This is a genomic window from Bacillus siamensis (assembly GCF_051628075.1).
Classification (GTDB): domain Bacteria; phylum Bacillota; class Bacilli; order Bacillales; family Bacillaceae; genus Bacillus; species Bacillus siamensis.
Genome location: NZ_CP155579.1, coordinates 2,108,620 through 2,222,052, shown reverse-complemented (window position 1 = coordinate 2,222,052; position 113,433 = coordinate 2,108,620). Strand labels below are relative to the sequence as shown.

Annotated in this window: 127 protein-coding genes, 1 other RNA gene, 2 pseudogenes and 2 riboswitches (2 of these 132 cut by a window edge); of the genes and pseudogenes, 107 read left to right on the top strand and 23 right to left on the bottom strand. The window is 45.8% G+C overall.

Going from position 1 to position 113,433, the window contains the following annotated elements:
- The 6 genes from resB to ABDB98_RS10815 form a co-directional block, all read left to right on the top strand.
- Nucleotides 1-1,007, top strand: partial view of a cytochrome c biogenesis protein ResB gene (gene resB / locus ABDB98_RS10840; protein ID WP_438420147.1) — the 3' portion only. The gene continues 622 nt to the left of window position 1, outside the view; 1,007 of the gene's 1,629 nt are visible here — the last part of the coding sequence; its start codon lies beyond the left edge, outside the window; the stop codon is at nucleotides 1,005-1,007.
- A gap of 18 nt (nucleotides 1,008-1,025) precedes the next feature.
- Nucleotides 1,026-2,201: a c-type cytochrome biogenesis protein CcsB gene (gene ccsB, locus ABDB98_RS10835; protein WP_047475707.1), complete on the top strand. Its 1,176-nt coding sequence runs from the start codon at nucleotides 1,026-1,028 to the stop codon at nucleotides 2,199-2,201.
- 80 nt (nucleotides 2,202-2,281) lie between these two features.
- Complete coding sequence (gene resD, locus ABDB98_RS10830; protein WP_045925486.1) at nucleotides 2,282-3,004, top strand: DNA-binding response regulator ResD; 723 nt, start codon at nucleotides 2,282-2,284, stop codon at nucleotides 3,002-3,004.
- Nucleotides 3,001-4,782, top strand: coding sequence for an ATP-binding protein (locus ABDB98_RS10825; protein ID WP_016939132.1), 1,782 nt, complete (start codon nucleotides 3,001-3,003; stop codon nucleotides 4,780-4,782). Before resD ends, ABDB98_RS10825 begins: the two co-directional genes overlap by 4 nt.
- 189 nt (nucleotides 4,783-4,971) lie before the next feature.
- Nucleotides 4,972-5,556, top strand: a complete 585-nt coding sequence (sigX, locus tag ABDB98_RS10820; protein WP_438420146.1) for an RNA polymerase sigma factor SigX — start codon at nucleotides 4,972-4,974, stop codon at nucleotides 5,554-5,556.
- Nucleotides 5,531-6,595, top strand: coding sequence for a sugar dehydratase (locus tag ABDB98_RS10815; RefSeq protein ID WP_438422136.1), 1,065 nt, complete (start codon nucleotides 5,531-5,533; stop codon nucleotides 6,593-6,595). The genes sigX and ABDB98_RS10815 overlap by 26 nt, the downstream gene beginning before the upstream one ends.
- A 45-nt stretch (nucleotides 6,596-6,640) precedes the next feature.
- On the opposite strand, the gene serA is transcribed toward ABDB98_RS10815, so the two are convergent.
- Complete coding sequence (gene serA, locus ABDB98_RS10810) at nucleotides 6,641-8,218, bottom strand: phosphoglycerate dehydrogenase (RefSeq protein WP_060964871.1); 1,578 nt, start codon at nucleotides 8,216-8,218, stop codon at nucleotides 6,641-6,643.
- A gap of 205 nt (nucleotides 8,219-8,423) precedes the next feature.
- Nucleotides 8,424-8,558: riboswitch (FMN riboswitch) on the top strand.
- A 147-nt stretch (nucleotides 8,559-8,705) separates the two neighbouring features.
- On the opposite strand from serA, the gene ABDB98_RS10805 reads away from it, so the two are divergent.
- On the top strand, nucleotides 8,706-9,278 hold the full coding sequence (locus ABDB98_RS10805; protein ID WP_015240114.1) for an ECF transporter S component: 573 nt from the start codon (nucleotides 8,706-8,708) through the stop codon (nucleotides 9,276-9,278).
- 140 nt (nucleotides 9,279-9,418) lie between these two features.
- Here the strand turns inward: ABDB98_RS10805 and ABDB98_RS10800 are convergent, their stop codons facing one another.
- Nucleotides 9,419-9,667 (bottom strand): ferredoxin, encoded by a 249-nt coding sequence (locus ABDB98_RS10800; RefSeq protein ID WP_003153403.1) that lies wholly within the window; start codon nucleotides 9,665-9,667, stop codon nucleotides 9,419-9,421.
- A gap of 270 nt (nucleotides 9,668-9,937) precedes the next feature.
- Between ABDB98_RS10800 and ABDB98_RS10795 the strand changes: the two genes are divergently transcribed.
- The 17 genes from ABDB98_RS10795 (at nucleotide 9,938) to fni (ending at nucleotide 25,776) form a co-directional block, all read left to right on the top strand.
- Nucleotides 9,938-10,996 carry a helix-turn-helix domain-containing protein gene (locus tag ABDB98_RS10795; protein WP_438420145.1) on the top strand — a complete coding sequence of 353 codons (1,059 nt, stop codon included), beginning with the start codon at nucleotides 9,938-9,940 and terminating at the stop codon, nucleotides 10,994-10,996.
- Entirely contained in the window at nucleotides 10,989-12,479 is a 1,491-nt protein-coding gene (locus tag ABDB98_RS10790) for a RecQ family ATP-dependent DNA helicase (RefSeq protein ID WP_438420144.1), read from the top strand. Before ABDB98_RS10795 ends, ABDB98_RS10790 begins: the two co-directional genes overlap by 8 nt.
- A gap of 14 nt (nucleotides 12,480-12,493) precedes the next feature.
- Nucleotides 12,494-13,081, top strand: a complete 588-nt coding sequence (locus tag ABDB98_RS10785; RefSeq protein ID WP_047475711.1) for a CPBP family intramembrane glutamic endopeptidase — start codon at nucleotides 12,494-12,496, stop codon at nucleotides 13,079-13,081.
- Entirely contained in the window at nucleotides 13,059-13,835 is a 777-nt protein-coding gene (locus ABDB98_RS10780; RefSeq protein ID WP_438420143.1) for a LysM peptidoglycan-binding domain-containing protein, read from the top strand. The genes ABDB98_RS10785 and ABDB98_RS10780 overlap by 23 nt, the downstream gene beginning before the upstream one ends.
- A 63-nt stretch (nucleotides 13,836-13,898) precedes the next feature.
- Nucleotides 13,899-14,357, top strand: coding sequence for a YpbF family protein (locus tag ABDB98_RS10775; protein WP_016939124.1), 459 nt, complete (start codon nucleotides 13,899-13,901; stop codon nucleotides 14,355-14,357).
- A gap of 87 nt (nucleotides 14,358-14,444) precedes the next feature.
- On the top strand, nucleotides 14,445-15,233 hold the full coding sequence (locus ABDB98_RS10770) for a metallophosphoesterase (RefSeq protein WP_438420142.1): 789 nt from the start codon (nucleotides 14,445-14,447) through the stop codon (nucleotides 15,231-15,233).
- 151 nt (nucleotides 15,234-15,384) lie between these two features.
- Nucleotides 15,385-15,969, top strand: coding sequence for a genetic competence negative regulator (locus ABDB98_RS10765; RefSeq protein WP_060964877.1), 585 nt, complete (start codon nucleotides 15,385-15,387; stop codon nucleotides 15,967-15,969).
- 159 nt (nucleotides 15,970-16,128) lie between these two features.
- Nucleotides 16,129-17,403 (top strand): NAD-specific glutamate dehydrogenase, encoded by a 1,275-nt coding sequence (gene gudB, locus ABDB98_RS10760; protein WP_016939121.1) that lies wholly within the window; start codon nucleotides 16,129-16,131, stop codon nucleotides 17,401-17,403.
- A 106-nt stretch (nucleotides 17,404-17,509) separates the two neighbouring features.
- Nucleotides 17,510-18,493 carry a YpdA family putative bacillithiol disulfide reductase gene (locus ABDB98_RS10755; RefSeq protein ID WP_016939120.1) on the top strand — a complete coding sequence of 328 codons (984 nt, stop codon included), beginning with the start codon at nucleotides 17,510-17,512 and terminating at the stop codon, nucleotides 18,491-18,493.
- A gap of 94 nt (nucleotides 18,494-18,587) precedes the next feature.
- Nucleotides 18,588-19,244 (top strand): glutamic-type intramembrane protease PrsW, encoded by a 657-nt coding sequence (prsW, locus tag ABDB98_RS10750; protein WP_045925478.1) that lies wholly within the window; start codon nucleotides 18,588-18,590, stop codon nucleotides 19,242-19,244.
- Between the two features lie 130 nt (nucleotides 19,245-19,374).
- Entirely contained in the window at nucleotides 19,375-20,241 is an 867-nt protein-coding gene (gene sleB / locus ABDB98_RS10745; protein ID WP_438420141.1) for a spore cortex-lytic enzyme, read from the top strand.
- Between the two features lie 24 nt (nucleotides 20,242-20,265).
- Nucleotides 20,266-21,615: a germination protein YpeB gene (ypeB, locus tag ABDB98_RS10740; protein WP_438420140.1), complete on the top strand. Its 1,350-nt coding sequence runs from the start codon at nucleotides 20,266-20,268 to the stop codon at nucleotides 21,613-21,615.
- A gap of 87 nt (nucleotides 21,616-21,702) precedes the next feature.
- Nucleotides 21,703-22,359, top strand: coding sequence for a flagellar brake protein (locus ABDB98_RS10735; RefSeq protein ID WP_438420139.1), 657 nt, complete (start codon nucleotides 21,703-21,705; stop codon nucleotides 22,357-22,359).
- Between the two features lie 46 nt (nucleotides 22,360-22,405).
- On the top strand, nucleotides 22,406-22,582 hold the full coding sequence (locus ABDB98_RS10730) for a YpfB family protein (RefSeq protein WP_438420138.1): 177 nt from the start codon (nucleotides 22,406-22,408) through the stop codon (nucleotides 22,580-22,582).
- Nucleotides 22,583-22,660: 78 nt separating this feature from the next.
- The gene (gene cmk / locus ABDB98_RS10725) at nucleotides 22,661-23,335 is read left to right on the top strand and encodes a (d)CMP kinase (RefSeq protein ID WP_016939114.1); all 675 of its coding nucleotides are present in this window, start codon (nucleotides 22,661-22,663) and stop codon (nucleotides 23,333-23,335) included.
- A 228-nt stretch (nucleotides 23,336-23,563) separates the two neighbouring features.
- Complete coding sequence (gene rpsA / locus ABDB98_RS10720) at nucleotides 23,564-24,712, top strand: 30S ribosomal protein S1 (protein ID WP_045925476.1); 1,149 nt, start codon at nucleotides 23,564-23,566, stop codon at nucleotides 24,710-24,712.
- Nucleotides 24,713-24,726: 14 nt separating this feature from the next.
- Nucleotides 24,727-25,776 carry a type 2 isopentenyl-diphosphate Delta-isomerase gene (gene fni / locus ABDB98_RS10715; RefSeq protein WP_438420137.1) on the top strand — a complete coding sequence of 350 codons (1,050 nt, stop codon included), beginning with the start codon at nucleotides 24,727-24,729 and terminating at the stop codon, nucleotides 25,774-25,776.
- Nucleotides 25,777-25,807: 31 nt separating this feature from the next.
- Here the strand turns inward: fni and ABDB98_RS10710 are convergent, their stop codons facing one another.
- Nucleotides 25,808-25,939 (bottom strand): YpzI family protein, encoded by a 132-nt coding sequence (locus tag ABDB98_RS10710; RefSeq protein ID WP_003153429.1) that lies wholly within the window; start codon nucleotides 25,937-25,939, stop codon nucleotides 25,808-25,810.
- A 76-nt stretch (nucleotides 25,940-26,015) separates the two neighbouring features.
- Here ABDB98_RS10710 and ABDB98_RS10705 point away from each other — a divergent pair, with 76 nt between their 5' ends.
- The 35 genes from ABDB98_RS10705 (at nucleotide 26,016) to ABDB98_RS10535 (ending at nucleotide 57,889) form a co-directional block, all read left to right on the top strand.
- Complete coding sequence (locus ABDB98_RS10705) at nucleotides 26,016-26,618, top strand: YphA family membrane protein (RefSeq protein ID WP_438420136.1); 603 nt, start codon at nucleotides 26,016-26,018, stop codon at nucleotides 26,616-26,618.
- Nucleotides 26,619-26,809: 191 nt separating this feature from the next.
- The gene (gene der, locus ABDB98_RS10700) at nucleotides 26,810-28,120 is read left to right on the top strand and encodes a ribosome biogenesis GTPase Der (RefSeq protein ID WP_016939109.1); all 1,311 of its coding nucleotides are present in this window, start codon (nucleotides 26,810-26,812) and stop codon (nucleotides 28,118-28,120) included.
- Nucleotides 28,121-28,137: 17 nt separating this feature from the next.
- Nucleotides 28,138-29,175 (top strand): NAD(P)H-dependent glycerol-3-phosphate dehydrogenase, encoded by a 1,038-nt coding sequence (locus tag ABDB98_RS10695; protein WP_438420135.1) that lies wholly within the window; start codon nucleotides 28,138-28,140, stop codon nucleotides 29,173-29,175.
- Between the two features lie 318 nt (nucleotides 29,176-29,493).
- Nucleotides 29,494-29,697, top strand: coding sequence for a DUF2768 domain-containing protein (locus ABDB98_RS10690; protein ID WP_003153435.1), 204 nt, complete (start codon nucleotides 29,494-29,496; stop codon nucleotides 29,695-29,697).
- A 19-nt stretch (nucleotides 29,698-29,716) separates the two neighbouring features.
- Nucleotides 29,717-30,451, top strand: coding sequence for a hypothetical protein (locus tag ABDB98_RS10685; protein ID WP_438420134.1), 735 nt, complete (start codon nucleotides 29,717-29,719; stop codon nucleotides 30,449-30,451).
- 185 nt (nucleotides 30,452-30,636) lie between these two features.
- Complete coding sequence (spoIVA, locus tag ABDB98_RS10680; protein ID WP_438420133.1) at nucleotides 30,637-32,115, top strand: stage IV sporulation protein A; 1,479 nt, start codon at nucleotides 30,637-30,639, stop codon at nucleotides 32,113-32,115.
- Nucleotides 32,116-32,486: 371 nt separating this feature from the next.
- A complete protein-coding gene (gene hbs / locus ABDB98_RS10675; RefSeq protein ID WP_003153447.1) occupies nucleotides 32,487-32,765 on the top strand; it encodes a non-specific DNA-binding protein Hbs in 279 nt (92 codons plus the stop codon).
- A gap of 186 nt (nucleotides 32,766-32,951) precedes the next feature.
- A complete protein-coding gene (gene folE / locus ABDB98_RS10670) occupies nucleotides 32,952-33,524 on the top strand; it encodes a GTP cyclohydrolase I FolE (protein ID WP_438420132.1) in 573 nt (190 codons plus the stop codon).
- 20 nt (nucleotides 33,525-33,544) lie between these two features.
- A complete protein-coding gene (mtrB, locus tag ABDB98_RS10665; RefSeq protein ID WP_003153449.1) occupies nucleotides 33,545-33,772 on the top strand; it encodes a trp RNA-binding attenuation protein MtrB in 228 nt (75 codons plus the stop codon).
- Between the two features lie 156 nt (nucleotides 33,773-33,928).
- A complete protein-coding gene (gene hepS / locus ABDB98_RS10660) occupies nucleotides 33,929-34,684 on the top strand; it encodes a heptaprenyl diphosphate synthase component 1 (RefSeq protein ID WP_016939105.1) in 756 nt (251 codons plus the stop codon).
- 5 nt (nucleotides 34,685-34,689) lie between these two features.
- On the top strand, nucleotides 34,690-35,391 hold the full coding sequence (menG, locus tag ABDB98_RS10655; protein WP_045925472.1) for a demethylmenaquinone methyltransferase: 702 nt from the start codon (nucleotides 34,690-34,692) through the stop codon (nucleotides 35,389-35,391).
- Between the two features lie 28 nt (nucleotides 35,392-35,419).
- Nucleotides 35,420-36,382 (top strand): heptaprenyl diphosphate synthase component II, encoded by a 963-nt coding sequence (hepT, locus tag ABDB98_RS10650; protein ID WP_016939103.1) that lies wholly within the window; start codon nucleotides 35,420-35,422, stop codon nucleotides 36,380-36,382.
- A gap of 119 nt (nucleotides 36,383-36,501) precedes the next feature.
- Nucleotides 36,502-36,948 carry a nucleoside-diphosphate kinase gene (gene ndk / locus ABDB98_RS10645; RefSeq protein WP_003153455.1) on the top strand — a complete coding sequence of 149 codons (447 nt, stop codon included), beginning with the start codon at nucleotides 36,502-36,504 and terminating at the stop codon, nucleotides 36,946-36,948.
- 189 nt (nucleotides 36,949-37,137) lie between these two features.
- Entirely contained in the window at nucleotides 37,138-37,908 is a 771-nt protein-coding gene (locus ABDB98_RS10640; protein ID WP_060964889.1) for a protein-glutamate O-methyltransferase, read from the top strand.
- Between the two features lie 71 nt (nucleotides 37,909-37,979).
- Nucleotides 37,980-39,152, top strand: coding sequence for a chorismate synthase (gene aroC / locus ABDB98_RS10635; RefSeq protein ID WP_047475720.1), 1,173 nt, complete (start codon nucleotides 37,980-37,982; stop codon nucleotides 39,150-39,152).
- Nucleotides 39,152-40,240, top strand: a complete 1,089-nt coding sequence (aroB, locus tag ABDB98_RS10630; RefSeq protein WP_060964890.1) for a 3-dehydroquinate synthase — start codon at nucleotides 39,152-39,154, stop codon at nucleotides 40,238-40,240. The genes aroC and aroB overlap by 1 nt, the downstream gene beginning before the upstream one ends.
- Nucleotides 40,237-40,620 (top strand): chorismate mutase, encoded by a 384-nt coding sequence (aroH, locus tag ABDB98_RS10625; RefSeq protein WP_045510999.1) that lies wholly within the window; start codon nucleotides 40,237-40,239, stop codon nucleotides 40,618-40,620. Before aroB ends, aroH begins: the two co-directional genes overlap by 4 nt.
- Nucleotides 40,621-40,843: 223 nt before the next feature.
- Nucleotides 40,844-42,391, top strand: a complete 1,548-nt coding sequence (gene trpE / locus ABDB98_RS10620) for an anthranilate synthase component I (RefSeq protein WP_438420131.1) — start codon at nucleotides 40,844-40,846, stop codon at nucleotides 42,389-42,391.
- Nucleotides 42,363-43,379, top strand: coding sequence for an anthranilate phosphoribosyltransferase (gene trpD, locus ABDB98_RS10615; RefSeq protein ID WP_438420130.1), 1,017 nt, complete (start codon nucleotides 42,363-42,365; stop codon nucleotides 43,377-43,379). The genes trpE and trpD overlap by 29 nt, the downstream gene beginning before the upstream one ends.
- Nucleotides 43,372-44,124, top strand: a complete 753-nt coding sequence (gene trpC / locus ABDB98_RS10610; protein WP_438420129.1) for an indole-3-glycerol phosphate synthase TrpC — start codon at nucleotides 43,372-43,374, stop codon at nucleotides 44,122-44,124. Before trpD ends, trpC begins: the two co-directional genes overlap by 8 nt.
- Before the next feature lie 4 nt (nucleotides 44,125-44,128).
- A complete protein-coding gene (locus ABDB98_RS10605; RefSeq protein WP_438420128.1) occupies nucleotides 44,129-44,782 on the top strand; it encodes a phosphoribosylanthranilate isomerase in 654 nt (217 codons plus the stop codon).
- Nucleotides 44,763-45,965 carry a tryptophan synthase subunit beta gene (trpB, locus tag ABDB98_RS10600; RefSeq protein WP_438420127.1) on the top strand — a complete coding sequence of 401 codons (1,203 nt, stop codon included), beginning with the start codon at nucleotides 44,763-44,765 and terminating at the stop codon, nucleotides 45,963-45,965. Before ABDB98_RS10605 ends, trpB begins: the two co-directional genes overlap by 20 nt.
- Nucleotides 45,958-46,755, top strand: coding sequence for a tryptophan synthase subunit alpha (gene trpA, locus ABDB98_RS10595; protein WP_438420125.1), 798 nt, complete (start codon nucleotides 45,958-45,960; stop codon nucleotides 46,753-46,755). The genes trpB and trpA overlap by 8 nt, the downstream gene beginning before the upstream one ends.
- Nucleotides 46,756-46,766: 11 nt before the next feature.
- Entirely contained in the window at nucleotides 46,767-47,849 is a 1,083-nt protein-coding gene (gene hisC / locus ABDB98_RS10590) for a histidinol-phosphate transaminase (RefSeq protein WP_438420124.1), read from the top strand.
- A 51-nt stretch (nucleotides 47,850-47,900) separates the two neighbouring features.
- Nucleotides 47,901-49,016, top strand: a complete 1,116-nt coding sequence (locus ABDB98_RS10585; protein ID WP_438420123.1) for a prephenate dehydrogenase — start codon at nucleotides 47,901-47,903, stop codon at nucleotides 49,014-49,016.
- A gap of 11 nt (nucleotides 49,017-49,027) precedes the next feature.
- Complete coding sequence (aroA, locus tag ABDB98_RS10580; protein WP_438420122.1) at nucleotides 49,028-50,314, top strand: 3-phosphoshikimate 1-carboxyvinyltransferase; 1,287 nt, start codon at nucleotides 49,028-49,030, stop codon at nucleotides 50,312-50,314.
- A gap of 316 nt (nucleotides 50,315-50,630) precedes the next feature.
- Nucleotides 50,631-51,902 (top strand): tetratricopeptide repeat protein, encoded by a 1,272-nt coding sequence (locus tag ABDB98_RS10575; protein ID WP_438420121.1) that lies wholly within the window; start codon nucleotides 50,631-50,633, stop codon nucleotides 51,900-51,902.
- A 73-nt stretch (nucleotides 51,903-51,975) separates the two neighbouring features.
- Entirely contained in the window at nucleotides 51,976-52,515 is a 540-nt protein-coding gene (locus tag ABDB98_RS10570; protein WP_438420120.1) for a ReoY family proteolytic degradation factor, read from the top strand.
- A 54-nt stretch (nucleotides 52,516-52,569) separates the two neighbouring features.
- On the top strand, nucleotides 52,570-53,016 hold the full coding sequence (locus ABDB98_RS10565; protein ID WP_438420119.1) for a YpiF family protein: 447 nt from the start codon (nucleotides 52,570-52,572) through the stop codon (nucleotides 53,014-53,016).
- 138 nt (nucleotides 53,017-53,154) lie between these two features.
- Nucleotides 53,155-53,658, top strand: coding sequence for a ubiquinol-cytochrome c reductase iron-sulfur subunit (locus ABDB98_RS10560; protein ID WP_003153484.1), 504 nt, complete (start codon nucleotides 53,155-53,157; stop codon nucleotides 53,656-53,658).
- 1 nt (nucleotide 53,659) lies between these two features.
- Nucleotides 53,660-54,334: a menaquinol-cytochrome c reductase cytochrome b subunit gene (gene qcrB, locus ABDB98_RS10555; RefSeq protein WP_003153485.1), complete on the top strand. Its 675-nt coding sequence runs from the start codon at nucleotides 53,660-53,662 to the stop codon at nucleotides 54,332-54,334.
- A 31-nt stretch (nucleotides 54,335-54,365) separates the two neighbouring features.
- Complete coding sequence (locus ABDB98_RS10550) at nucleotides 54,366-55,133, top strand: menaquinol-cytochrome c reductase cytochrome b/c subunit (RefSeq protein WP_045927203.1); 768 nt, start codon at nucleotides 54,366-54,368, stop codon at nucleotides 55,131-55,133.
- Nucleotides 55,134-55,239: 106 nt separating this feature from the next.
- On the top strand, nucleotides 55,240-55,833 hold the full coding sequence (locus ABDB98_RS10545) for a DUF1405 domain-containing protein (protein WP_438420118.1): 594 nt from the start codon (nucleotides 55,240-55,242) through the stop codon (nucleotides 55,831-55,833).
- 67 nt (nucleotides 55,834-55,900) lie between these two features.
- On the top strand, nucleotides 55,901-56,683 hold the full coding sequence (gene ypjB, locus ABDB98_RS10540; RefSeq protein ID WP_016939084.1) for a sporulation protein YpjB: 783 nt from the start codon (nucleotides 55,901-55,903) through the stop codon (nucleotides 56,681-56,683).
- 30 nt (nucleotides 56,684-56,713) lie between these two features.
- Nucleotides 56,714-57,889: an oxalate decarboxylase family bicupin gene (locus ABDB98_RS10535; protein WP_438420117.1), complete on the top strand. Its 1,176-nt coding sequence runs from the start codon at nucleotides 56,714-56,716 to the stop codon at nucleotides 57,887-57,889.
- A 23-nt stretch (nucleotides 57,890-57,912) separates the two neighbouring features.
- On the opposite strand, the gene ABDB98_RS10530 is transcribed toward ABDB98_RS10535, so the two are convergent.
- Entirely contained in the window at nucleotides 57,913-58,785 is an 873-nt protein-coding gene (locus ABDB98_RS10530; protein ID WP_060964905.1) for a YitT family protein, read from the bottom strand.
- Between the two features lie 142 nt (nucleotides 58,786-58,927).
- Between ABDB98_RS10530 and ABDB98_RS10525 the strand changes: the two genes are divergently transcribed.
- From ABDB98_RS10525 to ABDB98_RS10440, 18 genes are all read left to right on the top strand, one after another.
- Entirely contained in the window at nucleotides 58,928-59,263 is a 336-nt protein-coding gene (locus ABDB98_RS10525; RefSeq protein WP_003153495.1) for a nucleotide pyrophosphohydrolase, read from the top strand.
- Between the two features lie 8 nt (nucleotides 59,264-59,271).
- Nucleotides 59,272-60,075, top strand: a complete 804-nt coding sequence (gene dapB / locus ABDB98_RS10520) for a 4-hydroxy-tetrahydrodipicolinate reductase (protein WP_060964906.1) — start codon at nucleotides 59,272-59,274, stop codon at nucleotides 60,073-60,075.
- A gap of 23 nt (nucleotides 60,076-60,098) precedes the next feature.
- On the top strand, nucleotides 60,099-60,512 hold the full coding sequence (gene mgsA, locus ABDB98_RS10515; protein WP_060964907.1) for a methylglyoxal synthase: 414 nt from the start codon (nucleotides 60,099-60,101) through the stop codon (nucleotides 60,510-60,512).
- On the top strand, nucleotides 60,505-61,218 hold the full coding sequence (gene bshB1, locus ABDB98_RS10510) for a bacillithiol biosynthesis deacetylase BshB1 (RefSeq protein WP_438420116.1): 714 nt from the start codon (nucleotides 60,505-60,507) through the stop codon (nucleotides 61,216-61,218). The genes mgsA and bshB1 overlap by 8 nt, the downstream gene beginning before the upstream one ends.
- Entirely contained in the window at nucleotides 61,215-62,348 is a 1,134-nt protein-coding gene (gene bshA, locus ABDB98_RS10505; RefSeq protein ID WP_438420115.1) for an N-acetyl-alpha-D-glucosaminyl L-malate synthase BshA, read from the top strand. Before bshB1 ends, bshA begins: the two co-directional genes overlap by 4 nt.
- A 4-nt stretch (nucleotides 62,349-62,352) precedes the next feature.
- Nucleotides 62,353-63,543 (top strand): CCA tRNA nucleotidyltransferase, encoded by a 1,191-nt coding sequence (locus ABDB98_RS10500; protein ID WP_438420114.1) that lies wholly within the window; start codon nucleotides 62,353-62,355, stop codon nucleotides 63,541-63,543.
- Nucleotides 63,528-64,505, top strand: coding sequence for a biotin--[acetyl-CoA-carboxylase] ligase (locus ABDB98_RS10495; RefSeq protein WP_060964910.1), 978 nt, complete (start codon nucleotides 63,528-63,530; stop codon nucleotides 64,503-64,505). Before ABDB98_RS10500 ends, ABDB98_RS10495 begins: the two co-directional genes overlap by 16 nt.
- 244 nt (nucleotides 64,506-64,749) lie before the next feature.
- Entirely contained in the window at nucleotides 64,750-65,583 is an 834-nt protein-coding gene (gene panB, locus ABDB98_RS10490) for a 3-methyl-2-oxobutanoate hydroxymethyltransferase (protein ID WP_016939076.1), read from the top strand.
- 3 nt (nucleotides 65,584-65,586) lie between these two features.
- Entirely contained in the window at nucleotides 65,587-66,447 is an 861-nt protein-coding gene (gene panC / locus ABDB98_RS10485) for a pantoate--beta-alanine ligase (protein ID WP_060964911.1), read from the top strand.
- Between the two features lies 1 nt (nucleotide 66,448).
- Complete coding sequence (panD, locus tag ABDB98_RS10480; RefSeq protein WP_045927211.1) at nucleotides 66,449-66,832, top strand: aspartate 1-decarboxylase; 384 nt, start codon at nucleotides 66,449-66,451, stop codon at nucleotides 66,830-66,832.
- A gap of 121 nt (nucleotides 66,833-66,953) precedes the next feature.
- Nucleotides 66,954-69,740 carry an ATP-dependent DNA helicase DinG gene (gene dinG / locus ABDB98_RS10475; protein ID WP_438420113.1) on the top strand — a complete coding sequence of 929 codons (2,787 nt, stop codon included), beginning with the start codon at nucleotides 66,954-66,956 and terminating at the stop codon, nucleotides 69,738-69,740.
- A 147-nt stretch (nucleotides 69,741-69,887) separates the two neighbouring features.
- Complete coding sequence (locus tag ABDB98_RS10470) at nucleotides 69,888-70,058, top strand: YpmA family protein (RefSeq protein WP_003153512.1); 171 nt, start codon at nucleotides 69,888-69,890, stop codon at nucleotides 70,056-70,058.
- 9 nt (nucleotides 70,059-70,067) lie between these two features.
- Nucleotides 70,068-70,553 carry a cell wall elongation/penicillin-binding protein regulator TseB gene (tseB, locus tag ABDB98_RS10465; protein ID WP_060964913.1) on the top strand — a complete coding sequence of 162 codons (486 nt, stop codon included), beginning with the start codon at nucleotides 70,068-70,070 and terminating at the stop codon, nucleotides 70,551-70,553.
- A gap of 22 nt (nucleotides 70,554-70,575) precedes the next feature.
- Entirely contained in the window at nucleotides 70,576-71,757 is a 1,182-nt protein-coding gene (locus ABDB98_RS10460; RefSeq protein WP_045927214.1) for a pyridoxal phosphate-dependent aminotransferase, read from the top strand.
- A gap of 134 nt (nucleotides 71,758-71,891) precedes the next feature.
- Nucleotides 71,892-73,184 (top strand): asparagine--tRNA ligase, encoded by a 1,293-nt coding sequence (gene asnS, locus ABDB98_RS10455; protein WP_438420112.1) that lies wholly within the window; start codon nucleotides 71,892-71,894, stop codon nucleotides 73,182-73,184.
- Between the two features lie 94 nt (nucleotides 73,185-73,278).
- Entirely contained in the window at nucleotides 73,279-73,977 is a 699-nt protein-coding gene (gene dnaD / locus ABDB98_RS10450; RefSeq protein ID WP_016939069.1) for a DNA replication protein DnaD, read from the top strand.
- Nucleotides 73,978-73,995: 18 nt separating this feature from the next.
- Nucleotides 73,996-74,655 (top strand): endonuclease III, encoded by a 660-nt coding sequence (gene nth / locus ABDB98_RS10445; protein ID WP_016939068.1) that lies wholly within the window; start codon nucleotides 73,996-73,998, stop codon nucleotides 74,653-74,655.
- Entirely contained in the window at nucleotides 74,652-75,143 is a 492-nt protein-coding gene (locus ABDB98_RS10440; protein WP_438420111.1) for a YpoC family protein, read from the top strand. The genes nth and ABDB98_RS10440 overlap by 4 nt, the downstream gene beginning before the upstream one ends.
- 77 nt (nucleotides 75,144-75,220) lie before the next feature.
- Here the strand turns inward: ABDB98_RS10440 and ABDB98_RS10435 are convergent, their stop codons facing one another.
- Both ABDB98_RS10435 and recU read right to left on the bottom strand, forming a co-directional pair.
- Complete coding sequence (locus ABDB98_RS10435; protein WP_438420110.1) at nucleotides 75,221-78,001, bottom strand: PBP1A family penicillin-binding protein; 2,781 nt, start codon at nucleotides 77,999-78,001, stop codon at nucleotides 75,221-75,223.
- Between the two features lie 38 nt (nucleotides 78,002-78,039).
- Entirely contained in the window at nucleotides 78,040-78,648 is a 609-nt protein-coding gene (gene recU / locus ABDB98_RS10430) for a Holliday junction resolvase RecU (protein ID WP_029575375.1), read from the bottom strand.
- Between the two features lie 41 nt (nucleotides 78,649-78,689).
- On the opposite strand from recU, the gene ABDB98_RS10425 reads away from it, so the two are divergent.
- Nucleotides 78,690-79,652, top strand: a complete 963-nt coding sequence (locus ABDB98_RS10425; RefSeq protein WP_438420109.1) for a DUF2515 domain-containing protein — start codon at nucleotides 78,690-78,692, stop codon at nucleotides 79,650-79,652.
- Nucleotides 79,653-79,690: 38 nt separating this feature from the next.
- Here ABDB98_RS10425 and sspM read toward each other — a convergent pair whose 3' ends face one another.
- Complete coding sequence (gene sspM / locus ABDB98_RS10420; RefSeq protein ID WP_016939063.1) at nucleotides 79,691-79,795, bottom strand: acid-soluble spore protein SspM; 105 nt, start codon at nucleotides 79,793-79,795, stop codon at nucleotides 79,691-79,693.
- A gap of 204 nt (nucleotides 79,796-79,999) precedes the next feature.
- Between sspM and ABDB98_RS10415 the strand changes: the two genes are divergently transcribed.
- Nucleotides 80,000-80,245 (top strand): DUF5446 family protein, encoded by a 246-nt coding sequence (locus ABDB98_RS10415; RefSeq protein ID WP_016939062.1) that lies wholly within the window; start codon nucleotides 80,000-80,002, stop codon nucleotides 80,243-80,245.
- Between the two features lie 45 nt (nucleotides 80,246-80,290).
- Nucleotides 80,291-80,659 carry a YppE family protein gene (locus ABDB98_RS10410; protein ID WP_060964919.1) on the top strand — a complete coding sequence of 123 codons (369 nt, stop codon included), beginning with the start codon at nucleotides 80,291-80,293 and terminating at the stop codon, nucleotides 80,657-80,659.
- A gap of 37 nt (nucleotides 80,660-80,696) precedes the next feature.
- Here the strand turns inward: ABDB98_RS10410 and ABDB98_RS10405 are convergent, their stop codons facing one another.
- Nucleotides 80,697-80,879, bottom strand: a complete 183-nt coding sequence (locus ABDB98_RS10405; protein WP_003153532.1) for a YppF family protein — start codon at nucleotides 80,877-80,879, stop codon at nucleotides 80,697-80,699.
- 187 nt (nucleotides 80,880-81,066) lie between these two features.
- Between ABDB98_RS10405 and ABDB98_RS10400 the strand changes: the two genes are divergently transcribed.
- Nucleotides 81,067-81,537 carry a YppG family protein gene (locus tag ABDB98_RS10400; RefSeq protein ID WP_438420108.1) on the top strand — a complete coding sequence of 157 codons (471 nt, stop codon included), beginning with the start codon at nucleotides 81,067-81,069 and terminating at the stop codon, nucleotides 81,535-81,537.
- A gap of 29 nt (nucleotides 81,538-81,566) precedes the next feature.
- On the opposite strand, the gene ABDB98_RS10395 is transcribed toward ABDB98_RS10400, so the two are convergent.
- Nucleotides 81,567-81,980 (bottom strand): Hsp20/alpha crystallin family protein, encoded by a 414-nt coding sequence (locus tag ABDB98_RS10395; RefSeq protein ID WP_438420107.1) that lies wholly within the window; start codon nucleotides 81,978-81,980, stop codon nucleotides 81,567-81,569.
- A 137-nt stretch (nucleotides 81,981-82,117) separates the two neighbouring features.
- On the opposite strand from ABDB98_RS10395, the gene ABDB98_RS10390 reads away from it, so the two are divergent.
- The 9 genes and pseudogenes from ABDB98_RS10390 to ABDB98_RS10350 all read left to right on the top strand — a co-directional run bounded on the left by ABDB98_RS10390 (nucleotide 82,118) and on the right by ABDB98_RS10350 (nucleotide 89,500).
- Nucleotides 82,118-82,624, top strand: coding sequence for a PTS sugar transporter subunit IIA (locus tag ABDB98_RS10390; RefSeq protein ID WP_016939058.1), 507 nt, complete (start codon nucleotides 82,118-82,120; stop codon nucleotides 82,622-82,624).
- Between the two features lie 96 nt (nucleotides 82,625-82,720).
- Nucleotides 82,721-84,967, top strand: coding sequence for a DEAD/DEAH box helicase (locus tag ABDB98_RS10385; RefSeq protein ID WP_438420106.1), 2,247 nt, complete (start codon nucleotides 82,721-82,723; stop codon nucleotides 84,965-84,967).
- Between the two features lie 19 nt (nucleotides 84,968-84,986).
- Nucleotides 84,987-86,225: a ribonuclease H-like domain-containing protein gene (locus ABDB98_RS10380; RefSeq protein WP_438420105.1), complete on the top strand. Its 1,239-nt coding sequence runs from the start codon at nucleotides 84,987-84,989 to the stop codon at nucleotides 86,223-86,225.
- Nucleotides 86,226-86,346: 121 nt separating this feature from the next.
- Nucleotides 86,347-86,454 (top strand): annotated as a pseudogene (locus ABDB98_RS10375) (hypothetical protein); the annotation flags it as partial.
- Nucleotides 86,455-86,537: 83 nt separating this feature from the next.
- Nucleotides 86,538-86,783 carry a spore coat protein CotD gene (cotD, locus tag ABDB98_RS10370; protein ID WP_269774894.1) on the top strand — a complete coding sequence of 82 codons (246 nt, stop codon included), beginning with the start codon at nucleotides 86,538-86,540 and terminating at the stop codon, nucleotides 86,781-86,783.
- A gap of 88 nt (nucleotides 86,784-86,871) precedes the next feature.
- Nucleotides 86,872-87,420 (top strand): DUF1273 domain-containing protein, encoded by a 549-nt coding sequence (locus tag ABDB98_RS10365; RefSeq protein ID WP_029575374.1) that lies wholly within the window; start codon nucleotides 86,872-86,874, stop codon nucleotides 87,418-87,420.
- Between the two features lie 79 nt (nucleotides 87,421-87,499).
- Nucleotides 87,500-87,799: a cell division regulator GpsB gene (gene gpsB, locus ABDB98_RS10360; RefSeq protein WP_003153541.1), complete on the top strand. Its 300-nt coding sequence runs from the start codon at nucleotides 87,500-87,502 to the stop codon at nucleotides 87,797-87,799.
- A 55-nt stretch (nucleotides 87,800-87,854) separates the two neighbouring features.
- Nucleotides 87,855-88,236: RNase P RNA component class B (gene rnpB / locus ABDB98_RS10355), an RNA gene on the top strand.
- Nucleotides 88,237-88,333: 97 nt separating this feature from the next.
- The gene (locus ABDB98_RS10350; protein WP_438422134.1) at nucleotides 88,334-89,500 is read left to right on the top strand and encodes a THUMP domain-containing class I SAM-dependent RNA methyltransferase; all 1,167 of its coding nucleotides are present in this window, start codon (nucleotides 88,334-88,336) and stop codon (nucleotides 89,498-89,500) included.
- A 39-nt stretch (nucleotides 89,501-89,539) separates the two neighbouring features.
- Here the strand turns inward: ABDB98_RS10350 and ABDB98_RS10345 are convergent, their stop codons facing one another.
- Complete coding sequence (locus ABDB98_RS10345) at nucleotides 89,540-89,692, bottom strand: YpzG family protein (RefSeq protein ID WP_003153548.1); 153 nt, start codon at nucleotides 89,690-89,692, stop codon at nucleotides 89,540-89,542.
- A gap of 165 nt (nucleotides 89,693-89,857) precedes the next feature.
- Between ABDB98_RS10345 and ABDB98_RS10340 the strand changes: the two genes are divergently transcribed.
- From ABDB98_RS10340 to pbuX, 5 genes are all read left to right on the top strand, one after another.
- Nucleotides 89,858-90,049 (top strand): hypothetical protein, encoded by a 192-nt coding sequence (locus tag ABDB98_RS10340; RefSeq protein ID WP_438420104.1) that lies wholly within the window; start codon nucleotides 89,858-89,860, stop codon nucleotides 90,047-90,049.
- 102 nt (nucleotides 90,050-90,151) lie between these two features.
- Nucleotides 90,152-92,071 (top strand): ATP-dependent DNA helicase, encoded by a 1,920-nt coding sequence (locus ABDB98_RS10335; RefSeq protein ID WP_047475750.1) that lies wholly within the window; start codon nucleotides 90,152-90,154, stop codon nucleotides 92,069-92,071.
- 119 nt (nucleotides 92,072-92,190) lie between these two features.
- Nucleotides 92,191-93,693 carry a carboxypeptidase M32 gene (locus ABDB98_RS10330; RefSeq protein WP_438420103.1) on the top strand — a complete coding sequence of 501 codons (1,503 nt, stop codon included), beginning with the start codon at nucleotides 92,191-92,193 and terminating at the stop codon, nucleotides 93,691-93,693.
- Between the two features lie 129 nt (nucleotides 93,694-93,822).
- Nucleotides 93,823-93,922: riboswitch (purine riboswitch) on the top strand.
- A gap of 98 nt (nucleotides 93,923-94,020) precedes the next feature.
- On the top strand, nucleotides 94,021-94,605 hold the full coding sequence (xpt, locus tag ABDB98_RS10325) for a xanthine phosphoribosyltransferase (protein WP_060964925.1): 585 nt from the start codon (nucleotides 94,021-94,023) through the stop codon (nucleotides 94,603-94,605).
- The gene (pbuX, locus tag ABDB98_RS10320) at nucleotides 94,602-95,906 is read left to right on the top strand and encodes a xanthine permease PbuX (RefSeq protein WP_438420102.1); all 1,305 of its coding nucleotides are present in this window, start codon (nucleotides 94,602-94,604) and stop codon (nucleotides 95,904-95,906) included. Before xpt ends, pbuX begins: the two co-directional genes overlap by 4 nt.
- 401 nt (nucleotides 95,907-96,307) lie before the next feature.
- On the opposite strand, the gene ABDB98_RS10315 is transcribed toward pbuX, so the two are convergent.
- Nucleotides 96,308-96,583 carry a hypothetical protein gene (locus tag ABDB98_RS10315; RefSeq protein ID WP_159354295.1) on the bottom strand — a complete coding sequence of 92 codons (276 nt, stop codon included), beginning with the start codon at nucleotides 96,581-96,583 and terminating at the stop codon, nucleotides 96,308-96,310.
- Nucleotides 96,584-96,952: 369 nt separating this feature from the next.
- Between ABDB98_RS10315 and ABDB98_RS10310 the strand changes: the two genes are divergently transcribed.
- A complete protein-coding gene (locus tag ABDB98_RS10310) occupies nucleotides 96,953-97,519 on the top strand; it encodes a cysteine hydrolase family protein (protein WP_438420101.1) in 567 nt (188 codons plus the stop codon).
- Nucleotides 97,520-97,768: 249 nt separating this feature from the next.
- Here the strand turns inward: ABDB98_RS10310 and ABDB98_RS10305 are convergent, their stop codons facing one another.
- The 3 genes from ABDB98_RS10305 to ABDB98_RS10295 all read right to left on the bottom strand — a co-directional run bounded on the left by ABDB98_RS10305 (nucleotide 97,769) and on the right by ABDB98_RS10295 (nucleotide 99,553).
- Entirely contained in the window at nucleotides 97,769-98,353 is a 585-nt protein-coding gene (locus ABDB98_RS10305) for a DUF421 domain-containing protein (protein ID WP_438420100.1), read from the bottom strand.
- 529 nt (nucleotides 98,354-98,882) lie between these two features.
- Complete coding sequence (locus ABDB98_RS10300; RefSeq protein WP_438420099.1) at nucleotides 98,883-99,149, bottom strand: hypothetical protein; 267 nt, start codon at nucleotides 99,147-99,149, stop codon at nucleotides 98,883-98,885.
- A gap of 140 nt (nucleotides 99,150-99,289) precedes the next feature.
- Nucleotides 99,290-99,553 (bottom strand): transcriptional regulator, encoded by a 264-nt coding sequence (locus tag ABDB98_RS10295; protein WP_438420098.1) that lies wholly within the window; start codon nucleotides 99,551-99,553, stop codon nucleotides 99,290-99,292.
- 220 nt (nucleotides 99,554-99,773) lie between these two features.
- Here ABDB98_RS10295 and ABDB98_RS10290 point away from each other — a divergent pair, with 220 nt between their 5' ends.
- On the top strand, nucleotides 99,774-100,082 hold the full coding sequence (locus ABDB98_RS10290) for an MGMT family protein (RefSeq protein WP_047474438.1): 309 nt from the start codon (nucleotides 99,774-99,776) through the stop codon (nucleotides 100,080-100,082).
- A gap of 27 nt (nucleotides 100,083-100,109) precedes the next feature.
- Here the strand turns inward: ABDB98_RS10290 and ABDB98_RS10285 are convergent, their stop codons facing one another.
- Nucleotides 100,110-100,718: a GNAT family N-acetyltransferase gene (locus ABDB98_RS10285; RefSeq protein WP_438420097.1), complete on the bottom strand. Its 609-nt coding sequence runs from the start codon at nucleotides 100,716-100,718 to the stop codon at nucleotides 100,110-100,112.
- 166 nt (nucleotides 100,719-100,884) lie between these two features.
- Between ABDB98_RS10285 and ABDB98_RS10280 the strand changes: the two genes are divergently transcribed.
- The 7 genes from ABDB98_RS10280 (at nucleotide 100,885) to ABDB98_RS10250 (ending at nucleotide 107,950) form a co-directional block, all read left to right on the top strand.
- Complete coding sequence (locus ABDB98_RS10280) at nucleotides 100,885-101,985, top strand: type III polyketide synthase (RefSeq protein ID WP_438420096.1); 1,101 nt, start codon at nucleotides 100,885-100,887, stop codon at nucleotides 101,983-101,985.
- Nucleotides 101,985-102,491, top strand: coding sequence for an isoprenylcysteine carboxyl methyltransferase family protein (locus ABDB98_RS10275; protein WP_045926127.1), 507 nt, complete (start codon nucleotides 101,985-101,987; stop codon nucleotides 102,489-102,491). The genes ABDB98_RS10280 and ABDB98_RS10275 overlap by 1 nt, the downstream gene beginning before the upstream one ends.
- 71 nt (nucleotides 102,492-102,562) lie before the next feature.
- Nucleotides 102,563-102,658 carry a Fur-regulated basic protein FbpC gene (gene fbpC / locus ABDB98_RS10270; RefSeq protein WP_095241696.1) on the top strand — a complete coding sequence of 32 codons (96 nt, stop codon included), beginning with the start codon at nucleotides 102,563-102,565 and terminating at the stop codon, nucleotides 102,656-102,658.
- A 181-nt stretch (nucleotides 102,659-102,839) separates the two neighbouring features.
- Nucleotides 102,840-106,421: a dynamin family protein gene (locus ABDB98_RS10265; protein WP_438420095.1), complete on the top strand. Its 3,582-nt coding sequence runs from the start codon at nucleotides 102,840-102,842 to the stop codon at nucleotides 106,419-106,421.
- A 67-nt stretch (nucleotides 106,422-106,488) separates the two neighbouring features.
- A complete protein-coding gene (locus ABDB98_RS10260) occupies nucleotides 106,489-106,746 on the top strand; it encodes a YpbS family protein (RefSeq protein WP_438420094.1) in 258 nt (85 codons plus the stop codon).
- A gap of 76 nt (nucleotides 106,747-106,822) precedes the next feature.
- Nucleotides 106,823-106,966, top strand: coding sequence for a hypothetical protein (locus ABDB98_RS10255; RefSeq protein ID WP_101605452.1), 144 nt, complete (start codon nucleotides 106,823-106,825; stop codon nucleotides 106,964-106,966).
- Between the two features lie 96 nt (nucleotides 106,967-107,062).
- The gene (locus tag ABDB98_RS10250) at nucleotides 107,063-107,950 is read left to right on the top strand and encodes a 5'-3' exonuclease (protein ID WP_438420093.1); all 888 of its coding nucleotides are present in this window, start codon (nucleotides 107,063-107,065) and stop codon (nucleotides 107,948-107,950) included.
- Between the two features lie 5 nt (nucleotides 107,951-107,955).
- On the opposite strand, the gene sspL is transcribed toward ABDB98_RS10250, so the two are convergent.
- Genes sspL through ABDB98_RS10235 form a run of 3 tightly spaced genes read right to left on the bottom strand, consistent with a single transcriptional unit; the run spans nucleotide 107,956 to nucleotide 109,215 of the window.
- Nucleotides 107,956-108,084, bottom strand: a complete 129-nt coding sequence (sspL, locus tag ABDB98_RS10245) for a small, acid-soluble spore protein L (RefSeq protein WP_003153575.1) — start codon at nucleotides 108,082-108,084, stop codon at nucleotides 107,956-107,958.
- A 51-nt stretch (nucleotides 108,085-108,135) separates the two neighbouring features.
- Nucleotides 108,136-108,528: a reverse transcriptase-like protein gene (locus ABDB98_RS10240; protein ID WP_060965027.1), complete on the bottom strand. Its 393-nt coding sequence runs from the start codon at nucleotides 108,526-108,528 to the stop codon at nucleotides 108,136-108,138.
- A gap of 6 nt (nucleotides 108,529-108,534) precedes the next feature.
- Nucleotides 108,535-109,215 (bottom strand): queuosine precursor transporter, encoded by a 681-nt coding sequence (locus tag ABDB98_RS10235; RefSeq protein WP_013352616.1) that lies wholly within the window; start codon nucleotides 109,213-109,215, stop codon nucleotides 108,535-108,537.
- Nucleotides 109,216-109,296: 81 nt separating this feature from the next.
- On the opposite strand from ABDB98_RS10235, the gene ABDB98_RS10230 reads away from it, so the two are divergent.
- Together ABDB98_RS10230 and ABDB98_RS10225 are read left to right on the top strand one after the other, a co-directional pair.
- Nucleotides 109,297-109,971, top strand: coding sequence for a ribonuclease H family protein (locus ABDB98_RS10230; RefSeq protein ID WP_438420092.1), 675 nt, complete (start codon nucleotides 109,297-109,299; stop codon nucleotides 109,969-109,971).
- Nucleotides 109,972-109,973: 2 nt separating this feature from the next.
- Nucleotides 109,974-110,156 carry a zinc-finger domain-containing protein gene (locus ABDB98_RS10225; RefSeq protein WP_003153581.1) on the top strand — a complete coding sequence of 61 codons (183 nt, stop codon included), beginning with the start codon at nucleotides 109,974-109,976 and terminating at the stop codon, nucleotides 110,154-110,156.
- Between the two features lie 26 nt (nucleotides 110,157-110,182).
- On the opposite strand, the gene ABDB98_RS10220 is transcribed toward ABDB98_RS10225, so the two are convergent.
- Nucleotides 110,183-110,440: a DUF2564 family protein gene (locus tag ABDB98_RS10220; protein WP_016936693.1), complete on the bottom strand. Its 258-nt coding sequence runs from the start codon at nucleotides 110,438-110,440 to the stop codon at nucleotides 110,183-110,185.
- Nucleotides 110,441-110,599: 159 nt separating this feature from the next.
- On the opposite strand from ABDB98_RS10220, the gene ABDB98_RS10215 reads away from it, so the two are divergent.
- Nucleotides 110,600-110,782 (top strand): hypothetical protein, encoded by a 183-nt coding sequence (locus tag ABDB98_RS10215; protein ID WP_012117812.1) that lies wholly within the window; start codon nucleotides 110,600-110,602, stop codon nucleotides 110,780-110,782.
- Nucleotides 110,783-110,833: 51 nt separating this feature from the next.
- Here the strand turns inward: ABDB98_RS10215 and cspD are convergent, their stop codons facing one another.
- From cspD to metA, 4 genes and pseudogenes are all read right to left on the bottom strand, one after another.
- On the bottom strand, nucleotides 110,834-111,034 hold the full coding sequence (gene cspD, locus ABDB98_RS10210) for a cold-shock protein CspD (RefSeq protein ID WP_003153604.1): 201 nt from the start codon (nucleotides 111,032-111,034) through the stop codon (nucleotides 110,834-110,836).
- Between the two features lie 15 nt (nucleotides 111,035-111,049).
- Nucleotides 111,050-111,161: pseudogene (locus ABDB98_RS10205) on the bottom strand (hypothetical protein); the annotation flags it as partial.
- Between the two features lie 87 nt (nucleotides 111,162-111,248).
- Nucleotides 111,249-112,391: a diglucosyl diacylglycerol synthase gene (locus ABDB98_RS10200; RefSeq protein WP_047474497.1), complete on the bottom strand. Its 1,143-nt coding sequence runs from the start codon at nucleotides 112,389-112,391 to the stop codon at nucleotides 111,249-111,251.
- A gap of 224 nt (nucleotides 112,392-112,615) precedes the next feature.
- Nucleotides 112,616-113,433: the 3' portion of a homoserine O-acetyltransferase MetA gene (gene metA, locus ABDB98_RS10195; protein ID WP_060962495.1), read on the bottom strand. It continues 88 nt past the right edge of the window; 818 of the gene's 906 nt are visible here — the last part of the coding sequence; its start codon lies beyond the right edge, outside the window; the stop codon is at nucleotides 112,616-112,618.

The following is a 113,433-nucleotide window of genomic DNA, read 5'->3' as shown; positions in this document are numbered from 1 at the left end:
TTTCAAGGTGGGGGCCCTACGTTAATCATATCGGCCTGATCATTTTTCTGATCGGAGCCATGCTGAGATTCGTCCCGGGGATGTACGTCGATGAAACGCTCTGGGTCCGTGAAGGCGAAACCGCCCAGATTCCCGGCACCGACGGCCAATATTACTTAAAAAACAACCGGTTCACCATGGAGACGTATAATAAAAACACTGAGAAAAAAGTATTCGCCGATGCCATTGACAGAGCCGGAAACGGCAAAGTCGCAAAATCCTTCACAACGGATGCGGTTTTGTACAAGAGGGAGGGCGACATCGTATTCGGTGAAAAGCCAAAGCTTAAAAGAGTCAAAGAAAACGATATCCGCGTCAATGAACCGCTGCGGTTTGACTCCTATTCTGTGTATCAGGTGGACTATAAAGAAAACCAGCTCGATCAGATGGTATTCCAGCTGATCGACCAAAAAACAAAACGGTCATTCGGCAAACTGAAGATCAATCTTCTTGATCCCGACACGGACTATGATCTTGGTAACGGTTACAAAGTGCAGATCGCCAGTTATCTTCCCGATTTTTATTTTAATAAGGACGGAGAACCGAGCACGAAAACAAAGGTCCCAAACAATCCGGCTTTCGTCTTTAAAGTCACGGCTCCTGACAAGCCGAAAGGGGAGAAAAGCTTTGTTGCGATTCAGCAGACTGTTGAAGGTTCCGCAAATAACAAGTACAAATTAAAATTCGACCATGTGGAAACGAAAAACATTACAGGTCTCACCGTCAGAAAAGATTTAACCTTATGGGTGCTTGCCGTCGGGGGCGCGATCTTTATGATCGGCGTCATTCAAGGGATGTACTGGCAGCATAGAAGGATCTGGATCAAACCCGGTGACAGCGAAGTGCTTGTGGCAGGACATACGAACAAAAACTGGTTCGGTTTAAAAAAGGATATCGGATATGTTCTTAGCGGGACGGAGATTAAAGAACCGGCCGATCAAAAAGAACTGGTCAAAAATCAGGCCTAATGAAAAAGGAGTGGTGTCATGGCGGAGCTGAGCGCAAATTTTCTTTATGCTGCCTTTTTGATTTATTTAATTGCCGTCCCGGTTTTCGGCGGCGCCATCCGGGGAACAAAAGGCGCAAAGGACGGGAAGGGCCGCTGGTCGGCTATCGGAATCACGTTAACCATTGTCGGATTTCTATGCCATCTCGCCTACTTCATTGCGAGATGGTCGGCAAGCGGGCATGCGCCTGTCAGCAATATGTTTGAATTTACAACGTCATTCGGCATGATGCTTGTTCTCGCTTTTATTATTATTTACTTTATTTACAGACTGCCGTCTTTAGGCATGTTCACATTGTCTGTCGCACTTTTGCTGATCGCGTACGCAAGCATGTTTCCCGCTGATATTACGCCGCTTATTCCGTCATTGCAGAGCAATTGGCTGTACATTCACGTCACGACGGCGGCGCTCGGGCAGGCAATTCTTGCGATCAGCTTTGTAGCCGGTGTCATTTTCCTGTTAAAGCATGTCGACCAGTCCAGACCGGGCAAAAAAACGTTCTGGCTCGAGGTCATCATGTTTATTATTGTGACGACGGTGGCATTTATCGCTGTGACGTCGGCATTCCGGCTGGCGGACTACAAAGCCGAATTTAATTGGGTGGATAAAAAAGACGCCAAAAGCGTCATGATATATGATATGCCTGCTCTTGTCGGCCCGCATGAGGGAGAACTGCTTACAGAAGGCGCAATGAAGCCGTTTATTGAGCTTCCGGCTATTTTTTCAGGCAGAAAGGTCAATACGGTGATCTGGTCGTTTGGCGCGGGCCTCGTCTTATACGGCGCCCTCAGGCTGATATTCAGAAAGAGAATCAGCGCTCTTTTAAGCCCGCTCGTCAAAAATGTGAATCTGGACTTGGTAGATGAAGTCGGCTACCGCGCGGTTTCTATCGGCTTTCCGGTATTTACGCTCGGCGCGCTTGTGTTTGCGATGATCTGGGCGCAGCTTGCATGGACGCGTTTTTGGGGCTGGGACCCGAAAGAAGTATGGGCGCTGATCACCTTTTTATTTTACGCAGCGTACTTGCACTTGCGGCTGTCAAGAGGCTGGCATGGCGAAAAGTCCGCGTGGCTTGCCGTCATCGGTTTCGCCATTATTATGTTTAACTTAATTTTTGTGAATCTCGTGCTTGCCGGACTTCATTCGTACGCATAGAGCCGAAAGCCGATACAGTTCTCAAGCAGCCGTACAGTTTGTTAAAATGATAGTAACAGAAGGAAAGCAGGGGGAAAACGATGGATCAAACAAATGAAACTAAAATATTAGTAGTAGATGATGAAGCCAGAATTCGACGCCTTTTAAGAATGTACCTTGAACGGGAAAACTATGTGATTGAAGAAGCGGAAAACGGCGATGAGGCCATTAAAATGGGGCTGGCATCAGATTATGATCTGGTGCTTTTGGATTTAATGATGCCGGGAACGGACGGAATAGAAGTATGCCGGCAGCTTAGAGAAAAAAAAGCAACGCCGATTATCATGCTGACGGCAAAAGGGGAAGAAGCCAACCGCGTCCAAGGGTTTGAAGCAGGCACGGACGATTATATCGTGAAGCCTTTCAGCCCGAGAGAAGTGGTGCTCCGGGTAAAAGCGCTCTTAAGAAGAGCTTCCCAAACATCCTATCTGTCAGCCAATACGCCGACAAAAAATGTGCTCGTCTTTTCACACCTTTCCATCGATCACGATGCTCACAGAGTGACCGCGGACGGCACAGAGGTGAGCCTGACGCCGAAGGAATATGAACTGCTGTACTTTCTGGCAAAAACGCCTGACAAAGTGTATGACAGAGAAAAACTTTTAAAAGAAGTGTGGCAGTATGAATTCTTCGGTGATCTCAGAACGGTTGACACCCATGTCAAACGGCTCCGTGAAAAATTAAACAAAGTATCCCCGGGAGCGGCGAAAAAAATCGTCACCGTATGGGGAGTCGGATACAAATTTGAGGTAGGCGCTGAATGAAGTTTTGGAAAAGCGTAGTAGGAAAGCTTTGGTTTACCATTCTTTCACTCGTATTAATTGTTTTATTTATTTTAACGGTGCTGCTTCTGGAGTTTATAGAAAATTACCACGTAGAAGAAGCGGAAAAAGATTTAACGCAGCTTGCCGATAAAATTGCGGTCATTATAGAAAATCATGAAGATCAGCCGCTTGCCAGATCCATCACGTGGGAGCTGGCGGACAATTTAACGAGCATCGCGATCATTCAGGATGATAAGCATGTCTGGTATTCGCCCAATGACGATAATCATTTATCCTCTATTACATTGGAACAGATCAAACACGACCGGGATCTGCACAAGGCGCTGACAGACCGAAAAAAAGTAAGCAAACGCGCGGTGCCCAACAATGCCGGTTCCGATAACGAACGGCTGATCGTCGGAGTGCCGTATGAAAAAGACGGCAAAAAAGGCATGGTCTTTTTATCTCAGTCGCTGCTTGCCGTCAAAGATACGACGAAACATACGACACGCTATATTTTTCTTGCGGCGGGCATCGCCATTGTCTTGACAACGTTTTTCGCCTTCTTCTTGTCCAGCAGGGTGACGTACCCGCTTCGGAAAATGCGGGAAGGCGCCCAGGATTTGGCGAAAGGAAAGTTTGATACAAAGATTCCGATTCTTACTCAAGATGAAATCGGGGAGCTTGCCATCGCCTTTAATCAGATGGGCCGGCAGCTCAATTTTCATATCAACGCGCTGAATCAGGAAAAAGAACAGCTGTCCAATATTTTAAGCAGTATGGCAGACGGAGTTATCACCATCAATATCGACGGCACCATTTTGGTGACAAACCCGCCGGCTGAACGCTTTCTGCAGGCCTGGTATTATGAGCAGAATATGAATATTAAAGAAGGAGACAATCTTCCGCCTGAGGCGAAAGAGCTTTTCCAAAATGCCGTGAGCACAGAAAAAGAGCAAATGATTGAGATGACGCTTCAAGGAAGGTCATGGGTTTTATTAATGTCGCCTCTTTATGCGGAATCACACGTCCGCGGCGCCGTAGCCGTGCTCCGTGATATGACCGAAGAGCGCAGGCTTGATAAGCTGCGTGAAGATTTCATTGCCAATGTCAGTCACGAACTCAGGACCCCGATTTCTATGCTGCAGGGATACAGCGAAGCAATAGTGGACGACATTGCAAGCACCGAAGAGGAGAAAAAAGAAATCGCACAGATCATTTATGATGAATCTCTTCGCATGGGCCGGCTCGTCAATGATTTGCTGGATTTGGCCAGAATGGAATCCGGACATACGGGCCTGCATTATGAGACGGTGAATCTGCATGAATTTCTGGAGAAGATCTCCCGCAAATTCTCCGGTGTAGCGAAAGAAAAAGAGGTTTCGCTCACAGAAGATATTGCCGTGTCTCAGCCGGAGTGTGTTTTTGACGAAGACAAAATGGAGCAGGTGTTTACCAACCTTATAGATAATGCGCTGCGTCACACAGAGTCAGGCGGAAACGTTCATATCGCGGTTCAGACCGTGAAAGACGGTTTGAAAATCGATATTAAAGATTCCGGCTCGGGAATACCTGAAGAGGACCTGCCTTTTATTTTTGAACGTTTTTATAAAGCGGACAAGGCGAGAACAAGGGGCAGGGCAGGAACCGGACTCGGACTTGCCATCGTAAAAAATATCGTGGAAGCCCACGGCGGCTCAATTGCGGTGCACAGCAGCATTGACAAAGGAACGACATTTACATTTTATATTCCGACAAAAGTGCAGGATGGCGTCTGAAATTGACGAACAATCTTGTTCCATACGAAACACCCGCAGAACATGCGGGTGTTTTTGTTTATTTCTCCTTTAAAAATTTAAGAATATGTTAATATAAATTCCCTTCCAAATTCCAGTTTCTCGTAATATAGTTGTAATGTAACTTTTCAACGCATTTTTACGACAAAAAAGTGAACGGAGGGGCTTCCCATGGAAGAAACCTTTCAGATATTATATGATTCATACCATCAAGATTTATACCAATTTTTATTTTATATGGTGAAAGATAAGACTCAGGCTGAGGATCTGACGCAGGAAGTGTATATCCGCGTCTTGAATTCTTATCATACTTTTGAAGGAAGAAGCAGTGAAAAAACATGGCTGTTGTCCATCGCGCGCCATGTGGCGATTGACTGGTTCCGCAAGCAGCAGACGATCAGACAGCGTATTATGGGTACGTTTGATTGGGATACACAAGATGTCAGAGATCAGCATTTGCTTCCGGACGAACTCGCCGTACAGCATGAAAATGTCCGGGAAATTTATACCGCGCTTGATCATTGCACTATAGATCAAAGAGCTGTTATTATCCTGAGATTTATTCAGGGATATTCCATTCAGGAAACAGCCGCCGCTCTTGGCTTCTCGGAAAGCAAAGTCAAAACGACCCAACACAGAGGGCTCAAAATACTTCGGAAACAGATGGAGCTTTTGAGGGAGGAGCTAATGGATGATGAAGTCATATTGGAACGAAGAAAGGGTAGAGGAGTTGTTAAGACAACTTCCGGCGGTTAGAGATCATCGTTCACCAGAGGCCATTTACCGGAATGTTGAAACGGGTAGACAGGACAGAAAAAAACCGGCCCGAAGCTGGGTTGGCCCCGCCGCCGCCGGCATCTGCGCATTGTGCATCGCTCTGATTATATCTCCTCACCTGATGACAAAAAACGAATCTGCCGGTGATCTTACAGCTGACAGCGGTCAAGCTGAAAAAGCCAGTCAGTCAGCTGCTGTTAAGCCGGATCAGAAGACGTTTGTCGTTTCTAACGAAAACAAAAACAATTACATTACTTTGGCGTTTGCCGATTCAGATACATCCGCCGTCATTCCGGTCAGTTTTGAAAAAAAGAAGCCTGACGAATCGGTTTCAGAGGCATTCTCTGATGCAGAAAACTTAGAAGTGCCCGAATCTTTCCTCTCTGTTCCTCAGCTTTTGGACGGTGTGCAAGTAACCGCGGTTAAGAAGGATTTGCTTGTGCAGGTAAACGGACGGCTTTCAATCGAATCAGCTGCCGAAGCTGATTTATTGAAAAAGATGCTGGAAGAGACTTTGACCTGGAGTCCTTACGAGCGGATAAAATTGACAAAGATTCAAAACGGAGACGGTCAGGATTTTTTTAAAGCTTCCGGCCTTTCGGCTGAGATGTCCGTACATAAGCAGGCCAACCGGGCGTATTTTTCTTATCGCGACAGTCTGGGACAAGAGTATCTCATTCCGTCTGAACAAACCTATTATTCAGTTTATCAGGCCATTGACGGGATGAAAACAACAGACGGAGACTCACAGACCGCGAGCATTATAGAAGCAGATGCGATTGCATCGGTATCGGAAAGGGAAAGCGGCGAGCAGCTGCGGATCCAGTTGTCCGAAAAACATAAAGTTGAAGATTCGTTGGAAGGCATTTTAATGATTGAAGGGCTTCTGTTAACTGCGAAGGAATTCGGTTATTCTGAGGTGCTGTTCACACATGCGCCTACAAAGAAAATCGGCAATTATGATGTGACAAAACCGATCGCTGTGCCCGCCGCGCCTAATCCGCTTCCGAACCATTAAATGTGAAAAACCCAAAACATATGAATGTTTTGGGTTTTTTGTTTGTTACGGAAGGTCAATCAATTTAACTGAGACAATATCCTGAATTGAAGTCAGCTCATTGACGACTTTGTCATCTAAATGTTTATCAAAAGAAAGCATCATAATGGCTTCTCCGCCTTTTTCTTTACGGCCTACCTGCATGGTAGCGATATTGATATCGTTATCGCCGAGGATGCGTCCGACGCGTCCGATTACACCGGTCGTATCCTGATGCTGGATATAAACGAGGTGGCCGGCAGGATTTAAGTCAATATTAAAGCCGTTCAGTTCAACGATTCGTTCACCGAAGTGAGGGATATACGTAGCTGTTAACGTAAAGGTGCTCCGGTCACCGGTCACTTTTACGCTGATGCAGTTATCATATCCTGTTTCATTGGAGGAAATCTTTTCGCTGAAGCTGATTCCGCGTTCTTTTGCTACACCGCCGGCGTTCACTTCATTGACAGTTGAGTCTACACGCGGTTTTAAAAAGCCGGACAGCAGGCTTTTTGTAATAAATGATGTTTCAAGTTTCGCGATAGTGCCTTCATATTGAATGGCAACATCCTTGACGGGTTCTTTCATACATTGTGACACGAGACTTCCGATTTTATCGGCAATTTGGTGATAAGGCTGAATTTTTTTGAATTCATCCTTCGTCATCGCAGGCAGATTGATCGCCGACATGACAGGCAGACCTTTAGCAAACTGCAGCACTTCTTCAGAAACCTGCGCCGCGACATTCAGCTGTGCTTCTTTCGTTGATGCGCCTAAGTGAGGTGTGGCGATCACTAACGGATGATCTGGGAGTTTTGACTCAACAGGAGGCTCCACTTCAAACACATCAAGCGCAGCGCCTGCGACATGCCCGCTTTCCAGCGCTTCCAAAAGCGCAGCTTCATCAATAATCCCGCCTCTTGCACAGTTGACCAGGCGGACGCCTTTTTTTGTTTTGGCAATGGTTTCTCTGTTAAGCAGACCTTTTGTTTCCTTTGTTAAAGGCGTGTGAACGGTAATGATATCCGCGCTTTCAAGCACTTCTTCGAATGTCCGGCTGTTCACGCCGATTTTGCCGGCTCTCTCCTCGGTTAAGAACGGATCGAATACATGGACAGTCATACCGAATGCTCTGGCGCGCTGGGCGATTTCGCTTCCGATCCGGCCCAGACCGATAATACCTAAAGTCTTTCCGTAAAGTTCCGCTCCGACAAAAGCCGTCCGGTTCCATTCCCTTGATTTGACTGAAATATTGGCTTGCGGAATGTGTCTCATTAATGAAGAAATCATCGCGAATGTATGCTCTGCCGTTGAAATGGTGTTTCCGTTCGGCGCATTAATCACGATAACTCCATGTTTTGTGGCCTCATCAATGTCGATGTTGTCTACGCCGACACCGGCTCTGCCGACGATTTTTAAAGAAGTCATCTTTTTAAACAATTCTTCGGTTACTTTTGTGGCACTGCGGACTAACAGGGCATCAAAGGTATGTAATTCATCTTCTGCATCCGCGACGTTTTTTTGAACAATTTCTATAAAGTCTGATTCCATCAGCGGCTTTAAGCCGTCATTGCTCATCTTATCTGAGACCAAAACTCGAAACATTGTTAGATTTCCTCCTAGTTTAGCTGACTAAATATCTGATAATTTATCATATTCTTAATTGAGTGTCAATGTGTATTGACGCAGTAAAGGAGAAAAGGAAGCCGATAATTCAGTTAAAATGGGCTTTATCAATATTTTATATAAAATTGAGCAGTTCTCTATACAATTACAATTTGATCATATATAATGTGAATAAATTCATAAGATCAATCTTCGGGGCAGGGTGAAATTCCCTACCGGCGGTGATGAGCGTCATGCTCTAAGCCCGCGAGCTGCTTTGGCGGCAGGATCCGGTGAGATTCCGGAGCCGACAGTATAGTCTGGATGGGAGAAGATGGAGGTTCAGCAGACGTTTTGATGCTTATATCTAACGTTTCTTTGCCAAGCCTTAGTAAGCTCCCGCTTTTTATTAAAAGCGGTTTTTTTATTGAGGTGCAAAAGAACCTTTCCTCTTTTCGAGAGATTTGATCGAAAAGGAGAGAGCATTGTGAAAGTAAAAAAATTAGTTGTCATCAGTATGCTTAGCAGCATTGCGTTTGTGCTTATGCTGTTAAATTTCCCGTTTCCGGGTCTGCCGGATTACTTGAAAATTGATTTCAGTGACGTTCCTGCAATTATTGCCATTTTGGTTTACGGGCCTGCGGCGGGGATTGCGGTTGAAGCAATTAAAAATATTCTGCAGTATATCATTCAAGGAAGCATGGCCGGCGTGCCTGTCGGGCAGGCAGCCAATTTTATCGCGGGGACGCTGTTTATTCTGCCGACGGCGTTTATGTTTAAAAAGCTCAAATCTGCTAAAGGACTTGCAGTGAGCCTGCTGGCCGGAACCGCAGCAATGACTGTGCTGATGAGTATTTTAAACTATATTCTCATCCTGCCTGCGTATACTTGGTTTTTACATTCACCGGCATTGTCAAACAGCCAATTAAAAACGGCGGTTGTGGCAGGAATTCTGCCGTTTAACATTGTAAAAGGCGTTATCATCACCATCGTCTTTACATTCATCTTTACGAAGCTTAAACCTTGGATTGAACAAAAACGCAGCATCCAGACACAATAACCACGCCAAAGCGTCCGCTCTGTAAAACACAGGCCGGGCGCTTTTTTGATTGTTTGATCACGCAAAAAAATAAGACTCCGGCCGATAACAGCCGGAGTCTTATTCAAGAACTAAAAGCTCCTCTCACGGGGAGGGCTTTTTTATTCGTATTTCAGCGGGTCGCCTTCGAACGGCTCATCCGCAACTTTGATTGAATCAGTAGGGCATCCTTCAAATGCGTCAATCATATCTTCTTCCAGCACTTCCGGAACTTCGACGACACCTTTATTTTCGTCAAGTGTAACGAATGCAATGCCTTCATCATCATAATCATAAATGTCTGGTGCTGCAGCTCCGCAGGCGCCGCATGCAATACACGTATCTTTATCTACGATTGTGTACTTTGCCATGAAAAAAAACCTCCCAGATTGTTCGTGTTGGAACAAATGGTTTACCTTATATATTTTTTAAATATAACACCTATTCCTCTTACTTATTGTAATGATGTTAGTGTCAAATTTCAACAGAAAAATGATTGAGAATGCTTATCACATAAGGGATTCTCTTTAGCACTTCCCCCCAAAAGATGACTTTAAACGTCAAATTTATATGAAAATCTGTTAAAATAAAAAGAACCAAAAAACGAAACTTGTCACAGAAGGAATGTAGGTGTGTTTAGATTGGCGATAAACTACTTTGATACCGTGGTTCTCGACTGTCTGGACAAAATAGACGGCGAACGGACTCCGAGTGCTGTGTTTCATTTATTAAAAGGAAAAAAGTCGTCTCAAACCATTCAGGATGCCGGCTTATTTCAGATTGCTAAATATTTCGGCATGGCTTCTCAGTGTGAACGCGGCGACATTGCGGATTCTATGCATAAACTCGCCGGGGACTCATACATTACAGCCGGAAAAGAAGAGGGAACGTGTAAAGTGACTGCACGCGGCGTTCAAAAGCTCGAACGGGCATTTGCCGAGCGGCCTTGGCCGAAGCACTGTCACGGCGCGAATTATCAAACGCCGGCCGTTACCTTGTGGAAGCGGCTTTCCCTGCTCATTCAAGTCCTGTCAAACAAAGAGCGCCAATGCAGTCAATATATCCCGGTTACAAACGATGTGCAGGCGCTGAGATGGGTCAAACGGTTCATGCGCAAAAACAGAGACGCCAAAGAGCTCTCCGTCCAAATGCATGACGCGCTGTTTCAGCTTCTGCAAGGCGTAAGTGAACGGCAGGCCCTTATTTTTGTCTATTCTTTAACATCTTTCGACAGAATCGGCAAAACGAATAAGCAGCTCGCTTCTCAGCTGAACGAAGATGAATGGTATGTGTCCGTCCAGTTTTGGGGAGCGGTACATTATGTTATTCAATCGCTTCCGCAATGTGCACATCCGGCTCTAGGCGAGCTGTTGTCCGATTTGCGGGCGGAAAGCGCGCTGACACAGTCTGCCAGGAAAACCTTGGAGCTTTTGGAAAAAGGTTTTCCGATTGAAAGGATCGCCGCGGTCAGAAATTTAAAAACCGCCACCATCGAAGATCATATCGTAGAAATATCACTGCATCAGCCTGCATTTTTTATAGAACAGTACATTTCTGAAGAGGACCAGCGTATGATAACGGCATTTGCAAAACAGCATCAAACGAATAAAATTAAACGGATTCGCGAAGGAATGCAGATGCGCTTCAGCTATTTTCAGATCAGGCTCGCGCTGGCAAAGGCGGTGAAACAGCATGACTGAGCTCCATAAAGCTTTATACCGGCACTTTGGTTTGCATTCGTTTAAAAAAGGGCAGGAAGAGATTATGACTAGCGTGCTCCAAAAAAAGGATACGATCGCCATGCTTCCGACCGGCGGGGGAAAATCATTATGCTATCAGCTTCCCGGTTACATAATGGACGGACTCGTGCTGATTATTTCGCCGCTCCTTTCATTAATGGAAGATCAGGTGCAGCAGCTGAAAGCGAAAGGAGAAAAACGGGTTGCGGCATTAAACAGCATGCTGAATGCTGCCGAGCGGCATTTTATTCTCAGCAACATCAGCAGGTACAAATTTCTTTATATGTCCCCTGAAGCCCTCTCGTCACCTTATGTGCTGAACCGTTTGAAAAACGTCCCGGTCAGTTTGTTTGTCATTGATGAGGCTCATTGCATATCAGAATGGGGGCATGATTTCAGGCCTGATTATTCAAAGCTCGGGCCCTTCAGGCAAGCACTCGGCAAGCCGCCTGTATTGGCGCTGACCGCAACAGCGACAAAAGAAACGCTCAGTGATGTGACGGACGTGCTCGGACTTGAGCATGCAGTGCGCCATCTATATTCTGTCAACCGGCCGAATATTCTTTTGACGGTTGAACATTTGGCTGATAATGCCGAAAAAATAAGCAGGATCACGGATCTCGTCAAAAAGCTTGAAGGCCCGGGCATCGTGTATTGTCCGACCAGAAAGTGGGCGGAAGAGCTTGCGGCTGAGCTGAATGAAAAAACGGGAAAGCGGACGGATTATTATCATGGAGGGATGGATACAGGCGACAGGATTTTAATCCAGCAGCAATTTATCCATAACCAGCTTGATTGCATTTGCTGCACCAATGCGTTCGGCATGGGTGTGGACAAGTCTGATATCCGCTTTGTCATTCACTTTTATCCTCCCCAAACGGCTGAGGCCTTTATGCAGGAAATCGGCAGAGCAGGACGCGACGGCAGCCCGAGTGTCAGTATTTTGCTGAGAGCGCCTGGCGATACAGAGCTTCAGCAGCAGATTATTCAGACAGAAAGCTTGTCTGATTATGATCTGGAAGGCATTCTGGCCATCATCCGGGACGCCGGTACGAGCGATGAGCGAAAGCTTCGGGACGTTCTTATAAGTAAGGGCGTTCAGGAAACGCAGGCGCGAACGGCCATCCACCTGTATCTGCAGGGAAAAACCACAAAAGAACAGCTGCAGGAAGAACTGACATACCGCGTGGAAAAGAAGCTGCATAAAATGAACCGCTTTTCGGCGTTATTGGAGCGGGAAGAATGCATAAGAAAAGCGCTGTTGGCTTACTTTGATGAATCGTATGAGCCTGAAGATCAAACAGGACAATGCTGCAGCAGCTGCGGAGTTGATCTGGCCCCGTACGAGCAAAAAGGAGAACGGAAAAACATGGAGCGGTTTGAAGATTGGAAGATGGAATTAGGCCGGATTTTCGGTTTAGAGTCTGCGGGTGAGTTGAGCTGAGACGGCAAAGCGAATTGATCCATCAGCTCTCAGACCGGGAGATTGTCATACAGCTTTATGTTACCCAATTGCTCATATTGGCGGCTTCAGCCGTTATCGGCTTTTTCTTTTTCACCGATGTTCACGATTTTTTAAAGCTGTGGCATATACGTGACGATAAAATCATATGGTACGGTGTAACTCTTGCCGTCCTTGTCATTTTTGCCGATCTGGCGGTGATGAAATGGTGTCCTTCGCATTTATATGATGACGGCGGTATTAATACATTGCTTTTTAAGAACAGGCCGGTTTTGCACATTTTGTTTTTGACGCTTCTCATTTCGTTCAGCGAAGAGATTTTATTCAGAGGCGTCCTGCAGACACATATCGGTTTATGGGCCGCCAGCTTGATTTTCACCGTGCTTCATTTCAGATACTTGGCGAAGTGGCTTCTGTTTATTATGGTTGCGGGCATCAGTCTTTTGCTGGGACTTATTTATGAATGGACCGGCAATTTATTCGTTCCGGTTACAGCGCATTTTATTATTGATGCGGTATTTGCCTGTCAAATCCGTTTTCAATATGTGAGGAGGGGTTTGCATGACGGAAATGTCAAGAGTTGAAAGAAGAAAAGCTCAGCTGCGTGCCGAGCAGCAGGTTGCCGCGGCCGCGGATGAACAAATTGAATATCTTGAAGACAGCCTCCCGACAAGACAATCTGTAAAAGAGGAGCGTAAAAAAAAGGAAGAGCAGGTGAAGGAAAAAACCAAAACAAAAACACCGCTGTTCACTTTCCTGACCGTTCTGTTTATTATTGTGACAATCGGTGTCTTTTTCGGTCTTCTGTATATGACGAACAGCAGCAGATTTGACCCGAAGGATTATGAAGATGTCTTCATAGATCACAGTGAAAGCGCGCCTGCCGTTACTCCGAAAGGGGACGTTCAGAAAGAAACATCCAAAACCGCTCTTTTAAAAGAGCTGGAAAAAAAGCCTGAGGCCAAAGAAAAAAAAGAAACGGCCGCATCTGAAAAAACGAAAGAAAAACCGATTGAAAAAACACCGGAAAAAACGGAAACGGCTTCAGAAAAACAGGTGGTGACGCCGACAGAAACCGAATACGCGGAGGCCAAACAGCAGTCTCCGCCGGCTGTCCGTGAAAAAGCGGTTCCGGCTGCCGGCAGTGATCAAGCCGGAACCGTCCGGCAAAAAGTGCGGACCGTCCAGCATACTGTACAGCCGAAAGAAACGCTTTACCGCATTTCAATGAAATATTATAAAAGCCGGGCGGGCGAAGAAAAAATCCGCAGCTACAACGGGTTAAACGGAAACGATGTGTATACCGGCCAGGTTCTGAACATTCCGCTGTCCGAATAAATACATATTTTCACCGCGGCTTTCATATAGTGTATCAATGAAAACGGACAAGGTGTGAAGCGCATGGATTCTTTATGGAAGCAATTAGACCGATTTGCTGACGGACCGACGAAACAAATGCTTCAGGCACTGGTTAAAAGGAAATTAAAATACGAAAATTATGCCGCGCAATGCCGAAGATGGCAGTGGGCGTCCCTTGTTTGCTTTTCCCTGATGTGCGTACTGCTGATTTTTAAAAGCTTTAATGCCCCTCAAGCTTCTCCGCAGCTGATTCTGCAGGAAATATTAGGCCATACGGTTTATTTGTGCTGGATTATGGCTTCCGCTTTTGCGTATTGCACTTCTTATTATTTTAAAAAAAAGGAAGAAAAAGCTGAGGGAGAATTTCATAAACTGAGATGTGAAATTATCCAAAAAAGCACGGATTTATGGCCCCAGCCGGAAAAATGGCGGGCGAGAGAATCCGTTTTTCACTTAATGAAACATCGGTATGATATCAATCTTTATTTTGAAAGCAAATAAAAAGAGGCGTTTTCCGGAAAGGATAGAAACGTCTTTTTTTGTTTGTCCGTCTAATGTAAGACAATGACAGAATGGAGAGTGCATTTTATGAAGCTTACAGCGGGAATTCTCGGCTCATTGGCGGGAGCTGCTGCAGTTATGGCGGCCGTCATGTACAAAACGGCAAACGGCAGCCATTTGAAAACACATACATTTACGCTTGATAAAATGAAAGGGATGAAGCCGCTCACCATCTTCTTTATATCTGACGTGCACCGCCGTTTAATTGATGAAAAGCTTCTCTGGGAAGCATCGGTTTATAAGCCGGATGCGGTTTTGCTCGGCGGTGATTTGGCGGAGGGCGGAGTTCCTTACGCCAGAATTGAAGAAAACATCAAGCGTCTGACGGCTCTTGCGCCTGTCATTTATGTGTGGGGAAATAATGATTACGAGGTCAGCCAGCAAAAATTGCTCTCTCTTTTAAGGGCATATAAAGTGATTCCGCTGAGAAATGAATCGGTTCAGTTTGCTTATAAAGGGGAAACCGTTACGATCTGCGGCGTGGATGATATCCGGATGATGATGGATGATTACGAATCTGCGGTCAGACATACGGATGCAAACCAAGTAAATCTCTTGCTTTGCCATAACCCGGAAATCCATGAACAGATGAATGAGTCTGACGGAATTGATGCCGTGTTCAGCGGCCATACGCACGGCGGCCAAATCCGTTTCGGCCGGTTCGGGCCGTATGAGTTGGGCGGGACGGGCACGGTAAAGAAAGCGCATTACCTGATCAGCAACGGCTACGGCACGACAAAAGTTCCGCTGAGACTCGGAGCGAAACCGGAGACGCATATCATTACGCTGTGCGGACCTGATGAGCCGTTTTCCTGAAACAAACCCGGCCGTTCCGATAAAAAACGGCATTCTGCTTGTCTTCCCGCTGTACACGGTGTAAACTGATAACAAATTAAGAACCTATGACTCATTTATTCATATACTGTGTTATATGATTTGTGTGCAAGAAGAGGCAGGAGGGAACATTATGCGGCTTGAGCGTCTGAACTATAATAAGATTAAAATCTTTTTAACCCTCGACGATCTCACTGATCGGGGATTGACAAAAGAAGACCTCTGGAAGGACTCGTTTAAAGTCCACCAGTTATTTAAAGATATGATGAATGAAGCAAATACAGAGCTCGGCTTTGAAGCGAATGGTCCGATCGCGGTGGAAGTATATTCTCTTCAGGCACAAGGCATGGTTGTGATTGTAACGAAAAATCATGACGCGGACGCAGAAGATGACGAATATGACGATGATTATATCGAGATGCAGGTCAAACTTGACGAAAGCCCGGATATTATTTATCAGTTCCATTCGTTTGAAGATATCATTCAGCTTGCCGGGAGCCTTCATCGCATCGGGATTACCGGCGGAACCGTCTACCACTATGAGAACCAATACTATGTAAGTCTTGAAGACCTCGGCTCCCGTTCTGCCGAAGGCGTTGTCTCGGTGCTGGCCGAATACGGGCATCCGGCGACGATCACGATTTACAGGCTCCATGAATACGGAAAACTCATCATGGACGGCAATGCTGTAGAGACCATCCAGAAACATTTTTCATAAAAAAGATGAAACGGCTGCTGTTTTCAGCGGCCGTTTTTTTTTGAGCGAAATTATGGAAAAAATCATTGTCTTTCTCCTATGCACGGAGATATTGAAGGTGTATACTAGTCACTGAAAGGGAGCATGAGAGAAACAGAAGATTTTAGGAGGTTAACTCAAATGGCAGCCGATCGATTCACCGGTCATAATGAAGAAGACAAACATGATGTATTAAAATCAACCCAAACCGTAATACATAAAGCTCTGGAAAAATTGGGGTATCCAGAAGAAGTGTATGAACTGCTGAAAGAGCCGCTCAGATTATTAACGGTTAAAATTCCGGTTCGGATGGATGACGGGTCTGTGAAAATATTTACAGGCTATCGTGCGCAGCACAATGATTCCGTAGGTCCGACAAAAGGCGGTATTCGTTTTCACCCGAATGTAACTGAAAAAGAGGTGAAAGCACTTTCTATCTGGATGAGTTTAAAATGCGGCATTATTGATCTTCCTTATGGCGGTGGTAAAGGCGGAATTGTTTGTGATCCGAGAAATATGTCATTCAGAGAGCTTGAAAGACTGAGCAGAGGATACGTCAGAGCAATCAGTCAGATTGTCGGACCGACTAAAGACGTCCCGGCGCCTGACGTATTTACAAACTCGCAGATTATGGCTTGGATGATGGATGAATATTCACGAATTGATGAATTTAACTCACCCGGCTTTATTACGGGAAAACCGCTTGTACTCGGCGGATCCCACGGCAGGGAATCAGCTACGGCAAAAGGCGTCACCATCTGCATTAAAGAAGCGGCCAAGAAAAAAGGCCTCGATATTCAGAACGCGCGCGTCGTCGTACAAGGTTTCGGAAACGCGGGCAGCTATCTGGCAAAATTTATGCATGACGCCGGCGCGAAAGTTGTCGGAATTTCTGACGCGTACGGAGGCCTTTACGATCCGGACGGTCTTGATATTGATTATCTGCTTGACCGCAGAGACAGCTTCGGCACAGTGACGAAGCTCTTCAATGACACCATTACGAATCAGGAGCTGCTTGAGCTTGACTGTGATATACTGGTCCCGGCAGCGATCGAAAACCAAATTACAGAAGAAAACGCTGACCGCATCAAAGCGAAAATCGTAGTAGAAGCTGCAAACGGACCGACGACACTGGAAGGAACGAAAATCCTGACAGACAAAGGAACGCTGCTGGTTCCCGATGTTCTGGCGAGTGCCGGAGGTGTGACGGTTTCTTATTTCGAATGGGTTCAAAATAACCAGGGCTTCTACTGGAGTGAAGAAGAAGTCGAAGAAAAACTGGAAAATATGATGGTAAAATCGTTTAATAATATTTATGAAATGTCCCAAAACCGCCGGATTGACATGAGGCTTGCGGCTTACATGGTCGGCGTGCGGAAAATGGCGGAGGCTTCGCGTTTCAGAGGCTGGATATAAACCAATCGTTTGCATAAACAAAAAAAATCTCCTATGATAATATAGGAGATTTTTTATATGAGTGGAAACTTATGATGGAAATGCCAAATCGCAGGAGTTGAAGGACATGACAGAAGAAAAAGCAATTATAATAGGCGGAGGTCCTTGCGGATTATCGGCGGCTATACATCTGAAGCAAATTGGCGTAAACGCCCTTGTTATCGAAAAAGGAAATGTCGTAAACAGCATTTATCACTATCCGACACATCAAACTTTTTTCAGTTCAAGTGAAAAACTGGAGATCGGCGATGTCGCCTTTATAACGGAAAACAGAAAACCGGTCCGAATACAGGCTCTCTCGTACTACAGAGAGGTTGTCAGAAGAAAAGAGCTTCGTGTAAACGCCTTTGAAACGGTGGAGCGCGTCACGAAACAAGAAGACGGCCGTTTTCTTGTCGAAACGTCAAAAGACCGCTATCTCACTCCGTTTTGTATTATCGCGACAGGATATTATGATCATCCGAATTATATGAACATACCGGGTGAAGAGCTTCCAAAGGTATTTCATTACTTTAAAGAAGGCCATCCTTATTTTGATAAAGATGTCGCGGTGATCGGCGGGAAAAACTCGAGTGTAGATGCGGCTTTGGAATTGGTGAAGTCCGGCGCGCGCGTTACGGTGCTCTACAGAGGAAATGAGTACTCCCCGAGCATCAAGCCGTGGATTCTGCCTGAGTTTGAGGCCCTCGTCAGAAACGGAACAATCCGGATGGAATTCGGCGCTTGTCTTGAAGAAGTGACGGAAGATGAGATCATTTTCCGCTCCGGCCGGAATGAGACGGTCAGGCTGAAAAACGATTTTGTATTTGCCATGACAGGATATCATCCCGATCACGGATTTCTTGAAAAAATCGGTGTGCAGATTGATGCAGAATCAGGCCGGCCGTTTTTCCGGGAAGAAACGATGGAAACAAATGTTGATGGTGTTTTTATTGCCGGGGTTATTGCAGCGGGAAATAACGCCAATGAAATTTTTATCGAGAACGGCCGTTTTCACGGCGGCTTGATCGCAAACGAAATTTCAAAACGGCTGGGTGCAGAGAGCATATGATCATTCATATGCTCTTTTTTAGAAATTGGAAGATGTAAAAATATAAACAACATGGTACGATAGATATAGGAATATACAGGAAAGAGGTTGCCTGATGTTTGCAATCATCTCTGCAGGAATTGCTCCCGGCATTGCGCTGTTAAGTTATTTTTATTTAAAAGATCAATATGATAATGAACCCGTACATATGGTGCTGAGGTCTTTTTTTCTCGGAGTTGTACTTGTGTTTCCGACCATGTTCATCCAGTATGTTCTTGAAAAAGAGCATGTAGGGGGAGGAAGCTTTTTCGTTTCGTTTTTGTCTTCGGGCTTCTTGGAAGAGTCGGTGAAATGGTTTGTTCTGATGATCAGTGTGTACCCGCATGCTCATTTTGATGAGCATTATGACGGAATCGTTTACGGGGCAAGTGTGTCATTAGGCTTTGCGACGCTTGAAAATATCCTTTATTTATTCGGCCACGGTGTTGAGCATGCTTTCATCAGGGCGATTCTGCCGGTCTCCTGCCACGCGCTGATCGGGGTGATCATGGGGTTTTATCTTGGAAAAGCCCGCTTTTCGCAGAAAAAAGCCCGCGTGAAGTGGCTAGTGATTTCACTGGTTGTGCCTTCATGTCTGCATGGTTCTTACGATTTTATTCTTACCGCCCTCAATCATTGGGTATATTATATGCTGCCGTTTATGCTGTTTTTATGGTGGTTTGGGCTGAGGAAGGCAAAAAAAGCACGTTCCGTCAATATAATCCAAGTATGAAGAAACCGCGCGCCGCGTGCGGTTTCTTTTTTATGCCTTGACAGGGGATAAGAAGGAAACGTGCATAAAAATAACCTCGTGACAGACAATACGGGTACACTTTAAATTTTGCTGGAGGAGGCTTGAAAAGATGAAGTGTAAAGGAGCGCTTATGGCTTGTCTTATTCTATTTTCATTCGCCGCCGCTATCTTCGATCATGAAACGGCCCATGCGTTTTCAAATCAAGTGATTCAAAGAGGCGCAACGGGTGATGATGTTATAGAATTGCAGGCCCGTCTGCAATATAACGGATTTTATAACGGGAAAATCGATGGTGTTTACGGCTGGACGACATACTGGGCCGTACGGAATTTTCAGGAGAAATTCGGCATGAAGCCGGTTGACGGCCTCGTCGGCGCGAAAACCAAGCAGGTGCTGATTTCAAAATCAAAATACTACCGCGAATATGTAATGGAGCAGATTCAAAAAGGAAATACGTTCACCCATTATGGCAACGTTCCTTTAAAAAACCAAACGAAACCGTCAGCCGGCGCCCAGAAGTCTGCTAGAACGAATAAGCCCGCTCAAAAACCGCAAAACAATACAGGCGGTCATTCAAATCAAAAGCAAAATACGACAGCGGCCAATATGCCGGGCGGTTTCTCAAACAACGACATCAATCTTCTGGCGCAGGCTGTGTACGGGGAAGCGCGCGGTGAGCCGTTTGAAGGACAGGTTGCCATCGCCGCTGTTATTTTAAACCGTATTAAAAGTCCGTTATTTCCGAATACGGTGGCCGGCGTCATTTTCGAACCGCTCGCGTTTACCGCTGTTGCCGACGGCCAAATATATATGCAGCCGAATGAAAGAGCAAAAGAAGCGGTTCTTGATGCGATTAACGGCTGGGACCCTTCTGAAAACGCGCTTTATTATTTCAATCCTGATACGGCGACAAGCAAATGGATTTGGGGACGTCCGCAGATTAAACAGATCGGAAAACACATTTTCTGTGAGTAAAAGTACGAAAAATGAGGTGTTAACATGATTAGAGGAATCATTATCGCTGTTCTCGGTGTCGCGATCGCCGCAACCGGGTATTGGGGATATAAAGAGCATCAGGAAAAAGATGCGGTCCTTCTGCATGCGGAAAATAATTATCAGAGGGCATTTCATGAACTGACATACCATGTAGATCAGCTTCACGACAAAATCGGGACGACGCTTGCTATGAACAGTAAAAAATCTCTGTCTCCGGCGCTCATTGATGTATGGAGAATAACATCTGAAGCTCATAACAATGTGAGCCAGCTGCCGCTGACTCTCATGCCTTTTAATAAGACGGAAGAATTTTTATCCAACATAGGAGATTTCAGCTATAAAACATCTGTCCGGGATTTAGATCAAAAACCGCTCGATAAGAAAGAATATACAACACTGAACAGCCTGTACAAACAGGCGGAGAACATTCAAAACCAGCTGCGCAGCGTTCAGCATCTCGTCATGAGCAAAAATCTGCGGTGGATGGATGTTGAGATGGCGCTCGCCTCTGACAAAAAACAAAGCGATAATACGATCGTCGACAGCTTTAAAACAGTCGAAAAAAATGTAGGCGCTTTTTCTGAAGACAGCACCAGCCCTACGTTTACAAGCGCAAATACAGAAAGAAAAGGTTTTACGCATCTGAAAGGAAAACAAATTACAGAAAAAGAAGCGGTCAAAATCGCGCAACGGTTTGCGCCTGATCATAATTATTCAATTAAAGTGGTCAAAAGCGGCCGGAAGACGAATCGGGACGTATACAGCATCCGCATGAAAGACGCCGACAGCAAGTCTTTTATCTATATGGATATTACCCAAAAAGGCGGACATCCGGTCTATTTAATTCAAAAGCGGGCCGTGAAGAAACAAAAGATCAGCCTCAATGAAGCATCTAACCGGGCCGTCGCGTTTTTAAAGAAAAACGGTTATGAAACAAAAAATCTCGAAATTGATGAAAGCGCGCAATATAACAACATCGGCGTCTTCTCGTTTATTCCCATTGAGAAAAACGTCCGTATTTATCCGGAAGCCATCCGGATGAAGGTGGCGCTGGATGACGGTGAAGTCGTCGGCTTCTCCGCGCGTGATTATTTGGCGGCGCACCGCACGAGAACAATTCCGGCTCCGGCTATATCGGCTGATGAAGCGAAAGCGAAGCTGAATAAAAATGTTGAAGTCCGGGAGACGCGGCAGGCACTGATCACGAATGAACTCGGACAGGAAGTGCTTTGCTATGAAATGCTCGGGACGATCGGGAAAGACACATATCAAATGTTCATCAATGCGGACGACGGAAAAGAAGAAAAAATAGAAAAATTAAAAAGTGCAGAACCTATATACAAAGACCTATAAAAATAAAGGAGGAAAGGACTAAAAGTCTTTTCCTTTTTTTCATTACATGCTTTAATAAAAGCATAAATAATGAAAGAGTGAAGGCCTATGATAGCTGTCGGAAATTATATTTGGATTGAATACATAGAGAACAATGAGTGCAAAAAAGCGAGGAGCAAAGCAGTCAGTATTGAAAGCGGTGAACTGTACATCTCATATCCCGTCGATCTGGATACGGGACGGACGGTCTTTTTGCACAAAGGGTTGGAGATAACAGCTGAATGTATGGGGAACGGCCAAGTGCCTTATCAATTTAAAACCATAATCAAAGGAAAGAAAAAAGATCCCATCCCGATGATCGGACTGGATATTCCTCCAAAGGAAGAAATGAAGCGGATTCAAAGACGCCGGTACGTCCGTGCAGACGCTGTATTGGATGTAGCCGTCAAAATGAAAGCGGAAAAAAACGCCTTTCAAACGGTTTCTTCTAATATGAGCGCCGGCGGAATTGCAGTTGTGCTGCCTGAATATATTTCCGCGGAACCGGGTGAAAAGCTGTATGTTTCGTTCACTCTCTCCGAAAAGGAAAATACAGCGGATATAACGGCCGAGGCCGTTACCCAGCGGGTTTTTTATGATGAAAAGGCGGCGAAACGAAAAATGACGCTTGAATTTACAGACATCGACCCCGCGTCTCAGCAGCATATACTCCGATACTGTATGCGCATGCAGCTGCAGCAGAGAAGAAACCGTCTGCCGGAATAAACTGAAGCGCACTTTTCCATACTAATCCTAATGGAGGTGCGCGTGTATGAAAACATTTGAACGTCTGCTGGTCAAATTGGTCTGCATTCAGCTCGTTATTTTGGGCGCCGTACAGTTTTTGCTTCATTATCAGCCTATTGAACCTTATATTTCGAAAGCTGTGAAATATGAAGGAGTGGATAAAATGGAGAAAAAAGAATGGATTGAAACGTTAAAGCGGTAAATCGTCTCAATTTTTTCGCCCCTTTTCGGACAGTTCATGATACAATCCATAGAGGAGTAAAGAGCAAGGAGAGAGATTATGGACAAGAAATTATCAATTGCAATCGACGGTCCGGCGGCTGCCGGAAAAAGCACCGTTGCTAAAATAGTGGCTGAGAAAAAATCATATGTGTACATTGACACGGGAGCGATGTATCGTGCCATTACATATACGGCGCTCAAGCAAAATGCCGATTTAACGGATGAAGCCGCGCTCACAGAGCTTTTGAAGCGTACGGAAATTGAGCTTGTATCCGCTCCGGAAGGACAAATCGTTCTGGTAAACGGTGAAGATGTAACAGAAGAAATCCGAAAAGACGAAGTCAGCAACCAAGTATCAATCGCCGCCAAGCATAAAGGCGTCAGAGAAGAAATGGTGAAAAGACAGCAGCAGCTCGGAGAAAAGGGCGGCGTCGTCATGGACGGCCGTGATATCGGAACTCACGTGCTGCCTGATGCGGAAGTGAAAATTTTCCTTTTGGCGTCCGTTGAAGAAAGAGCGAAGCGCCGATATGAAGAGAATAAGAAAAAGGGCTATGACGTGAATTACGAGACGCTCATTGAAGAAATTGCAAGACGCGATAAACTCGATTCAGAGAGGGAAGTTTCCCCGCTGCGCAAAGCGGACGACGCGGTTGAAATCGATACGACGTCACTGAGCATTCCTGAGGTCGCAGGAAAAATTCTGGAGATCGTTGAACAGAAATCACGTTAACATCGGGCGGAGCTCATTTTAATTTTTTTCAAAAGACAAGATGTTATTGCTTGACAAACCAGTCCTTTTATTAGAAGTTAATACTAATAAAACTTTTTATTGATCATTCAAAATCTTTTTTTGGATGATTCTTTAATACATATTCGGCTGAAAAGCGGACATTCACATGTTCAGCTTTCAAACCGTTTTAATTAAGCTGTGTAGGTTTGGACCAAGGAGGTTATTCAAATGACAGAGGAAATGAATCAAATTGATGTTCAAGTGCCAGAGGTTGGAGATGTAGTAAAAGGGATTGTGACAAAGGTAGAGGACAAGCATGTAGATGTCGAAATTATCAATGTCAAACAATCCGGGATCATTCCAATCAGTGAATTATCAAGTCTTCATGTAGAGAAAGCATCGGATGTCGTAAAAGTTGACGACGAGCTTGACCTGAAAGTAACAAAAGTGGAAGACGATGCTTTGATTTTATCTAAACGTGCCGTTGATGCTGACCGCGCTTGGGAAGACCTTGAAAAAAAATTCGAAACAAAAGAAGTGTTTGAAGCTGAAGTGAAAGATGTGGTGAAAGGCGGTCTCGTCGTTGATATCGGCGTTCGCGGCTTCATTCCTGCATCACTTGTCGAAGCTCATTTCGTCGAGGATTTCACTGACTATAAAGGGAAAACTCTCTCTCTTATCGTCGTTGAACTTGACCGTGATAAAAACCGTGTGATTCTGTCACACCGGGCTGTAGTGGAAAAAGAACAGACAGCCAAAAAGCATGATTTTCTCCAAACGCTTGAAGTTGGAAGCGTGCTTGAAGGAAAAGTGCAGCGCCTGACTGATTTCGGCGCGTTTGTCGACATCGGCGGAATCGACGGACTTGTTCATATTTCGCAGCTGTCTCATTCACACGTCGAAAAACCGTCTGACGTCGTGGAAGAGGGACAGGACGTAAAAGTGAAAGTATTGTCCGTAGACCGCGATAACGAGCGTATTTCTTTATCTATTAAAGAAACGCTGCCGGGACCTTGGAGCCAGATCGGCGAAAAGGTGAAGCAGGGGGATGTGCTTGAAGGAAAAGTGCAGCGCCTTGTAAGCTTCGGCGCCTTTGTGGAAATTCTTCCTGGCGTGGAAGGACTTGTGCACATTTCGCAAATTTCCAATAAACATATCGGAACGCCGCATGAAGTGCTTGAAGAAGGACAGACTGTTAAAGTGAAAGTCCTTGACGTTAACGAAAGCGAAGAACGCATCTCCTTAAGCATGCGTGAGCTTGAAGAAGCGCCGAAAGCCGATCAGGAGGACTTCCGTCAATACCAGGCGAAAGAAGAGCCGAGCACAGGCTTCCAGCTTGGCGATTTAATCGGGGACAAGCTTAATAAATTAAAATAAATTGGTGATAAAACGTGACACGAGCAGAACGAAAAAGAGAACATATAAATCATGCGCTGTCTACCGGTCAAAGCCGGGAAACGGGGTTTGATGATATTACGTTTGTTCATGTCAGCCTGCCAGACCTTGCATTGGAAAAAGTGGATATCTCAACGAAAATCGGCGGACTCACAAGCAGTTCGCCGATTTTTATCAATGCGATGACAGGAGGCGGCGGACAGCTTACATACGAAATTAACAGGTCACTGGCAAGAGCCGCGCGCAAATCCGGCATGCCGCTGGCTGTCGGTTCGCAAATGTCGGCACTGAAAGATCCCGCTGAGCGGTATTCCTACGAAATCGTCAGAAAAGAGAATCCGGACGGTTTAATATTTGCGAATTTAGGCAGCGAGGCGGACGCCGAGCAGGCGAAAAGGGCAGTTGATATGATTGAAGCAGACGCCCTCCAGATTCATTTGAATGTGATTCAGGAGATCGTCATGCCTGAGGGAGACAGAAGCTTTACGGGCGCCCTCAGCCGCATTGAGCGGATTGCCGATGGAGCGGGAGTGCCCGTTTTTGTCAAAGAAGTCGGCTTCGGCATGAGCAGGGAATCGGCACGGCGGTTATTTGATGCCGGGGCGGCGGCTGTTGATGCCGGCGGATACGGCGGAACAAATTTCTCTAAAATTGAAAATCTGCGCAGAGAGAAGGCGCTTCAATTTTTTAACACGTGGGGAATTTCTACAGCCGCAAGTTTAGCGGAAATCCGTTCGCTTTCCGCTGATCAATCCATTATCGCATCAGGAGGGCTGCAAAGTGCGCTGGATGTCGCCAAATCGATTGCTCTCGGCGCATGCTGCGCGGGAATGGCGGGCACATTCCTGAAAGCTCTCACCTCAAAAGGAGAAGAGGCCCTTTTTGACGAGATGACGGCGCTTTTGCAAGAGCTGAAAATGATTATGACGGTCCTTGGGTGTCAAACGGTCGCCCAATTGCAAAAGGCGCCTTTGGTTATAAAAGGTGACACACATCATTGGCTTTCTGAACGGGGAATTGACACATCCCGTTTCAGCAGACGTTAAAAGGCATGCGGACCCGCATGCCTTTTTTGCTTTACGATTTTCTTTTTCGGAATTCCCCGTTTTGCTCGAGGCTTGTCGCTCCTTTATGGTGAATCGAATCGTCGCGGTCCGATTCCACCCGGCGGGAGGCTTTCAGTTTTTTCTCCTGTCTGTCTTTTCCCATCATCATCCGCTCCTTTCAGGATAATTGGTTTAAAAAATGCGTTCCCGCTCCATACTGATCAAAGGAGGAGCGATTTATGGAACCGTTTTATTATTACTGGTCGATGTGGTTTTTATGGATACTTGCGACTTTTATTTTTGCCAAAACGAAAAGCCGTTTTTACGTATCAGTCTTTATTTTGACTAATATGATGGCAAGCATACATCAGATGACCGCTTATTTTACACTGAACGCGGCATATGTCATGTTTTTTGCTGCGGCATTTGTTTACGCGGGGAGCCTCGGCATGCATAAGCGGCTCCGTTATGTCCTGATTCATCTGACGGCTGCTGCAGCGTACGGCTTTATCTTTCTTTTTGCATTATATGATCCCGTTTGGTTTATCATAAAACCTGAGTGGGCGGCTGTCATACTGCTTACCGTTATTACGGTTTCTGTTGAGGGGCGATTTCCTGAGAGGCTTTGCCTTTATGTTCTCGGCATGTGCCAGGGAGAGTTATTGTATTCGGCGGTCATTCACAAAATTGCAGGCGCGGCAGCCGTCGGCGGCTATCAATGGCTTTCAGGCTGCTCGGCGGGAGTGATTCTGCTTATCGGGCTGACTACCTATGAACAGCTTGCCGCACGCATCGGCCAAAAAAGCAAAAAGCAGGGCAAAGGGGCCACCAAAATGTCTTGAAAACGGACGGAGACTGTTGCATGAATGCGAAACATTTCGAAGAATACATTGTGCTCTCGGTAAAAACTGATATAATAAATGAGTTAAGCCCTTCTGTTTGAAGGGTTCTTTTCATAGCGAAGATGATTTTTAATAACCGGTTGAACAATTTTTGTGAAAATGTAAGCGGCTGGATTGAAAGGAAGGGTACTATGGGTAAACCTGTCGTAGCCATTGTCGGAAGACCGAATGTGGGAAAATCCACAATCTTTAACCGGATTGCGGGTGAAAGAATTTCAATAGTAGAAGATACCCCCGGAGTGACGCGGGACCGGATATACAGTTCGGCGGAATGGCTGAATTATGATTTTAACCTGATAGACACGGGCGGAATTGACATCGGAGACGAACCGTTTCTGACACAGATCCGCCAGCAGGCCGAAATCGCCATGGACGAGGCTGATGTGATCATCTTTATGGTGAACGGCCGCGAAGGTGTGACGTCTGCGGATGAAGAAGTGGCAAAAATATTGTACCGGACGAAAAAACCGGTCGTATTAGCCGTTAATAAATTAGATAATACCGAAATGAGAGCGAACATCTATGACTTTTACGCGCTCGGTTTTGGAGAGCCTTATCCGATTTCCGGTACTCACGGTTTGGGATTGGGAGATTTGCTCGATGCTTGTGCCGAGCATTTTAAAAACATTCCCGAAACGAAGTATAATGATGATGTCGTTCAATTCTGCCTGATCGGCCGTCCGAATGTCGGAAAATCCTCTCTTGTCAATGCGATGCTCGGCGAAGAGCGGGTTATCGTGAGCAACGTGGCGGGAACGACGAGAGACGCTGTAGATACGGCATTCACTTATAACCAGCAGGAATTTGTGATTGTTGACACGGCGGGCATGAGAAAAAAGGGAAAAGTATATGAAACAACAGAAAAATACAGCGTACTTCGGGCATTAAAAGCCATTGACCGCTCAGACGTCGTCGGCGTGGTACTGAACGCTGAAGAAGGCATCCTTGAGCAGGACAAGCGGATCGCCGGATATGCCCATGAAGCAGGAAAAGCCGTCGTCATCGTCGTAAACAAATGGGATGCCGTTGATAAGGACGAACGCACGATGAAAGAATTTGAACAGAATATACGAGAGCATTTCCAATTTCTCGACTATGCGCCGGTACTGTTCATGTCGGCACTGACGACAAAGCGGATTCATACACTCATGCCTGCGATTATTAAAGCGAGTGAAAACCACTCTCTCCGCGTGCAGACAAATGTCTTAAATGACGTCATCATGGATGCGGTCGCCATGAATCCGACTCCGACGCACAATGGCTCCCGTCTGAAAATTTATTATGCGACTCAAGTTGCTGTTAAACCGCCGAGCTTCGTTGTTTTTGTCAACGATCCGGAACTGATGCATTTTTCTTATGAACGCTTTTTAGAAAACCGAATCCGTGATGCTTTCGGATTTGAAGGTACGCCAATTAAAATATTTGCAAGAGCAAGAAAATAAAAAGGTGTGATACAGAGATGAAAAAAGTGGCAATGCTTGGAGCGGGAAGCTGGGGCACTGCACTTTCTTTAGTGCTGGCTGATAACGGACATCAGGTCATGATGTGGGGACACCGAGCCGAATTGATCGATCAAATCAACGGACTGCATGAAAACAAAGATTATCTGCCGGGGGTGGAGCTGTCAAGCTCTATCATCGGCACAACTGATTTAAGCGAGGCTTTAAAAGGAGCTGACTTCATCATTGTGGCAGTTCCGACAAAAGCCATTCGGGAAGTGCTGAAAAAGGCTCTGCCTTACATCCCGAAACAGTCGATTTTTGTTCATGTCAGCAAAGGAATTGAGCCGGATTCGCTTCTCCGCATTTCAGAATTAATGGAAGAGGAGCTGCCTGAGGAGTACAGAAAAGACATCGTCGTTCTTTCAGGGCCGAGCCACGCTGAGGAAGTCGGATTGAGACACCCGACGACTGTTACATCATCTTCAAAAAATATCGAGGCTGCAGAAGCGGTTCAGGATCTATTTATGAACCAGCATTTCCGTGTCTATACCAATCCGGATATGATCGGTGTTGAAATAGGGGGAGCGTTAAAGAACATCATCGCTCTGGCAGCGGGAATTACAGACGGATTGGGATATGGAGATAACGCAAAAGCGGCCCTGATCACCCGCGGTCTTGCTGAAATCGCCAGACTCGGCACAAAGATGGGCGGAAACCCTCTCACCTTTTCCGGCCTGACTGGCGTAGGCGACTTAATCGTGACGTGTACGAGCGTTCATTCCCGCAATTGGCGCGCCGGCAACCTGCTCGGTAAAGGGTACAAGCTGGAGGCTGTCCTTGACAAGATGGGAATGGTTGTTGAAGGGGTGCGGACGACGAAAGCGGCGTATCAGCTTTCTCAAAAATACCAAGTGAAAATGCCGATTACAGAGGCGTTGCACCAAGTGTTATTTAACGGGCAGAAGGTAGAAACGGCTGTAGAATCTTTAATGGCCAGAGTGAAAACCCATGAGATGGAAGACTTGGTCAACACATTCGAAAACCGGGTGAAGTGACAATAACTTGCCGTCTGCATATTCTGAAATGACGAAAGTCCAAAACGCAGAACTCTCCGGCTGAAATCGCTTAAAACATTTGCTGATTTAGGCAGAAGAGGATGCAGACGTACGCATCTACGCATACTATAGCATCGAAGTCCAAGAGAGTGTATCTCAGACGTATAGGTGAATATAGTCAACTTGACTGAAGCAAAGTCCCCCTCTTTGCTTCAGTTTTTTTGTTTTTTCAATAGATGGAAAACCTGTTGATCTTTTCAACATTTGTATATTAAAATGAAATATAACGCTTACAATGATTGGATGGGGGGCACGGACGTGAGTGTGGCATTGATGAAAATGTGGTTTGCGCTTGGTGCTATGGGATTAATGTTTGTTGCGGTGGCCTCTATTTATGTCAGCAGGTACAAAGTGAAAAACAAGCTGATCAAAGCAGCAGTTTCTTCGCTCGCTTATGCCTGCATGGTCATCTCGGGATTGATCGTGTTAATGGTCGTTTTCAGCGGGCCTGTCAATGAATAAGCAAAAAAGGGGGCGCGGCATGCATAAGATAAAAATGGCCGTCATAACGGCATTTGCGGTGCTTCTGCTGTCCGGCTGTCTGTATCCTGAAGCGGAAAAAACCGAAAATAAAGTATCTTACAAGCATCAGCTTCAGCAGGTTCAAGCGGCAGTGGATGAGTTTAAAAAGGCGAACGGCGGACTTCTGCCGATTCAGACAAAAGATATGAAAACACCGATCTATCAAAAATATCCGATAGATTTTAAGCGGCTCGCGCCCAGATATATAGAGGAGCCGCCGGCATCAGCTTTTGAAAGCGGAGGAATGTACCAATACGTGCTTGTCGATGTGGAAAATAAGCCGACCGTGAAGCTGATCGATCTCCAAATGGCGGAGGCAATCCGTGACATGAAGCTGCGTGTTAAAATGTATCAGGAAAAACATACATATCCGCCCTATGAGGGCGCCGTTTCAAAAGGGCTGTTCACTTTAAATAAAAAAAAGCTCGGCATGAAAGACACTCCTTCAGTCAAAAGTCCGGTTTCAGGCACGTCTCTTCCGCTTTTAATCGGCGCTGACGGAGAAATCTATGCCGACTATCGCGTCGATCTCGCCCGCTGCCTGAAAGAAAACAAAAAGAAAATCAGACCGGGCGCGGAAATTCAGGATATTTTATGGAAAGAGACGCCTTTCGTCCCGGCCTTTTCAGTCACATACACCGTAAATGAAAAACAGGAACCCGTTTTTTTAGAAAGTAAAACGAAACAGGAATGAACCTTTCTCCCGCGCATACAAATAGGGAGAAAGGTTTTTTTGATTCCGATAGAAAAGATTGCCTGAAAATTTTCTAAAGATGTCATATTGAAATAGGACAACGTCATACACATATAGTGTCCTGTATTTGATTGAAGAATGGTGAATGAAAAATGATAAGGATAGGAAGTCCGGGAGGGGATCACTTGGAAAAGGTCGATATTTTCAAGGATATCGCTGAACGAACAGGAGGCGATATATACTTAGGAGTCGTCGGCGCTGTCCGTACAGGGAAATCTACATTTATTAAAAAATTTATGGAGCTTGTGGTGCTCCCGAATATCAGCAATGAAGCCGACCGAGCGCGGGCGCAGGATGAGCTTCCGCAAAGCGCAGCAGGAAAAACGATTATGACCACAGAACCAAAATTTGTTCCGAATCAAGCCATGTCCGTACATGTGGCGGAAGGGCTTGACGTCAATATCCGTCTTGTGGATTGTGTGGGATACACGGTTCCCGGTGCGAAGGGATATGAAGATGAAAACGGCCCGAGAATGATCAATACACCATGGTACGAAGAACCGATTCCCTTTCATGAAGCGGCGGAGATCGGTACGAGAAAAGTCATCCAGGAACATTCCACAATCGGGGTCGTCATTACGACGGACGGCTCAATCGGTGATATTGTGCGGGGCGATTACGTAGAAGCGGAAGAAAGAGTTATTGACGAGCTGAAGGAAGTCGGCAAACCGTTTATTATGGTCATCAACTCGGTGAAGCCGTACCACCCGGAAACAGAAGCGCTCAGAGCTGAATTAAGCGCGAAATATGATATCCCCGTTCTCGCCATGAGTGTTGAAAGCATGAGGGAAACAGATGTGTTAAGCGTTCTCAGAGAAGCGCTTTACGAGTTCCCTGTGCTGGAAGTGAATGTCAACCTTCCGAGCTGGGTCATGGTGCTGAAAGAAAATCACTGGCTCAGAGAGAGTTACCAGGAATCAGTGAAAGAAACCGTAAAAGATATCAAACGACTGCGCGACGTCGACCGGGTTGTCGGCCACTTCAGTGAATTTGAGTTTATTGAAAGCGCCGGATTGGCCGGAATTGAACTTGGCCAGGGTGTCGCAGAAATTGATTTATACGCGCCGGATCATTTATACGACCAGATTTTAAAAGAAGTAGTGGGCGTCGAAATCCGCGGGAAAGACCACCTGCTTGAATTAATGCAGGACTTCGCCCACGCGAAAAAGGAATATGATCAGGTTTCAGACGCGCTGAAAATGGTGAAACAGACCGGCTACGGCATTGCAGCCCCGGCCTTAACGGATATGAGCCTTGATGAACCGGAAATCATCAGACAGGGATCAAGATTCGGAGTAAGGCTGAAAGCGGTCGCCCCGTCCATTCATATGATCAAAGTGGATGTGGAAAGTGAATTCGCGCCGATCATCGGGACGGAAAAGCAAAGCGAAGAGCTTGTCCGCTACTTAATGCAGGACTTTGAGGATGATCCGCTTTCGATCTGGAACTCCGATATTTTCGGAAGATCATTGAGCTCGATCGTAAGAGAAGGAATCTCGGCGAAACTGTCACTCATGCCGGAAAATGCGAGATATAAACTGAAAGAAACGCTTGAGAGAATTATAAACGAAGGCTCAGGCGGCCTGATCGCCATTATTTTGTAAGCTGAAGGACCTCTTCCTGAAACGGGGGGTCTTTTTTTGTCTTTTAGATACTGGAAATCAATCAAGGATTAGGAGGAAAAAAGCAAAAAAAGGAATATTTGTTCGGTAAAACACGCGAAAACCTTGACGAGCAAGGGATTGAGGCTTTAAAATGCTTGATATGGCTTTTTATATGTGTTACTCTACTTACAGAAAATCTTCACTTTGTTGGACAAACATTCCTCAAAGTGTCTGTTTTCTTTTGAAAGCCGTTTACTTGTCTGTTCTTCCCTGCTTTGATTTTTTATAAGACAGGTTTAGAATCAGGCTGAACTGTGAAGAAATGATAATAAACTGCTGAATTGATACCCTTTTGGGAGGAGGTGAAAGGCATGAACAAGACAGAACTAATCAATGCGGTTGCAGAAGCAAGCGAATTGTCTAAAAAAGACGCTACAAAAGCAGTTGATTCTGTTTTTGATACGATTTTAGATGCACTTAAAAATGGTGATAAAATCCAACTGATCGGTTTCGGTAACTTTGAGGTGCGCGAGCGTTCTGCACGTAAAGGACGTAACCCGCAAACAGGTGAAGAGATCGAAATCCCTGCAAGCAAGGTACCTGCTTTCAAACCAGGTAAAGCTCTTAAAGACGCTGTTGCAGGAAAATAATTGTGAATATAGATCGTGTATGCATCTGATACATACACTTTGTTTCTTCACAGAAAAGCCCCTTGATAAAGGGGCTTTTCATATTTAAGCAGCCTCGGTCTCCGGGCAGGACTTTCGTTTTGCTTTTGGCGCGTCAAATGTGCTAGAATCGAAATTAAATGTATTCAATGGTGGAGGACACAGACAATGAAAGAAGTTAATAAAGAACAGATTGAACAGGCAGTTCGCCAGATTTTAGAGGCGATAGGAGAAGACCCGGACCGGGAAGGTCTTTTAGATACACCGAAACGTGTGGCGAAAATGTACGCGGAAGTATTCTCGGGGTTAAATGAAGACCCGAAAAAGCATTTCAAAACCGTTTTCGGCGAGGACCACGAGGAGCTTGTTCTTGTAAAAGATATCGCGTTTCATTCTATGTGTGAACATCATCTTGTTCCTTTTTACGGAAAAGCGCATATTGCCTACATTCCGCGCGGCGGTAAAGTGACAGGCCTGAGTAAATTGGCGCGTGCAGTGGAAGCCGTTTCAAAACGCCCGCAGCTGCAGGAGCGCATTACTTCAACGATTGCAGAAAGCATCGTAGACACCTTAGATCCCCACGGCGTCATGGTTGTCGTTGAAGCTGAGCATATGTGCATGACGATGAGAGGCGTAAGAAAGCCGGGGGCAAAAACGGTAACTTCCGCTGTAAGAGGTATTTTTAAAGAGGACGCTGCGGCGCGTTCCGAAGTGTTAGAACATATTAAACGTGCGGATTAATTATGATAGAGGGTGCAGATATGAATTCAAAGCATTCAAGTGATTTTGTCGTCATTAAAGCGGTCGAGGACGGTGTGAACGTCATCGGTTTAACGAGAGGAACGGATACGAAATTCCACCATTCTGAAAAGCTGGACAAAGGTGAAGTGATTATCGCTCAGTTTACAGAGCATACTTCAGCCATCAAAGTGAGAGGCAACGCCCTCATCCAGACCGCTTACGGAGAAATGAACAGCGAAAAAAAATAAGCCGGCTGTTTCCCGCTTTTGCCAAATGCCCGCAAACGGCGGGAGAATACAGCCAATTTCTTTTTTTTATGCTATAATGATACCTGCGTATAATAATGACGAGTAAATCTCATACATATTAGAATAAATGTGAATTTGGGGACAAGGGTGATATTTTTGCAAGACATCTACGGAACTTTAGCGAATTTAAATACGAAATTAAAACAAAAGCTGTCTCATCCTTATTTAGCGAAACATATTTCTGCGCCGAAAATCGATGAGGATAAGCTTCTTCTTTTTCACGCTTTGTTTGAAGAGGCGGACATTAAGAACAACGACAGAGAAAATTACATAGTAACTGCGATGCTTGTCCAAAGCGCCCTTGATACCCACGATGAAGTGACAACAGCCAGAGCGTTAAAGCGAGACGAAAATAAAAACCGGCAGCTCACCGTGCTTGCCGGCGACTATTTCAGCGGACTGTATTATTCGCTTTTATCTGAAATGAAGGATATCTATATGATCCGGACGCTCGCTACGGCAATTAAAGAAATTAATGAGCATAAAATCCGTCTGTACGATCGGTCTGTCAATGACTTGAACCAATTGATCGAAAGCATGGCGATTGTGGAAGCGGCCCTGTTTCACAGAGTGTCAGACCACTTTAATCTTCCGCGCTGGAAAGAGCTGGCGAGTGATTTTTTTGTGTATAAGCGGCTGATGAACGGCAATGCTATATTTCTCGATGTCATCGGCAATATTGTAAAGTCAGGGAAATCAAAGGCTGAAATACTGGAAGAAAGCTTCCGAAAGGCGAAGCAAAGCATTGAAACGCTGCTGCCGCTCAATTCACCAATCCAAAATCTAATGCTGAACCGGCTTAAAGCGATCAGCCAAGACAAAACATATCATCAGAAAGTGGAAGAAGGGTAATCAACATGCAGGAGTCAAAAGAACAGCGCGTACACGGCGTGTTTGAAAAAATCTATAAAAATTATGACCAAATGAACTCTGTCATCAGTTTTCAGCAGCATAAAAAATGGCGCGACAAAACGATGCAGATCATGAATGTGCAAGAAGGCGCAAAAGCGCTTGACGTCTGCTGCGGGACGGCTGACTGGACGATTGCCCTCGCAGAAGCTGCCGGAAAAAGCGGCGAAATCAAAGGGCTGGATTTCAGCAAAAATATGCTGAGCATCGGCGAGAAAAAAGTAAAAGAGGGCGGTTACAGCCAAATTGAGCTTTTGCATGGAAACGCAATGGAGCTTCCTTTCGCTGATGATTCTTTTGATTTTGTCACCATCGGCTTCGGACTCCGGAACGTTCCCGACTATCTGACCGTGCTGAAAGAAATGCGGCGCGTCGTCAAACCGGGCGGACAGGTCGTATGCCTGGAAACATCCCAGCCGGAAATGATCGGTTTCAGACAGGCATATTTCCTTTATTTTAAATACATCATGCCTTTCTTCGGAAAAATGTTTGCGAAGAGCTATAAAGAATATTCTTGGCTTCAAGAATCAGCAAGAGAATTTCCCGGTATGAAAGAGCTTGCGCGTCTGTTTGAAGAAGCGGGCCTGACGAATGTCAAATACCATTCGTTTACCGGCGGAGTGGCCGCTACGCATATCGGCTGGAAATGATGAATATACAGATGTTTGGGTGAATGATATGAAATTTAAAATGGCCTATTCTTTTTTAAATGATGATATTGATGTGATCGAAAGGGAGCTTGAGCAGACGGTACGGTCTGACTATCCCTTGCTGAGTGAAGCCGGGCTCCATCTGCTTCAGGCAGGAGGCAAGCGGATCCGCCCTGTTTTCGTATTGCTTTCCGGCATGTTCGGCGACTATGACATTAATAAAATAAAATATGTTGCGGTGACGCTGGAAATGATTCATATGGCGTCCCTCGTGCATGACGACGTCATTGATGACGCCGAGCTGCGGAGAGGAAAACCGACCATTAAAGCCAAATGGGACAACCGCATCGCCATGTATACCGGTGATTATATGCTTGCGGGCTCGCTTGAGATGATGACGAGACTGGATGAGCCGAAAGCCCACCGGATCCTGTCCAAAACCATCGTAGAAGTATGCCTCGGAGAAATTGAACAGATCAAAGATAAATATAATATGGAACAAAACCTCAGAACCTATTTACGCCGCATCAAACGGAAAACGGCGCTTCTTATCGCCGTCAGCTGCCAGCTCGGCGCCATCGCTTCGGGAGCTGATGAAAAGATTCATAAAGCATTATATTGGTTCGGCTATTACGTGGGCATGTCCTACCAGATTATTGATGATATCCTTGATTTCACTTCAACGGAAGAGGAGCTGGGAAAACCGGTCGGAGGAGATCTGCTGCAAGGAAATGTCACTCTGCCCGTTTTGTACGCGCTGCGTCAGCCTGAATTGAAAAATCAGCTGAAATTAATTAACAGCGAAACAACACAGGAGCAGCTCGCCCCCATTATTGAAAATATTAAACGCACAGATGCGATTGAAAAATCAATGGCCGTCAGTGACAGATACTTAAAAAAAGCGTTTGAAAAGCTGAATACGCTGCCGAGAGGACGTGCGCGTTCATCCTTGGCCGCCATTGCCAAATATATCGGCAAACGGAAATTTTAAATCCTTTTACGAACAAGATGTGAACATTCTCCGCCCTGGATTGATTAATTGTCAGAAAGATGTTACGATTTCGGTGTGCAACTTGAAAGCCTATACATAATGATGGGGTGGAGAATCTTATGGAAAAAACTTTTATCATGGTAAAACCGGACGGCGTACAGCGCCAGCTGATCGGAGAGATTTTATCGAGATTTGAGCGTAAGGGCTTACAATTGGCAGGAGCCAAGCTGATGCAAGTTTCAGAACAGATGGCTGAAAACCATTATGCTGAACATAAAGGGAAACCGTTTTTCGGTGAGCTTGTGGAATTCATTACATCAGGACCCGTATTTGCAATGGTATGGGAAGGGGAAAATGTAGTAGAGATCACAAGACAGCTGATCGGAAAAACAAACCCGAAAGACGCACTGCCAGGCACGATTCGCGGTGACTACGGCATGTTTGTCGGCAAAAATATCATTCACGGTTCAGACTCCTTAGAAAGCGCTGAACGGGAAATTGACATTTTCTTTAAACAGGAAGAGCTTGTACCGTATCAAAAGTTAATGGCCGACTGGGTGTACTAAGCCGTCAGCCTTTCTTTTTCTCTTGTTATGAAAAGGTTTACATATTTTAAGAAAGACAGAGGCTTCTCTGCCCTGTCTTTTCATTTCTCACAAATCAGCCTGCGGGCTGATTTTTTTATTGAAATCGTACAAATTAGAAAGAAAACAGGCTATACTAGGACAAAAGACAGCGAGATTGGGAGAGAAGCAATGGAGCCTTACGACATTTTTATCACCAAGTGGAAGAAAATAACCGGTGTTGATTTATCTTTATACAAAGAAGCACAAATGAAAAGGCGGCTGACGTCCCTTTATGAAAAAAAGGGATTCAAAGATTTTCAGGAATTTGCCGCCGCTTTGGAGAAAGACAAGCTTTTATTAAATGAAACATTGGACAGGATGACAATCAATGTTTCTGAATTTTACCGAAATTATAAACGATGGGAAGTTCTTGAAACCTCAATTCTTCCGTTAATAAAGCATAACAAACCGTTAAAAATATGGAGTGCGGCCTGTTCAACGGGGGAGGAACCCTATACCTTGGCCATGATTCTCAATCAGCAGGCGGGTTTGGCCGGATTTGATATATTGGCGACAGATATTGATGAAAAGGCGCTCGGCAAAGCCAAGCGGGGCATCTATCAGGAGCGGTCCCTGCAAGAGGTGCCGGCTTCCATAAAAAGCCGCTATTTCACCAAGCAGGCTGACAACAGCTATCAAGTAAAACAAGAGATTCAGAAAAACATCCGGTTTAAGCGGCATAACCTGCTTGCCGACAGCTATGAACAGGATTTTGATCTGATCGTCTGCCGCAATGTTTTTATTTATTTTACTGAAAAAGCGAAAGAAGAGCTGTATGTGAAAATGGCGGGCAGTCTGAAAAAGAACGGAATTCTGTTTGTCGGAAGCACAGAACAAATTTTCAGCCCGGAAAAATTCGGCCTTGAAAGCACTGATACATTTTTTTATCAAAAAAGATAGAAGACATTTTATGAAAACTTGTGTTATAGTTTTACTTAAAAGCGTTAATGTGATGAAGGGAGAAGAACGAAATGAGATACTTAACAGCCGGAGAATCACACGGTCCGCAGCTGACGACCATTATAGAAGGTGTGCCTGCGGGGCTTTATATAACTGAGGAAGATATTAATTTTGAGCTTGCCAGACGCCAAAAAGGGCACGGGCGCGGACGGCGCATGCAGATTGAAACGGACAGAGCGAAGATTACGAGCGGCGTGCGGCATGCCCGGACACTCGGTTCACCCATTGCGCTCGTTGTAGAAAATAAAGACTGGACCCACTGGACAAAAATCATGGGTGCCGCACCGATTACAGAAGAAGAAGAAAGTGAAATGAAACGCCAGATTTCAAGACCGAGACCGGGGCACGCGGATTTAAACGGCGCCATTAAGTACAATCACCGCGATATGAGAAATGTGTTAGAACGATCTTCCGCGCGTGAGACAACGGTTCGCGTGGCTGCCGGAGCCGTCGCTAAAAAGATTTTAGCGGAGCTTGGCATTACAGTGGCCGGACATGTTTTGCAAATCGGCGGGGTAAAAGCCGAGAAGACCGACTACACATCCATTGAAGATCTCAAGCGGGTAACGGAAGAATCACCGGTCAGATGCTACGATGAAGAAGCAGGCCGGCAAATGATGGCAGCCATTGATGAAGCGAAGGCAAACGGCGACTCAATCGGCGGAATCGTTGAAGTGATTGTCGAAGGCATGCCGGTCGGTGTCGGAAGCTATGTCCATTATGACCGTAAACTGGACAGCAAGCTCGCCGCTGCCGTTCTGTCGATCAATGCTTTTAAAGGGGTCGAGTTCGGCATCGGTTTTGAAGCGGCCGGCAAAAACGGCAGTGATGTTCATGATGAAATCGTGTGGGATGAAGAGAAAGGCTACACACGCGCCACAAATAGGCTCGGTGGATTAGAAGGCGGTATGACGACAGGTATGCCGATTGTCGTCCGCGGTGTTATGAAACCGATCCCGACTTTATATAAGCCGCTGAAAAGCGTTGATATTGAAACGAAAGAGCCATTTTCAGCGAGCATTGAACGTTCAGACAGCTGCGCGGTTCCTGCGGCAAGCGTCGTGGCTGAAGCGGCAGTGGCCTGGGAAATCGCAAATGCCGTCGTAGAACAATTCGGCCTCGACCAGATCGACCGCATTAAAGAAAATGTTGAAAACATGAAGAAACTATCGAGGGAATTCTAATGAAGGAGCTTGAGGTTCGGACGGCTTCCTCCGCATATCCCGTGTATATCGGTGAAGGCATCAGGAAACAGGCCGCTGCCCTTCTGACTTCACTGAACAGGCCGCTGACAAAAATCCTGCTCGTCATCGACGCTGAAGTCGACCGGCTTTACGGTGATGAGATGTTCCGGCTTCTAAACGAAACATGGCCCGTGAAAAAAGTGATCGTCCCGAGCGGAGAAGAAGCGAAGTCTCTGAAAGAGTATGAACGGATTCAATCGGAAGCGATCGCTTTCCATATGGACCGCTCTTCATGTATGATCGCCTTCGGAGGCGGTGTGACGGGTGATTTGGCCGGCTTTTGCGCAGCGACTTTTATGCGCGGAATTGATTTCATCCAAATGCCGACGACACTGCTTGCCCATGACAGCGCGGTCGGCGGCAAGGTGGCCGTCAATCATAAACTCGGAAAGAACTTAATCGGAGCGTTCTATCAGCCGAAAGCGGTGATTTATGATACGGAGCTTCTGAAAACCCTGCCGGAACAAGAGCTGAGATCGGGTATGGCTGAGGTGATAAAACATGCGTTTATCGCCGATCACGCTTTTTTAGAAAAGCTTCTCACGCTTGATACGTTAAACGGACTGACAAGCGCTGAGCTGAATGAAATGATTTATAAAGGAATCTCGATCAAATCGGCCGTTGTGCGTGAGGACGAAAAGGAAGAGGGGATAAGAGCTTTTCTGAATTTCGGACATACGCTCGGCCACGCAGTTGAGGCGGAATACGGCTACGGCCGGATTACACATGGAGATGCAGTCGCCCTCGGCATGCAGTTTGCCCTTTACGTGAGTGAACAAGTTGCGGGATGCAAGATGAACAGAAAAGAACTCACGCAATGGCTGATTGGGCTCGGCTACCCGGGAAGCATCAGACAAGATATTGAAACACCGGTTCTCTCCGCCCGGATGATGAATGACAAAAAAACGCGCGGAGGCATGACTCAGTTCATCGTATTGAAGGAATTAGGCGAAGCGCAGGACTGTATGCTTTCAAAAGATGAGCTTGAAAATTTGCTGAACAAATGGCGAATGGAGGAAACAGCATGATGATACGCGGCATTCGCGGAGCAACAACGGTGGAACAAGACACCGAACAAGAAATTTTAGAAAAAACACAGCAGCTGCTTGAAAAAATCATTGAACAAAATGGATGCAAGCCGGAAGACGTCGTGCAGATCCTGTTATCCGCCACGCCTGACATCCATTCCGTATTTCCGGCAAAAGCGGTCCGCCGCCTTTCCGGGTGGCAGTACGTCCCGGTAACATGCATGCAGGAAATGGATGTCGCAGGCGCTCTGAAAAAATGTATCCGTGTCCTGATGACGGTTCAGACGGATACGCCTCAAGATGAAATCAAGCATGTCTATTTAGAAAAAGCCGTTGTGTTAAGACCGGATTTATCATTGACAAAAAATACTGACATGTAATACGATAAAAAAAGCTTAGAAATACACAAGAGTGTGTATAAAGCATAGAAGCCAGATGATGAAAAGTTGAGTTTAGAATAGGGTAGCAGAGAATGAGTTTAGCTGAGCTGAGATAAACACGTTTTTATTCTGCCCAAAAGAAGCCTTTCTTTTGGGTTTATTTCTTATATGCAAGACCCCTCTCACTCCTCATCTCATTCTCCTTACCGTAAGGAGGAGAATCATGAATTTACAATCGGATGTTTCTTTATTTTTAAAGGACAGTCTGACACACCGCACCATTCCAATCGCAGAGACTTTTACGGTCGATACGATCACACCCATTCAGATGGTTGAAAAACTGGACAGAAACATTACGTATTTGCTGGAAAGCAAGGATGAGTCGTCAAGCTGGTCAAGATACTCCTTTATCGGTCTCGATCCTTTTATCACGATTAAAGAGAGTCATCACACATTCACTGCCGCTGATCCGAAAGGGGTTACGCTGTTTGAAGCCGGAGATTTAAAAGCCGTGCTTGACTGGATGAATGAAAGCTTCCGTATTAAAACGCCCGATCTTGATATCCCGTTTTCGGGAGGGGCGGTCGGTTATCTGAGCTATGACATGATTCCTTTAATTGAGCCTTCCGTGCCAAGCCACGCAAAAGAAACAGATTTAGAAAAATGCATGCTGTTTGTCTGCCGGAAAATCATTGCGTACGACCATGAAACGAAACAAGTGCATTTCATTCAATATGCGGCGCTTAACGGCCGGGAGACGGAAGAAGAAAAACGGGCCGTTTTTAAAGAAAATTGCGCTGAGCTTCGCAAGCTTATCGGTATTTTGACAGAACCTAAGGATATGAAAGAGCCGTTTTTTTCCAAAGATACATTTGAAACACCGAGCTTTGCCAATGTGACATCCAATAATACGAAAGAAGAGTTTATGGCCGGCGTTAATAAACTGAAAGAATATATAAAAGCGGGAGATATTTTTCAAGGAGTGCTGTCGCAAAAATTTGAGATCCCGGTATCCAGACATTCCTTTGAGCTGTACAGGGTGCTCCGCATCGTCAACCCTTCACCTTATATGTACTATATTAAACTGCCGGACAGAGACATTGTCGGGAGTTCGCCTGAACGCCTGATCCGTGTGCATGACAGGCATCTGGAAATACATCCGATCGCCGGAACGAGAAAAAGGGGAGCCGGAAAAGAAGAGGACGAACGCCTGAAAAAAGAGCTGATGAATGACGAAAAAGAAAAAGCTGAACATTACATGCTCGTCGATCTGGCGCGCAATGATATCGGCAGAGTCGCGGAGTATGGTTCCGTAACCGTTCCGGAATTCACGAAGATCGTTTCTTTTTCACATGTGATGCACATCATCTCCGTTGTAACCGGCCGTTTAAAACAGGGCGTCCATCCGGTTGATGCGCTGATGTCGGCATTCCCGGCAGGAACACTCTCGGGCGCTCCGAAAATCCGCGCGATGCAGATTTTAAATGAATTAGAACCGACTTCCAGAGAAACTTACGGCGGATGTATCGCTTATATCGGATTTGACGGTTCGATTGATTCGTGTATTACCATCCGCACCATGAGTGTCAAAAACGGTACGGCCTCGGTGCAGGCGGGCGCGGGAATAGTCGCTGATTCCGTCCCGGAAGCCGAATATGAAGAGAGCTGCAACAAAGCGGGGGCGCTGTTAAAAACGATTCAAATCGCAGAAGACATCTTTTCTGGCGGGGAGGAGAAGACGGATGAACAAATTTCTGCAATCGTGCGTTAATGGCGGCACGCTGAAAACCGGAGAAGCCGAAAAGCTGATGGAAATGATGATGAACGGAGACATGTCGCAGTCTGAAATCGGCGGAATCTTATCGGTATTAGCCCACCGCGGCGAAACGGCGGAGGAGCTCGCCGGATTTGTAAAAGCGATGCGGGCCCGTGCGCAGACGGCAGAAGGCCTGGAGGATGTCGTTGATACGTGCGGAACAGGCGGAGACAGGATTTCTACGTTTAACATATCAACGGCAGCAGCGATTACAGCCTCTGCCGCCGGAGCCAAAGTTGCCAAGCACGGAAATCGTTCCGTGTCGTCTAAGAGCGGCAGCGCGGATGTGCTGGAAAAACTGGGTGTTTCCATTCAATCCACTCCTGACAGTGTCAAACACAGTATTGAGACGAAGCAAATGGGTTTTTTGTTTGCACCGCTGTTTCATTCGTCAATGAAGCACGTCGCCGCTGTGAGAAAAGAGCTGGGCTTCCGAACCGTGTTTAACCTGCTTGGCCCGCTCAGCAACCCGATGCAGGCGAAGCGGCAGGTGATCGGTGTCTATTCATCTGAAAAAGCGCGCCTGATGGCAAGCGCTTTGGAACAATTTGAAGTCAGGCACGTCATGCTTGTGTCGGCGCGTGACGGGTTAGATGAACTTTCCGTCACAGCACCGACCGATGTCATTGAGCTGAAAAATGGTGAACGTCTGGAATATGCGGTATCACCTGAACAATTCGGTTTTAAAGAAGGTTTGCTGAAAGATATTCAAGTGAGCTCAGCGGAAGAAAGCGCGCGTCTCATTCAGAATATTTTTGCAAATGAAGCTCCGTCGTCTGCTCTGCACATTACGGCCTTAAATGCGGGAGCGGCCATTTATACGGCGGGTCTCGCGAACGATCTGAAAGAAGGAGCCGAAATCGCTTTAGAAACGATTCAAAACGGAGATGCCAAAAGGCAGCTCGAACGTCTGAAACAGAAAGAGGAAGAATTATATGCTTGATCAAATCATTCAGCAGAAAAAAGAAGAAATCAAATCCATTGTGCTGCCGGAAACCTGTCAAATTGAACGGAGATCTTTTAAGGAAGCGCTCCTGAATCCGAACCGTTTTATCGGGCTGATCGCTGAAGTGAAAAAAGCTTCGCCGTCTAAAGGGCTGATTAAAGAGCATTTTGTTCCGGAAGAGATTGCGGCAGATTATGAAGCAGCCAAAGCCGACGCCCTTTCTGTTCTGACGGATACCCGTTTTTTTCAGGGCAGAAATCACTTTTTGACAGATGTTAAAAAAAGCGTTTCTCTTCCCGTATTAAGAAAGGATTTTATTATTGACTCCCTGCAGGTGGAGGAATCGTACCGGCTCGGTGCTGATGCGATTTTGCTGATCGGTGAAGCGCTGGAACCTTCAAAGCTTCATGAGCTTTACCTGGAAGCACGTGAGAAGGGCATGGACGTTCTCGTGGAAGTCCATGATGAAACCGTGCTTGAACGGATTTTACAGGTGTTTCAGCCGGACATTCTCGGCATTAACAACCGGGACTTAAAAACGTTCCGTACTTCGGTTTCGCAAACGGAAAAAATAGCGCAGCTTGTGCCGGACGGCTGTCTGCTGGTCAGTGAAAGCGGGATCGGCTCTTTGGCTGACCTGCAATTCGTCAACAAGCACGGGGCGCAGGCTGTATTGATCGGAGAATCCTTAATGAGAGAGGATTCACAGCAAAAGGCGATCCGCGGGCTGTTCGGGGAGTGAGGGTATGAAAAAGCCTGAATTAAAGTACTGCGGAATACGATCGAAGCGTGATTATGAGCTTGCGGCAGCCTCAGAAGCGGATTACCTGGGATTTATTTTTGCCGCAAGCAAACGGAAGGTCACCCCGGATGACGTCCGGAAATGGAAACAAGAGATCCGGACAGACAAGAAACATGTCGGAGTTTTTGTGAATGAAACGATAGAAAACATCGCGCAAATCGCTTCTGATCTGTCCCTTAACGTTATCCAGCTTCACGGTGATGAATCGCCAGAGGATGCCCGCCGTCTCCGTCCTCTTGTGCGTTCTGAGATATGGAAAGCGCTCCATCACGGAGAAAGCACGCTTCGTCAGATGGCTCAATTTGCACCTGCCATCGACGGCTATGTCATTGATTCTTCAGTCAAAGGCATGAGGGGCGGGACGGGAATCGCGTTTTCGTGGAAGCGTGTCCCTTTGTACCGGGAGCAGGCTCAAAAAGCAAACAAGCGCTGTTTTATTGCGGGCGGCGTTAATCCTGAAACGATTACCGGCTTACTGAGATCACGCCCGTGCGGTATAGATCTTGCCAGCGGAATTGAAAAAAACGGACAAAAGGATCAAACACTGATCCGGCTTTTAGAAGAAAGGATGAACCATTATGTATCCATATCCAAATGAAATCGGAAGATACGGCGAATTTGGCGGCAAGTTTGTCCCTGAAACATTAATGCGGCCCCTCGAAGAAATCGAAACGGCTTTCAAAGAATTAAAGAATGATCCCGTTTTTCATGCCGAATATCAAAAACTATTGTTTGATTACTCCGGAAGACCGACGGCATTAACGTTTGCAGACAGGGTGTCGGAGTATTTGGGCGGGGCAAAAATCTATCTGAAAAGGGAAGATTTAAACCATACCGGTTCCCATAAAATAAACAACGCGTTAGGCCAGATTCTGCTTGCCAAAAAGATGGGCAAAACGAAAATCATTGCCGAAACTGGTGCGGGACAGCACGGTGTTGCCGCCGCGACAGCCGCCGCAAAATTCGGTTTTGAGTGCACGGTTTTTATGGGGGAAGAGGACGTTGCGCGCCAGTCGCTGAACGTATTCCGCATGAAACTGCTCGGCGCAAAAGTGGTGCCGGTCTCAAGCGGAAACGGCACGCTGAAAGATGCGACGAATGAGGCGATCAGATATTGGGTCCAGCATTGTGAAGATCATTTCTACCTAATCGGTTCTGTTGTAGGTCCGCATCCGTATCCTTACATCGTTCGCGAGTTTCAGAGAATCATCGGCAAGGAAGCGAAAGAACAGCTCCGCAAAGCCGAAGGAACGCTCCCTGATAAGGTTGTTGCTTGTGTCGGCGGCGGAAGCAATGCGATGGGCATTTTTCAGGCCTTTTTAGAAGATGATACTGAGCTGATCGGCGTCGAGGCTGCCGGAAAAGGAATTGATACACCGCTGCATGCGGCAACGATCGCAAAAGGGAGGCTCGGGGTGATTCACGGTTCGATGACTTATTTAATACAAGATGCATACGGGCAGATTATCGAACCGTATTCCATTTCAGCAGGCCTTGATTACCCGGGGATCGGGCCGGAGCATGCCTATCTGCATAAAAGCGGCCGTGTAACGTACGAAAGTGTGACAGATGATGAAGCGATCGCCGCGCTGCGTCTGCTTTCTGAAACAGAAGGCATTCTTCCGGCTATTGAATCCGCACACGCTTTGGCAAAAGCGTTTGAAATGGCAAAAGACATGGATAAAGATAAAATCATTCTCGTCAGTTTGTCGGGAAGGGGAGATAAAGACGTTCATACGCTGATGAATGTTTTGGAAAACGAGGTGGAGACACATGTTTAATCTGCATGATTCTGAAAAACTATTTATCCCTTTTATTACAGCTGGCGATCCGCTTCCTGACATTTCTGTTGAGCTGGCAAAGTCATTGCAGAATGCAGGCGCCTCAGCCCTTGAAATCGGCGTCCCATACACAGATCCGCTCGCCGACGGCCCGGTTATTCAGCGGGCTTCAAAACGGGCTCTGGAAAACGGAATGAATATCGTAAAAGCCATTGAACTTGGCGGCAAAATGAAAAAAAACGGCGTTCATATTCCAATTATCCTCTTTACGTATTATAATCCTGTGTTACAATTAGAGAAAGAATACTTTTTCGCTTTACTGCGGGAAAACGACATAGACGGTCTGCTTGTTCCGGATCTTCCGTTAGAGGAAAGCGCCCTTTTACAAACGGCATGCAAAAAGGAGAACATCGCTTATATCTCGCTGGTTGCGCCGACAAGTGAAAACCGACTGAAAATAATTACTGAACAGGCCGGCGGCTTTGTGTACTGCGTATCCTCTTTAGGAGTGACAGGCGTACGCAGAGAATTCGATCCGTCTGTATACTCTTTTATCCGAAAAGTGAAAGAATTCAGCTCCGTTCCGGTTGCGGTCGGTTTTGGCATTTCAAGCCGCAGACAGGTTGAGGAGATGAATGAAATATCAGACGGTGTCGTTGTCGGAAGCGCGCTCGTTAAAAAAGTAGAAGAGCTTGAAACAAAGCTTGTGAACCCCGTAACAAGAGCCGATGCGCTTCTTGAATTTGAAGACTACGCAAAGACGTTCGGACGACTGTACAGTGTAAAATGAGGTGACTGGATTTGCAGATTAAAGAACAGCTGCGGCAGCTGAAACCGTATCAGCCGGGCAAACCAATAGAAGAAGTGAAAATGGAATACGGGCTTGAGAAAGTAGTGAAGCTCGCTTCTAACGAAAATCCGTTCGGCTGTTCACAGGCAGCTAAAGATGCGCTGCATCAGGAGATTGAGCAGCTCGCGCTGTATCCAGACGGTTACAGTGCGGCTTTGAGAACGCGGCTCAGTGAGCATCTGCAGGTCAGTGAATCTTCGATCATTTTCGGCAACGGCTCAGATGAGCTTGTGCAGATTATCTGCCGTTCTTTATTAAATGATCAGGCAAACACGATTACCGCCGCTCCGACTTTTCCGCAATACAGACACAATGCGGTGATTGAGGGCGCTGAAGTACGTGAGGTGCCGCTCCGCAGTGACGGTGCTCATGATTTGGAGCGGATGCTGGAAGCAATTGACGGCAAGACGAAAGTCATATGGGTGTGCAATCCGAATAATCCGACGGGGACGTATACTTCCGAACGGGAATTAATTTCCTTTTTAGACAGAGTTCCCGAGGAAATCCTCGTTGTACTTGATGAAGCGTACTATGAGTATGTCACGGCGGAAGATTACCCTGAAAGCATTCCGCTTTTAAAGCAATATCCGAATGTCATGATCCTCCGCACATTTTCTAAAGCGTACGGACTTGCCGCGCTGCGCGTCGGATACGGCATTGCGGACGAAGCGCTGATCCGCCAGATTGAGCCGGCGAGAGAGCCGTTCAATACGAGCAGAATCGGCCAGGCTTCGGCACTGGCTGCGCTTGATGACCAGGCATTTATTAAGGAATGTGTCGAAAAAAATAAAGCCGGTCTTAAGCAGTATTATGATTTTGCCGAAACCCACGGTTTAACATGTTATCCTTCACAAACCAACTTTGTGCTCATTGATTTTAACCGCCCGGCGGATGAACTGTTTCAGGCCCTGCTGGAAAAAGGATATATCGTCCGCTCGGGACAGGCGCTCGGATTTCCGACAGCGTTAAGGATTACGGTCGGTACGAAAGAGCAGAATGAGGAAATTCTGACAATTTTAGCTGAAATATTATAAGAGGTGATCAAGCATCACCTCTTTGCTCTATTAAACTAGATGAAAAAGGAAATGAGTGAAATGAAGGATACTATATTGCTTGCGGGGATCGGGCTGATCGGCGGATCGATCGCATTGGCCATCAAAAAGGAGCATCCGCATAAACGGATTATCGGTGTGGATATTTCGGAAGAACAGCTCACTGCCGCGCTGAAGCTCGGAATTATTGACGAGCGGGCCGGCTCATTTACGGAAGGGGCGCAGCAAGCATCAGTTATCATTATCGCCACGCCCGTCGCCCAAACGCTGAAAATGCTTGATATGCTGGCCGCCTCGGGCATCACCCATGAACTCTTGATTACGGATGTGGGCAGCACAAAACAGAAAGTCGTCAGCTACGCCGACAAAGTGCTTCCGGCTCACTATCAATTTGTCGGCGGCCACCCGATGGCGGGGTCTCATAAATCAGGGGCAGCTGCCGCAAAAGAATTTTTATTCGAAAACGCGTTTTACATTTTAACACCGGGAAAATCAACTTCTAAACAGTCAGTAACGCATCTGAAGGAGCTTCTGAAAGCGGCAAACGCCCACTTTGTGGAGATGACGCCTGAGGAGCATGACGGCGTGACGAGCGTCATCAGCCATTTCCCTCATATCGTTGCTGCCAGCCTCGTACATCAGGCTCACCGTTCTGAAGAAGATTACCCGCTTTTGAAGCGTTTCGCGGCCGGCGGTTTCCGGGATATTACAAGAATAGCTTCCAGCAGTCCGGCGATGTGGAGAGACATTCTCCTTCACAACAAAGATAAACTGCTTGACCGCTTCAAAGAGTGGAAACGGGAGATTGACACGATCGAATCTTACGTAGAAAATGAAGATGCGGACAACCTGTTCGGTTACTTTAAAAAAGCGAAGGATTACCGCGACGGCCTGCCCATCCGTCAAAAAGGGGCGATCCCGTCCTTTTATGACCTTTATGTCGATGTTCCCGATCATCCGGGGGTCATTTCGGAGATTACGGCGATATTGGCTGATGAACAAATCAGCATCACCAACATCCGTATTATCGAAACGAGAGAAGATATTAACGGAATTCTGAGAATCAGTTTCCAGACGGATGAGGACCGCAAGCGGGCGGAAATCTGCATTCAATCCCGCGCCAAATATGACACATTTTACGCTGACTGAGGTGGAAAACATTGAAAAGAGAAAAAGTGACATCTTTAAACGGTGAAATTCACATTCCGGGGGATAAATCCATCTCCCACCGTTCTGTTATGTTCGGAGCGCTTGCAGAAGGAACGACAACGGTAAAAAACTTTTTGCCGGGAGCCGATTGCCTGAGCACGATTGCCTGCTTCAGAAAAATGGGTGTCTCCATTGAACAGAACGGAAGTGATGTAACGATACACGGGAACGGCATTGACGCACTTTATGAGCCTGACAGCCTTCTTGATGTCGGAAATTCCGGCACGACTATCCGCCTGATGCTCGGCATTTTAGCCGGACGCCCATTTCACAGTACGGTAGCGGGCGACGAAAGTATTGCAAAGCGCCCGATGAAGAGGGTGACGGAGCCTTTAAAGCAGATGGGTGCCGTGATTGACGGAAGAGCGGACGGAGAATTTACGCCGTTATCTGTAAGAGGCGGACAATTAAAAGGCATCGATTATGTGTCTCCCGTCGCAAGCGCGCAGATCAAATCTGCCGTGCTGCTTGCCGGATTGCAGGCAGAAGGAACGACAACCGTTACCGAGCCTCATAAATCAAGAGATCATACAGAACGGATGCTGAACGCTTTTGGCGCTGAGCTTGCGGAGACAGAGACGAGCGCTTCCGTAACGGGCGGTCAGCGGCTTCGGGCAGCTGATATTTTCGTGCCTGGGGATATATCTTCAGCGGCCTTTTTCCTCGCGGCAGGCGCTGTCGTTCCCGGAAGCCGGATTGTACTGAAAAACGTCGGCCTGAACCCGACGCGCACAGGGATTATTGATGTCTTAAAGCAGATGGGGGCTTCACTTGAAGTGATTCCGTCAGAAGCGGACAGCGCGGAGCCGTACGGAGATCTTGTTATCGAAGCGTCAGCTCTGAAAGCGGCAGAAATCGGCGGAGAAATCATTCCCCGTTTAATTGACGAGATACCGATTATCGCCCTTTTGGCAACGCAGGCTGAAGGCACAACGGTCATTAAAGACGCGGCGGAGCTGAAAGTGAAGGAAACGAACCGGATCGACACCGTCGTATCAGAGCTCCGGAAAATCGGCGCAGACATTGAAGCGACTGAAGACGGCATGAAAATCCGCGGCAAAAAGACACTCGCGGGCGGCGTCAGTGTATCAAGCCACGGCGACCACCGCATCGGCATGATGCTCGGTATCGCCTCATGTCTGACGGAAGAGCCGATTGACATCCGTGATACAGATGCGATCCACGTCTCCTATCCGACATTCTTTGAGCATTTAGATCAATTAGCCAAAAAAGCCTGAAGACGATTCTTCGGGCTTTTTTCTTCGTGTGTCATAAAGTCTTGAGCTTTGACATAGCTTGTCTTAAACAGGAAAAATAACAGGAAGGGGGGATGCGTTTTCGTTACAGAAACAGCCGGATCAAACCGCGCTGTTTGCGTATAAAGATGGCGTCCCCTTTTTTGCCGTTTTCCTCCTCGCCATTTTTTGATAAACTATAATGCCGGGTGAAGCATCTTATTTGCGGGCAGACCCTGTCTGAATTATGATAAGAATAACCCGAATAAACCCTTTTCATTGGTTGATGAGGTATAGGAAAAGAAAGGACCGGTCTGATTTGAATACATTGATTCAAGATGCCATAAAATTAGTTGAAGCAGGTGAAACCGAAAAGGGACTCAAAGCGCTTTCAAAAGCTGAATCGCAGCTTCATGACGAAGACAAAGCCATTGCAGCCCAGCTCTACTATGAATGGGGAAACGCAGAGAAAGCGTTAACGCTGATCAGTGATCTGCATGACCTTTATCCGGATGAGTCTGAGCTGACGAATTTTTACGCCGAATTGTTAATAGATATTGATGAAGAAGAAAAAGCTCTTGAGGTGCTGGAGACGATATCACCAGAAGACCCGTCTTACGCGGAAAGCCTTCTTTTGATGGCTGATCTGTATCAGATGCAGGGCTTATTTGAAGTAAGTGAGCAAAAGCTGTTACAGGCGAAAGCGATGTTAAAAGATGAACCTGTTATTGATTTCGCTCTGGGAGAATTATACTTTACCCAAGGGTCATACGCAAAAGCCGTTCCCTATTACGAAGAGACGGCAAAAGAGCGGAACGAAATCGGCGGTGTAAATGTTCATCAAAGGCTGGCCGAGTCATTGAGCGCGGCGGGTGAATTTGAAGAAGCGATTTCATGGTATGAAAAAGCGGCAGCAGAACATACAGAACCGAATACGATTTTCGGGTACGGCTTCACAGCCTATCAGGCGGGGATGGTCAAAACCGCCATTAAGCAGCTTTCTGATTTAAAAGGGCTTGATCCTTCTTATTCATCGCTTTATATGCCGCTTGCAAAAAGCTACGAGGCAGAGGGCATGTATGAAGATGCATTAAAAACCGCTAAAGAAGGTATTACTTACGATGAATACAATAAAGAGCTTTTTCTCTATGCGGCGAAAATGGCGTTAAAGCTCGGGAACGAAGACGAAGGCAAAAAGCTTCTTCAGGAAGCGCTGGCGCTCGATCCGGGTTATGTGGAAGCGCTCCATACGCTTTTAGCCGTCTATCATAAAGAAGAAAGCTTTGAAGAGATTATTGATCTGATTCAGGAAGTCCGCGGCTACGGCGAAGAAGATCCGAAATACAATTGGTATTTGGCGGGCGCCTATACGGGTCTGGAGCAATATGACGAAGCGAAAAAAAGCTTCGAAGCTGCGTACCTCCATTACCGGGAGGATCGGGATTTCTTATATGAATACGCTCACTTCTTATTGGAAGAGGGTCTCCAGAAAGAAGCGCTGCCGCTTTTAAAACAAGTGCTTTCAATGGATGGAACAAACGAAGAGCTTGAAGAAACAATCTTACGGATAGAGGACGAATTTTTGAGATAAGCAGGATTTTGGACCATGCTTGCTGAATGTATAAGTGATGTCAGATTATACGATCGATAGAGGAGGGAATTACATGCAGACCCCTGTTTCTGTCAATGAAAAAAAGGATTTTATCCGTTGGTTTTTAAATCATTATCAGCTTAAACGCCGGGAGTGCGTCTGGATTTTAAATTATTTAATGAGTCATGATACATTAATGGAGAAGGTCCATTTTGTAGAACAAGCTGAATTTTGCCCGAGAGGCATTATCATGTCTACTCATTGCGTTGATGAGGTGCCGTTTAGGTTTTACAAAGAAAATGTCATGACCACGGACGCAGAAAAATCTTTTCACGACATCCGGCTGAATAAGCAGCAGGATTTATTTATCCAGCTGAATTTCCGTTCGGCCTACAGCTCGCCTGAATATGCTGCTGTTCTTGAATTAAATCCGCATCTGCCGAAAGACCTGTTTGAAAATAAACAGGATCAGGGGATGGCCGAAAAAATATTAGAACAGGCCATATCCACTTTCCAGCGGGAAAAGCTGCTTAAAGATATCGACGAGGCGCTGGACCGCCACGATAAAGAAACATTTGAAAAGCTTTCCCGCCAATTGAATCAGCTCACATAAATGACAGCCTTGCAGAATATGCAAGGCTTGTTGCGTAAGGAGGAGGAACCAGACATGAGATGGAGGGCCGCTGATGCCGAGGTCTTTTTACAATCTGCGGATTACATTGACACCGCTATCATTCCGTTAATTTCCATAACGTCTGCAGGCGGCTTAAAAGAGGCAGTTGAACGGGGGGAGAGCACCCAATTGCTTTCTGAAGAGCTTGAGCGCCAGTTGAAGGGACGGGTATATTTATTCCCCTCTTATACATATGTTGATATAGATCAATCACAGATCGCCCTGCTGCAAAAATTCAAAGAAGAGGTGATGACCAGCTTCCGGCATGCCTTGTTTCTGACGGCAGACGAAAAATGGAAGGACTCTGAAATAGGATCTGATGTCATATACATACCAGCAGTCCCGTTTGAACATATGAAAGACTCTTTAAAGAGAAAAATAGCGGATGATAAGTGCGGGGAAATTTTGAACGTTTTGTTACAGAAGTGGAACAATTCTTAAAAACTCCAGACATCCCGCAAAACAGCCATTTTGCCTCTGTTGACCTTGCTGAAAGATTCATATATTATGAGGGTGTCAAATATCAGAATTATTTTCTATTTTAGTTAATTTTTGGTCAATCTTTTAGGGGGGGAAGAGATGGGCGGAAAACAAGATATATCAAGAAGGCAATTTTTAAACTATGCGCTCACCGGCGTGGGGGGATTTATGGCCGCCAGTGCGCTTATGCCTATGGTCCGTTTTGCGCTGGACCCGGTATTAAAACCGACCGGAGATCAAAAAATGGTGCAGGTTGTCAGCGTCGATGAACTGACAAAGGAGCCGAAACGGTTTGACTTTAAAATTCATCAGGTCGACGCCTGGTACGAATCGGAAGAATCCAGGTCAGCCTGGGTCTATAAGCATGGCGATGAAATTATAGCGCTTTCGCCGATCTGCAAGCATTTGGGCTGCACCGTAAACTGGAACAATGATCCTAAAAATCCGAACAAATTCTTTTGTCCCTGCCATTACGGGCTGTATGAAAAAGACGGCACGAATGTTCCGGGCACGCCGCCGCTCGCGCCTCTTGACCGTTATGAGCAAAAAGTAAAGGACGGCTTTTTGTATCTTGGAAAAGCAAAGCCTAGGGGGGAAGGGTGACATGCTGAACAAAATTTATGACTGGGTGGACGAACGTCTCGATATTACGCCGATGTGGCGGGATATCGCCGACCATGAAGTGCCGGAACATGTGAATCCAGCTCACCATTTCTCGGCTTTTGTCTATTGTTTCGGCGGATTGACGTTTTTTGTAACCGTTATCCAAGTGCTGTCCGGGATGTTTTTAACGATGTATTATGTGCCGGATATTAAAAACGCGTGGGAATCTGTGTATTATTTGCAGAATGAAGTCGCTTTCGGACAGATTGTAAGGGGTATGCATCATTGGGGGGCAAGTTTAGTCATTGTGATGATGTTTTTACATACGCTGCGGGTTTTCTTTCAGGGAGCTTATAAAAAGCCTCGGGAATTGAACTGGATCGTCGGTGTTCTGATCTTTTTTGTGATGCTTGGTCTCGGTTTTACAGGGTATCTGCTTCCGTGGGACATGAAGGCGCTGTTTGCGACAAAGGTAGGTCTTCAGATTGCGGAGGCGACGCCGTTGATCGGAGCGCAGGTGAAAACCCTTCTTGCCGGCCACCACGATATTGTCGGAGCCCAAACGCTGACGAGATTCTTTGCGATTCACGTGTTTTTTCTCCCTGCCGCTTTGTTTGCGCTCATGGGCGCCCACTTTGTCATGATCCGCAAGCAGGGAATTTCAGGACCGCTTTAATACAGATCTGATATAAAAGGGAGGGGATGACATGCACCGGGGGAAAGGAATGAAGTTTGTAGGAGATTCAAGGATTCCGGCTGAAAAAAAACCGAATATACCGAAAGACTATTCAGAGTATCCGGGAAAGACAGAGGCATTCTGGCCGAACTTCCTGCTGAAGGAATGGATGGTCGGAGCCGTTTTCCTCGTCGGATTTCTCGTTTTGACGATTGTGCACGAGCCGCCTTTAGAACGGGTTGCGGACCCGACGGATACGGGATATATTCCGCTGCCGGATTGGTATTTTCTATTTTTATACCAGCTTTTAAAATATGAATATGCCGCGGGGAGCTACACCGTTATCGGCGCGATGATTATACCGGGGCTTGCCTTTGGGTCGCTGCTTTTGGCTCCGTTTCTCGACAGGGGCTCTGAAAGAAGGCCGTGGAAGCGTCCGGTTGCGGTCGGCATGATGCTTTTGGCGCTTTGCGCTACGGTCTTTTTAACGTGGCAGTCAGTCGCGACGCATGACTGGGCGAAGGCGGAGGAGCAAGGGAAAATCAAAAAAGAAGCCGCCATTGATACCGAGTCAGACGGTTATAAAGTATTTAAAGAACAAGGCTGTATTTCCTGTCACGGGGATAATCTTCAAGGCGGAGGCGCCGGTCCGTCCCTGGTCGATAACGGGCTGAGCCCGGAAGAAATTAAAAAGATCGCCGTCAAAGGGAAAGGGCAGATGCCTGCCGGTATTTTTAAAGGGAATGATAAACAGCTTGATCAGCTGGCGAAGTTCATTTCTGAAACGACCTCGAAATAACGTATTGTGAAGCGGACAATAGCAGGATATACTTTTATGAAAAGAGCTGACCGGATGTCAGCTTTTTTGCATGATACATATTTTTTAAGGACTGAGAGTTGATGGTATGAGGTGGATTTCTTATCTTTTAGGACGGCGCGGCATGCTTCTGCTTGCTCTTGCCGTTAATTTTATCGGTACCGTGTACGGCTATTATTGGTATTTGCCGCAGCTTGCGGACACGCCGTTCCGTTTTCTGATATTTGTGCCTGACAGCCCGACGGCGACGTTTTTCTTCCTGTTCGTGCTTTTGGCATTTCTTATGAGAAGAAATGCGCCGCTGTTTGAAGCGCTTGCGCTTGTAACCCTTGTAAAATACGGGCTGTGGGCGGTCGGAATGAATATCTTTGTGCTGATTAAAATGGGGCAGATGCCTTGGGAAGGGTATATGCTGATTGCTTCACATTTCGCCATGGCCGTTCAAGGCGTTTTATACAGCCCGTATTTTCGGTTCCGGTTATGGCATCTTGCCGTTGCCGCTGTTTGGACGCTTCATAATGACGTCATTGATTATCTTTTCGGCATGATGCCCCGCTATTCAATGCTCAGTGCTTATATGCAAGAGATCGGCTATGCCACATTCTGGCTGAGCCTGTTTTCACTCGACCTTGCATACGTTTTGGTGATTTCCAAAAGGCGGATAAAGCTTGACTTACACTGATAGAATCTTGGTCTAACCTTGTCCCGCTCTTCATATTCTGTAAAGAGAAGGAGTGGGAGGGACCTCTATGAAACGAAAGCTGACAATCTGTCTTTTGCTTGCTCTTATGTGTTTCATCACAACTGCTAAAGCTGAAGGTGAGGGCGGTCTCAAGGAACTGAACGACCTTTCGGATACCGTTTTCCAGATGACGAGGCATTCGCAGTATGATGAGGCCCTGCAAGTGCTTGGCTACTTTAAGAAAAAAATGACACACGTAAACTCACTGACCGGCGCCGAAGTCAGGCAGGTGACTCTGGGCTGTAATGATTTAGAGCGCGCCTTGAAGCAGGCGGATGCCTCAGATTCCGAAAAAATTCGCGCAGCCGCTCAGTTCAGGCTTGTAATGGATGCGATGGAAGACCACTCCGATCCGCTGTGGGGTTCGCTTGAAAGACCGATTATGGCGACATTCAGCGCCTTAAAAGAAGATGTCAGCGGGAACGGAAGTGAGAATTTCAATGAAAAGTGGAATGAATTTATATCATTATATGATTTAATTTATCCCAGCCTGACAATGGATGTGTCGGCCGGCCAGCTTGATACGGTGGCGAAACATATCGAGGTGATTGAGCAGGAAGGGTTTCAGCAGATGACAAAAGGAACAAAGCTTGAGCGTCTGACGCTCCTGCAGCAGGATTTAAAACGTGTATTTGACAAGGTGGAGCGGGATGACGCTGATCCTTCGCTGCTCTGGGTCATTCTGACAACAGGCGGTATCATTATTACTGCGCTGACATATGTCGGCTACCGAAAATACAGAGCGGAAAAAAAGAAAGAGAAAAAGCGCGAATATCCTAAGTCTAAATAAACACAAATTGCTGTAAAGGAGCTAAAGCCAGTGAAAAAACTCATCCAGCAATTGGCTTCAAAACACCTCCCGCAGCCGATCAGAGGCAGAAAAGGGGCGACTGATGAAGGACCGCGGAACCTCGCGCGTGACTTCCAGAATCCTGACATGCTCGTTCCGCCTTCAACGGATGCGGGAACGGTTCAAAACTTGAAATTCTCTTTTTCTGATACGCATATGAGGCTTGAAGACGGCGGATGGTCAAGAGAAGTGACGGTCAGGGAACTGCCGGTGTCCAAAAACATCGCGGCGGTGAACATGAGACTGAAACCGGGAGCTGTGCGGGAACTTCATTGGCATAAAGAAGCCGAATGGGGATACGTGATAAACGGAGAAGTCCGTTTAACCGCAGTCGACCAAAACGGGCGGAATTTTATTGACAACGTCAGTGAAGGGGATTTGTGGTATTTTCCTTCCGGCATCCCTCATTCCATTCAAGGGATGGAGCAGGGAAGTGAGTTTTTGCTTGTCTTTGATGACGGCTCATTTTCAGAAAACAGCACCTTTTCAGTAACGGACTGGTTTGCCCACACCCCGCGCAGCGTGCTGGAGGCGAACTTCGGTGTTCCCGGATATGACTTGGCCTACATTCACAAGAAAGAGCGTTACATGTTCCAGCTGGACCCGCCTCCCCCGATTGAACAGGCAGCCGTTTCTTCCCCGGAAGGCACCGTTTTGGAGCCGTTCAGCTACAAGCTCTCCCGGCAGGAGCCTCTTGTTACCAGCGGGGGAAGAGTCAAGATCGTCGATTCCAAAACGTTTAAGGTGTCAAAAACAATTGCCGCCGCTCTTGTGGAAGTCGAACCCGGAGGCATGAGAGAATTGCATTGGCATCCGAATACGGACGAGTGGCAGTATTATCTTTCGGGAGAAGCGAAAATGACGGTGTTTGCGGCGGAGGGAAGAGCGCGGACATTTAACTATCAAGCGGGTGACGTAGGATATGTTCCTTTTGCGATGGGGCATTATGTCCAGAATATCGGTGACACCGTGCTTCGCTTTCTGGAAATTTTCAAAAGCGACCGTTTCGAAGACGTCTCCCTAAACCAATGGCTGGCACTGACGCCGCAGCGCTTCGTCGAGCAGACGCTCAATGTCAGTCCGGCATTCGCCCGCCGATTGAACAAGAAAAAATCACCGGTTGTCAAATGGAAACACGAACAGTAAAGGCGGCAAAAGCCGCCTTTTTATTATCGTCTGATCGGATTTTTATTTTCATCAAGCGTAAATCCTTCTCCGAGTACGTCATGGACGTCGCTTACGGCAACAAAGGCGTGCGGGTCAACAGAAGTGATGACGCTTTTTAAAAGCACAATTTCGTTTTTCGGAACGACGCAGTAAAGAACGTCTCTGTCTTCTTTTGTGTATGATCCTTGTCCTTTTAAAACGGTGACGCCGCGTTCCATCTCATCTATGATCTTTTGCTGGATCAAATCGTTTTTCGAGGAAATAATCGTTGCCCCTTTTGCGGCATAACCGCCTTCCTGTATAAAATCAATCAATCGCGCAGCGACAAAAACGGCTACAAGCGTGTACATCGCTTCCTTGTAAGAAAGATACGTAAACAAAGAAAGCAGAATGACGCAGGCATCAAAGGCAAACATCGTCCGGCCCATCGGGATTCCGAAAAATTTATTAATCAGCCTGGCGATGATATCAACTCCGCCCGTCGTGCCTCCGTATTTAAAAATAATGCCGAGACCCGCGCCGATAAATACACCCGCGAACAAGGCCGCCAGAGCTAAATCATGCGACAGCGGCATATGAATTTCGTAACGCTGAAAAATACTCAGAAAAACGGAAAGAGAGACGGTGCCGATCAGGGTATAGACAAACATCGTCCGGCCGAGCATGCGCCAGCCGATGAAAAAGATAGGAATGTTTAATACCAGGTTGGAAATAGAAGGGCTGATGTGGAATAACGCATATAAGAGCAGCGTAATGCCGGTAAATCCGCCTTCCGCCAAATTGTTCTGCATATTAAAGTGAACCAGTCCGAATGAAAAAACAGCGGCGCCGATTAAAATAAAGCAAATGTTTTTGATTCTGATTTCTCCAAGCATTGCATCAAACCCCTTTTCCTTCCATTAGATTGCGTAAATATTATAGTGGATACAAAAGAAAACAGCAAACTGCCGTTTTTAACATTTGTCAAATGTACTTGAATTAGCTAACATGGAAGAGATGACAGGAGGTATTCGCACAGTGAGTGACAAAACGATGAAAGACTTACAAGCTGAGGTCGATGAATATATCGGCCAATTCAAAGAAGGCTATTTCAGCCCGCTTGCCATGATGGCCCGTCTCACCGAAGAACTGGGCGAACTTGCAAGAGAAGTCAACCATTACTATGGGGAAAAGCCGAAGAAAACGACGGAAAATGAGAAAAGCATGGAGGAGGAAATGGGCGACGTGCTGTTCGTCCTGATCTGCCTCGCCAACTCCCTTGATATTTCATTGGAGGAAGCTCATAACCGCGTGATGCATAAATTTAATACACGGGATAAAGACCGCTGGACGAGAAAAGAAGAAGGAAAGTAGGAGAAACCATGTCAAATGAAACCATTAAAGTCGTAATCGCCGGACCGAGAGGCAGAATGGGCCAAGAAGCCGTAAAACTTGCCGTCCGTACGCCACATTTTGAGCTTGTCGGCGCCATTGACCATACATACGATCAGCAAACATTGCGAGAAGTGATGTCAGCTGATTCAGATGCCCTTATTTATACGGATATCCGCGCATGTTTCCAAGAAACACAACCGGATGTGCTGATCGATTTAACAACGCCTGAAATCGGCAAAAAACATACGAAAGCGGCTCTTGAACACGGCGTCCGTCCTGTTGTGGGAACGACCGGATTTTCCGAAGCGGATTTAGAGGAGCTTCAAGCTTTGACTGAAGAAAAAGGAATCGGCGCCATCATCGCTCCGAACTTTGCATTAGGCGCGGTGCTGATGATGAAATTCTCACAAATGGCCGCCAACTATTTTGAAGATGTAGAAATCATTGAGCTTCATCATGATCAAAAACTGGACGCACCGAGCGGAACGGCGCTGAAAACAGCGGAAATGATCTCAAGCGTCCGTACAGAAAAGCAGCAGGGTCATCCTGATGAAAAAGAAATCCTGCCGGGCGCCCGCGGTGCTGAATTAAACGGCATCCGCCTTCACAGCGTGCGTCTGCCGGGTCTGATCGCCCATCAGGAAGTCATGTTCGGCATGGACGGACAGACGCTGAAATTACGTCATGATTCCTATAACCGGGCTTCCTTTATGTCAGGAGTGAAGCTGTCAGTGGAGCAAGTGATGAAAATCGACCAGCTTGTGTACGGCCTCGAAAATATTATCGACTGAATCGGCAAGGGGGAGAACATCAAATGAAAGTCGCTTTGATTGCTCACGATAAAAAAAAGCAGGATATGGTTCAGTTTACGACCGCATATAAAGATATATTGAGCCGCCATGAGTTATACGCGACAGGCACGACAGGCTTAAAAATCCAGGAAGCGACCGGATTGTCCGTTGAACGTTTTCAATCCGGCCCGCTCGGCGGAGATCAGCAAATCGGGGCGTTAATTGCGGCGAATGCTCTTGATCTCGTCATTTTTCTGCGGGATCCGTTAACTGCGCAGCCTCACGAACCGGATGTATCGGCGCTGATCCGGCTGTGTGACGTATATGCGATCCCGCTGGCGACAAATATGGGAACAGCGGAGATTCTCGTCCGTACGCTGGACGGCGGGGCGTTTGATTTCCGCAATCTCGTGCGCGGAGGAGAGCCGAATGTCTGAACATGTTGATATTCTTGCGTTCGGCGCCCATAGCGATGATGTCGAGATCGGTATGGGCGGCACAATCGCAAAATTTACGGGTCAAGGAAAAACCGCTGTGATATGCGATCTGACCGAGGCCGAGCTGTCATCTAACGGAACGGTAAGTATCAGAAAAGAAGAAGCGGCGGAGGCCGCCCGAATTCTCGGCGTGAAAGAGAGAATCCAGCTTACGCTTCCTGACCGCGGGCTATTGAAAAGCGAGGACAGCATCCGCCGGATTGTCAGTGTCATCAGAGCATGCCGGCCGAAAGCCGTTTTCATGCCTTATCCGAAAGACCGCCATCCGGATCACGGCAATGCGGCGGCATTAGTTGAAGAGGCGGTATTCTCAGCGGGAATTCATAAATATAAAGATCACCGGGAACTGCCGGCTCACAAGGCTCAAAAAGTTTACTATTATATGATTAACGGATTTCACCGTCCGGACTTTGTAATCGACATAACGGAAACCATCGATCTGAAAAAAGAAAGCCTGCACGCCTATCAAAGTCAGTTTATTGCTACGGCGCAGTCAGTGAACACACCGCTGACAAACGGTTATATCGAAATGGTGGAAGCGCGGGAAAGACTGTATGGCAAAGAAGCCGGGACGGGGTATGCCGAAGGTTTCTTTTCAAAACAGCTTCCCGTTTTGAATGATGATGTTTTTGGGGGCGGACAATGAGACCATTAAAAATAGGGATTACATGCTACCCGAGTGTCGGAGGCTCGGGTATTATTGCGACGGAACTCGGCAAGCTGCTTGCGGAAAAGGGGCACCAGGTTCATTTCATCACATCAAGCATCCCGTTCAGATTAAATACATATCATCCGAATATTCATTTTCATGAAGTGGAGGTCAACCAATACGCGGTATTTAAACATCCGCCTTACGACCTTTCATTGGCGAGCAAAATCGCCGAGGTTGCCGCAAGGGAAAATCTTGATATCATCCACGCGCACTATGCGCTCCCGCATGCAGTATGCGCTTATCTGGCCAAACAGATGCTGAAGCGCGACATCGGCATTGTTACGACGCTTCACGGTACGGACATTACCGTTTTAGGGTATGATCCGTCATTAAAAGATTTAATCCGGTTTGCCATTGAAGCGTCCGACAGAGTGACCGCTGTATCAACCGCACTTGCCGGGGAAACATATGATTTAATCAAGCCGGATAAAAAAATTGAGACCATTTACAACTTTATTGATGAACGTGTTTATCTTAAGAAAAATACAGAGAGTATAAAAGAGAAGCACGGTATTTTGCCGGATGAGAAAGTCGTCATCCATGTTTCCAACTTCAGAAAGGTAAAACGCGTGAAGGATGTTATCCGTGTTTTCCGTAATATCGCAGCCAAAACAAAGGCGAAGCTTCTGCTTGTCGGCGACGGACCGGAAAAGTGCGTCGCTTGGCAGCTTGTCGAGAAATACGGCCTGCAGGACCAAGTGCTGCTCCTCGGAAACCAAGACAGGGTGGAAGAGCTGTATTCCATCAGTGACCTTAAGCTCCTTCTTTCTGAAAAAGAAAGTTTCGGACTCGTGCTTCTGGAGGCGATGGCCTGCGGCGTGCCGTGCATCGGAACGAATATCGGCGGAATACCGGAAGTGATTAAAGATCAAGTAAGCGGTTTTCTGGTGGAAGTCGGCGATATTCAGGCGGCTTCTGAAAAAGCGCTTGCCGTTTTAGAAGACAAACAGCTCAGCAAACGTTTGACTGACCATGCGCTGAAAATGGTGGAAACCGCCTTTTCTTCGCAAAGAATCGTCAGTCAGTACGAACGGATTTATGCCGAATTGGCAGGACCGGAGTGATCTTATGGAACAGGAATTTGTCAAAGCCCTCCCCATCCTTCAACATCTGATAAAGGCGGGCCATCAGGCCTACTTTGTCGGGGGAGCCGTCAGAGACAGCTATATGAAACGAAAAATAGGTGATGTGGACATCGCGACAAGCGCTTCGCCGGATGAGGTGGAGCGTCTCTTTGAGCGGACCGTCGATGTCGGCAAGGAGCACGGCACCGTAATCGTCTTATGGGAAGATGAAACATATGAAGTCACCACCTTCCGCGCCGAATCAGAATATAAGGACTACCGGCGCCCTGAAGCCGTCCGGTTCATTACATCTTTATCAGAAGACTTAAAGCGGAGAGACTTAACGATTAATGCAATGGCGATGTCTGCCGAAGGAGAATTGCTTGATTATTTCGGAGGCGCTCATGATATCGCACAAAAGCTGATCCGTACGGTCGGGAACCCTGAAGACCGTTTTCGGGAAGACGCTCTGCGGATGATGAGAGCCGTCCGGTTTATGAGCCAGCTCGGCTTTCTGTTAGAGAAAGAAACAAAAGAGGCCGTCATAAAAGACAGGGAGCTTTTGGCGCACGTATCAGTAGAACGAAAGACCGTCGAGTTTGAAAAGCTGCTCGTTGGCGCATCTTCAAAAGAAGCGATTCAAACAATGGTGCAGACAGGACTGATACAAGAGCTGCCCGGCCTTTCCGGTTATGAGAAGCAAATGCTTGAAGCGAGCGGATATCCGTTTTCCTTCTTAGATGCGCGCGAAGAACGCTGGGCAGCGCTGTTATTATTTCTCGGTCTTTGTCCGAAAAGCGCCGAACCGTTTTTAAAACAATGGAAACTGCCGGGAAAAGTCATAAAAAAAGCAGTGCAGATCATAAGCGTTTATCCGGCGCAGCTTGAAGCACAGGCGATGTACCGGGCTGGAGATGCGCTGTTTTCAGCCGTTAAAATCGAAATGCTGAAAAAGCATAAGACGGTTGATGAACAAAAGCTGAAAGAGATTCGGAGCCTGTATGAGCAGCTGCCGATCAAAAGCCTTCGTGACCTCGACATTTCAGGCGCTGATCTGATGGAGCTCAGAAACCGCCGTACGGGTAAATGGATTGCCGAAGAACTTAGCCGGATTGAAGAAGCGGTATTGGCAGGGAAGCTCTCCAACCGAAAACATGACATAAAGGAGTGGCTCGCATCATGGGATCAACATTAAGAACCCGATTAATTGATTTATTTTCTGAGGCGGGTGACGGCTTCATCTCCGGGCAGAAAATAAGTGACGCGCTCGGTTGTTCGAGAACCGCCGTTTGGAAACATATAGAAGAGCTCCGCAAAGAGGGCTATGAGGTTGAGGCGGTCAGACGAAAAGGGTACAGGCTCATTAAAAAACCGGGGAAACTCAGCGAATCTGAAATCCGCTTCGGGCTGAAAACAGAGGTTATGGGCAAACAGCTGTATTACCGGGACGTCCTGCCGTCCACCCAAAAAACCGCCCATGAACTGGCCAATGACGGCTCGCCGGAAGGAACACTCGTAGTTGCCGATAAACAAACGGCAGGCAGAGGAAGAATGTCCAGAGTGTGGCATTCTCAGGAAGGAACCGGGATTTGGATGAGTCTCATCCTGAGACCGGAAATTCCTTTGCAAAAAACGCCGCAGCTCACTCTGTTATCTGCCGTTGCGGTCGTTCAGGCTATCGAATCCTTTACCGGTGTACAGCCCGCAATTAAGTGGCCGAATGATTTAATGATTCACGGCAAAAAGGCCGTCGGAATCTTAACTGAGCTGCAGGCGGAAGAAGACCGTGTCCGTTCGGTCATTCTCGGCATCGGAATCAACGTGAACCAGCGGGAAACCGATTTTCCCGGCGAGCTTCAGGACATTGCGACAAGCCTCAGCCTGGAAGCCGGCGAAAAAATTGACAGAGCGGGTCTGATACAAGAGATTCTGCTGACTTTTGAAAAACGCTATCAGGATTATCTGAAGCACGGCTTTACACCGATTAAGCTGTTATGGGAAAGCTATGCGGTCGGATTGGCGAGTGAGCTCAGAGCGAGAACGCTGCAAGGGACGTTTTACGGGAAATCGCTCGGCATTGATGATGAGGGGGTCCTTCTTTTGGAAACGAAAGACGGAATAAAGAAGATCTATTCTGCCGATATTGAGCTCAATTAATCTTAGTTGGTACAAGCCTCGTGAATTTGGTATACTTCCTATGGGCAGTATCATAATGAACTGCACCTGATCAGCAGAACAGAGATTACGAAAAGTCTGCCTTGATCCAAAAAAGGACTGGGACAGAGGGATGACATTCGCTGAACGTTAAACAAGTGGGAATCCTTCTTATTTTACAGAAGGCTTTTTTGCTTGCGAAGAATTGGCGGATCATCTCCTCACCGTTTAGAGGAGGAGAAACAGAATGAAAACAAAACTGGATTTCATGAAAATGAAGGAAAACGGAGAGCCGATCGTGATGCTGACCGCTTACGATTATCCGCAGGCAAAACTGGCGGAACAGGCTGGAGTCGACATGATTTTAGTCGGGGATTCGCTCGGAATGGTCGTGCTCGGGCTCGATTCAACCGTCGGCGTAACGGTCAGTGACATGATTCACCATACAAAAGCGGTAAAACGAGGTGCGAAAAATACGTTTATCGTAACGGACATGCCGTTTATGTCTTACCACCTTTCAAAAGAAGATACATTGAAAAATGCCGCGGCCATTATTCAGGAAAGCGGCGCAGACGCGTTAAAGCTTGAAGGCGGAGACGGCGTTTTCGAATCCATCCGCGCGCTGACACTCGGGGGCATCCCTGTCGTCAGCCATTTAGGCCTTACACCGCAGTCTGTCGGAGTGTTAGGCGGATATAAAGTGCAGGGAAAAGATGAGCAAAGCGCGAAAAAGCTCATCGAAGACAGCGTGAAATGCGAACAGGCGGGAGCGATGATGCTCGTGCTTGAATGTGTGCCTGCTGAACTGACCGCAAAAATAATAGAAGAAGTATCCATTCCCGTCATCGGAATCGGAGCCGGTTCAAAAGCTGACGGCCAAGTTCTTGTTTACCATGACGTCGTCGGCCACGGCGTGGACAGAACACCGAAGTTCGTGAAGCAATATGCCAAAATCGACGGCGCGATTGAATCTGCGCTCAGCGGTTATGTGCGTGATGTGAAAGAACGGGTTTTCCCGGAAGAAAAGCATTCTTTTCAGATCAACCAAACTGTGCTGCAAGGCTTGTACGGAGGAAAGTAAGCGATGAAACAACTGACAGAAACTCAACAGCTGAAAGAACTGATTGCGCAATACCGCTCAGAAGGCCGGACGATCGGATTCGTCCCGACAATGGGTTTTCTTCATGAAGGGCATCTGACGCTGGTTGAAAAAGCAACCAAAGAAAACGATATTGTCGTGATGAGCATCTTTGTCAATCCGACTCAATTCGGACCGGGCGAGGATTACGAAGCATATCCGCGTGATTTAAACCGCGATGCCCGGCTTGCAGAACAGGCGGGGGCAGATGTATTGTTTACGCCGTCTGCAAGTGACATGTATAAAGGCGAGCAAAATGTTGCCGTGCATGTAAAAAGAAGAACTGACGTGTTATGCGGCGCCTCCCGCATCGGTCATTTTGACGGAGTGGCCACTGTGCTGACGAAGTTTTTCAATCTCGTTAAACCGACCCGCGCCTACTTCGGGCTGAAAGATGCCCAGCAGGCAGCGGTTGTGGACGGATTGATTGAGGATTTCTTTATGGATATCGAATTGGTTGCGGTGGATACGGTCAGAGAAGAAGACGGACTTGCTAAAAGCTCTCGCAATGTCTATCTGACTGAGCAGGAACGAAAAGAAGCGCCGATGATCTATAAAGCATTACAAAAAGGCGCCGAACTGATCAGAGACGGTGAAAGAAACCCGGAAGCCGTCATAAAAGCCGTCAGCAGCGTCATCGAAAACACTAGCGGCGTCATTGATTATGCCGAATTGTACGCTTATCCTGAACTGACTCCGCTTAAAACGTTAAACGGCAAGATTATTCTGGCCTGTGCCGTTCAATTTTCTAAAGCTAGACTGATTGATAATATCATTATTGATATTGATGAATGGGAGAGATTATAATATGTACCGCACTATGATGGCCGGAAAACTGCACCGCGCTACCGTGACGGAAGCCAATTTGAACTATGTCGGCAGCATTACGATTGATGAAGATCTTTTGGATGCCGTCGGAATGCTCGTTAATGAAAAAGTTCAAATTGTGAATAATAACAACGGAGCGAGACTTGAAACGTATATTATTCCCGGTAAGCGGGGGAGCGGCGTGATCTGTTTAAACGGAGCTGCCGCCCGCCTCGTCCAACCAGGAGATAAAGTCATTATTATTTCTTATCAAATGATGTCTGATCAGGAAGCAAAAAGCCATCAGCCGAAGGTGGCGGTTTTGGACGATCAGAATAAAATCGAGCAGATGCTGGGCCAGGAGCCGGCGCACACGATTTTGTAAAAGAGCCCCCTTCATGGGGGTTTTCTTTTAAGATTCAGGGGCAAAAGCTGTTTTTCCGCTCCATTTCTCAGCAAAACGTGTTACACTTTTCTCGTATGCAAGAATTGAGGTGTCCATTTTAATGAACAAGCAACGGTTCGTTGTCATAGATGTCGAAACAACAGGAAATTCGCCGAAAAAGGGCGATAAAATCATTCAAATCGCAGCGGTTGTCATTGAAAATGGACAAATAACTGAGCGGTTTTCAAAATATATCAATCCGAATCAGGCCATTCCGCCGTTTATTGAACAGCTGACCGGAATTTCATCCGGTATGGTTGAAAATGAACTGCCGTTTGAAGCGGTCGCAGAAGAGGTTTTTCATCTGCTTGACGGCGCGTATTTTGTTGCCCACAATATTCATTTTGATCTCGGATTTGTCCGGCATGAACTGAGCGAAGCGGGCTATGAGCTGCCGGATTGTGAAGTGCTTGATACGGTTGAGCTCTCACGTATTGTTTTTCCGGGGTTTGAAGGGTATAAGCTCGGTGAATTGTGCACGGAGCTGAATATTGTACATGACCGGCCTCACCGCGCAGACAGTGATGCGGAGGTTACGGGGCTGATCTTTTTAGACATTTTACATAAACTGAAACATTTGCCTTTGCCGACGTTAAAGCAGCTTAGAAGGCTTTCACAGCATTTTATCAGCGATTTGACGCTGCTTTTGGATTCTTTTATACATGAAAGCAGACCGGCGGCAGAAGAAAGCTGCATTCCATACGGGTCTTTTTCAATTAAAGAGCCCGATCAAATTCCGGCTTCCCGTCCGGTGAGTGCTGCCATTGACCTTGAAAAATGGAACGATGAAAAAGAACAGCTCTTATCTGACATCATCCCCCGCTACGAAAAGCGGAAAGGGCAGCTTACGATGATGGATGAAGTGCTTGGCGCCTTCTGCAACCGGGAGCATGCGCTGATAGAAGCGGCGCCCGGCATCGGAAAAACAATCGGTTATCTCGTTCCGGCTCTCTTATTTGCCAAAGCGGAACAAACTTCCGTCATTATCAGCACGTACTCTACTCTTTTGCAGCAGCAGATCATGACTAAAGATATTCCGCTTTTGGAGCGTATGTTTCCATGGCCGGTTAAGGCCGCTGTTTTAAAAGGGAAATCGCATTATCTGTGCTTGCGCAAGTTTGAACATATTCTGCATGAGGAAGATGACAACTATGATGCGGTTCTGACGAAAGCACAGCTTCTCGTCTGGCTGACAGAGACTGAAACGGGCGACGCCGCCGAGCTGAATCTTCCTTCAGGCGGCAGATTGCTGTGGGAGCGCATGTCTTACGATGAGGAATCTTTTTTGAAAAAAGGGAACAACTCCGCCGCCGAATTTTATGAACGGGCAAAAGAAAAAGCGCAGGCCGCAGATCTGATTATCACCAACCATGCTTTGCTGTTTGCGGATCAAAGCAGTGAAACAAAAAAACTGCCCCCAAGCGGAACGGTCATCATTGATGAAGCGCATCATTTCGAACGGGCCGCCAGCGAGCATCTGGGGCGGAGAGCTTCGTACATCGGGCTGCACACAAAGCTCAGCCGAATCGGAATATTAAAAGAACACGGGCTGTTAAAGCGGATGAGAAAACTGTTTTATACGTATGAATTGCCGGCCGAAAGTTTTTTTGACGCCGATGAGTGGATGAAGCATATTCAATCTGAAAGTGACGCATTTTTCAGTTCGGTGCATTCTTTTGTCAAACGAAGAAAACCTAAAGACGATCTGAACCGTCTCGTCTATAGTCTGAATCATAAAAGCCAGGATAAAGGCCTTCACATGATAACGGACGGAGCGGAGCGGCTTTGCGCGATGCTGGATCAGCTGCTCGATGTGTTTTCAGTACAGGAGAAACTGTTGCATCAAAAGCTTGATGAGATGAAGAGCGGAGCGGCTTTTTTAGCGGCCGAGTATGTAAAATGCATCAGGGGGCTGAAAGAATATCGCGATACGTTCAGCAGACTGTTGTTTGAAAATAATGAGAAAGAAGCCGTTTGGATTGAAATTGATGCCAAAGGCGCAAAAAACGCCGTCAGCATCTATGCACAGCCGCTGGAGCCCGGTGAAATGCTGGCAGATCAGTTTTTCGCCCGCAAAAAAAGCGTAGTGCTAACATCAGCGACCTTAATGGTGGAGCAGTCTTTTCAATTTATGATTGAAAGGCTCGGACTGTCGGATTTTTATCCGCGCACCAAAAGCATCCCGTCTCCTTTTTCTTATGATGATCAGATGAACGTCATCATTCCGAAAGAGATGAAATCCCTCAAATATGACGGAGAGCGGGAAGTCATTGAGCATATTGCCAAGTATGCTGAAATCATGTCAAAGGGAAAACAGCCGAAGATTCTTATCCTGTTTACGTCTCATGATATGCTGAAAAAAGTGTATCAGGAATTGAAACTCAGCATGGAGATCTCAGGCATTCAGCTTCTCGGCCAAGGCATCTCGGGCGGAAGTCCCGGTAAATTAATGAAAACCTTTAAAACGGCAAGCCGGGCGATTTTGCTCGGGACGAATCATTTCTGGGAAGGCGTTGATTTTCCGGGGGATGAATTGTCAACCGTCATGATTGCAAGGCTTCCTTTCCGGGCGCCTGATAATCCGCTTCATGCCGCAAAATGTGAATTCGCCAAGAAGCAGGGGAAAAACCCGTTTCAGACGATTTCTCTGCCTGAGGCCGTGTTAACGTTCAGGCAGGGAATCGGGCGCCTGCTCCGTACGGCGGGAGACAAAGGAACAATCGTTCTTTTAGATCAGCGTGTAAAGACGGCGGGATACGGACGGCTGTTTCTTGATGCGCTCCCGACTTCATCCCTTTTGGAACTGACGGATGCCGAACTCGGGGATTACGTCAGCCAAACGGAATAAAAGCCGCATAAACGCGGCTTTCGTGGTGTGGGATGAGGAATTGTTTATATGGTAAAAGCGGGTTCATGCCGCCTTGTGATTTTATTATGCCGCGCGTGCATCCCGTTATGACTAACAAAATTTGTTCGACCGATGGAGGGTATAAAAATGGAAAGCAAAATTGAGATTCTTTCTACAATTAATGTGGAGCATTCAGATGATTTATATAAAATCGTCGATACATTAAACCGGACTTTGAAAAGAGATAATCTGATGTTCGGACTGGCGCTTGACGAAGAAAATCAAAATGAAGCGGTCTTCACCATTTATCGCACATAGGTGAAAAAGATGAGAAAAAAAGCGTTAATATTTACAGCCGTATTTGGTATTATTTTTTTAGCGGTTCTTTTATTTTCGGCCGGCATTTTTAAATCTGCAATGGCTCAAAAAGAGGAAGGCCACGACACAGCAGCCGCAGCCGCTAAAGAAAAAACGGATCTGACAGATGCTGAGAAAGTGGAAACCTTTGTCGGTAAACAGAAGTATTACGTTGTGTCCGGAACGGATAAACATGGAAAAGACATGTATGTATGGGTCCCGGCCGGCAAAAAAGCAAAAATTCTCTCGAAAAAAGCCAGTGACGGCATTTCAAGCAGCAAGGCTGCCAAAATCGTTCAAGACGCAGGGCTTGTTTCAAAGCTGAATGACGTTCACCCGGCGAGAGAAAACGATGTCCTGCTGTGGGAAGTGACCTACATCAACAAAAACGGGCAGTATAGTTTTAGCTATGTGGACTTTACAAGCGGCAAGATTCTCAAAAACATCACACCGTGAGACGTATTAGGGGGAGTTCAAGTTGAAATTGGCAAAAAGAGTATCCGCATTAACACCGTCTGCAACACTTGCAATTACCGCAAAAGCGAAAGAGCTGAAAGCAGAAGGCCATGATGTCATCGGCCTCGGAGCAGGAGAACCTGATTTTAATACGCCTCAGCACATTATAGATGCCGCGGTGCGTTCCATGAATGAAGGCCACACAAAATATACGCCTTCAGGCGGTCTGCCGGCCTTGAAAGACAGCATCGCTGAAAAGTTCAAAAACGACCAGGGAATTGAATATAAACCGTCAGAAATCATTGTCTGCACCGGAGCGAAGCACGCCCTGTACACATTATTTCAGGTCATTCTCGATGAAGGAGACGAAGTGATTATACCGACTCCTTACTGGGTAAGCTATCCTGAGCAGGTGAAATTGGCAGGAGGACGTCCCGTCTATGTGGAAGGACTGGAGTCTAATCAGTTTAAAATTTCACCGGAGCAGCTGAAGCAGGCGCTCACTGAGAAAACAAAAGCAATCATTATCAACTCACCGAGCAATCCGACAGGTGTCATGTATACGAAAGAAGAGCTTAGTGAACTCGGAAAAGTGTGTCTGGAGCATGACATTCTGATCGTTTCTGACGAAATTTATGAGAAGCTTACATACGGAGGAAAAAAACACGTCTCAATCGCACAGCTTTCCGATGAATTGAAAGAGCAGACGGTCATCATCAACGGCGTGTCGAAATCCCACAGCATGACGGGCTGGAGAATCGGTTATGCGGCGGGATCTGAGACGATTATTAAAGCGATGACGAGCCTTGCGAGCCACAGCACGTCAAATCCGACGTCTATCGCTCAATACGGCGCCATTGCGGCATATAACGGGCCTGCTGAACCGCTGGAAGAGATGAGACAGGCATTTGAGCACAGACTGAATACCATCTATGCTCAGCTCAGCGAAATTCCCGGATTTACCTGTGTCAAGCCTGAAGGGGCATTTTACTTGTTCCCTAACGCCAAAGCGGCAGCAGAAAACTGCGGATTCAAAGATGTTGATGAATACGTGAAGGCGCTTCTGGAAGAAGAAAAAGTCGCCATCGTACCGGGCTCGGGCTTCGGCTCACCGGACAACGTCCGTTTATCTTACGCAACGTCACTTGATCTTTTAGAAGAAGCGGTCGAAAGAATCCGCCGCTTCACGGAAAAACATAGCTGATTCTGAAAAAGCGGCTTTTGAAGCCGCTTTTCACCTGCATTGACCCCGTAAGAGTAGAACGGGTATAATAAAGTGATGAAAAAAGAGATTCAGGCAGATTCCTGAATGTCTTTCTTGTTCTGGAGGGAAAGATTTTGAAAACAACAATCAACCAAGTGTATAAACACACAGGCGAGGAAGTAACGATTGGAGCTTGGGTCGCAAATAAACGCTCAAGCGGTAAAATCGCATTTTTACAGCTGAGAGACGGTACCGGCTTCATTCAGGGAGTTGTCGTCAAAGCTGAAGTTGAAGAAAACATCTTCCAAATCGCGAAATCAGTGACGCAGGAAACGTCACTTTACGTAAAAGGGATTGTGAAAGAAGACGAGCGTTCACCGCTTGGCTATGAGCTTGCAGTCACATCCATTGAAGTCATTCACGAAGCGACCGATTATCCGATTACACCTAAAGAGCACGGCACAGAATTTTTAATGGACCACAGACATTTGTGGCTCCGTTCGAAACGCCAGCACGCGATTATGAAAATCCGCAACGAAATCATCCGTGCGACTTATGAATTTTTCAACAAAGAAGGTTTCGTGAAAGTTGATCCGCCGATTTTGACGGGAAGCGCTCCTGAAGGCACGACTGAGCTGTTCGCAACAAAATATTTTGATGAAGACGCCTTCTTGTCTCAAAGCGGCCAGCTGTATATGGAAGCTGCTGCAATGGCGCTGGGAAAAGTATTCTCATTCGGACCGACATTCAGAGCGGAAAAATCAAAAACGAAACGCCATCTCATCGAATTCTGGATGATTGAGCCCGAAATGGCATTTGTTGAATTTGAAGAAAACCTTGAAGTTCAGGAGAATTATGTTGCTTACATCGTACAAAGCGTGCTGGAACATTGTAAGATCGAGCTGAACACACTGGGAAGAGACACGTCCAAATTAGAACAAATGAAAGCGCCTTTCCCGCGCATTACGTACGATAAAGCGATCGAGTTCCTGAAAGAAAAAGGATTCGACGATATTGAATGGGGAGATGACTTCGGTGCGCCGCATGAAACAGCGATTGCAGAAAGCTATGACAAACCGGTGTTTATCACTCATTATCCGACTTCATTAAAACCGTTTTATATGCAGCCTGCCAAAGATCGTGACGATGTCGTGCTATGTGCCGATTTAATTGCTCCGGAAGGCTACGGGGAAATCATCGGCGGATCTGAACGCGTTCACGATATGGATTTATTGGAAGAAAGATTAAAAGAACACGGTCTGGATTCAGATGCTTACAAATGGTATGCTGAACTCAGACAATACGGTTCTGTTCCGCACTCAGGCTTTGGCCTCGGACTTGAGCGGACAGTGGCTTGGATCAGCGGAGCGCCTCACGTGCGTGAAACAATTCCGTTCCCGAGACTTCTGAACCGTCTGTATCCGTAATAGTTTTAAAAAACGAAGTCTCCTGCAAGGGAGACTTTTTCTAAGTAAAGGGGAAAGCTCCCGGAGATAACCTTTTACAGTAAGAGGTGTAAGGATGAAAAAACAGCAATTTATAGATATGCAGGAACTCGGCATTTCAAGCATTCCCAACCTGCTGCTGACACATTACCGGCAGCTCGGGCTGAATGAAACCGAATTGATTCTGCTTTTAAAGATTAAAATGCATTTGGAAAAGGGTTCTTATTTTCCGACGCCGTTTGAACTGCAGTCAGGGATGTCCATTTCTGCTGAAGAATGTACAAGCTGCCTGAGAATGTTCATTCAAAAAGGTTTTCTGTTTATTGAAGAATGTGAAGACCATAACGGCATAAAGTTCGAAAAATATTCTCTGCAGCCGTTATGGGCGAAGCTGTATGATTACATGCAGCATTCACAAAATGAAACGCAGGAAAGAACGTCAGAAAGAGAACAAAAAAGCCTGTACACCATCTTTGAAGAAGAGTTTGGAAGGCCGCTGTCTCCGCTTGAATGTGAGACGCTGGCCATATGGCAGGATCAGGATCAGCATGACGCGATTCTGATTAAACATGCGCTAAAAGAAGCTGTCTTATCAGGAAAGCTCAGTTTTCGCTATATTGACCGGATTTTATTTGAATGGAAAAAGAACGGCTTCAAAACGGTTGAGCAGGCGAAGGCGCACAGCCAAAAATTCCGGCGTGTTCAGACGAAACAAAATGAACCGCAAAAAGAGTATACGAGACAGGTGCCTTTTTACAATTGGCTGGAACAGTAACTTGAGAAGGGGAGAAACGTGTTAAATTTAAAGCAGATTGAATATTGTCTTGATAAAATCGGTGATATGTTTCCGCACGCAGAATGTGAACTTGTCCATTCAAATCCTTTCGAACTGGTTGTGGCAGTCGCTTTATCTGCGCAATGTACGGATGCTCTCGTCAACAGAGTGACAAAAACGCTATTTCAAAAATATAAACGGCCTGAAGATTATCTTGCCGTCCCGCTGGAAGAATTACAGCAGGATATTAAATCAATCGGCCTGTACCGAAATAAAGCCAAAAATATTCAAAAACTGAGCAAAATGATCATCGAAGAGTACGGCGGAGAAGTGCCGAAAGACCGGGATGAGCTTGTGAAGCTGCCGGGTGTCGGACGGAAAACGGCAAATGTGGTCGTATCCGTTGCTTTCGGCGTACCGGCAATCGCTGTGGACACTCATGTGGAACGGGTCTCGAAAAGGCTCGGCATCTGCCGCTGGAAGGACTCTGTATTGGAAGTAGAGAAAACATTAATGAAAAAAGTGCCCAAAGAGGATTGGTCTGTCACACATCACAGATTAATATTTTTCGGGCGGTATCATTGTAAAGCGCAATCTCCCCGCTGTGCGGAATGTCCTTTGCTTTCGTTATGCAGGGAAGGGCAAAAGCGTGACAAAAAAGGGCTGGTGAAACGGTGACGGCGATTAATATTCTGGCAGGCTATGAAACTTACTTGCGCAGTCTTACGGATCTGGATAGCTTAGAGGTTAAAGCGGCTTTGCGCCGGCATCCGCTGTATATGGATTTCAGCAGTCAGCCAAAAGTGCAGCCATGGAGGGAAAAGAGCGAATATGTTCCGTTTCTTTTTCAGATTTGGAACGAAACGAAAGAAGCGCTGCTTCCCGTTTTTCAAACAAGAAAATCCAGATGTGATCAAAATGATATGCTGAAGGGGATTGCCTGTCTGATTGCCGCGTTTCATTGGACGGCAGGGGAGCGGGTCACCTCACTTGATTGGTCTGTGCTTGAAACCAAGCATTTTCCCGCGGAGCCGATTAATTGGGCGGAGAGAGTGGCGTTTATTCTAACAAAACCGACTCAATTTCACTCGTTTATTCAGCTTGACGAATTGATGACGGAGATGACAAAACAATATCATAAATATGAAGCTATGAACAAATCATAAAAACCTCCTTATAAGAAAAGGAGGTTTTTTTGTATGAAAAAAATCCTTCACCTCAAACAGGTGAAGGATTTCGTCCGCTAATGAGCGGGGTTTGACTGGATGGTTGACGAATTGGACTGCCCGTTGACATTTGAAGATGAATCTTGGTTTTTGTCCTTCTGGCCGCTGTCAGGTTTTTTCGAACCGTCTGAACCGGTATCGGAACCATTATCAGAGCCGTTATCTTGCTGTCCGTTGTTATCCGTCCCGTTACCAGGCTGATTCGGATTGTTATTATCCGTTTGATCCTGATCGGATTGATCCGGATTTTTATTCGGGTCATCGGTTGGTGATTGATCCGATCCGTCTGACGTATCTGTCTGATTATCGTCTGTTTTCGAATCATCGGTTTGGGTCTTGTCTTTATCCTTATCATCAGGTTTCTGTTCATCGTCAGTCGTTTTATCTTTATCTGCATTGTCTTCTTCATCTTTCGGAACTTTGAAAGATGCTGATGCCGTATCGCTTTTTCCGTCATCATTTTCCGCTGTCACCTGGAAGCTGTATGTGGACCCAGTGGTGACATCTGAGACGACGGCTTCTTTTGCCGAACTGTTTTGAATGTCACTGTAACTTCCGCCGTCAACGGATTGTTTGACATTGAATGTTGCATCGCCGTCATAATCCCAGCTTAAAGTTAATGATTTTTTATCTTTGTCGTATTTCACTTGCAAGCCAGTCGGTTTATCTGCTTTTTCTTTCGCGTACGTTTTAGAAACGGCAGTAGGTTCTGTTCCTTTCACGAAGTACTCCGTCACTTTTTTATCATCCGGCGTATTCGGTCCGGCTAAAGCGGCAGGATTCGAGCCTTTCTCAACTGTTTCTTTTACGACGCTGTCAGGCTGCTTGAAGCTTCCTTTACCGTCATCAACGTATGAGATCAGCTTTTGGAAAATCCGTTTTGCAACTTGCTGGTCTGCAGAAGACAGTGATTTCTTGCCTGCTTTGTTGCCAGGCTCAACACCGGTCCAAACCGCCGCTGTATATTGAGGGGTGTAGCCGACAAACCATGAGTCTGGGACTCCGCCTGGAGCAATGTTATATTTTTGAATATCATCTTTAGTAAAGTTTGTTGTACCCGTTTTACCGGCGACTTCCACATTCGGTACTTGAGCCAGTTTACCCGTTCCAGATTCGACAGCTGATTTCAGCATATCTGTAATCATGAACGCCGTGTAATCACTCATAGCACTCTTCGGCTTAGGCGTTAAATCAAGCTTAGTGCCGTCATTGAATTCAATCGACGTGACTGCGTGCGGTTCATTGTACGTTCCGTTATTTCCGAACGCACTGTAGGCGCCTGCCATGGTCAGAGGAGAAACACCGCGGTTATCCTCACCAAATCCTCCGATAGAATAAGATTCCGTTACACTGTCTTTGTTTAATCCAAGTCCTAAGTCGTTTGCGAAGTCGACCGCATTATCTTTACCGGCTGCTTGGTATGCCTTCAGAGCCGGAATATTACGTGAGTCTGCGAGAGCTTGACGCATAGATATCTGACCTTTGTAATCATTGTCCCAATCATGGATCGGTGTGCCGTCAGAGTACGTATATGCAGAATCATTAATCTGCTCATACGTCGACCATTTTTTATTTTCAATGACCGGCCCGTAATCAAGAATCGGTTTTATCGTTGAACCTGGCTGGGTTTTACCTTGTGTTGCATAATTGAATCCCCCGGTAGTTCTGTTTCGTCCTGCTCCGATGGCGCGGATTTCTCCGTTTGTCGTATCAAGGAGCGTGACGCCGCCCTGCATGCCTTGGGTAAAGCCGGCTGTGTCGCCGTTCATCAATTGGTCAAGATAATCTTGTGCTTTCGTATCAAGGGTCGTGTAAATTTTTAATCCGTCAGTTGAAATATCGACGTCTTTCTTTTCTTTTGTCTCAATTTCTTTCATGACTTCTTCGACAAAAGCGCTGTATTTATTTGTGTCCTTTTTATCGTATTCCTTTTGGCTGACGACGCCTTCATCTTTCATGGACACTTTCTTCGCTTTTTGGTATTCAGAATTTGAAATGAATCCTTGTTTTTCCATTAAGCTGAGAACGATGTTCCGGCGTTTTTCGGAAGCCTTCGGGTTTTTAACCGGGTTATATCCGGTCGGGCTTTGCGGCATTCCGGCAAGCGTGGCCGCCTGTTCAACCGTAAGCTTGCTCAAATCTTTTACGCCGAAGAATTCTTCAGCCGCCTTACCGACGCCGTAGGCGCGCGGTGAGAAATAAATTCTGTTTAAATACATTTCTAAGATTTCATCTTTAGAATAATGGCGCTCCAGCTGCAGTGAAAGCCACACTTCCTGTGCTTTCCGTTTAATCGTTTTTTGATGGGTCAAAAGCGAGTTTTTCACAACCTGCTGGGTGATCGTGCTTCCTCCCTCTGAACCGAAACCATCCGTAAAGTTGGCGACCAAGGCGCCGCCGATCCGGATCGGGTCTATTCCGTGGTGCTTATAAAAACGGGCATCCTCTGTTGCGATAAATGCTTCTTTCACAACATCGGGTATATCTTTAATCGGGACGTAGGTTCGTTTTTCGCCGCCCACTTCCGCGATTTCTTTGCCGTTTTTATCGTAAATTGTTGAAGAATAAGGCGTTTTCAGCTTGGCTTCGTCCAAAGACGGCGCACCGGAAACTAAAACGGCAAATGCCGCGGCTCCGCCGACTATGCCGAGGACAAACAGAATAACCAAAGACAGCACAATCTTTTTGAATAAACCGCCTTTACGCTGTTTCTTTCCTTTTTTCGGTGAAGAAGACTTGGGGCTTTTCGTCTGCCTAGCCTTGCGGCGTTCTTCACGGCTCTTAAATTGATCTGACATAACATCTCAACCTTTCGTTAATCAACCTTTCGCTCAGTCTACTGTCCCTGCGAAAAATAAAGCTGTTCAATAATACTAATATAATCAATTCTCGGTGAGTATCCAAGGGAAATCGGAAAGGAAGCATCTTCTAATTCGTCTTTGCGAATCGACTTTCTGCCGTTGTTCTCCTTTCTCTCCCAAAAGACAAACAGCTTGTCGGCCTCGAGGAAATAAACCTTTTCGAAAGCGGATATAATAACAAAACAAATGCCGTCTTGCCTGACCACCTGCTTCATGTGCTCAATTTGATGGTCATGAAAATTCTGCAGGGGAAATGCCGTTTTGTTTTTTGTTTCTTTTGCTTCGAAATCAATGTAGCGCCCTTTATAAATCCCATTGTAATCGGTTGTCGAAGACTGCTTAAAATAAGCCTCCTTAATGACTGCGGCGCTTCTTTTCGGATAATGGACGTTTACAATCTGGACGGGTGTCGGCTTTTTGTGAATGACCGCAATTTGGTTAGCCAGATAATACTTATTCGTTTCATTCAGGTCGTCTTCGAGGGTCATGCCGCGATTACTGTATGAATGGGACCGTTTCTGGCTGTTTTGGGATGAAACCGTTTTGTTCGGCTGAAAAGTTTTTCCATTCGGATACCGAATCACTTTTTCCATCCTCCTTATCAAACTCATAGTGACGGAAGTGAATGAACGTGCATAAACGACAGACCGTAACCGCCATTCTTCATCAGATCGAAAAAGAGACGAAAATAAAAAATGCCGATAACATTTCCCGGACAAATGCCTATAAAGCATATTATGACCGCCATCCTGAGATCAAATGGCCGCTTTTGGCATCTTTTGTGTCCCGTAATGCGGGCTGGTCGATGACTGATTTAAGAGGCGTCCTTTATCAGGAAGGTCTTGACAGCAGGCAGAAAAACTGGTTTTTCCTCTCGTATGAGAGGGCGAATTGGCTGATTTTTTCTGATGCCTATCCTCAGCTTCTGATCTACCAGTGGTCAAAACAGATCGGCGAACCTCTTTTCTGTCATCTTCCTTATTTCCGCGTCTCGGCTTTCATGCAGGAAGAATGGCTCCGCTTTTGGCGTGACGGAGATACGGAACGGCTCATGTATGCTCTTATTATAAATGAACAAAACACTATCCAAGCACCTATTATACAAAATCCTTCGTTTAAAAAGAATGTTTTTGGTACGATTCCTTTTTATTTAAGTGATTGGTTTCACTTTAACACGGTGATATTCCCCTCATTTGACGGATGTTTATACGGAATTTCCGTCAAACGGTTTTCAAAAACAGAAGAAAGAATTGCGCTCGGAAAACAGCTTGCCCGTCTTTTATTCAGTCCTGATCTTCACGCTTCTTTTTACCGTTTTCTCGATACCGTTCCACATACCGGCTCGCGCTTTGATATGGAGAAAATGATCGGCATCAAAAAAAGAACGTCACCGATGCTGAGGACAACTTATCCGATTGTTGCCCACTCATTAGACGGCAAAAAGGCGGATTGGTTTCAAAAAAGGTTAAGGAAAGGGGCTTTTTTACAGGAGAAAATGCCGAAACAGCTTGAACTGACGGACTGGTATTTACAGAAAAGGCGGGAGCTCCACGCGCTGTTTGCGGTTAAAGAGTGGCTTAAAAAATAAAAAGCCCGAAACCGTTCGCTGCGGTTTCGGGTGGTGTCTTACGTAGAAGGGCGGTTTGGGCCGCCTAATTTTTTATCAAGCGTATCAGTCGTTTTTGATTCGTTTTTTTGCTGTTTACCTGCATTTTTCGGTCTCGTTTTCATACGGCACCTCCTCAACTGTATCGTTTGCATTAACGTGCCGGTTCATACAAAGTTTGCGGCAATTTTTTGTCGAAAAGTCCGTCTTTTAGGTTAATCTCTGTTTGTTTGCCGAACTGCTTCTAGTTTTGTCAGGTGCGGAGGAGAGCGGTATGAAAACGAGAATTATATCAGGAGAGACGCAAGTGACAAAAGGGAGGAACATGAATGTCTGTTTACACGAGTAAGGCTGATATTCTCCGTCTGCTTTCTGATATCGAAGTCCGGATTTCTGCCGCTGAAAAGACGCTTACACAGGCAGTTAAGTCCTGTCAGGCGGAAGCTGAAGAAATCAGGCAGGACCGGCTTGCCCGCATTGAAGAAGAGGCCCGCGAGCTTCATGTTTGCATTGATGATCTGTTTTTGACTGACCGTCGCAAAAAGGATTTACCGAGAGCCTGCCGGATCAGCTGATTTTATGTGAAAACTTTGGTACGATATGTACTGAGGTGAGTCCGTTTGCAGACACAGTCGTTATTGGAACTGACAGTACAAATGATAGAGGCGGCTCTTGAAGCCGACAGAAGATATCAGGAAGGAAAAGAAACCGGCCGTTCATATGATTTTTTTGACGTGATTAAACCCGATGTTGAAAAAAAAGACCGGCTTTGCGCGATTTGGACTGAAGCAGCGCTTGCGTTTATTCAGGAAAACCGTCCAAAATACGTTCATCACGCCCAAATTCAGGCCGTTTCAGAAAATTTCGGAGAGCTGATGCTCCAATCATATGTTCATCATATTCATAAAAAAAGATACAAGGACCTAACTGAATCTGTTTTATATACGCTTCGTATATTGAGGGATGAAATTGAAAAAGAAGGCAGCTGAAACAGCTGCCTTCTTTTATATAAAGGGGTCGGGTATGTTATTCATACGCCGGGTTTTCTGCTCCACTTGCTTCGAGAACCTTCATACTGTTACGAAATTCGGTTGCGGTGAGATGGCCTTGAATATAGAGGAACTTGGCAAAGTCCATCAGTTTATCTGCACAATCTGTTTCATATTTTTTCACTTCTGCAAAACGCTTTCTTAAGTATGATACGTTCATAATGGTGCATCCCCTCTCATGTATGTTGAGATTATGTTAACATAACGATTCGACTTTTTTCTGTTTTTAAAAAATTAAGACTTTCGACAGCATTTGACAAAGGTGAGGCTTTCCAAAAGCACATAACCAAGGCGGGATTCATACATATATAGAAGAAACTAAGCGAGAGGCACAGGGGGAATGTCATATGCAATGGAGAGCGCAGCCGTATCAAAATATGTACCAGCAGCCGGCGGGATATTTCTATCCGCAGCAGATACAGCCGCTGCAGCAGCCGAATCCGCAGCAGATGCAGCCATTACAGCCGCAGCCGTATCCGCAGCAAATACAGCCATTGCAGCAGCCGCCGTATCATCAGCAAGGGCAGTTTCCGCCGCAATTTTATCCGAATCAGGAATACGGTCATATGCAGCAGCCGTACACTCCCGCCCCGCCTCAGGCAGGCATGCCCGGGGGGCCGCCGGGATTTGTGAATCCTTACCCCGTTCCCAGACCGAATCAGCAGCAGCCTTCCCAATTCTCAGGGATACTCTCACAGTTTAAAAAGACAAATGGACAGTTTGACTTTAATAAAATGATAGATACGACGGGGCAGATGGTAAGCGCCGTAAACCAGGTCGGATCGCTGGTGAAAGGATTTACCAGTATCTTTAAATAAAAAGCATGAATGATATCCATCATTCATGCTTATTTTTTAGGTAAAAAGATGGTAAGCGTCTGCTTATTCCAGGATGTTTCCATATCTTCTTCACGCACCTCATAAGGGAGGACGACGGTTCTTGTCATGCTTGAAGACACATGGGATGAATGGGCTTGCTTGTGATCGTGCCGGATTGTCACGTGGAGGTAGCACCCTTTCGTTTCCACCAGCATATCCCCGTCACGGAACGTCGGAGGGACGCTGATGTCAACCGCAAGGCCCGAGGGCTCTTCTCTGACGTCAATCGTTACTTGTGCTTCAGTAAAAGCAGAATTGACAAGATGCTGAAAACCCTGCATCAATTCTGAGAAGGGGCCTGAGTGAAAAAATTGATCCATCGCATGGCTGAGGATGTCTTCATTTCTTTCCAAATAACGTTTATCGTCTTCATTTTGTTCCATAGGATCACCGCCTTTTTACAACAGACTATGCACTGTTATCCCGTATGGTTAAGAATTGAAGGAAAAAAGAAAGTATGGTTAAATAGTGGAGAATAAACTGGTAACGGACTCACATTTAGGAAGGGGAGCACAACACATTGCTGAAAAAATTATTCGGATTGGGAGACAGCCGGAAAAAGCCGGCCGAGGAAGTGATTTTTTCTCCGGCTGACGGAGCGGTGATGGATTTGGCTTCAGTGCCGGATCCCGTATTTTCACAAAAAATGATGGGGGACGGGATCGCCATCGAACCTGCAAACGGAGATATTGTTTCACCGGCTGAGGGTGAAGTGATTCAGCTGTTTCATACAAAACACGCAGTCGGCATCCGCACCCTTTCCGGAGCGGAACTTTTGATACATGTCGGTTTGGATACCGTCAACATGAACGGAGAAGGCTTTGAAGCACACGTAAAAGAAGGGGACAAAATCAAGACAGGCGACCTGCTTTTAACCTGCGATCTGGATTTAATAAAAGAAAAAGCAAGCAGCACCGTCATCCCTATGGTCATTATGAACGGCGATGCCGCGGAGCCTTTGCAATTTGCAGGCGCAAATGAAGCGAAAAAAGGACAAACAGAGCTTTTTACAATAAAAATGAAGTAGGCAGGGGCTGATTCCCTGCTTTTTTTCTTGTACAGTATTTTCATCTAGCCAGGCAAACAAATATTCGGTAAACTGTACCTCAAAGAGGTGTGAACGATGAAGAAAAAATCACTGAGCGAACTGATTCAGGAATTAAAAGATCACGAAAATATTGTGCATTGGCATGAAGAGGAACCGCGGGAGGCTAAAACCATGCCAATGCCCGATCAAGTGGACCCGAAGATCCGGGCGGCTCTCGAAAAGAGGGGAATCGAACGGCTCTTTACCCATCAATACTCCGCTTTCCGGACGGTTCAAAACGGAGAAAGCATCGTGGCCGTCACACCGACGGCCTCCGGAAAAACGTTGTGCTATAATCTTCCGGTTCTCCAGTCTATTGCGGAAGATTCCACAAGCCGCGCGCTTTATTTATTTCCGACAAAGGCGCTTGCGCAGGATCAAAAAAGCGAACTGAACGAAATCATAGATGAGATGGGCATGGACATCAAAAGTTTTACTTACGACGGCGATACCTCTCCGGCCATCAGGCAGAAGGTCAGAAAGGCCGGACACATTGTGATTACTAATCCCGATATGCTTCATTCAGCCATTCTTCCCCATCATACAAAATGGGTGAGTCTGTTTGAAAACCTGAAATATATCGTCATTGATGAATTACATACGTACCGCGGCGTATTCGGCAGCCATGTGGCAAACGTCATCCGCCGCTTAATGAGAATCTGCGCCTTTTACGGAAGCACGCCGTCATTTATCTGCACATCCGCAACAATCGCCAATCCGAGGGAATTGGCGGAGCAGCTGACGGGAAATCCTGTCAGGCTGATTGACGACAACGGCGCTCCGAGCGGAAGAAAGCACTTTGCTTTCTATAATCCGCCGATTGTGAATAAACCGCTGCATATTCGAAAAAGCGCCACCGTGGAAGTGAACGAGCTAGCCAAAACATTTCTGAAAAATAAGATCCAGACGATTGTTTTTGCAAGAAGCCGCGTCAGGGTTGAAATTATTTTAAGCCACATTCAGGAAATCGTAAAAAAAGAAATCGGCGCGAAGTCTGTCAGAGGCTATCGCGGCGGATATCTTCCGAAAGAAAGAAGAGAAATAGAGCGGGGATTAAGAGACGGAAGTATTCTCGGTGTTGTCAGCACAAATGCGCTGGAGCTCGGCGTTGATATCGGCCAGCTTCAGGTCTGCGTGATGACGGGATACCCGGGCAGTGTCGCGAGTGCGTGGCAGCAGGCGGGCCGGGCCGGACGGCGGCAGGGGGAGTCGCTGATTGTGATGGTCGCGAACTCTGATCCGATTGACCAATATATTGTGCGCCACCCTGATTATTTCTTTAAACGCTCGCCTGAATCTGCACGGATTAATCCTGATAACCTCATTATACTGGTCGATCATCTGAAATGCGCGGCGTATGAGCTGCCTTTCAGAGCCGATGAAACATTCGGAGAAAATGAGGCAAAAGACATTCTCGAGTATTTAGAAGAAGAAGGGGTGCTTCATGAAAATCGTGAACGATATCACTGGGCAAGCGATTCATTTCCCGCTTCAAACATCAGTCTCCGTTCGGCCTCGCAGGAAAACGTGGTCATCGTGGACCAATCAGAGACGGCCGATGTGAAAATTATCGGAGAAATGGACCGCTTCAGCGCGATGACGCTTCTTCATGATGAAGCGATTTATCTTCATGAAGGGGTGCAGTATCAGGTTGAAAAGCTTGATTGGGAGCACAAAAAAGCATACGTGCGAAAAGTCGATGTCGAATATTATACGGATGCCAATTTAGCGGTTCAGCTGAAAGTGCTGGAAATCGACAGAACGGACAGCAGAAGGGAAACGGCCATCCATTTCGGGGACGTGACCGTGAATGCCCTTCCGACGATATTTAAAAAAATAAAAATGACGACATTTGAAAATATAGGATCAGGACCGATTCATCTTCCTGAAGAAGAGCTGCATACAAGTGCAGCCTGGCTTGAATTAAAAGAGACGGATTCTGAGATCGGCGAAAAAACGCTTGAGCAGCTGCTTTTAGGCATTGCTCACGTCCTGCGGCATATCGTGCCTGTATACGTCATGTGCGACCGAAATGACGTGCATGTCGTGCCGCAGATCAAAGCGGCTCATACGGGACTGCCGACAATCTTTTTGTATGATCATTATCCGGGCGGAATCGGACTTGCTGATGAAGTATATAAACGATTTGATGAAATCAATGAAGGGGCTATGCGTCTGATCAGACAATGTCCATGTCAAGACGGATGTCCTTCCTGCATCGGCTCCGAAATAGAGGGAATAGATGCAAAGAAAGCGATTCTCCGGCTCTTGAATTACGTGTAAAAGAAAAGGGGGACGAAAGATGTCCTTGAAAAATAAATTAAAGCGGATGAAAAACCACCTGAATATTCCGGAAGCTGAAATAAAGCCTGCTGCTTCTTCGCTTTCGGACCCGGATATTCAAGTCCCGTTTAGAGAAGAATGGGAGGCATTCGGAGTTAAGCCTTTCTTCTTTGAGGATGAATACTGTCTTATCCGCGAAACCGTTTATCCGCTTTCGCACCGCCACGGACGGTACAGCTTCAGTGAACTTGATGACGTCATGGCGTTATGGAATAAAGGCGGTTTGACGCATACTTTATCAGCCGAAGGATACGAAAAGAGCCAGCTGTTTTTCTTTGATACTGAAACGACCGGACTCGGCGGCGGGGCCGGCAATATGATCTTTTTGCTCGGCCATGCGAGGGTATATGAAGACCGTGTCACAGTCAAACAGCATCTGCTTCCCAAGCCGGGAAACGAGGCGGCTCTTTACCAAAGCTTTTTAAGTGAGGTTGACATTACGTCCCTTGTTACGTATAACGGCAAAGCCTTTGATTGGCCTCAGGTCAAAACAAGACACACATTGCTGCGGGACAGGCTTCCGAAACTTCCTGAATTCGGCCACTTTGATCTTCTGCACGGGGCGAGACGGCTTTGGAAACATAAACTGGAGCGAGTATCGCTTTCGGCGGTTGAAAATGAAGAGCTTGCCTTTAAAAGGGGCGAAGACACGCCCGGGTATTTGGCGCCGATGCTGTATTTCCAATTTTTAAAGGCGGAAGATCCCGATCTTTTAAAGGGAGTGCTCCTGCATAATGAACAAGACGTGCTCTCCCTTATTGCTCTTTACATCCATATGTCAAAAAAGATTTTTGCTTCCGCTGATCAGACGTCAGAACATCAGGAAGCCTACGCCATGGCGAAGTGGTTTATCGCCCATAAAGAAACCGATCGGGCTGTTTCACAGCTGGAAGCGCTGCGAGGCAAAGCCTTTGAAGATTCGGATCGGGCCCTTTTTGACTTAGCGATGCTTTATAAAAAACAAAACCGCAGGCAAGACGCAGTGCCCCTTTGGGAGGAACTGACGGGCTCTGATCTTCACATATGCAGACATCAATCAGCGGTTGAGCTGGCGATCTATTTTGAGCATCATGCAAAAGATTTCAAAAAAGCGCTGCAGGCCGCGCAGCTAGCCGCAAAAGACGGGGAAATATCGGAAAAAGAAGCCGAGAAACTCCATGTGAGAATTGCCCGGCTGAAGAGGAAATATTCCTCTTGAAATATTGCCCGGGAAAGCGCAAAAGCCGAGCTGTTTCGCCAAAAATATTTTTTTCTGAATCAGCATCGATTTTGTTGTAGAATGGTGCCGCATCCTGTAAAATAGCGTTAGTTATTTATAGGGGAGAGTTGGTATGTATAAAGGTGTTTTTTACTTGTTCTTTGTCGTGGTTTTTTTGATTGCGTTTGTATTTTCGAATTTTAAAGACAGTCTGCTGATGCACTTCTAAATTGGGTGATTGAATTAGAACATGCACCCGCTTATCTTCATAACCTAACAGTGTAATAAAAGTTAATGGAGAGGGGATTTAGCATGTTTCATCATCATCATCATCATTGCTGCAGACCAAACGTAATGCCGCCGATTGTTCATCCGACTAATTGCTGTGAACACCATTGTTTTACTAACACGGTTGTGCCGCATATTCATCCGCAACATACAACTAACGTAAATCACCACAACTTTGAGCACGTTCATTACTTTCCGCACACTTTTTCAAATGTTGACCCGACAACTCACCAGCATTTTCAGTGCGGGAGCCCTTGCTGCGATCATTAGTATTGAACGTTTAAGCATGGTCGGTAAGGATATCAGCAAATTAAAATGGGGCCCGATGGGAGCCCCATTTTTTAAAGCAGGTGATCAATTGAAAGTATTAGCCGTAACGGGGTACAAGCCGTTTGAACTCGGTATCTTTAAACATGATGACCGGGCGCTTGTTTATATAAAAAAGGCGATAGAAGCCAGACTCAGAAGCTTTCTTGACGAAGGCTTGGAATGGATTCTCATATCCGGACAGCTGGGGACGGAACTATGGGCGGCAGAAACGGCGTACGATCTCAGGGAAGAGTATCCGGAATTAAAGGTTGCTGTAATCACGCCGTTCTACGGCCAGGAAGAAAAGTGGAAGGAACCGAATAAAGAAATGTATGAATCTGTGCTTGCACAGGCAGATTATGAGGAGAGCCTGACGCATCGGCCATATGAAAGCCCGCTTCAATTCCGGCAGAAAAACGCGTTTTTTATTGAAAAGTCAGATGCGCTTTTGCTTTTATATGATCCTGAAATGGAAGGATCGCCGAAATATATGCTGCAGCAGGCGGAAAAACGCCGTGAAAAAGACGGTTATCCGATTTATTCGATTACGATGGACGATCTCCGGGCTGCCGTTGAAGAAGAAGACTTCTTTACATAACATGTCAGAGAACATTTGACAACGGGACGTGTTTCTGAATAAAATATAACATGATGATTCACGATACGAGGTGAAAAAGATGCTTGCTGATAAAGTAAAGCTTTCTGCGAAAGACATTTTGGAAAAAGAATTTAAAACAGGCGTTAGAGGTTACAGACAAGAAGACGTTGACAAATTTTTAGATATGATTATTAAGGATTATGAAACCTTCCATCAAGAAATTGAAGAACTTCAGCAGGAAAATCTGCAGCTGAAAAAACAGCTTGAAGAAGCAAGCAAAAAACAGCCGGTGCAGTCGAATACGACCAACTTTGACATTCTGAAAAGACTGTCCAACCTTGAGAAACATGTATTCGGCAGCAAGCTTTACGACGAATAAGACAGATGCACTTGTCAAATGAGACAAGTTGCTTTATAATGAACAAGTGTTCTTAACGTTCGGGTAATCGCTGCAGATCTTTGAATCTGTAGAGGAAAGTCCATGCTCGCACGGTGCTGAGATGCCCGTAGTGTTCGTGCCTAGCGAAGAAATAAGCTAGGGCAGCCTTGATAGGCTGACGGCAGGAAAAAAGCCTAAGTCTCCGGATATGGCTGAGTATCCTTGAAAGTGCCACAGTGACGAAGTCTCATCAGAAATGTTGAGAGTGGAACGCGGTAAACCCCTCGAGCGAGAAACCCAAATTTTGGTAGGGGAACCTTCTTGAAGGAACTGAACAGATAGAAGGACAGAATACTTTCTGTAGATAGATGATTGCCGCCCGAGTACGAGGTGATGAGCCGATTGCAGTACGACGGAACAAAACATGGCTTACAGAACGTTAAACATTTATTGATATGACAAATTAGAGCTCTCCTTTAAAGGGGAGCTTTTATCTTGAATGAAACGAAAGCTGAAAAGAGACAGGGTGATACGATGAAGAAGTACACACTAATCGCGACGGCGCCGATGGGAATTGAAGCGATTGTCGCCAAAGAAGTGCGTGATTTAGGGTATGAATGCAAAGTAGACAACGGAAAAGTCATTTTTGAAGGGGACGCGCTTGCGATCTGCCGCGCTAACTTATGGCTGCGGACGGCTGACCGCATCAAAGTACAGGTCGCCGAGTTTCAGGCAAAAACGTTTGATGAGCTGTTTGAAAAAACAAAAGCGATTGACTGGCGCGCATACATTCCGGAAAACGCAAAATTTCCCGTTATCGGAAAGTCCGTGAAATCAGTGCTTGCCAGTGTGCCTGACTGCCAACGGATCGTCAAAAAGGCGATAGCGGAAAAGCTGAAACTGCAATCAAGAAACCAAAATGAATGGATTGCAGAAACGGGTCCCGAGTACAAAGTGGAGATTTCGCTTTTAAAAGATAAAGCCGTCATCACACTGGATTCATCGGGAACAGGCCTTCATAAACGGGGATACAGGGTTGACCAGGGCGGAGCCCCGATAAAAGAAACGCTCGCTGCCGCTTTAGTTCTGTTAACGAACTGGACACCTGACCGTCCGTTCGTCGATCCGTTTTGCGGTTCCGGTACGATAGCGATTGAAGCCGCTTTAATCGGGCAAAATATTGCGCCCGGTTTTAATCGTGATTTCGTCTCAGAAGACTGGGAATGGATCGGAAAAGAAGTGTGGGACAAGGCACGTCTTGAAGTAGAAGAAAAGGCGAATTATGATCAGCCGCTGCAGATTTTTGCAAGTGATGTGGATCATCGGATGGTCAACATCGCAAAAGAAAATGCTGAAGAAGCGGGGCTTGGAGACCTGATTGAATGCAAGCAAATGCGGGTGCAGGACTTCACGACGAAACTCGAATTCGGCGTTATCGTCGGAAATCCTCCGTACGGCGAGCGGCTCGGCGAAAAAAGAGAAGTCGAGCGGATGTATAAAGAAATGGGCCGGGCATTCGAATCTCTTGATACATGGTCTATCTACATCTTAACGTCAAATGAACAATTTGAAGAGGTTTACGGAAGAAAAGCGACAAAAAAACGCAAGCTCTTTAACGGTTTTATCAAAACGGATTATTATCAGTACTGGGCTAAAGTGCGGCCGCAGCGGAAAAAGCCGCAACAAAGAGAAGACGCCTGAAACAGCGTCTTCTCCGGCATCTTTACATTTATTCTGCCATTACCAGCGGTGCGCTTTTGCATTGCTCCGTAAAATAATGTTGGTCTGGGACATTTCGGTGTGGCCGTTCACCTGTGATTTAGAGCGTTTCGGCCGTGTCCAATTGTGATGAAACAATTCAGAATGCTGATCTAATCGATCTTTATAACTCATGTAACCATCACTCCCGGATAGAATAAATTTGTGAAGATGGATATTCGATCGAATATCTGTTGTAGTTTGTGCAGGTCATGTGCCAATCATTCAGGAAGGCATGTATAGAAAGTGAAGCATCGGCATAGAATGATGATTATTTCTATTTGAGAGGTGATCTATTTTATGCTGAACAGCGAGCACTTCAGTAAGATACAAAAGGCGCTAGCCGCAACTTCTTCCCAGCTGCAGGAAGTTGGAGCGGAGTTCGATTCTTCCGCCATGACTCACGCACAGGAAGATCTTGAAAATGCAGTAAAACATACACATTCAACAGACCATCCGTTTTTATGTTTGCATATCTTTAATCGGAAATGAAAATCAAAAGACTTGGCGCGGCCAAGTTTTTTTGTTGTATTGAGAAGGGTTAAATGATATTATAGATGGTCTGAATGCCGAATAGTTAGGGGTTGGAGTTGGGTGACAACATCACGTTTGCCTTTTGCTTTAACAAAAGAAAAGAATTTTTACGAAGAATTGAACAATTGGATTGGTGACGTGTTTTACGATATCCTTCCCGAAAAAGGCTTTGACCTTCGGGATGAGCAGGTATTTATGGCGTTTCAGCTTGAACGGGCATTTAAAGAAAAAAAGGTCATGTTCGCTGAGGCAGGAGTCGGTACGGGGAAAACGCTGGTGTATCTGCTGTTTGCCATCAGCTATGCCAGATATACGGGGAAACCGGCGATTATTGCATGCGCCGATGAAACGTTAATTGAACAGCTTGTCAAAAAAGAAGGCGACATATCCAAGCTGACAGAACATTTGGATTTACAGATTGATACTCGGCTGTCAAAATCCCACGAGCAGTACCTGTGTCTGAAAAAGCTTGAAAAAACGATGCAGCGTTCTGATGATGAAAAGTGGCTGGACCTTTATGAGTCGCTGCCTTCATTCGTGCACGAGTCACAAGCGATGCAGCGCTTTTATCCGTACGGAGACCGCAAGCAGTACGCTGATCTGACGAATGAAGAGTGGTCAAGCGTAAGCTATGATTCCTTCCAGGATTGTTTAACATGTGATATGAGACATAGATGCGGTTTAACACTTTCAAGAGATCATTACAGAAAATCAACGGACCTGATCGTTTGCTCCCATGATTTTTACATGGAACATGTATGGACGGAAGAATCACGCAAGAGGGAAGGGCAGCTGCCGCTTTTGCCGGATCACAGCGCCGTCGTGTTTGATGAAGGGCATCTTCTGGAATTCGCCGCGCAAAAAGCGTTAACCTATCGCGTGAAGCAATCGACGCTTGAGCTGTTTTTAGAGCGCCTGCTTCAAAATGACATCAGAGAAGAATTTGCCGAACTGATTGAAGATTCCCTTGCTGCAAACGATGAGTTTTTCTACGTGCTTTCAGAGGAATCGAAGGAAATCGCCGGTTCTCACCGATTGGACATCCAAAACGACCAGCGCGTGAAGCGTGCGGCTGATGAACTGTGCCGTCTGCTCGATAAAATCGGCGAAGCGCTGGTATTTGAATCGGAAATGTATACGATCGATAAGTACGAGCTGTCAGTCGTAGAAGAATACGTCGAACAAATGGCATATTCACTTTCACTGTATCAAAAGGACGCCATCAGCTGGCTTGAAACGCAGGATACGGACTCAACATTTGTCGTTATGCCGAGAACTGTAGCCGAAGTGCTTGGAGAAAAGGTCTTCTCTAAAAAGATCCCTTATATTTTCTCATCAGCCACTCTTTCTGAGGGCGGTTCATTTGATTATATTGCAGACAGTCTCGGAATCCGCGATCCTTTATCCTTTACTGTTGAGTCACCGTACGATTACGAGGAGCAAATGTCTGTTTCTCTTCACGGTGATATGACGTCTGAGCAGAAAACAGCCCGAACGATTGATACGATTAAGGAGAATGAAGGCCGCACCCTCGTTCTTTTCCCTTCCTTTGAAGACATGAAGGAATTTAAAGAACAGGCTGCCGCATGGGAGCTGCCGTATCCGATATATTACGAAGGTGACGAAGAGATCAGTAATCTGGTCGAAAAATTCCAGCGGGATGAAAAATCCGTGCTTTGTTCCGTCCACTTATGGGAAGGTCTTGACATTCCCGGTGACTCGCTTCGAAATGTGACCATTTGGGCATTGCCGTATCCGCCTCATGATCCCGTGTTTACCGCAAAGCGGAACGGGGCGAAAAAAGATCCGTTTGAGGAGGTTGATCTGCCGTACATGCTCTTGAGAGTCCGGCAGGGAATCGGCCGCCTGATCCGCTCCAATCAGGACAGCGGAACCATATCTATTTATGCGGGCGGAGAAAGTGAACGGGTCTTGTCCGAGATCAAAAAGGTCTTGCCTGTTACACCGAAAATCGTATAAAAACAAATGCTGCAGGATTTTTATCCTGCGGCTTTTTTAAATTCTGGAAAACCAACAAGTTGACTTTATCACAGCGTTCCATTAGCCTGTAATTGATAGTGAAAAGGGAGGGAACGGATATGGATATACATACATATGAAAAAGAGTTTTTTGATCTGTTAAAAAGAGTATCCCATTATGAAGAAGCCATTGCGCTTATGCATTGGGATTCAAGGACGGGAGCCCCGAAAAAAGGCTCCGATGACCGTGCGGAAAGCATCGGACAGCTGTCGGCTGACGTTTTTCAAATCCAGACATCCGACCGGATGAAAGAGCTGATTGACATCCTTCTTGCGCATGCAAAAGAGCTCTCTGAAGATACAGTGAAAGCGGCGGAACTGGCAAAAAAAGATTATGACCATAATAAAAAAATTCCTGAAGAAGAGTATAAAGAATATGTCATTTTGACATCAAAAGCTGAAACGGCTTGGGAGGAAGCAAGGGCGGCCTCCGATTTCTCCATGTTTGCTCCTTATCTTGAGAAGCTGATTGATTTTAATAAGCGGTTTATATCTTATTGGGGCTATGAGGATCATCCGTACAACGCATTGCTCGATATTTTCGAACCGGGTGTTACGGTAAAGGTGCTGGATCAGCTGTTTTCTGAATTGAAGGAAGCCATCATTCCCTTAGTCAAAAAAGTGACGGCATCCGGCAATAAACCGGACACTGCCTTTATAACAAAAACGTTTCCGAAAGAAAAACAAAGAGATCTCTCCTTGTACTTCTTAAAAGAGCTCGGGTATGAGTTTGACGGCGGCCGCCTGGATGAGACGGTGCATCCGTTTATGACGACAATCAACCGCGGCGATGTGCGGGTGACGACCAGATATGACGAAAACGATTTCCGCACCGCGATTTTCGGAACGATTCATGAATGCGGGCATGCAATCTACGAGCAGAATATTGACGAAGCGCTGAGCGGGACAAATTTATCTGACGGTGCATCCATGGGAATTCATGAATCCCAATCGTTATTTTATGAAAATTTTATCGGCAGAAATCAACATTTCTGGACCGCATATTATGAAAAAATGATTGAGGCTTCGCCTGATCAATTTCAAGATGTAAAAAGAGAGGATTTTGTACGCGCCGTCAACGAGGCGAAACCGTCCTTTATCCGAATTGAAGCTGATGAGTTGACATACCCGCTTCACATTATTATCCGTTATGAAATCGAAAAAGCGATTTTCAGTAATGAAGTGTCAGTGGAGGAACTGCCTGCATTGTGGAATCAAAAATATCATGATTATTTAGGCATTACGCCGCCATCTGATGCAAAAGGCATTTTGCAGGACGTTCATTGGGCTGGCGGAGATTTCGGTTATTTCCCTTCCTATGCGCTCGGATATATGTATGCGGCTCAGCTGAAGAATACCATGCTTGACGATTTGCCTGAATTTGATCAATTAATCGAACGGGGCGATTTTGAGCCGATCAAACAATGGCTGACAGAAAAGGTTCATCAGCACGGAAGACGCAAACTGCCGCTTGACATTATTAAAGATGCAACGGGAGAAGAGCTGAACGTTCAATACCTCATTGAGTATCTTGTCGGCAAATATTCGAATTTATATCTATAAACGAAACACCCGGTATACACCGGGTGTTTTTCTAAACCGAAAAGACGAATAATGGAGATTAATTGTTCGAAAAAAGTTCGTGATTATTAAAATTTCTCTATGCAAAATAAGCGGGTCTTGTTATAATTTGATTAATATCATACGAACACTCATATAATCGCGTGGATATGGCACGCAAGTTTCTACCGGTCACCGTAAATGTCCGACTATGAGTGAGCAATGGAACGGCTTTTATTCGGCCGTTACGTGTAGACATTCGGCATTGCTTGCTCTTTTTATTGAGAGCGGGCAATGCTTTTTTATTTTCTATAAGCGGGGGTAATCATTGTGGAAGCATTAAAACGAAAAATAGAAGAAGACGGAATCGTTCTTTCTGACCAAGTGCTGAAAGTTGATTCTTTTTTAAACCATCAAATTGATCCGGTTCTTATGCAGCAGATCGGCCGTGAATTTGCACGCCGTTTTGAAAAAGACGGTATCACAAAAATCGTCACAATTGAATCTTCGGGCATTGCGCCTGCGGTGATGGCCGGCCTTGAACTCGGCGTTCCCGTCATTTTTGCGAGAAAAAGGAAGTCTCTCACGTTAACGGATGATCTGCTGACGGCGTCCGTTTATTCTTTTACGAAAAAAACAGAAAGTCAGATTGCCGTCTCAGGCAGTCATCTTTCTAAAGATGACCGCGTGTTAATCATTGACGACTTTTTAGCGAACGGACAGGCGGCAGAAGGGCTTTTATCCATCGTAAAACAAGCGGGCGCAGCGGTTTGCGGGATCGGCATTGTCATTGAGAAGTCATTTCAGCCGGGAAGAGACGGGCTTGTGAAAAAAGGATGCCGTGTCGAATCACTGGCGAGAATTCAATCGCTTAAAGACGGAAAAGTGACATTTGTACAGGAGGTCCGTTCATGAAAAACAGCTATGCCAAAACTCTTTCCCTCGGTATCCAGCATGTCCTTGCCATGTATGCCGGCGCCGTTGTCGTTCCCTTAATTGTAGGAGCGGCGCTGGGACTGAATGCAGAACAGCTGACATATCTCGTTTCAATTGACATTTTTATGTGCGGGGCGGCTACGCTGCTTCAAGTATGGAGGAATAAATGTTTCGGCATCGGCCTGCCCGTTGTGCTAGGCTGTACGTTTACTGCGGTGGCGCCGATTATTTCTATCGGCAAGGAATACGGGATTTCTGCCATTTACGGGAGCATTTTGGCATCGGGTCTGCTTGTCATTCTGCTGTCTTTTTTCTTCGGCAAGCTTGTCGCCTTTTTTCCGCCCGTTGTAACCGGATCTGTCGTCACGATTATCGGGATGACCTTGATGCCGGTTGCAATGAATCATATTGCCGGCGGGGAAGGCAGCAAGGATTTCGGTGATCCGGCTAACCTTGCCCTCGGATTTACGGTGCTTGTCATCATCGTGCTGCTTTATCGGTTTACAAAAGGATTTATGAAATCCATTTCGATTTTAATCGGCATTGTCATCGGGACGGCCATCGCTTATTTTATGGGCAAAGTGCAATTTGACAATGTGGCGAACGCTGACGCAATTCAAATGATTAAACCGTTTTACTTTGGGACGCCGACATTTCATGCGGCACCGATTATTACGATGTCCATCGTTGCCATTGTCAGCCTTGTGGAATCAACCGGCGTCTATTTCGCTTTAGGTGATCTGACAAACCGGCGGCTGTCAGAACGTGATTTAGCAAAAGGCTACCGCGCTGAAGGCCTTGCGGTATTCATCAGCGGCATTTTCAACGCATTTCCGTACACGGCCTATTCCCAAAACGTCGGCCTCGTGCAGCTGACGGGAATTAAGAAAAATGCGGTCATCGGCGTTACGGGCGCACTTTTAATGCTTTTCGGTCTTTTTCCGAAAATCGCAGCTTTCACGACCATCATCCCATCTTCGGTACTGGGCGGAGCGATGGTGGCCATGTTCGGCATGGTCATTTCCTACGGCATTAAAATGCTCAGCCAAATTGACTTCAAAAAGCAGGAAAATCTTCTGATCGTCGCGTGTTCAGTCGGATTGGGACTCGGCGTAACCGTCGTTCCCGATATGTTTAAACACCTGCCGTCTTACTTAAATCTTTTGACCACAAACGGAATCGTCGCCGGCAGCTTTACCGCCGTCCTTTTGAATATTGTTTATAATATGATTCCTAAAACGAAAAAAACCCTTGATGTGACAAGGGTTCAAGAGGGTTAGTCACCCGTTTTTCTTAAAAAAATAACATTTCTTTATGTAATCCCGAGATCGAGGATGCTTCCGAAAGTTTGCTGAACTTTTTGTGAGGCATCCTCTTTCATTTTATTATTTTTATTGTTTGAAATAGAAACAAATTGAGCGATGCGGGATTCGCCTTACTTCGCTGAAAACTATCCGAAACTGTATGTAAGTGAACATATGACCAAATGTAATAGAAAAAAGGAGAATGGAGGGGTTATATCATAAACGAATACCATTTTCGGACTGTGATGACACGAAACTCGGTTTAGACCATGCAATGAAATGCCTGATGCCTGAAATTTTAACTGCAGGATGGGCACTGAGGGGAATGTCTTGTGCCCGAATCCTTACAAAAGAAGAAGAAGGGAAAGCCCCTTCTTTTAATTAATCCATCCTTCAAAAGTTGCACGATAGAACCCTTCGATTATCTCTACTTTCTTAAGGTAATACGTAACACCATTCTTAACAGTTGTATTTGGGATATCCCATCTGTGAAGGTAATCAATTGTAAAAGAATCTTTGGTGGCTTGTGTCGAAAATTTTGTTTGTGTTGAGTCGCTATTTGTATTGCCAGGGCTAGATGCAAAAGCAGGGGCGGCAGAAACGAGTAAAGCGAGAGACAAGGCAGAACCAGTTAAAACTTTTTTCAATTTCATTTTAAACACTCCTTTATTTTTTAATACACTTGTATTATTACACATAATACAAAAATAACCAAGGGATTTATTGTTAATATTTTGTGAGTGTGAATTTAGTTAGGGGAGTGGATGGCGATAGGAGCAATTCTTTCATTCAATATTGGGACTTTTTTCAGGATATTGATAACTATATAGAGAAAAAGAGTTGAATATTGCTGGCCTCTGGTGATCTGCAGCGTTTGAGTGAGTGCATGCTTTAGATATTTCAATGCTTTTCCAACGGGGAAGGTGCGATATGAAATTTAACACTGAACCAATTGTACAAAAGTAAAATCTTTATTTAAAATGTTATAATAAATACGAATTTTCAATGTGGGGGGTTATCTTTTGGAAGAGACGAAAAAAGCTTTAATCATTGTGGATGTACAAAAAGCTTTTGATGATAAAAAATGGGGAGAACGAAATAACGTAAAGGCAGAAGAAAATATCAGTAGAATACTGAAATTATGGAGAGAAAAAGGATGGACAGTCATATACATCCAACACATTTCTGATAAACCCGGTTCTTTATTTTATCCGAAAAGTGAGGGAGTTGCGATAAAGGAAATCGTTAAGCCTATGGATGAAGAAGTCATCATAACGAAGAAAGTAAACAGCAGCTTTATTGGTACTAATCTGGAAGAATTCTTAACATCAAATGGTATAACAACTGTCGTAATAACGGGTTTGACTACGCCTCACTGTGTTTCAACAACCACAAGAATGAGCGGTAACCTAGGATTTGATACATACCTCATTTCAGATGCAACAGCAGCCTTCGGTATGAGAGACCAAAATGGTACATATTATGATGCGGCAGCTATTCACAATATATCTCTGGCTACATTGCATGATGAATTTGCCACAATATTAACGACTGATCAATTAATCAATGATTTTATAAAAACAAACTGATTAACATTATGGCTAAGGCCGGCGGTAGGGATATGCGGCTGAAAAGCATATTCAGGCGCATACAAGGACCTCGTCGGAAAATACAGGGATTACCGACTCTTTTCATCGTCGCAATATCGATTGAAAAAAGGCATCTGCTTCAGATGCTTTTTTTGTTTCTTGTAACCGGTTTCGGTAAAAAATGATCGGCGGTTAACGGTCTGATTCGGCTTCGGTTTTGAATAACCAAAGGTTTTACTAATCAGCGAATCATTCAAGCTTTTTTGGCTTGTGCTGAGTTTGGTGTCTTTTGATTTCCTCAAATATATTGGATTGATCCTCTGTTGGAGATGGAGGCTCATTGTTAAGGAATTTTGGGTCGATCACATTTTTAAGATCTTTGATGGTTAAAGGCTTACAGTCATCTTTTAATTCGTAGCCTAATTGTCCATTAGCTTCTAAAGTGGCATATTTAATTGTGTTTATATTTGAAATGCCAAGAAGCCTTAAACGCATTTCGAGTTGATCGGCTGTCAGTCTCAGCTTCTTTAAGTTTTTTATATTGAGTTGGCCGTCTTCTATAACGAATTTAGATTTTCCGGTTAAAAAAAATTCAATCCAGTTTACTTTTACTTGAAACCATTCCATCAAAATCAAAGCACTAAAAAGGATAGACGCAGCGATTAATGTTTTCAATAAACTAGTTTCTAAAATGGGATGAACGATAATCGTACCGATTGAAATCATCACCATTGTCTGTGCGATGGTCATTTGTGCAATGGATTTTCTCCCTGAAATTCTCAGTAAAATCATTCCGAATGCAATTATAATTAATTCTTCCCAAGCAAATTTCATGTTATCACCCTGGATTGTGTTTTATCAAAAATAAAAGAGCAAGTAAGAGGTTTTATGGGGTACTTGCTCACGAAGAATTATTACCCTTACATTTAATTTTATTCATTTTAGGTGTTTTCCTGATCGGGGAACTTATCTTGTGCAGGCGAGGTTCTTCCGGAATTTTAAAAGGGAGTGTGGGAAAAGCGACATGGTTGGGAACGAAAAAAGGGTGCACACACAAAAAAGGCAGCGCTCAACTCGAGCAAAAGAGGGTTTGATAATTGAACTGCCTAAGGGGGAAGAAAACATTCCATATCCTTTGGTCACGTCAGCATATATCAAGATATAGGATGATCCTTAACAGTAGTTGGGGAACTCAAGCGCCCGAGAAATGATTGAAGATTCCGGATTAATCCTCGATAAAAGGAAAACCAATAATAATCATCGGGTGAAATGAAAATAGCACAGGGATATTAATATGTTTGATCTTTTATAAAAGGCAATGAAAAGTGAAACTGGAAGAAGGGGCAGAGCCCCCGCATATATATTAGTAACAGCGCTCGTAATTCCCATACCAGACCCCGTTCCAGGAAGAAACTCCTTTTAGATACCAGTTATTAACGCCGTCAAAATAGATGTTCGGAACTTCATTTCGGGAAAACCATGGACCAAATTGATCTGCCACACATGTTCTTAACGCCTTTGTTTCATTGGTTGTGCTGGCAGCCGGAGCAGCAGTTGCAAAAGTAGGAGACGCTGATACAAGTAGAGCTACAGATAATGCAGAACCTGTCAATACTTTTTTTAATTTCACTTTTGACACTCCCTTTAAAATAGGATTGAAAAAAATAATATCTGGTTGAAAAATAGAATACTGGCAATCAATTATTCTTTCATCGAAAAGGTAATATACTGATTATATTTATTTGTTATTTAAGCCAAGCTTTCTGTCCGTCAACTTTTATAGACGGCTGTCCAAGTCCCATCAGCACCATGGAAGGTGATGTTGTCTAAATAATAGGTGATTCCATTCCGGTAAATTGAAGTAGGATAATCAGGGCCAGAACCATTAAGTATGAACGTCGCCAAAGCAGATACTTCCTTCGTTTTACTATCTGCAGAAGGTGTATCAGCAGGACCTGCGGCAAAAGCAGGGGCGGCAGAACAGAGTAAAGCGAGTGACAAGGCTGATCCTGCTAAAACTTTTTTCATCTTCATTGTAAACACTCCTTTTCTTTTTTAATACAATTGTATTATTACGTATTATGTTAAATATGTACATGACTATTTTTGTTAATTTTTTGTGAACAAACAGATAATCTATTTAAACGCAGAGATGAAATAAGTATGATGATGAAGCAATTATCATCTATAAAAATAAGATCAGGAAGCGGCTGATTTCTCAAAAATCATCTGCTCTTGCGAAATGAGGAGTTCCATGACATTTACGGAACGGGCGTTAGCCATTATCAAACAGATACCTGAAGGAAAAGTGATGACGTATGGGCAAATTGCCGGTCTTGCGGGAAGTCCGCGGGGAGCGAGGCAGGTTGTGAGGATTCTTCACTCCATGAGTAAAAAGCATCGTCTTCCTTGGCACAGGGTCATCAATGCGAAGGGGGAAATCGGATTGAAAGATGAAGAGCTGTTTTCTGTACAGAAGCTGTCCCTTGAGGCTGAGGGGGTAGAGGTCACGTCAGACGGACGGATCGATCTCAATTTATACGTCTATGATCCGAATATGTAAAAAACCTGCCGTATATCGGCAGGTTTTTCAGTTATATGCTCCGAGCCGGTCAGAAAGGTTTTGCCGGATATAAGGCCATTCCTCCCGGAGGATGGAGTAGTAGGCGGTATCTCTGAGGCCGCCGTCGACAGCCCGAACATGCGCGCGGCGGATTCCTTCAAATTGGGCACCGATCCTCAAAATCGCAGTCCGTGAGCGCTGATTGCGAACGTCGGTTTTCAGCGTCACCCTGACAGCCTGCCACACGTCAAACGCATGGGTCAGCATCAAAAGTTTACACTCCGTATTGACACCGGTCCGCTGTACGGAAGAGGCATACCATGTGCTGCCGATCTCACACACTTCCAGAACTGCCTCCGCCGGCCGCGTAAACACCTCCACATCCATAAACCTCGTGCTTCCGACGATTCGGTCGGTTTCAAGGCTCCGTACTGCAAAAGGCAATGCAATTCCTTTTTCATAATCGGAAAGCGCACGCTCAATATAACGCTTTGTTTCTTCGATGCCGTCAGGAACATGGGTGTAAGCATAAGTCGTCCTATTTTCTGAAGCTGCTTCGCAAAGTGCCTGAGAGTGATCAATCGCCAGCGGCTCTAACTGAACGAGTGCCCCTTTAAGAATGACAGGTGTCAGCATTCCCAATCACAACCTTTTTTCATGAATGGGTCAAGTATAGTCGAACGGCTTATCATTCAAAAGGGCCAATTTTAAATTAAAATGGCATGTCAGTGAAATCCTCGATTCAAACTTATGCATACATTCAGGAAAAAAGCGGAAACCTTTATGTGAAGAGGTGATGGGCATGGCATATGTGTTATCGGTCGGAACCAGCATTCCGGAATATCATGTCTCGCAAGAAACGGCGGCGGATTTTGCGAGAGGGATGTTTGCCAATTCATTTAAGGATATTGATCGGCTGTTAAAAGCTTTTCAAAACGGCGAAATTGAATCAAGACAGTTTGTCCGGCCGATTGAATGGTATAAAACGGCACGGGGTTTTTCAGAAAAAAACCGGCTGTATACGGAAGAAACCGTTAAGCACAGTGTGGATGCGGCGGTTGATTGTTTGACAAACCCCCGATGTTTAACAAACCCGATTCCATATGAAAAAGTGGATGCGATCTTTTTTATTTCCAGCACCGGGCTTTCGACACCGAGCATTGAAGCGAAAGTGATGAATCAGCTTCCGTTTTCTCCAAAAACAAAACGGATTCCGATCTGGGGACTAGGATGCGCAGGCGGAGCGGCCGGCCTGTCCAGGGCGTACGAATATTGCCGCGCCTATCCCGAAGCTTACGTGCTTGTCATCGCGGCTGAGCTTTGCAGCTTAACATTTCAGCCTGAGGACAAGTCAAAAAGCAACTTAATCGGAACCTCCCTGTTTGCGGACGGAATTGCCGCCGTGCTGATCGGAGGGGAGAAGGCGAACCGAAAAGACGTCAAACAGCCGCTCGTTCCGCGGATATTCGCCACTCAATCGGTGATGATGCCCGATGCGGAAGATGTGATGGGCTGGGAATTCACCGACAGCGGGTTTCAAGTCATTTTTTCAAGAGACATTCCTACCCTTGTTTCGCATTGGCTGAAAGACAATGTTAATGTATTTTTACAAGAACAGGGAATCCTGTCTCACGACATTAAAACCTTTCTTGCCCATCCCGGCGGGAAAAAGGTCATTGACGCCTATTTAACGAGTCTTTCAATGGACACCGGACAGCTTGCTGCATCTCAGAAGGTGCTGCAAAAACACGGGAATATGTCTTCCGCAACTATTTTTCATGTCATAAAAGAGCAGCTGCTGCACGGGATGCAGAAAGAAAACGAAAAAGGGCTGATCGGCGCTCTCGGGCCGGGATTTTCGTCTGAGCTTTTGCTGTTCAGCTGGGAAAAGGGGGCATCTTAATGTTTTGGCTGTTTATCATGCTGCTTGCGGTCCAGCGGATTGCGGAGATGATCGTAGCCCGGCGCAATGAGCGGAAAGTGAAAAAGCAAGGCGCCGTCGAATACGGAGAAGGGCATTATCCCTTTCTCGTCCTGATGCACGTGCTCTTTTTTGTCTCTCTTACAGCCGAGGTGGCGGCATTCCATAAAGCGCCTTCTCCAAGGTGGGCCGCTATTATATGTATCATTTTCTTTGTGCAGGGGATCAGGTATTGGGCGCTTTTATCATTAGGGCAATATTGGAATACGAAAATTCTTGTCGTGCCGGATGCGGAGCTTGTCAAAAAAGGGCCGTACAGGTGGATGAAGCACCCGAACTATGCGGTCGTCATTTTAGAATTTATCTTGCTGCCGCTGTTATACGGAGCGTACTGGACATTGTTTCTCTTTTCAATCTTGAATGCATGCATGCTCACTGTAAGAATTCGCGCCGAAGAGAAGGCTTTAGAAGAAAACACCGCAAAATAGGATTGAAAATCATTCTCACTCGTGATAAGATGTAAATATGAAAATGATTCTCATTCAAGGTGGTGCGGAAAATGACCATGTTATTTTTACTAGCAGCCGTTTGTACATACAGTGTTTTAATTGGTTTTGTTTTGAAAAAAGTTTCGAATAAATCAATGTCCTCTTAAACATCTGCGGTTTTTCCGGCCGCGGGTGTTTTTTCTTTATCAGCTGCCGATATCGGCGGCTTTTTTGCGTTTCCTGAAGAAAAGTAAGCCATTCTTGTGTAAAATGGGGGAGAGGTTTTTTCAGAGCTTTCTAAAAACGAAAACGTCATTTGATGCGACAGACACAAAGGGGTAAAGACACATGACAGAAGAAGAACGCCGTAACAGGGAGATATTCAGCAGAACGGGAGCTTTATACGCACAATTTTTGGATCACCATGATGAAAAACGGGCCGATCAGCTTGCGGCCATTATGAAAAAAGCGGCTGATGAAGAGGTTTATATCGCATTTACCGGGCATTATTCGGCAGGAAAATCCTCTTTATTAAACACATTGCTCGGTGAGGACATACTGCCGACAAGTCCGATTCCCACAAGCGCCAACCTCGTTGTCATCCGGCACGGTGCGGATAAAGTCGTGCTTCATACGACTGACGGGGCTTATGCAGAAATAGAAGGAAGTTACGATAAAGAACAAGTGCAGCAATTTTGTAAAGACGGTGAGCAGATTGAGACGGTGGAAGTCTATGCCGGCTTTGAGGAGTCAGAGCCCCATGCGGCCTACATTGACACACCGGGGATTGATTCAACCGACGAAGCGCATTTTTTATCAGCCGCATCAATTCTTCACCAGGCTGATGCTTTATTTTACGTCGTTCATTATAATCATGTTCATTCAGAAGAAAATATGCTGTTTCTCAGCTCCGTCAAGGACCGTGTTCCGAATCTGTTTTTGATCGTCAACCAAATTGACAGGCATGATGAAACCGAAACAAAGTTTGAAGAGTATCGCAAGCAGGTGGAAGAGATGCTCGAAGGCCTTGGAATACCGAAGGAATCGCTTTTCTTTACATCTGTCACCGAGCCTGATCATCCGTTAAACTGCATTGAAAAGCTGAAAAAACATCTGCAGCAGTTGAAACGGCAGGCAAAAACGAATCTATGGCTCTTAACGGAGAAAAAAGTCGAACACTTGGTCAAGGAGCATACAGACATGCTCGTAAAAGATGCTAAGAGCGGCAGCGGGGAGCGGTTTGAGAAACAGGAAACACTCGTCCGTTCTGTCGAAGCTGAACTTGAAAATGCCGTTCAACAGGCTGAAACAGCAGAGAAAGACATCAGAAAAGACGTGCAGAACATCTTGCAAAACGCTAATCTGACACCGTTTGAGATGAGGGAGCTTGCATCTGCTTATATTGAATCGCAGCAGCCCTCGTTCAAAACAGGATTTTTCTTTTCAAAAGCGAAAACGGCAGCGGAAAAAGAGAGAAGGCAGGCTGAATTTTTTGCTGATATTAAAAAAAGAACGGAAGGGGAAGCGGATTGGCATATTATCGACACATTTACGAAAGCGGCCAAGCGTTATGAAGCGGAATCTGATAAACTGATCAAGAAAATACAGGCGTACCGCACAACGCTTTCTGATGATATCACCGCACAGGCCCTAAAGCAGGGAGCGGCCTTTTCAGCTGAATACGTATTAACCTATTCGAAAGATCTCGCCGACATGATCCGAAGAGAAGCGAAAAGGCAGACAGCAGAGCTCATTGAGGAACTGACCGCTTTTGTGCAGGCAAAAAACGGACCGCTTATAGAGAGCCTGAAAAAACGGCTTGAGAAAGAAAGAGCAATAAGAGATGAACTTGCGCAATCGGCAGAAGAAGAGCGCAATGCCGAAGAAAAAGCTTCCCGCGTCCGCGCTTTGTGGGAAGAAGAATCAGCCTATGATACGGAAAGCAGCGACTGGTATACACGAAAAAAACGCCTTGCGAAAGCGCCCGTCCAAAAAGAGAAACCAATAGAGACTGTACTGCATGAAGTAAACCAGCCCGAGGAAATTGGGGTGAAGGAACTTTCTATAAAAGAGCAAGTGGATCGGTTCTATGAACTGGCGGGGATTCTTGACTCATCAAGCCTATTAGGAAAACAGGCAGAAGCCTTTCGAAACAGGATTGAGCGGCTTGAAAACAGTCAATTTACATTGGCGTTATTCGGAGGTTTCAGCTCGGGGAAATCATCGTTCGCCAACGCGCTGGTCGGGGAATACGTGCTTCCTTCATCACCGACGCCGACAACGGCCACGATCAACAAAATAACGAAACCGCAAGACGGCAAACCGCATAAATCTGCGGAAATCGTTTTTAAAACGGAAGAGGAGCTGGACGCTGAAATGCTTCAGCTGACAGAGCTGAAAGATGCTGACATAAAAGGGCGGTCACTGAACGAGAGATGGAATTATGCCATTAAAAAGGGAAAAGTGCCTGATGATCTTACGCCGGTGATTCAAACGATGCTTCAGGCGTTTAATACGTACGAAGAACAGATCCGTCAGAGGCTGACACTGACGGTTCCGATTGAAGATGTAAAACCGTACGCAGCTGAAGAAAAAACGGCCTGCTGCGTGAAGGAAGTCACCGTGTATTATGATTCGCCTCTCACGCAAAAAGGCATTACCATTGTTGATACGCCGGGAGCAAGCAGTATAAACAAGCGCCATACAGAGCTTGCCTTTCAATATATAAAAGATGCTGACGCGTTCTTTTATATGACGTACTATCAGCATTCTTTTTCAAAAGGAGACAGGTCTTTTCTGAAGAAACTCGGCCTCGTCAAAGAATCATTCGGCATGGATAAAATGTTTTTTGTCATTAACGCTGCCGATCTTGCCAAAACGGAAAGCGAGCTGGAAACTGTCAAAGACTATGTCCGTTCTGAACTCTCAAAAGAAGGAATTAAACAGCCGAAATTATATCATGTTTCAAGTAAAGAAGAGCTTGCGGGGAAAAATAAAGCTTTCTATAACGGATTCTCTGATGTAAGAACCGGACTTGCACACTTTATTGAGGAAGATGTAATGAGGGCCAGCTGCGCGCAGCTGCAAACAGAGGCGGACAAATTGTGCGATATGGTGGAACAGCTTCATGAATCTCTTCACCAGTCGGCAGAAGAAAAAGAAAAAAAGAAACAGCGACTGGAATCTTCTTATGAAAAAGCACTCGCTGATGTTTCAAAGCGCCGTACGTCTGAGGTCATCATTCGAAAAGTGATGAAAGATACGGAAGAACAGCTCTATCACATTAAACATCGTCTGTCGTTTTATGCGAATGATATGCTGAAAACCGCTTTCCATCCGGGCCTTCAAAATGGCGATTGGAAACGAAATCTATCAGCGGCGCTGAAGGAGGCGCTGAAGGAATTCCGTTTTGAATACATTCAAGAGCTGAAGACGCTCGATATCCGGATGACAGGGTTTATTGAGCGCCATATGACTGAGGAGTGGATGGAGAACTGCCGGAAAAAGCTCATGGAAGACGGGGATTTTTCCATTTATGTCAGCGCTGAAAACGAATTTGCCGTTCAGCTGAAAGAGGTCGCGCCGGTCATTGATGTCTCAGCATTCACACATCACGTAAAAGAAGTGAAATCGCCGAAACAGTTTTTTGAACAGAACGGAAAAACGTCATTTGTGGAGGGACTCAGGCTCAGCCTGCAAAAAGTGACAGAAAGATGGCTTGAGCAGGAGAAAGAAAGCCTTTCAGCGCGCTATACTGAGCAGGTGCGCCGGCTTCAGGAAAAAATGGCGGCTCAAAGCCTGTCCCAGATCCGCGAGCAGCGTGACACTTATATACGGGGGCTTGCGGAAAATACCGGTGCCGGAGAAATTGAACGCCTTTACGAAGCCGGAAAAGCATGGAAAAAGAAAGATGAAATGCTGAAAATTTAAAAATCCGGTTGGCGGGTAGATAACAGTCGTGGTAGACTAAAATGAAAAAAGCGAGATGAAACCTTTTATGTCAGAAGTCCATAAAGCAATTTCAGCACATTCCGCAAATCAGCATCAGCACGTCAAAACATTTGTGCAGCTTGACTATCAGCGTGAACAGGCGATTGAAGAAGCCATTGTAAAATGCAGACGGAATGAACCGTTCACGACAGATGTCATCAACGGCATCACCGCAAAAATGAACCAGCTGGCTGAAAAGGGAATAGTGCCGCAAAGGCGATTCGTAAGTGAAGAAATGGTGAAAGAATTCGTCAGCAGACCGTAATGGTTGAACCTGCCGTGTGTGGCGTCAGCGCTTGCTGCGCATACTATCCGTATCTTCTCTAAGGGGGGATATGACAATGGGCAGAACAAAGCTGGGAAACAGAAATGCACAGCAGAATAACAATGCCAAAAAGAAAAACGGCTTCGGACAGACATTTGATTCCTATGCCGGCCGTGAAGCTGAAAAGCTGATGGCAAGCAATAAAAGACACGGCGAGTAACGTGACGGCAGCATCTTCCAAACGGGAGGATGCTGTTTTTTTACGGCTTTCCTATGGTAAAATAGGAGCATTGAATAAAAAAGGAGTTTTCGATATATGAATAACAAATTACTGCTCGTTGACGGCATGGCGCTTTTATTCCGTTCGTTTTTCGCCACGGCCGTGCATCGCAATTTTATGATAAATGAAAACGGAATTCCGACAAACGGAGTCAACGGATTTTTAAAGCATCTCATTACGGCGGTTGATACTTTTCAGCCCACACATGTCGTCTGCTGCTGGGATATGGGAAGCAAAACGTACCGCAATGACTTGTTTCAGGATTATAAGGCAAACCGGAGCGAACCGCCTCTTGAGCTCATTCCGCAATTTGATTTAGCGAAAGAAGCGGCGCGTGAGCTTGGGTTTTTAAACATCGGTATAAAAGGCTATGAAGCGGATGACTGTATCGGTACGCTCTCTGCCTTATTTTCCGGGGAAGCGGAAATTACGATCGTAACGGGCGATAAGGATCTGCTTCAATTGCTGAATGAACAAGTTCAGGTGGCCCTGCTGCAAAAGGGCATCGGCAATTATAAGGTATATACAGATGAGATATTCAGAGAAGAAATGGGAGTTCCTCCAAAAGCGCTGATTGACATAAAGGCGCTGATGGGAGATACAAGCGACAACTATCCCGGCGTTAAAGGAATCGGAGAAAAAACGGCGTACAAGCTGATCCGTGAATACGAAAACATAGAACGGTTATTAGAAAGTCTCGCTTTACTGCCGAAGGGCCAGCAAACGAAAATTCAGCAAAGCTTAAAAGAATTGGAGCTGTCAAGGCAGCTTGCTGAAATACATTGCGAAGTGCCGTTAGTCTGTACGCTTGAAGAAGCGATTTTTTCATTGAAGATGGAAGAAGCATCCTTAATGCTCAGACGCCATCAGATAAAAGGAATTGAAAGGATGCTCGAAAAACTGAACGCCAGAGAGATCAGCTGATCCCTCTAGCGTTTTGTATTGCTTTTTTTTGCATTGTTTTCAAGGGCTGATTTCGGGTCTTTGTGCGCATTTCCCTCCATATTTCCCTGAGGATTCACGCCTCCGGTCAGCCGGCCTTTATTTTCTTTTCTCATAGCTGTTCACCTCATTTGTAGGATGAACAGTATGACGCAATTTCATTCCGGTTATTTATTCAGCCGAACCGCTTTTTTTGCGAGCTGATCGGCTGTTTGGTTCTGTCTGCCGGGAATCCACTTAATAAAAAACAATGGAAACCCGGCCTTTAATCGGACAATTTCATCCACAAACGGCTGGAAAGCCTTGTTTTTAACCGCTTCAAGTTCAGCGGCCCGCTCCACGATATCTGAATCCGTCCGGAATGACACGGAATCATATCCGCGGGCGGCACACAGCTTCATTCCTTCAATTAAAGCGAGAAATTCAGCTTCCTGATTTGAATGGTCGCCGATCGGAATTGAGAAAGATTCTGATTTCCCCTCATGCTTAATAAAAATACCGATACCGGACGGACCCGGGTTTCCGGCGCTTGCGCCGTCTACATAAATTTCAGCGGGCATCATCCGTCACTCTCCGTTCGGTGTCATTCGTTTTGCCGCATATGCGTATGGGACAGAAATGAGTGATACCGCAAATTTAATCAGATAAGTTGAAATAAAAATGCTGAACCACACTCCCGCAGAATAAACACCGATAAAGGCCACGGCAGTGAAGATAAATGTATCCAGCAGCTGGCTGAGCGCCGTGCTTCCGCTGTTTCTGAGCCAGAGAAGCCGATCAGAAGGAAAGATTCGCCGAATGGCGGAATATACATAAACATCTATTGTTTGGCTGAAAATAAAAGCCAAGAGGCTTCCGAGCGCAACACGCGGCAGAAAACCGAAAATCGTCTCAAGGGCAGGCTGCGCGATATCTGACGCAGCCGGTTTATATAAAAGAGCCCCCTGCATGGCGCATGTCAAAGCGAGCAAAGTGGAAAAGCCGAGCCAGACGGCTTTGCGCGCTTCCCGGGGACCGTATTTTTCGTTCAGCACATCAGTTGCGAAGAAAACGGTGCCGTACATGATGTTTCCGAGTGTCGCCGTAAGACCGAACAGCTCAACTGTTTTGACGACCTGCAAGTTGGCGCACACCGTGGCGAAACCGATCCATACAAATAGGCCCGTTTTGCCAAATCCTTTATAAAACAAAAGAACAATGATAAAATGAATGATCGCAAATAAAATCCATAACACATCATTAAACAAAACCTGCTGACTTCCTTTCAATTTGAGAATGGTTTGATTATAGCACACGCCCGTCAACTAATGAATGGTAAGGTGATTTCAATGAATCTTAAGCCGTATATCGAAATAGAAGCAAAAGGAACAGGCCCAGTCGCGTTTTTTTCTGAAGATTGGCTGACCGTTCCGAAAGCGCGCATGCTTGCAAGAGAAGTCAGCCGCTTTCCATATATAAAAGACATTTATTTTGAGGATGAAAAAGGCGCAAGCTGGACGCTAAAAGAGCTGGAAAAACTTACGGAAGAGCTTGCGCACGAACCTGACGACATTACGGTGTATTTCGACGGCGGCTTTGACAAAAAAAGCGGCTTAGCCGGACTCGGAATTGTCGTGTATTATTCTCTCGGCGGCAAGCGCCACCGCATACGAAAAAACAAAAGCTTAACGCTTCAGACGAACAATGAGGCGGAATATGCCGCGTTGTACGAAGCGCTTAAGGAAGTGCAGGAACTTGGCGCAAGCAGAAATTCAATCACGATAAAAGGGGATTCCCTTGTCGTTTTGCATCAGCTTGACGGCAGTTGGCCGTGCTATGATGATACGCAAAACGACTGGCTCGATAAAATTGAAGCGCTGCTCGAATCCTTACAGCTGACACCGACATATGAAGCCGTAAACCGAAAGGAAAATCAAGAAGCGGATGACCTTGCCAGAAAAATTCTTTCGGATGACCGGCAGATTGAAAGCCGCATTATACTAGAAGGTAACGGAGATGACTGATATTGGATAAAAAAAGCATTTATAAAGAATTGACAGAGCTTCAGGATGAATATTGCAAAGACTGCTTTGTTAAAAAGCATTTCCGCAAGGAGTTCGGAAAAACGCACGCCCATTCTTTCTGCATTAATCAATGCACAGTGGGGGAGAAACTGAAAGCCTACGGCAAGGTGCTGACAAATCAATAAAAAATAAAACCGCAGCTTTTGCGGTTTTATTTTTTGAATTCATCGAGCTGGTGCTGGCAATCGTCCAGAAGCATTCGCTGCTTTTGCAGGAAATCTTGATCGAGTGCCTGCAGTTCACTGGATTGTGACATCGTTCTCGCATCCTGAATCGCCTGGTAAGCAGATTCAACCAAAGTTGAATTTTGACCCCGAGTAGCCGCGCCTGTTGTTTTCTGGGCCGTTTCCACCGCTAATTCAAGCTGGCGTTTATCCGTCAGTCCGTTTGGAAAAAATTCAGAGTCCATAAAAAACACCTCCGCAAATAGTTTGGAGATTTTTTTTAGAAATATGTATGGAAAATAGAAAAAAATATAGAAAATAAGCCGATATAACTATTGAACCTGATAATTAGGGCTTATTTACTATTATTCAGGGTATCTTGGGAGAGAAGGGAAAAACCAGCCGTGAATGATAAAGATTTAAAAACAATCCTTCAGCAGACATTTAAAGAAATATACGGTGATTTGGGAAGTTTAGCGGAAATGGCGAAAAAAGGAATGCCGTCAATGGAGAAACAAATTGAAGAAATCGAGCAGCGGTGCAAGCAGAATCTTGTAGCAATCGAGATTCAGACGGCAATCAAATAGGAGAGGCATGCGCCTCTCCTCTATTTGTCATCTGATCAACATGTATTGAGTTTAGAGTTTTACAACATTAGAAGCTTGAGGTCCACGATTACCTTCGACAATTTCAAAAGAAACTTCTTGTCCTTCTTCTAATGATTTGTATCCTTCTCCTTCGATAGCAGTGAAGTGAACAAATACATCGTCTCCGCCTTCAACTTCGATGAAGCCGAATCCTTTTTCGTTATTGAACCATTTTACTTTACCGTTTTGCATATTGCTTAATTCCTCCTAGTACTGTAGCACCTTCGTGCTAAAAAAAATTTTGTCATCATCCAACCGTACGTATGTAAACGTTGTTAAATGATGGTTCAACTATACACCAAATGGGAGCGGGCGTCAAGCGGCCGCTCCCTATTTTTTATCTTTATTTTTCCAGCGGCAACACTTATCCGAACAAAAAGCACACGAATCATTCGTGTGCTTTTTGTTATGACATTGCCATATCTGCCTTCCCGGCCATCAGTTCAGATTCTTTTATAATGTCCTGCAAAATGACTTCAGAAGAGTTGGGGAGGTGAAGGCTTTTAATATTGTCCTTCATCCGGTTCAGCTTTTCCTCATCCGCAAGAAGGGAGGTGACAGACTCTAAAATTTCTTCGTGGCGGTTGACCACGACAGCCGCACCGCGGTCTTCAAAGAAAATGGCATTTTCCTTTTCCTGTCCTGGCACGGGTTTGTACAAAATAACCGGTACGCCGATCGCTGTCGCTTCCGTCAGCGTGATGCCGCCCGGTTTTGTAATCATGCAGTCCGTAATCCGGAACAGCTCGTCGATTCTTTCTACATAGCCGAGCACTTTCAGGCGGTCGGTATTGCCGCTTTCCAAGCTGCTGAGTGATTCTTTCAGCGAGCCGTTTTTGCCGCATACCACTACAACCTGGACCTGATCGTCATGAACGAGGTTTTCGCACAGTTCTTTTACGTTTTTCAGCACACCATGCGCTCCCGCCATAATAAGAAGCACTTTTTTGTCGGGAGAAAGATTGTATTTTTTATAAATCGGTTCTTTCGGCATCGTTTCCTCGAATTGAGGCCTGATGGGAATGCCTGTGATTTTTACGTTGTTCGGATGAGTGCCGATTTCAATCAGTTTTTCCTTCACGTAATCCGTGGCGACATAGTATTTATCCACATTTTCATGAACCCAGATTTTGTGAAGGCAGAAATCGGTCATAACGTTGAACGTCGGGATCACTTTTCCGGTTCTCCGTCTGTATTCCGGTACGACAATCATCGGAAATGTATTGATTATAATGTCTGGCTTATGCTCTTCGACGAGCTGGCCCAGACGTTTATTTCCCATTTTAAAATAAATATTGAATTTGCGTTTATTATAGATTTTGTCAACTCCGTAATAAAACAAACGATAAAACTGTTTCCCGATTGAGAAGCTTTTTAAATAAAGGTATTGAGTAACCTCTGAAACAATCGGATTTGACTCTTGATACAAATTGGAAACCGTCACTTTTAAGCCGAGACGCAGACATTGTTCGTAGAGCGTTTTGGCCACTTGAACATGTCCGTTTCCGTAATTTGCAGTCAAAATTAATACTTTTTTATTGGTATTCAAGTAAATTCACCTCAATGTAATCAACAACAAGCAAGCTTCATGCATCGTAAGGAGTTATTGTCTATAGATAAACATAACACAAGTACATCATTTTATAATAAGCGCGGCAACATATTTAAACTAAATTTAATTGATATGTTCCAGTATTTTAAAGTTCTGTTATACCCATACTGAATCAAGAGTATTTTATCATATTTTTGTCACCGTATCACTCAAAACAAAAATTAATCCCATTCATACGGGGTTTCCTGATATACATAATAATTCAGCCAATTCATAAACAATAACGTCGCATGAGCCTTCCAGCGGTTTACAGGTTCTTTCCCGCCGGGTGCAAAATAGTGCTTAGGAGCTTCTACGTTTGAAAGCTTTCTTTCTATATCCCTCTCATACTCCTGAAGAAGCGTATCAGTATCGTATTCCGGGTGACCCGTTAAGAAAATCTGCTTTTCGTCTTTTGAAACGATTAAACAGACACCGGCTTCTTCTGAAACGCTCAGCACATCCAAATCTGAAGCCGATTTCAGCTGCTCCGTATTAATATCTGTATGCCGTGAGTGGGGCACATAGTATAGCTCGTCAAAGCCTCTTACCAATCTCTCGTGTTTTTTAAGAACGGTATGCTCAAACACGCCGAAGATTTTTTTCGGCAGCTCCGTTTTTTCAATGCCGTAATGGTAGTATAAACCGGCTTGAGCTCCCCAGCAGATATGGAGCGTTGAAGTGACGTTCGTTTTGCTCCACTCCATAATTTCCTTTAATTCTTCCCAGTAAGAAACATCTTCAAACGGCAGGTGCTCAATCGGAGCGCCGGTAATAATCATTCCGTCAAACCGTTTGTGGCGGATGCTGGAAAATTCCGTATAAAATTCATCCAAATGCTGCCTTGCTGTATTTTTTGGAGTATGTGTGCTCGGAATTAGGAATGTAAAGTGAACTTGTAAAGGCGAATTCCCAAGCAGCCTGAGGAGCTGGGTTTCCGTTTGGATTTTTTTCGGCATCAGATTTAAAATCACGATCTTCTGCGGCCGGATATCCTGAG

Coding starts and splice junctions, on each gene's coding strand:
- ccsB (WP_047475707.1), top strand. CDS start 1,026: ATGGCGGAGCTGAGCGCAAATTTTCTTTATGCTGCCTTTTTGATTTAT.
- resD (WP_045925486.1), top strand. CDS start 2,282: ATGGATCAAACAAATGAAACTAAAATATTAGTAGTAGATGATGAAGCC.
- ABDB98_RS10825 (WP_016939132.1), top strand. CDS start 3,001: ATGAAGTTTTGGAAAAGCGTAGTAGGAAAGCTTTGGTTTACCATTCTT.
- sigX (WP_438420146.1), top strand. CDS start 4,972: ATGGAAGAAACCTTTCAGATATTATATGATTCATACCATCAAGATTTA.
- serA (WP_060964871.1), bottom strand. CDS start 8,218: ATGTTTCGAGTTTTGGTCTCAGATAAGATGAGCAATGACGGCTTAAAG.
- ABDB98_RS10800 (WP_003153403.1), bottom strand. CDS start 9,667: ATGGCAAAGTACACAATCGTAGATAAAGATACGTGTATTGCATGCGGC.
- ABDB98_RS10790 (WP_438420144.1), top strand. CDS start 10,989: ATGACTGAGCTCCATAAAGCTTTATACCGGCACTTTGGTTTGCATTCG.
- ABDB98_RS10780 (WP_438420143.1), top strand. CDS start 13,059: ATGACGGAAATGTCAAGAGTTGAAAGAAGAAAAGCTCAGCTGCGTGCC.
- ABDB98_RS10775 (WP_016939124.1), top strand. CDS start 13,899: ATGGATTCTTTATGGAAGCAATTAGACCGATTTGCTGACGGACCGACG.
- ABDB98_RS10770 (WP_438420142.1), top strand. CDS start 14,445: ATGAAGCTTACAGCGGGAATTCTCGGCTCATTGGCGGGAGCTGCTGCA.
- ABDB98_RS10765 (WP_060964877.1), top strand. CDS start 15,385: ATGCGGCTTGAGCGTCTGAACTATAATAAGATTAAAATCTTTTTAACC.
- gudB (WP_016939121.1), top strand. CDS start 16,129: ATGGCAGCCGATCGATTCACCGGTCATAATGAAGAAGACAAACATGAT.
- ABDB98_RS10755 (WP_016939120.1), top strand. CDS start 17,510: ATGACAGAAGAAAAAGCAATTATAATAGGCGGAGGTCCTTGCGGATTA.
- prsW (WP_045925478.1), top strand. CDS start 18,588: ATGTTTGCAATCATCTCTGCAGGAATTGCTCCCGGCATTGCGCTGTTA.
- sleB (WP_438420141.1), top strand. CDS start 19,375: ATGAAGTGTAAAGGAGCGCTTATGGCTTGTCTTATTCTATTTTCATTC.
- ypeB (WP_438420140.1), top strand. CDS start 20,266: ATGATTAGAGGAATCATTATCGCTGTTCTCGGTGTCGCGATCGCCGCA.
- ABDB98_RS10735 (WP_438420139.1), top strand. CDS start 21,703: ATGATAGCTGTCGGAAATTATATTTGGATTGAATACATAGAGAACAAT.
- ABDB98_RS10730 (WP_438420138.1), top strand. CDS start 22,406: ATGAAAACATTTGAACGTCTGCTGGTCAAATTGGTCTGCATTCAGCTC.
- cmk (WP_016939114.1), top strand. CDS start 22,661: ATGGACAAGAAATTATCAATTGCAATCGACGGTCCGGCGGCTGCCGGA.
- rpsA (WP_045925476.1), top strand. CDS start 23,564: ATGACAGAGGAAATGAATCAAATTGATGTTCAAGTGCCAGAGGTTGGA.
- ABDB98_RS10710 (WP_003153429.1), bottom strand. CDS start 25,939: ATGGGAAAAGACAGACAGGAGAAAAAACTGAAAGCCTCCCGCCGGGTG.
- ABDB98_RS10705 (WP_438420136.1), top strand. CDS start 26,016: ATGGAACCGTTTTATTATTACTGGTCGATGTGGTTTTTATGGATACTT.
- der (WP_016939109.1), top strand. CDS start 26,810: ATGGGTAAACCTGTCGTAGCCATTGTCGGAAGACCGAATGTGGGAAAA.
- ABDB98_RS10695 (WP_438420135.1), top strand. CDS start 28,138: ATGAAAAAAGTGGCAATGCTTGGAGCGGGAAGCTGGGGCACTGCACTT.
- ABDB98_RS10685 (WP_438420134.1), top strand. CDS start 29,717: ATGCATAAGATAAAAATGGCCGTCATAACGGCATTTGCGGTGCTTCTG.
- hbs (WP_003153447.1), top strand. CDS start 32,487: ATGAACAAGACAGAACTAATCAATGCGGTTGCAGAAGCAAGCGAATTG.
- folE (WP_438420132.1), top strand. CDS start 32,952: ATGAAAGAAGTTAATAAAGAACAGATTGAACAGGCAGTTCGCCAGATT.
- mtrB (WP_003153449.1), top strand. CDS start 33,545: ATGAATTCAAAGCATTCAAGTGATTTTGTCGTCATTAAAGCGGTCGAG.
- menG (WP_045925472.1), top strand. CDS start 34,690: ATGCAGGAGTCAAAAGAACAGCGCGTACACGGCGTGTTTGAAAAAATC.
- hepT (WP_016939103.1), top strand. CDS start 35,420: ATGAAATTTAAAATGGCCTATTCTTTTTTAAATGATGATATTGATGTG.
- ndk (WP_003153455.1), top strand. CDS start 36,502: ATGGAAAAAACTTTTATCATGGTAAAACCGGACGGCGTACAGCGCCAG.
- ABDB98_RS10640 (WP_060964889.1), top strand. CDS start 37,138: ATGGAGCCTTACGACATTTTTATCACCAAGTGGAAGAAAATAACCGGT.
- aroC (WP_047475720.1), top strand. CDS start 37,980: ATGAGATACTTAACAGCCGGAGAATCACACGGTCCGCAGCTGACGACC.
- aroB (WP_060964890.1), top strand. CDS start 39,152: ATGAAGGAGCTTGAGGTTCGGACGGCTTCCTCCGCATATCCCGTGTAT.
- aroH (WP_045510999.1), top strand. CDS start 40,237: ATGATGATACGCGGCATTCGCGGAGCAACAACGGTGGAACAAGACACC.
- trpE (WP_438420131.1), top strand. CDS start 40,844: ATGAATTTACAATCGGATGTTTCTTTATTTTTAAAGGACAGTCTGACA.
- trpD (WP_438420130.1), top strand. CDS start 42,363: ATGAACAAATTTCTGCAATCGTGCGTTAATGGCGGCACGCTGAAAACC.
- trpC (WP_438420129.1), top strand. CDS start 43,372: ATGCTTGATCAAATCATTCAGCAGAAAAAAGAAGAAATCAAATCCATT.
- ABDB98_RS10605 (WP_438420128.1), top strand. CDS start 44,129: ATGAAAAAGCCTGAATTAAAGTACTGCGGAATACGATCGAAGCGTGAT.
- trpB (WP_438420127.1), top strand. CDS start 44,763: ATGTATCCATATCCAAATGAAATCGGAAGATACGGCGAATTTGGCGGC.
- trpA (WP_438420125.1), top strand. CDS start 45,958: ATGTTTAATCTGCATGATTCTGAAAAACTATTTATCCCTTTTATTACA.
- ABDB98_RS10585 (WP_438420123.1), top strand. CDS start 47,901: ATGAGTGAAATGAAGGATACTATATTGCTTGCGGGGATCGGGCTGATC.
- ABDB98_RS10570 (WP_438420120.1), top strand. CDS start 51,976: ATGCAGACCCCTGTTTCTGTCAATGAAAAAAAGGATTTTATCCGTTGG.
- ABDB98_RS10565 (WP_438420119.1), top strand. CDS start 52,570: ATGAGATGGAGGGCCGCTGATGCCGAGGTCTTTTTACAATCTGCGGAT.
- ABDB98_RS10560 (WP_003153484.1), top strand. CDS start 53,155: ATGGGCGGAAAACAAGATATATCAAGAAGGCAATTTTTAAACTATGCG.
- qcrB (WP_003153485.1), top strand. CDS start 53,660: ATGCTGAACAAAATTTATGACTGGGTGGACGAACGTCTCGATATTACG.
- ABDB98_RS10550 (WP_045927203.1), top strand. CDS start 54,366: ATGCACCGGGGGAAAGGAATGAAGTTTGTAGGAGATTCAAGGATTCCG.
- ABDB98_RS10545 (WP_438420118.1), top strand. CDS start 55,240: ATGAGGTGGATTTCTTATCTTTTAGGACGGCGCGGCATGCTTCTGCTT.
- ypjB (WP_016939084.1), top strand. CDS start 55,901: ATGAAACGAAAGCTGACAATCTGTCTTTTGCTTGCTCTTATGTGTTTC.
- ABDB98_RS10530 (WP_060964905.1), bottom strand. CDS start 58,785: ATGCTTGGAGAAATCAGAATCAAAAACATTTGCTTTATTTTAATCGGC.
- dapB (WP_060964906.1), top strand. CDS start 59,272: ATGTCAAATGAAACCATTAAAGTCGTAATCGCCGGACCGAGAGGCAGA.
- mgsA (WP_060964907.1), top strand. CDS start 60,099: ATGAAAGTCGCTTTGATTGCTCACGATAAAAAAAAGCAGGATATGGTT.
- bshB1 (WP_438420116.1), top strand. CDS start 60,505: ATGTCTGAACATGTTGATATTCTTGCGTTCGGCGCCCATAGCGATGAT.
- bshA (WP_438420115.1), top strand. CDS start 61,215: ATGAGACCATTAAAAATAGGGATTACATGCTACCCGAGTGTCGGAGGC.
- ABDB98_RS10500 (WP_438420114.1), top strand. CDS start 62,353: ATGGAACAGGAATTTGTCAAAGCCCTCCCCATCCTTCAACATCTGATA.
- ABDB98_RS10495 (WP_060964910.1), top strand. CDS start 63,528: ATGGGATCAACATTAAGAACCCGATTAATTGATTTATTTTCTGAGGCG.
- panB (WP_016939076.1), top strand. CDS start 64,750: ATGAAAACAAAACTGGATTTCATGAAAATGAAGGAAAACGGAGAGCCG.
- panC (WP_060964911.1), top strand. CDS start 65,587: ATGAAACAACTGACAGAAACTCAACAGCTGAAAGAACTGATTGCGCAA.
- panD (WP_045927211.1), top strand. CDS start 66,449: ATGTACCGCACTATGATGGCCGGAAAACTGCACCGCGCTACCGTGACG.
- dinG (WP_438420113.1), top strand. CDS start 66,954: ATGAACAAGCAACGGTTCGTTGTCATAGATGTCGAAACAACAGGAAAT.
- ABDB98_RS10470 (WP_003153512.1), top strand. CDS start 69,888: ATGGAAAGCAAAATTGAGATTCTTTCTACAATTAATGTGGAGCATTCA.
- tseB (WP_060964913.1), top strand. CDS start 70,068: ATGAGAAAAAAAGCGTTAATATTTACAGCCGTATTTGGTATTATTTTT.
- dnaD (WP_016939069.1), top strand. CDS start 73,279: ATGAAAAAACAGCAATTTATAGATATGCAGGAACTCGGCATTTCAAGC.
- ABDB98_RS10435 (WP_438420110.1), bottom strand. CDS start 78,001: ATGTCAGATCAATTTAAGAGCCGTGAAGAACGCCGCAAGGCTAGGCAG.
- ABDB98_RS10425 (WP_438420109.1), top strand. CDS start 78,690: ATGAACGTGCATAAACGACAGACCGTAACCGCCATTCTTCATCAGATC.
- sspM (WP_016939063.1), bottom strand. CDS start 79,795: ATGAAAACGAGACCGAAAAATGCAGGTAAACAGCAAAAAAACGAATCA.
- ABDB98_RS10415 (WP_016939062.1), top strand. CDS start 80,000: ATGTCTGTTTACACGAGTAAGGCTGATATTCTCCGTCTGCTTTCTGAT.
- ABDB98_RS10405 (WP_003153532.1), bottom strand. CDS start 80,879: ATGAACGTATCATACTTAAGAAAGCGTTTTGCAGAAGTGAAAAAATAT.
- ABDB98_RS10400 (WP_438420108.1), top strand. CDS start 81,067: ATGCAATGGAGAGCGCAGCCGTATCAAAATATGTACCAGCAGCCGGCG.
- ABDB98_RS10395 (WP_438420107.1), bottom strand. CDS start 81,980: ATGGAACAAAATGAAGACGATAAACGTTATTTGGAAAGAAATGAAGAC.
- ABDB98_RS10385 (WP_438420106.1), top strand. CDS start 82,721: ATGAAGAAAAAATCACTGAGCGAACTGATTCAGGAATTAAAAGATCAC.
- ABDB98_RS10380 (WP_438420105.1), top strand. CDS start 84,987: ATGTCCTTGAAAAATAAATTAAAGCGGATGAAAAACCACCTGAATATT.
- cotD (WP_269774894.1), top strand. CDS start 86,538: ATGTTTCATCATCATCATCATCATTGCTGCAGACCAAACGTAATGCCG.
- gpsB (WP_003153541.1), top strand. CDS start 87,500: ATGCTTGCTGATAAAGTAAAGCTTTCTGCGAAAGACATTTTGGAAAAA.
- ABDB98_RS10350 (WP_438422134.1), top strand. CDS start 88,334: ATGAAGAAGTACACACTAATCGCGACGGCGCCGATGGGAATTGAAGCG.
- ABDB98_RS10345 (WP_003153548.1), bottom strand. CDS start 89,692: ATGAGTTATAAAGATCGATTAGATCAGCATTCTGAATTGTTTCATCAC.
- ABDB98_RS10340 (WP_438420104.1), top strand. CDS start 89,858: ATGCTGAACAGCGAGCACTTCAGTAAGATACAAAAGGCGCTAGCCGCA.
- ABDB98_RS10330 (WP_438420103.1), top strand. CDS start 92,191: ATGGATATACATACATATGAAAAAGAGTTTTTTGATCTGTTAAAAAGA.
- pbuX (WP_438420102.1), top strand. CDS start 94,602: ATGAAAAACAGCTATGCCAAAACTCTTTCCCTCGGTATCCAGCATGTC.
- ABDB98_RS10315 (WP_159354295.1), bottom strand. CDS start 96,583: ATGAAATTGAAAAAAGTTTTAACTGGTTCTGCCTTGTCTCTCGCTTTA.
- ABDB98_RS10305 (WP_438420100.1), bottom strand. CDS start 98,353: ATGAAATTTGCTTGGGAAGAATTAATTATAATTGCATTCGGAATGATT.
- ABDB98_RS10295 (WP_438420098.1), bottom strand. CDS start 99,553: ATGAAGATGAAAAAAGTTTTAGCAGGATCAGCCTTGTCACTCGCTTTA.
- ABDB98_RS10290 (WP_047474438.1), top strand. CDS start 99,774: ATGACATTTACGGAACGGGCGTTAGCCATTATCAAACAGATACCTGAA.
- ABDB98_RS10285 (WP_438420097.1), bottom strand. CDS start 100,718: ATGCTGACACCTGTCATTCTTAAAGGGGCACTCGTTCAGTTAGAGCCG.
- ABDB98_RS10280 (WP_438420096.1), top strand. CDS start 100,885: ATGGCATATGTGTTATCGGTCGGAACCAGCATTCCGGAATATCATGTC.
- ABDB98_RS10275 (WP_045926127.1), top strand. CDS start 101,985: ATGTTTTGGCTGTTTATCATGCTGCTTGCGGTCCAGCGGATTGCGGAG.
- fbpC (WP_095241696.1), top strand. CDS start 102,563: ATGACCATGTTATTTTTACTAGCAGCCGTTTGTACATACAGTGTTTTA.
- ABDB98_RS10265 (WP_438420095.1), top strand. CDS start 102,840: ATGACAGAAGAAGAACGCCGTAACAGGGAGATATTCAGCAGAACGGGA.
- ABDB98_RS10260 (WP_438420094.1), top strand. CDS start 106,489: ATGTCAGAAGTCCATAAAGCAATTTCAGCACATTCCGCAAATCAGCAT.
- ABDB98_RS10255 (WP_101605452.1), top strand. CDS start 106,823: ATGGGCAGAACAAAGCTGGGAAACAGAAATGCACAGCAGAATAACAAT.
- ABDB98_RS10250 (WP_438420093.1), top strand. CDS start 107,063: ATGAATAACAAATTACTGCTCGTTGACGGCATGGCGCTTTTATTCCGT.
- sspL (WP_003153575.1), bottom strand. CDS start 108,084: ATGAGAAAAGAAAATAAAGGCCGGCTGACCGGAGGCGTGAATCCTCAG.
- ABDB98_RS10240 (WP_060965027.1), bottom strand. CDS start 108,528: ATGCCCGCTGAAATTTATGTAGACGGCGCAAGCGCCGGAAACCCGGGT.
- ABDB98_RS10230 (WP_438420092.1), top strand. CDS start 109,297: ATGAATCTTAAGCCGTATATCGAAATAGAAGCAAAAGGAACAGGCCCA.
- ABDB98_RS10220 (WP_016936693.1), bottom strand. CDS start 110,440: ATGGACTCTGAATTTTTTCCAAACGGACTGACGGATAAACGCCAGCTT.
- cspD (WP_003153604.1), bottom strand. CDS start 111,034: ATGCAAAACGGTAAAGTAAAATGGTTCAATAACGAAAAAGGATTCGGC.